The organism is Pseudomonas sp. OV546 (assembly GCF_900116845.1).
Taxonomy (GTDB): domain Bacteria; phylum Pseudomonadota; class Gammaproteobacteria; order Pseudomonadales; family Pseudomonadaceae; genus Aquipseudomonas; species Aquipseudomonas petroselini.
The window spans coordinates 1-115,343 of the sequence record NZ_FPCE01000013.1 but is presented as its reverse complement, the minus strand read 5'-3'; the positions used below and the strand labels follow the sequence as shown (position 1 = coordinate 115,343).

105 protein-coding genes, 4 tRNA genes, 1 pseudogene and 1 riboswitch are annotated in these 115,343 nt (G+C 60.3%); of the genes and pseudogenes, 24 read left to right on the top strand and 86 right to left on the bottom strand.

The window, feature by feature from the left end; translation table 11 throughout:
- Window positions 1-187: 187 nt before the first annotated feature.
- The 3 genes from BM403_RS25115 to BM403_RS25105 all read left to right on the top strand — a co-directional run bounded on the left by BM403_RS25115 (window position 188) and on the right by BM403_RS25105 (window position 2,927).
- Window positions 188-880: a crotonase/enoyl-CoA hydratase family protein gene (locus tag BM403_RS25115; protein WP_015885385.1), complete on the top strand. Its 693-nt coding sequence runs from the start codon at window positions 188-190 to the stop codon at window positions 878-880.
- Between the two features lie 212 nt (window positions 881-1,092).
- Window positions 1,093-1,815: a lysophospholipid acyltransferase family protein gene (locus BM403_RS25110; RefSeq protein ID WP_093545544.1), complete on the top strand. Its 723-nt coding sequence runs from the start codon at window positions 1,093-1,095 to the stop codon at window positions 1,813-1,815.
- 140 nt (window positions 1,816-1,955) lie between these two features.
- Window positions 1,956-2,927: a magnesium and cobalt transport protein CorA gene (locus BM403_RS25105; RefSeq protein ID WP_015885387.1), complete on the top strand. Its 972-nt coding sequence runs from the start codon at window positions 1,956-1,958 to the stop codon at window positions 2,925-2,927.
- Here BM403_RS25105 and BM403_RS25100 read toward each other — a convergent pair.
- The 3 genes from BM403_RS25100 to BM403_RS25090 form a co-directional block, all read right to left on the bottom strand.
- Window positions 2,924-3,649, bottom strand: coding sequence for an amidotransferase (locus tag BM403_RS25100; RefSeq protein WP_046035665.1), 726 nt, complete (start codon window positions 3,647-3,649; stop codon window positions 2,924-2,926). The two genes, BM403_RS25105 and BM403_RS25100, sit on opposite strands and share 4 nt — an antisense overlap.
- A gap of 84 nt (window positions 3,650-3,733) precedes the next feature.
- The gene (locus BM403_RS25095) at window positions 3,734-5,881 is read right to left on the bottom strand and encodes a 3-hydroxyacyl-CoA dehydrogenase NAD-binding domain-containing protein (RefSeq protein WP_093545541.1); all 2,148 of its coding nucleotides are present in this window, start codon (window positions 5,879-5,881) and stop codon (window positions 3,734-3,736) included.
- Window positions 5,882-5,897: 16 nt separating this feature from the next.
- Entirely contained in the window at window positions 5,898-7,103 is a 1,206-nt protein-coding gene (locus BM403_RS25090; protein ID WP_093545538.1) for an acetyl-CoA C-acetyltransferase, read from the bottom strand.
- Window positions 7,104-7,750: 647 nt separating this feature from the next.
- On the opposite strand from BM403_RS25090, the gene BM403_RS25085 reads away from it, so the two are divergent.
- Window positions 7,751-8,557, top strand: a complete 807-nt coding sequence (locus BM403_RS25085; protein ID WP_093545535.1) for a c-type cytochrome — start codon at window positions 7,751-7,753, stop codon at window positions 8,555-8,557.
- Between the two features lie 163 nt (window positions 8,558-8,720).
- On the opposite strand, the gene BM403_RS25080 is transcribed toward BM403_RS25085, so the two are convergent.
- The 14 genes from BM403_RS25080 to BM403_RS25015 form a co-directional block, all read right to left on the bottom strand.
- On the bottom strand, window positions 8,721-9,524 hold the full coding sequence (locus BM403_RS25080) for a transglutaminase family protein (RefSeq protein ID WP_093545532.1): 804 nt from the start codon (window positions 9,522-9,524) through the stop codon (window positions 8,721-8,723).
- Complete coding sequence (locus BM403_RS25075; protein ID WP_015885393.1) at window positions 9,521-10,471, bottom strand: alpha-E domain-containing protein; 951 nt, start codon at window positions 10,469-10,471, stop codon at window positions 9,521-9,523. The genes BM403_RS25080 and BM403_RS25075 overlap by 4 nt, the downstream gene beginning before the upstream one ends.
- A 4-nt stretch (window positions 10,472-10,475) precedes the next feature.
- Window positions 10,476-11,885: a circularly permuted type 2 ATP-grasp protein gene (locus BM403_RS25070; RefSeq protein ID WP_015885394.1), complete on the bottom strand. Its 1,410-nt coding sequence runs from the start codon at window positions 11,883-11,885 to the stop codon at window positions 10,476-10,478.
- A 416-nt stretch (window positions 11,886-12,301) separates the two neighbouring features.
- Window positions 12,302-12,643, bottom strand: a complete 342-nt coding sequence (locus BM403_RS25065; RefSeq protein ID WP_015885395.1) for a ribonuclease E inhibitor RraB — start codon at window positions 12,641-12,643, stop codon at window positions 12,302-12,304.
- 213 nt (window positions 12,644-12,856) lie between these two features.
- On the bottom strand, window positions 12,857-13,093 hold the full coding sequence (locus BM403_RS25060) for a hypothetical protein (protein ID WP_015885396.1): 237 nt from the start codon (window positions 13,091-13,093) through the stop codon (window positions 12,857-12,859).
- 103 nt (window positions 13,094-13,196) lie between these two features.
- Window positions 13,197-13,802, bottom strand: a complete 606-nt coding sequence (locus tag BM403_RS25055) for an START domain-containing protein (protein WP_093545529.1) — start codon at window positions 13,800-13,802, stop codon at window positions 13,197-13,199.
- A gap of 53 nt (window positions 13,803-13,855) precedes the next feature.
- Window positions 13,856-14,110, bottom strand: coding sequence for a YkgJ family cysteine cluster protein (locus BM403_RS25050; RefSeq protein ID WP_015885398.1), 255 nt, complete (start codon window positions 14,108-14,110; stop codon window positions 13,856-13,858).
- Between the two features lie 162 nt (window positions 14,111-14,272).
- Window positions 14,273-14,758, bottom strand: coding sequence for a translation initiation factor 2 (locus BM403_RS25045; RefSeq protein WP_093545526.1), 486 nt, complete (start codon window positions 14,756-14,758; stop codon window positions 14,273-14,275).
- A gap of 104 nt (window positions 14,759-14,862) precedes the next feature.
- Window positions 14,863-16,302, bottom strand: coding sequence for an aminotransferase-like domain-containing protein (locus BM403_RS25040; protein ID WP_015885400.1), 1,440 nt, complete (start codon window positions 16,300-16,302; stop codon window positions 14,863-14,865).
- Window positions 16,303-16,510: 208 nt separating this feature from the next.
- Entirely contained in the window at window positions 16,511-17,326 is an 816-nt protein-coding gene (locus BM403_RS25035) for an OmpA family protein (RefSeq protein ID WP_064052617.1), read from the bottom strand.
- Window positions 17,323-17,685: a DUF4398 domain-containing protein gene (locus BM403_RS25030; RefSeq protein WP_015885402.1), complete on the bottom strand. Its 363-nt coding sequence runs from the start codon at window positions 17,683-17,685 to the stop codon at window positions 17,323-17,325. The genes BM403_RS25035 and BM403_RS25030 overlap by 4 nt, the downstream gene beginning before the upstream one ends.
- 9 nt (window positions 17,686-17,694) lie before the next feature.
- The gene (locus tag BM403_RS25025) at window positions 17,695-18,510 is read right to left on the bottom strand and encodes a substrate-binding periplasmic protein (protein ID WP_093545523.1); all 816 of its coding nucleotides are present in this window, start codon (window positions 18,508-18,510) and stop codon (window positions 17,695-17,697) included.
- Between the two features lie 73 nt (window positions 18,511-18,583).
- The gene (locus BM403_RS25020; RefSeq protein ID WP_093545520.1) at window positions 18,584-19,513 is read right to left on the bottom strand and encodes an electron transfer flavoprotein subunit alpha/FixB family protein; all 930 of its coding nucleotides are present in this window, start codon (window positions 19,511-19,513) and stop codon (window positions 18,584-18,586) included.
- A 2-nt stretch (window positions 19,514-19,515) separates the two neighbouring features.
- The gene (locus tag BM403_RS25015) at window positions 19,516-20,265 is read right to left on the bottom strand and encodes an electron transfer flavoprotein subunit beta/FixA family protein (RefSeq protein WP_093545517.1); all 750 of its coding nucleotides are present in this window, start codon (window positions 20,263-20,265) and stop codon (window positions 19,516-19,518) included.
- A gap of 522 nt (window positions 20,266-20,787) precedes the next feature.
- Between BM403_RS25015 and BM403_RS25010 the strand changes: the two genes are divergently transcribed.
- Complete coding sequence (locus BM403_RS25010) at window positions 20,788-22,452, top strand: electron transfer flavoprotein-ubiquinone oxidoreductase (protein WP_015885406.1); 1,665 nt, start codon at window positions 20,788-20,790, stop codon at window positions 22,450-22,452.
- 179 nt (window positions 22,453-22,631) lie between these two features.
- Here BM403_RS25010 and BM403_RS25005 read toward each other — a convergent pair whose 3' ends face one another.
- The gene (locus BM403_RS25005) at window positions 22,632-23,525 is read right to left on the bottom strand and encodes an AraC family transcriptional regulator (protein WP_015885407.1); all 894 of its coding nucleotides are present in this window, start codon (window positions 23,523-23,525) and stop codon (window positions 22,632-22,634) included.
- Window positions 23,526-23,706: 181 nt separating this feature from the next.
- Here BM403_RS25005 and BM403_RS25000 point away from each other — a divergent pair, with 181 nt between their 5' ends.
- Complete coding sequence (locus BM403_RS25000) at window positions 23,707-24,759, top strand: NAD(P)-dependent alcohol dehydrogenase (protein WP_015885408.1); 1,053 nt, start codon at window positions 23,707-23,709, stop codon at window positions 24,757-24,759.
- On the opposite strand, the gene BM403_RS24995 is transcribed toward BM403_RS25000, so the two are convergent.
- The 6 genes from BM403_RS24995 to BM403_RS24970 all read right to left on the bottom strand — a co-directional run bounded on the left by BM403_RS24995 (window position 24,760) and on the right by BM403_RS24970 (window position 30,714).
- On the bottom strand, window positions 24,760-25,563 hold the full coding sequence (locus BM403_RS24995; protein WP_015885409.1) for an IclR family transcriptional regulator: 804 nt from the start codon (window positions 25,561-25,563) through the stop codon (window positions 24,760-24,762).
- 183 nt (window positions 25,564-25,746) lie between these two features.
- Window positions 25,747-26,712 (bottom strand): L-arabinose ABC transporter permease AraH, encoded by a 966-nt coding sequence (araH, locus tag BM403_RS24990; protein ID WP_046035678.1) that lies wholly within the window; start codon window positions 26,710-26,712, stop codon window positions 25,747-25,749.
- A gap of 17 nt (window positions 26,713-26,729) precedes the next feature.
- On the bottom strand, window positions 26,730-28,229 hold the full coding sequence (gene araG, locus BM403_RS24985; protein ID WP_043205759.1) for an L-arabinose ABC transporter ATP-binding protein AraG: 1,500 nt from the start codon (window positions 28,227-28,229) through the stop codon (window positions 26,730-26,732).
- Window positions 28,226-29,206: a substrate-binding domain-containing protein gene (locus BM403_RS24980; RefSeq protein WP_043205762.1), complete on the bottom strand. Its 981-nt coding sequence runs from the start codon at window positions 29,204-29,206 to the stop codon at window positions 28,226-28,228. Before BM403_RS24980 ends, araG begins: the two co-directional genes overlap by 4 nt.
- Window positions 29,207-29,238: 32 nt before the next feature.
- A complete protein-coding gene (locus tag BM403_RS24975) occupies window positions 29,239-30,060 on the bottom strand; it encodes an SDR family oxidoreductase (protein WP_093545514.1) in 822 nt (273 codons plus the stop codon).
- Between the two features lie 174 nt (window positions 30,061-30,234).
- On the bottom strand, window positions 30,235-30,714 hold the full coding sequence (locus BM403_RS24970) for a GNAT family N-acetyltransferase (protein ID WP_015885414.1): 480 nt from the start codon (window positions 30,712-30,714) through the stop codon (window positions 30,235-30,237).
- 190 nt (window positions 30,715-30,904) lie between these two features.
- Here BM403_RS24970 and BM403_RS24965 point away from each other — a divergent pair, with 190 nt between their 5' ends.
- The gene (locus BM403_RS24965) at window positions 30,905-31,237 is read left to right on the top strand and encodes a hypothetical protein (protein ID WP_093545510.1); all 333 of its coding nucleotides are present in this window, start codon (window positions 30,905-30,907) and stop codon (window positions 31,235-31,237) included.
- Between the two features lie 51 nt (window positions 31,238-31,288).
- Window positions 31,289-31,555 carry a hypothetical protein gene (locus tag BM403_RS24960; RefSeq protein WP_015885417.1) on the top strand — a complete coding sequence of 89 codons (267 nt, stop codon included), beginning with the start codon at window positions 31,289-31,291 and terminating at the stop codon, window positions 31,553-31,555.
- A gap of 60 nt (window positions 31,556-31,615) precedes the next feature.
- Here the strand turns inward: BM403_RS24960 and BM403_RS24955 are convergent, their stop codons facing one another.
- From BM403_RS24955 to BM403_RS24860, 20 genes are all read right to left on the bottom strand, one after another.
- Complete coding sequence (locus tag BM403_RS24955) at window positions 31,616-32,533, bottom strand: PfkB family carbohydrate kinase (RefSeq protein ID WP_015885418.1); 918 nt, start codon at window positions 32,531-32,533, stop codon at window positions 31,616-31,618.
- A complete protein-coding gene (locus tag BM403_RS24950) occupies window positions 32,526-33,992 on the bottom strand; it encodes a purine-cytosine permease family protein (protein WP_015885419.1) in 1,467 nt (488 codons plus the stop codon). Before BM403_RS24950 ends, BM403_RS24955 begins: the two co-directional genes overlap by 8 nt.
- A gap of 136 nt (window positions 33,993-34,128) precedes the next feature.
- Complete coding sequence (locus tag BM403_RS24945; protein WP_093545507.1) at window positions 34,129-35,130, bottom strand: ADP-ribosylglycohydrolase family protein; 1,002 nt, start codon at window positions 35,128-35,130, stop codon at window positions 34,129-34,131.
- Window positions 35,127-35,840 (bottom strand): GntR family transcriptional regulator, encoded by a 714-nt coding sequence (locus tag BM403_RS24940; RefSeq protein WP_093545504.1) that lies wholly within the window; start codon window positions 35,838-35,840, stop codon window positions 35,127-35,129. The genes BM403_RS24945 and BM403_RS24940 overlap by 4 nt, the downstream gene beginning before the upstream one ends.
- Before the next feature lie 70 nt (window positions 35,841-35,910).
- A complete protein-coding gene (locus BM403_RS24935; RefSeq protein WP_093545501.1) occupies window positions 35,911-36,471 on the bottom strand; it encodes a DUF1285 domain-containing protein in 561 nt (186 codons plus the stop codon).
- 16 nt (window positions 36,472-36,487) lie between these two features.
- On the bottom strand, window positions 36,488-37,093 hold the full coding sequence (locus BM403_RS24930; protein ID WP_015885423.1) for a DUF4823 domain-containing protein: 606 nt from the start codon (window positions 37,091-37,093) through the stop codon (window positions 36,488-36,490).
- A 138-nt stretch (window positions 37,094-37,231) separates the two neighbouring features.
- The gene (locus BM403_RS24925; RefSeq protein WP_015885424.1) at window positions 37,232-38,200 is read right to left on the bottom strand and encodes a GTP 3',8-cyclase MoaA; all 969 of its coding nucleotides are present in this window, start codon (window positions 38,198-38,200) and stop codon (window positions 37,232-37,234) included.
- A gap of 115 nt (window positions 38,201-38,315) precedes the next feature.
- The gene (locus tag BM403_RS24920; RefSeq protein ID WP_015885425.1) at window positions 38,316-38,969 is read right to left on the bottom strand and encodes a TetR/AcrR family transcriptional regulator; all 654 of its coding nucleotides are present in this window, start codon (window positions 38,967-38,969) and stop codon (window positions 38,316-38,318) included.
- Window positions 38,970-39,463: 494 nt separating this feature from the next.
- Window positions 39,464-40,249: a TatD family hydrolase gene (locus tag BM403_RS24915; RefSeq protein ID WP_093545498.1), complete on the bottom strand. Its 786-nt coding sequence runs from the start codon at window positions 40,247-40,249 to the stop codon at window positions 39,464-39,466.
- A 63-nt stretch (window positions 40,250-40,312) separates the two neighbouring features.
- Complete coding sequence (locus BM403_RS24910; protein ID WP_015885427.1) at window positions 40,313-41,302, bottom strand: DNA polymerase III subunit delta'; 990 nt, start codon at window positions 41,300-41,302, stop codon at window positions 40,313-40,315.
- The gene (tmk, locus tag BM403_RS24905; protein WP_093545495.1) at window positions 41,295-41,927 is read right to left on the bottom strand and encodes a dTMP kinase; all 633 of its coding nucleotides are present in this window, start codon (window positions 41,925-41,927) and stop codon (window positions 41,295-41,297) included. Before tmk ends, BM403_RS24910 begins: the two co-directional genes overlap by 8 nt.
- A gap of 19 nt (window positions 41,928-41,946) precedes the next feature.
- Entirely contained in the window at window positions 41,947-43,080 is a 1,134-nt protein-coding gene (gene mltG, locus BM403_RS24900) for an endolytic transglycosylase MltG (RefSeq protein ID WP_015885429.1), read from the bottom strand.
- Window position 43,081: 1 nt separating this feature from the next.
- Window positions 43,082-43,897, bottom strand: a complete 816-nt coding sequence (gene pabC / locus BM403_RS24895; RefSeq protein ID WP_093545492.1) for an aminodeoxychorismate lyase — start codon at window positions 43,895-43,897, stop codon at window positions 43,082-43,084.
- On the bottom strand, window positions 43,897-45,141 hold the full coding sequence (fabF, locus tag BM403_RS24890) for a beta-ketoacyl-ACP synthase II (RefSeq protein ID WP_015885431.1): 1,245 nt from the start codon (window positions 45,139-45,141) through the stop codon (window positions 43,897-43,899). The genes pabC and fabF overlap by 1 nt, the downstream gene beginning before the upstream one ends.
- Before the next feature lie 129 nt (window positions 45,142-45,270).
- Window positions 45,271-45,507, bottom strand: coding sequence for an acyl carrier protein (acpP, locus tag BM403_RS24885; protein ID WP_003175607.1), 237 nt, complete (start codon window positions 45,505-45,507; stop codon window positions 45,271-45,273).
- A gap of 191 nt (window positions 45,508-45,698) precedes the next feature.
- A complete protein-coding gene (gene fabG, locus BM403_RS24880; RefSeq protein ID WP_015885432.1) occupies window positions 45,699-46,442 on the bottom strand; it encodes a 3-oxoacyl-ACP reductase FabG in 744 nt (247 codons plus the stop codon).
- Between the two features lie 30 nt (window positions 46,443-46,472).
- Window positions 46,473-47,411: an ACP S-malonyltransferase gene (gene fabD / locus BM403_RS24875; protein WP_015885433.1), complete on the bottom strand. Its 939-nt coding sequence runs from the start codon at window positions 47,409-47,411 to the stop codon at window positions 46,473-46,475.
- A 126-nt stretch (window positions 47,412-47,537) separates the two neighbouring features.
- Entirely contained in the window at window positions 47,538-48,548 is a 1,011-nt protein-coding gene (gene plsX, locus BM403_RS24870) for a phosphate acyltransferase PlsX (protein ID WP_015885434.1), read from the bottom strand.
- Window positions 48,549-48,552: 4 nt separating this feature from the next.
- The gene (gene rpmF, locus BM403_RS24865; RefSeq protein ID WP_003179396.1) at window positions 48,553-48,735 is read right to left on the bottom strand and encodes a 50S ribosomal protein L32; all 183 of its coding nucleotides are present in this window, start codon (window positions 48,733-48,735) and stop codon (window positions 48,553-48,555) included.
- 13 nt (window positions 48,736-48,748) lie between these two features.
- Window positions 48,749-49,279, bottom strand: coding sequence for a YceD family protein (locus BM403_RS24860; protein WP_015885435.1), 531 nt, complete (start codon window positions 49,277-49,279; stop codon window positions 48,749-48,751).
- A 105-nt stretch (window positions 49,280-49,384) separates the two neighbouring features.
- On the opposite strand from BM403_RS24860, the gene BM403_RS24855 reads away from it, so the two are divergent.
- Window positions 49,385-49,963, top strand: coding sequence for a Maf family protein (locus tag BM403_RS24855; protein ID WP_093545489.1), 579 nt, complete (start codon window positions 49,385-49,387; stop codon window positions 49,961-49,963).
- Window positions 49,964-50,035: 72 nt separating this feature from the next.
- Here BM403_RS24855 and BM403_RS24850 read toward each other — a convergent pair whose 3' ends face one another.
- The 3 genes from BM403_RS24850 to rluC are packed head-to-tail and all read right to left on the bottom strand — an operon-like array spanning window position 50,036 to window position 52,649.
- The gene (locus BM403_RS24850; RefSeq protein ID WP_015885437.1) at window positions 50,036-51,019 is read right to left on the bottom strand and encodes a S49 family peptidase; all 984 of its coding nucleotides are present in this window, start codon (window positions 51,017-51,019) and stop codon (window positions 50,036-50,038) included.
- A gap of 21 nt (window positions 51,020-51,040) precedes the next feature.
- Complete coding sequence (locus BM403_RS24845; RefSeq protein ID WP_015885438.1) at window positions 51,041-51,703, bottom strand: HAD-IA family hydrolase; 663 nt, start codon at window positions 51,701-51,703, stop codon at window positions 51,041-51,043.
- Window positions 51,690-52,649 carry a 23S rRNA pseudouridine(955/2504/2580) synthase RluC gene (rluC, locus tag BM403_RS24840; RefSeq protein ID WP_015885439.1) on the bottom strand — a complete coding sequence of 320 codons (960 nt, stop codon included), beginning with the start codon at window positions 52,647-52,649 and terminating at the stop codon, window positions 51,690-51,692. The genes BM403_RS24845 and rluC overlap by 14 nt, the downstream gene beginning before the upstream one ends.
- A gap of 759 nt (window positions 52,650-53,408) precedes the next feature.
- On the opposite strand from rluC, the gene rne reads away from it, so the two are divergent.
- Window positions 53,409-56,588: a ribonuclease E gene (gene rne, locus BM403_RS24835; protein ID WP_218189868.1), complete on the top strand. Its 3,180-nt coding sequence runs from the start codon at window positions 53,409-53,411 to the stop codon at window positions 56,586-56,588.
- Window positions 56,589-56,690: 102 nt separating this feature from the next.
- Here the strand turns inward: rne and BM403_RS24830 are convergent, their stop codons facing one another.
- The 3 genes from BM403_RS24830 to BM403_RS24820 all read right to left on the bottom strand — a co-directional run bounded on the left by BM403_RS24830 (window position 56,691) and on the right by BM403_RS24820 (window position 59,735).
- Window positions 56,691-57,281 carry a nucleotidyltransferase family protein gene (locus tag BM403_RS24830; RefSeq protein ID WP_015885441.1) on the bottom strand — a complete coding sequence of 197 codons (591 nt, stop codon included), beginning with the start codon at window positions 57,279-57,281 and terminating at the stop codon, window positions 56,691-56,693.
- Window positions 57,278-58,264, bottom strand: coding sequence for an XdhC family protein (locus BM403_RS24825; protein WP_046035649.1), 987 nt, complete (start codon window positions 58,262-58,264; stop codon window positions 57,278-57,280). Before BM403_RS24825 ends, BM403_RS24830 begins: the two co-directional genes overlap by 4 nt.
- Before the next feature lie 139 nt (window positions 58,265-58,403).
- A complete protein-coding gene (locus BM403_RS24820; protein WP_015885443.1) occupies window positions 58,404-59,735 on the bottom strand; it encodes a dicarboxylate/amino acid:cation symporter in 1,332 nt (443 codons plus the stop codon).
- 339 nt (window positions 59,736-60,074) lie between these two features.
- Between BM403_RS24820 and BM403_RS24815 the strand changes: the two genes are divergently transcribed.
- Window positions 60,075-61,073, top strand: coding sequence for an AraC family transcriptional regulator (locus BM403_RS24815; RefSeq protein ID WP_093545483.1), 999 nt, complete (start codon window positions 60,075-60,077; stop codon window positions 61,071-61,073).
- Window positions 61,074-61,192: 119 nt separating this feature from the next.
- On the opposite strand, the gene BM403_RS24810 is transcribed toward BM403_RS24815, so the two are convergent.
- From BM403_RS24810 to BM403_RS24800, 3 genes are read right to left on the bottom strand one after another with little or no spacing between them, the layout of a single operon-like run.
- Complete coding sequence (locus tag BM403_RS24810; protein WP_046035648.1) at window positions 61,193-62,539, bottom strand: ATP-binding protein; 1,347 nt, start codon at window positions 62,537-62,539, stop codon at window positions 61,193-61,195.
- Entirely contained in the window at window positions 62,536-63,213 is a 678-nt protein-coding gene (locus BM403_RS24805) for a response regulator transcription factor (protein WP_015885446.1), read from the bottom strand. Before BM403_RS24805 ends, BM403_RS24810 begins: the two co-directional genes overlap by 4 nt.
- Before the next feature lie 18 nt (window positions 63,214-63,231).
- Window positions 63,232-63,540 (bottom strand): hypothetical protein, encoded by a 309-nt coding sequence (locus BM403_RS24800; RefSeq protein WP_043205769.1) that lies wholly within the window; start codon window positions 63,538-63,540, stop codon window positions 63,232-63,234.
- A gap of 137 nt (window positions 63,541-63,677) precedes the next feature.
- Here BM403_RS24800 and BM403_RS24795 point away from each other — a divergent pair, with 137 nt between their 5' ends.
- On the top strand, window positions 63,678-64,394 hold the full coding sequence (locus tag BM403_RS24795) for a 4'-phosphopantetheinyl transferase family protein (RefSeq protein ID WP_046035647.1): 717 nt from the start codon (window positions 63,678-63,680) through the stop codon (window positions 64,392-64,394).
- Between the two features lie 80 nt (window positions 64,395-64,474).
- Here BM403_RS24795 and BM403_RS24790 read toward each other — a convergent pair whose 3' ends face one another.
- Both BM403_RS24790 and BM403_RS24785 read right to left on the bottom strand, forming a co-directional pair.
- Window positions 64,475-66,085: an ATP-binding protein gene (locus BM403_RS24790; protein WP_015885449.1), complete on the bottom strand. Its 1,611-nt coding sequence runs from the start codon at window positions 66,083-66,085 to the stop codon at window positions 64,475-64,477.
- Window positions 66,082-66,807, bottom strand: coding sequence for a response regulator (locus BM403_RS24785; RefSeq protein ID WP_015885450.1), 726 nt, complete (start codon window positions 66,805-66,807; stop codon window positions 66,082-66,084). The genes BM403_RS24790 and BM403_RS24785 overlap by 4 nt, the downstream gene beginning before the upstream one ends.
- Before the next feature lie 780 nt (window positions 66,808-67,587).
- Between BM403_RS24785 and BM403_RS24780 the strand changes: the two genes are divergently transcribed.
- Entirely contained in the window at window positions 67,588-70,482 is a 2,895-nt protein-coding gene (locus BM403_RS24780) for a ribonucleoside-diphosphate reductase subunit alpha (RefSeq protein ID WP_015885452.1), read from the top strand.
- 92 nt (window positions 70,483-70,574) lie between these two features.
- Here BM403_RS24780 and BM403_RS24775 read toward each other — a convergent pair whose 3' ends face one another.
- From BM403_RS24775 to BM403_RS24745, 7 genes are all read right to left on the bottom strand, one after another.
- Window positions 70,575-71,525 (bottom strand): hypothetical protein, encoded by a 951-nt coding sequence (locus tag BM403_RS24775; protein ID WP_093545604.1) that lies wholly within the window; start codon window positions 71,523-71,525, stop codon window positions 70,575-70,577.
- A gap of 304 nt (window positions 71,526-71,829) precedes the next feature.
- On the bottom strand, window positions 71,830-73,134 hold the full coding sequence (gene flgE / locus BM403_RS24770; RefSeq protein ID WP_015885454.1) for a flagellar hook protein FlgE: 1,305 nt from the start codon (window positions 73,132-73,134) through the stop codon (window positions 71,830-71,832).
- Window positions 73,135-73,165: 31 nt separating this feature from the next.
- Window positions 73,166-73,891 carry a flagellar hook assembly protein FlgD gene (gene flgD, locus BM403_RS24765; RefSeq protein WP_093545481.1) on the bottom strand — a complete coding sequence of 242 codons (726 nt, stop codon included), beginning with the start codon at window positions 73,889-73,891 and terminating at the stop codon, window positions 73,166-73,168.
- Window positions 73,892-73,907: 16 nt separating this feature from the next.
- Window positions 73,908-74,351, bottom strand: coding sequence for a flagellar basal body rod protein FlgC (gene flgC / locus BM403_RS24760; RefSeq protein ID WP_015885456.1), 444 nt, complete (start codon window positions 74,349-74,351; stop codon window positions 73,908-73,910).
- 3 nt (window positions 74,352-74,354) lie between these two features.
- Complete coding sequence (flgB, locus tag BM403_RS24755) at window positions 74,355-74,762, bottom strand: flagellar basal body rod protein FlgB (RefSeq protein WP_093545478.1); 408 nt, start codon at window positions 74,760-74,762, stop codon at window positions 74,355-74,357.
- 308 nt (window positions 74,763-75,070) lie between these two features.
- Window positions 75,071-75,898, bottom strand: coding sequence for a protein-glutamate O-methyltransferase CheR (cheR, locus tag BM403_RS24750; protein ID WP_046035645.1), 828 nt, complete (start codon window positions 75,896-75,898; stop codon window positions 75,071-75,073).
- A gap of 43 nt (window positions 75,899-75,941) precedes the next feature.
- Entirely contained in the window at window positions 75,942-76,874 is a 933-nt protein-coding gene (locus BM403_RS24745) for a chemotaxis protein CheV (protein ID WP_015885458.1), read from the bottom strand.
- 82 nt (window positions 76,875-76,956) lie between these two features.
- On the opposite strand from BM403_RS24745, the gene flgA reads away from it, so the two are divergent.
- The 4 genes from flgA (at window position 76,957) to BM403_RS24725 (ending at window position 79,550) form a co-directional block, all read left to right on the top strand.
- On the top strand, window positions 76,957-77,721 hold the full coding sequence (gene flgA, locus BM403_RS24740; protein WP_046035644.1) for a flagellar basal body P-ring formation chaperone FlgA: 765 nt from the start codon (window positions 76,957-76,959) through the stop codon (window positions 77,719-77,721).
- 141 nt (window positions 77,722-77,862) lie between these two features.
- Complete coding sequence (gene flgM / locus BM403_RS24735) at window positions 77,863-78,186, top strand: flagellar biosynthesis anti-sigma factor FlgM (protein WP_015885460.1); 324 nt, start codon at window positions 77,863-77,865, stop codon at window positions 78,184-78,186.
- A 48-nt stretch (window positions 78,187-78,234) separates the two neighbouring features.
- The gene (locus BM403_RS24730; protein ID WP_015885461.1) at window positions 78,235-78,705 is read left to right on the top strand and encodes a flagella synthesis protein FlgN; all 471 of its coding nucleotides are present in this window, start codon (window positions 78,235-78,237) and stop codon (window positions 78,703-78,705) included.
- Between the two features lie 95 nt (window positions 78,706-78,800).
- A complete protein-coding gene (locus BM403_RS24725; RefSeq protein ID WP_015885462.1) occupies window positions 78,801-79,550 on the top strand; it encodes a flagellar brake protein in 750 nt (249 codons plus the stop codon).
- 60 nt (window positions 79,551-79,610) lie between these two features.
- On the opposite strand, the gene BM403_RS24720 is transcribed toward BM403_RS24725, so the two are convergent.
- A complete protein-coding gene (locus BM403_RS24720; protein ID WP_015885463.1) occupies window positions 79,611-80,996 on the bottom strand; it encodes an MFS transporter in 1,386 nt (461 codons plus the stop codon).
- Window positions 80,997-81,266: 270 nt separating this feature from the next.
- Window positions 81,267-81,343, bottom strand: a tRNA-Arg gene (locus tag BM403_RS24715).
- A 325-nt stretch (window positions 81,344-81,668) separates the two neighbouring features.
- On the opposite strand from BM403_RS24715, the gene BM403_RS24710 reads away from it, so the two are divergent.
- The 3 genes from BM403_RS24710 (at window position 81,669) to BM403_RS24700 (ending at window position 82,797) form a co-directional block, all read left to right on the top strand.
- Complete coding sequence (locus BM403_RS24710) at window positions 81,669-81,896, top strand: hypothetical protein (protein ID WP_015885464.1); 228 nt, start codon at window positions 81,669-81,671, stop codon at window positions 81,894-81,896.
- Window positions 81,897-81,907: 11 nt separating this feature from the next.
- Window positions 81,908-82,087, top strand: coding sequence for a PA3371 family protein (locus tag BM403_RS24705; RefSeq protein WP_015885465.1), 180 nt, complete (start codon window positions 81,908-81,910; stop codon window positions 82,085-82,087).
- A 383-nt stretch (window positions 82,088-82,470) separates the two neighbouring features.
- The gene (locus BM403_RS24700) at window positions 82,471-82,797 is read left to right on the top strand and encodes an Arc family DNA-binding protein (RefSeq protein ID WP_015885466.1); all 327 of its coding nucleotides are present in this window, start codon (window positions 82,471-82,473) and stop codon (window positions 82,795-82,797) included.
- 216 nt (window positions 82,798-83,013) lie between these two features.
- Here BM403_RS24700 and mgtE read toward each other — a convergent pair whose 3' ends face one another.
- From mgtE to ltaE, 8 genes are all read right to left on the bottom strand, one after another.
- Window positions 83,014-84,456 (bottom strand): magnesium transporter, encoded by a 1,443-nt coding sequence (gene mgtE / locus BM403_RS24695; RefSeq protein ID WP_015885467.1) that lies wholly within the window; start codon window positions 84,454-84,456, stop codon window positions 83,014-83,016.
- A gap of 340 nt (window positions 84,457-84,796) precedes the next feature.
- Window positions 84,797-84,873 (bottom strand) — tRNA-Arg (locus BM403_RS24690).
- A 72-nt stretch (window positions 84,874-84,945) separates the two neighbouring features.
- A tRNA-Arg gene (locus BM403_RS24685) sits at window positions 84,946-85,022 on the bottom strand.
- A gap of 108 nt (window positions 85,023-85,130) precedes the next feature.
- A tRNA-Ser gene (locus BM403_RS24680) sits at window positions 85,131-85,221 on the bottom strand.
- 62 nt (window positions 85,222-85,283) lie between these two features.
- Complete coding sequence (gene csrA, locus BM403_RS24675) at window positions 85,284-85,472, bottom strand: carbon storage regulator CsrA (RefSeq protein ID WP_003175645.1); 189 nt, start codon at window positions 85,470-85,472, stop codon at window positions 85,284-85,286.
- Window positions 85,473-85,645: 173 nt separating this feature from the next.
- The gene (locus tag BM403_RS24670) at window positions 85,646-86,887 is read right to left on the bottom strand and encodes an aspartate kinase (protein WP_010208327.1); all 1,242 of its coding nucleotides are present in this window, start codon (window positions 86,885-86,887) and stop codon (window positions 85,646-85,648) included.
- 94 nt (window positions 86,888-86,981) lie between these two features.
- Entirely contained in the window at window positions 86,982-89,600 is a 2,619-nt protein-coding gene (gene alaS / locus BM403_RS24665; protein WP_064055095.1) for an alanine--tRNA ligase, read from the bottom strand.
- Between the two features lie 146 nt (window positions 89,601-89,746).
- A complete protein-coding gene (gene ltaE / locus BM403_RS24660; RefSeq protein ID WP_093545475.1) occupies window positions 89,747-90,751 on the bottom strand; it encodes a low-specificity L-threonine aldolase in 1,005 nt (334 codons plus the stop codon).
- A gap of 191 nt (window positions 90,752-90,942) precedes the next feature.
- Window positions 90,943-91,112, top strand: a riboswitch (FMN riboswitch).
- A 96-nt stretch (window positions 91,113-91,208) separates the two neighbouring features.
- Between ltaE and BM403_RS24655 the strand changes: the two genes are divergently transcribed.
- Window positions 91,209-91,718 (top strand): 6,7-dimethyl-8-ribityllumazine synthase, encoded by a 510-nt coding sequence (locus tag BM403_RS24655; protein ID WP_015885470.1) that lies wholly within the window; start codon window positions 91,209-91,211, stop codon window positions 91,716-91,718.
- A 72-nt stretch (window positions 91,719-91,790) separates the two neighbouring features.
- Here BM403_RS24655 and astE read toward each other — a convergent pair whose 3' ends face one another.
- The 7 genes from astE to BM403_RS24620 form a co-directional block, all read right to left on the bottom strand.
- Entirely contained in the window at window positions 91,791-92,795 is a 1,005-nt protein-coding gene (gene astE / locus BM403_RS24650; protein WP_046035641.1) for a succinylglutamate desuccinylase, read from the bottom strand.
- 11 nt (window positions 92,796-92,806) lie between these two features.
- Window positions 92,807-93,097, bottom strand: coding sequence for a hypothetical protein (locus BM403_RS24645; RefSeq protein ID WP_003214319.1), 291 nt, complete (start codon window positions 93,095-93,097; stop codon window positions 92,807-92,809).
- 38 nt (window positions 93,098-93,135) lie between these two features.
- Complete coding sequence (gene astB, locus BM403_RS24640) at window positions 93,136-94,482, bottom strand: N-succinylarginine dihydrolase (RefSeq protein WP_046035640.1); 1,347 nt, start codon at window positions 94,480-94,482, stop codon at window positions 93,136-93,138.
- A gap of 163 nt (window positions 94,483-94,645) precedes the next feature.
- Window positions 94,646-96,112, bottom strand: coding sequence for a succinylglutamate-semialdehyde dehydrogenase (astD, locus tag BM403_RS24635; protein ID WP_046035639.1), 1,467 nt, complete (start codon window positions 96,110-96,112; stop codon window positions 94,646-94,648).
- Window positions 96,109-97,137 carry an arginine N-succinyltransferase gene (gene astA, locus BM403_RS24630; protein WP_015885474.1) on the bottom strand — a complete coding sequence of 343 codons (1,029 nt, stop codon included), beginning with the start codon at window positions 97,135-97,137 and terminating at the stop codon, window positions 96,109-96,111. Before astA ends, astD begins: the two co-directional genes overlap by 4 nt.
- Window positions 97,138-97,188: 51 nt before the next feature.
- Window positions 97,189-98,208, bottom strand: coding sequence for an arginine/ornithine succinyltransferase subunit alpha (aruF, locus tag BM403_RS24625; RefSeq protein WP_015885475.1), 1,020 nt, complete (start codon window positions 98,206-98,208; stop codon window positions 97,189-97,191).
- 262 nt (window positions 98,209-98,470) lie between these two features.
- Complete coding sequence (locus BM403_RS24620) at window positions 98,471-99,691, bottom strand: aspartate aminotransferase family protein (protein WP_093545472.1); 1,221 nt, start codon at window positions 99,689-99,691, stop codon at window positions 98,471-98,473.
- A 286-nt stretch (window positions 99,692-99,977) separates the two neighbouring features.
- On the opposite strand from BM403_RS24620, the gene BM403_RS24615 reads away from it, so the two are divergent.
- Window positions 99,978-105,908, top strand: coding sequence for a leucine-rich repeat domain-containing protein (locus BM403_RS24615; RefSeq protein ID WP_256577207.1), 5,931 nt, complete (start codon window positions 99,978-99,980; stop codon window positions 105,906-105,908).
- On the opposite strand, the gene BM403_RS24610 is transcribed toward BM403_RS24615, so the two are convergent.
- From BM403_RS24610 to acs, 7 genes are all read right to left on the bottom strand, one after another.
- Window positions 105,909-106,889: a GlxA family transcriptional regulator gene (locus tag BM403_RS24610; protein ID WP_015885478.1), complete on the bottom strand. Its 981-nt coding sequence runs from the start codon at window positions 106,887-106,889 to the stop codon at window positions 105,909-105,911.
- 143 nt (window positions 106,890-107,032) lie between these two features.
- Window positions 107,033-107,797: an ABC transporter ATP-binding protein gene (locus tag BM403_RS24605; protein ID WP_003214336.1), complete on the bottom strand. Its 765-nt coding sequence runs from the start codon at window positions 107,795-107,797 to the stop codon at window positions 107,033-107,035.
- A 27-nt stretch (window positions 107,798-107,824) separates the two neighbouring features.
- Window positions 107,825-108,937, bottom strand: a complete 1,113-nt coding sequence (locus BM403_RS24600; RefSeq protein WP_093545466.1) for a succinylglutamate desuccinylase/aspartoacylase family protein — start codon at window positions 108,935-108,937, stop codon at window positions 107,825-107,827.
- Between the two features lies 1 nt (window position 108,938).
- The gene (locus tag BM403_RS24595) at window positions 108,939-109,637 is read right to left on the bottom strand and encodes an ABC transporter permease (protein WP_015885480.1); all 699 of its coding nucleotides are present in this window, start codon (window positions 109,635-109,637) and stop codon (window positions 108,939-108,941) included.
- On the bottom strand, window positions 109,634-110,323 hold the full coding sequence (locus BM403_RS24590) for an ABC transporter permease (protein ID WP_015885481.1): 690 nt from the start codon (window positions 110,321-110,323) through the stop codon (window positions 109,634-109,636). The genes BM403_RS24595 and BM403_RS24590 overlap by 4 nt, the downstream gene beginning before the upstream one ends.
- A 91-nt stretch (window positions 110,324-110,414) precedes the next feature.
- Window positions 110,415-111,200, bottom strand: coding sequence for an ABC transporter substrate-binding protein (locus BM403_RS24585; RefSeq protein ID WP_015885482.1), 786 nt, complete (start codon window positions 111,198-111,200; stop codon window positions 110,415-110,417).
- Between the two features lie 651 nt (window positions 111,201-111,851).
- Entirely contained in the window at window positions 111,852-113,807 is a 1,956-nt protein-coding gene (gene acs / locus BM403_RS24580; protein ID WP_015885483.1) for an acetate--CoA ligase, read from the bottom strand.
- 413 nt (window positions 113,808-114,220) lie between these two features.
- On the opposite strand from acs, the gene BM403_RS24575 reads away from it, so the two are divergent.
- Window positions 114,221-114,490: a DUF2790 domain-containing protein gene (locus BM403_RS24575; RefSeq protein ID WP_093545463.1), complete on the top strand. Its 270-nt coding sequence runs from the start codon at window positions 114,221-114,223 to the stop codon at window positions 114,488-114,490.
- 575 nt (window positions 114,491-115,065) lie between these two features.
- A pseudogene (locus tag BM403_RS24570) lies at window positions 115,066-115,343 on the top strand (ribonucleotide-diphosphate reductase subunit beta); the annotation flags it as partial.

Genomic DNA, 115,343 nt, shown 5'->3' with positions numbered 1-115,343 from the left:
ATTGTGCCATTCTCAGGCATTGGCGGTGTGTGTCTGGGACGGCGATTGCGCCCTGCCCCCGGCATTTGGGCGCCCTGTGCAGGGGAAAACCCTGACTGGCCAGTCAGTCACAACGCTTTACCGGGGCGGGCGTGGTGGGTAACGTCTGCTGCATACTTCTATAACAAGTCCTACAAGGAACCGCGTCATGAGTGAGTTGATTGCCTACCACCTCGAAGACGGTATCGCGACCCTGACCTTGAGCAACGGCAAGGTGAATGCCATTTCTCCGGCGGTGGTCAGTGCGTTTAATGAAGCGCTGGACCAGGCCGAGAAGGACCGGGCGGTGGTGGTGATCACCGGCACGCCGGGGATTCTGTCGGGTGGTTATGATTTGAAGGTGATGACCGCCGGCCCTAAAGAGGCGATCGGCCTGGTGACGTCGGGTTCGACGTTGGCGCGTCGTCTGTTGTCGCACCCTTTCCCGGTGATTGTGGCGTGCCCTGGGCATGCGGTGGCCAAGGGCGCCTTTTTGCTGCTATCGGCGGATTATCGGATTGGGGTGGAAGGCCCGTTCAGCATTGGCCTGAACGAGGTGGCGATCGGCATGACCATGCACCACGCCGGTATCGAGTTGGCGCGGGATCGTCTGCGTAAATCCGCCTTCCACCGCTCGGTGATCAATGCCGAGATGTTTGACCCGCAGGGCGCGTTGCAAGCGGGCTTCCTCGACAAGGTGGTGGCACCGGAGGAGTTGCATGCCGCCGCGCTGGAAGCCGCGCGTCAGTTGAAGAAGCTCAATATGAACGCCCACAAACACACCAAGTTGAAGGTGCGTAAAGAACTGTTGGAAGCCTTGGATGACGCCATTATTCAGGACCAGGGGCATATTCTGAGTTAAGCCCTACGCCTGATACGTCAAAGCCCGACCTAGAGTCGGGCTTTTTCTTACACACACTTTCGCAACACCTTCAGCCCCTCTAGCGTGCCCGTGTCGGCAGATGTTGAAACATGCTCTTAAACATCGCCTATCTCCTACCTCTGCCGGGGTAATTGCCGAATACAGTGCACAACCGTACACTGCGCCACCTTTTGTCCCGATGGACCGTGTCGATGCTTTTTCTGTTGCGTATGTTGTTGATGGGCCTGCACTTTATGCTCGCTGGCGTGCTGGGTGTGCTGGTCGGTCTGTGCCGGCCGTTCAACCCGGACAACAGCCGCCTGTGTGCTCGCCTCTACGCGTTGCCGGCCATGTGGATCCTGCGGCTGAAGGTGAAAGCCGATGTGGACTCGCTGCGCAACAAGCCTGGCACCTGCGTGATCATCGCCAACCATCAGTCCAACTATGACCTGTTTGTGTTCGGCAACGTGGTGCCCCACCGCACGGTGTGTATCGCCAAGAAAAGCCTGAAATGGGTGCCGCTGTTCGGCCAGTTGTTCTGGCTGGCGGGCAATGTGCTGATCGACCGGGGCAATGCGCACAAGGCACGCCGTGCGATGCTCACCACCACCCGTACCTTGCAGCACGAAGACACGTCGATCTGGGTGTTTCCGGAAGGCACGCGCAACCTGGGCAAAGGTTTACTGCCGTTCAAGAAGGGCGCGTTCCATATGGCGATTGCGGCCGGGGTGCCCATCGTGCAGGTGTGCGTCAGCAATTACGTCACGCACATGCAGCTCAATCGCTGGAACAGTGGTGATGTGATCATACGTTCGTTGGCGCCAATTCCTACAATTGGCCTGACTTCGGATGACATCCCGGCGTTGATGCAGGCTTGCCATGCGCAGATGGCGGCGTGTATTGAGGCGATGGATCGCGAAGTGCGGGCTGGTTGAAGACCGCCAGGGGGCGCTTCGCCCCCCAGCGCGAGCAAGCTCGCTCACTACAAAAGCTTGCAGAAACGACGGCTACGACGGAACGCCATTCAGGCTAAGCTGCCCAACACGTGTCCTCCCAATAAGAAGTGATCAGCACCATGGGTAGAGTTGTTGCGGCCGCCGTCTATAGCGCCGGTAAGAAAGTCACTGATATCACCCTTGATGAAGGCGCGGCCTGGGCCGCCAAACCCGGCCACTTTGTGTGGATCGGCCTGGAAGAACCCGACGCGCAGGAACTGGCCAACCTGCAACGTCAGTTCAATCTGCATGAACTGGCCATCGAAGACGCCCTGGAAAAACACAGCCGCCCCAAGCTGGAAACCTTTGGCGACGCGCTGTTTATCGTCACCTATTCACCGGTACGCGAGAACGGCAAGCTGGAGTTTATCGAGACCCATATCTTTGCCGGCAACGGCTACATCATCACCGCTCGCAACGGTCATTCCGCGTCCTACGGCTTTGTGCGCCAGCGCTGTGAGGCACGGCCGCTGTTGCTGGAGCATGGGGAAGATTTCGTACTCTATGCGCTGTTGGATTTCGTCACCGAAAACTACCAACCGGTGAGCGAAGCGATCCATGCCGAGATCGATGAACTGGAGCGCAATGTGCTGTGCAGTTCGCTGAGTGAACGCGACATCCAGAAGATCCATGGCCTGCGCCGCGATGTGCTGCGGCTCAAGCGCTATGTGGCGCCGATGGTGGAGATCAGCCAGGAGCTGCAGAAACTCAACTTCCCGTTTATCGACAAGAACATGCGCCCGTATTTCCGCGATGTGCAGATCCACGTGACGCGGCAGATGGAAGACCTCACCACCCTGCGCGATATTGCCAGCCAGACCATCGAAATCGGCGTGTTACTCGAGGCTTCACGCCAGAGCGTGGTGCAGCGCAAGTTCGCCGCGTGGGCGGCGATCCTGGCGTTCCCCACCGCGGTGGCGGGGATTTATGGGATGAACTTCCAGAACATGCCCGAGCTGCAATGGCACTACGGCTATTTTGCGGTGCTCGGGTTGATTGCGACCGGTTGCACCGGCTTGTGGGCGAGTTTCAAGCGTTCGGGCTGGCTTTAAACCTGAGCCTCGGGTTTATGCGCCACAAAGCGCATCATCCATTCCGCCACGGTCGCCCCGTGGTGGTCGCGCTCCAGGCTGGCCACGCCGTTTGTGTAGATCTTTTCGCCCAGGGTTGTCTGAAGAATTTCCAGCAACTCGCGGGAATAGTCGTGGATAAATTCCGGGTGGCCCTGGAAGCACAGCACCTGATCGCCGATGTGATACGCCGCGAACGGGCAAAAAGCGCTCGACGCAATGACCGTGGCATTTTCCGGCAGTGTGGTGACCTGGTCCTGATGGCTGATCAATAGCGTCAGCTCTTCCACTTCCGGGCTCATCCACGGCGCCTTGGCATCGAGCTTGTAGTCGTGGATGCCAATGCCCCAACCCTGGCTGGCGCGTTCAGCCTTGCCGCCCAGCAGCAGCGCCAGCAATTGGTGACCAAAGCAGATACCGAGCAGCTTGTCGCCGCGCTCGTAACGTTCGAGCAGATAGGTCTTGAGGGTCTGGATCCACGGGTCAGTGCCGAAGGAATCGGCCTTGCTGCCGGTCACCAGGTACGCGTCGAACACTTCGTCGTCGGACGGGTATTCACCGTTCACCACGTTATAGACGACAAACTCGGCGGGGATCGGCTGCTTGGAGAACAGGCGCTTGAACATCTGCCCGTACCCTTGGTATTGATCGATCAAGCCTGGACGCAGGATATCGGTTTCCAGGATACAGACGCGTAGCGACATAAAAAATACCTGACACGGTGATGGGAATATTGCACACCCCAGAGCCTGCCTTGAAATACCCCTTCAAGGCAAGCCCCCGCTCGATCACCGGAACACTTCACCGCGTGCCGCTTTATCCAACAACAATGTCGGCGGTGCGAACCGTTCGCCATATTGCTCGGCCAGGTAACGAGCGCGGGCGACAAAGTCGTTCAACCCATATTGGTTGATGAACTGCAGAGCGCCGCCGCTCCAGGCCGCGAAACCGATGCCGAAAATAGACCCCACGTTCGCATCTGCCGTGGACATCAACACCCCCTCCTCGACACAGCGCACGGTCTCGATGGCCTGGATAAACAGCAGGCGGTCGCGCACATCTTGTGGCGAGATGCGTTGGTCGGGCCGTTCAAAGCGGCTTTTCAACTCTGGCCACAGGTACTTTTGCCCACCGCTGGGGTATTCATAGAAACCGCCCCCCGCCGCCTTGCCTACGCGCTTGTATTCGTTGACCAACAGATCGATCACTGCCGTCGCCGGGTGTGTCGGCACGGCCTTGCCTTCTGCCTGCAGATCCTTGGACGTCTGCTGTCGGATATGGCTCATCAGGCTGAGGGAGACTTCATCCGACACCGCCAACGGCCCCACCGGCATGCCGGCCTTGCGGGCTTCGGTCTCGATCATCGGCGCCGCCACGCCTTCGCCCAACATGGCAATGCCTTCGTTGGTGAAGGTGCCAAACACCCGCGAGGTGAAGAACCCACGACTGTCGTTGACCACGATCGGAGTTTTCTTGATTTGCAGTACGAAATCGAACCCTCGGGCCAGGGTTTCGTCGCTGGTGTGGGTACCCTTGATGATTTCCACCAAGGGCATCTTGTCCACCGGGCTGAAGAAGTGCAGGCCGATGAACTTGGCCTGATCCGGCACCGCCGTGGCCAAACCGCTGATCGGCAAGGTGGACGTGTTGGAGGCGATCACGGCCTCGGCGCCAACCACGCTTTGCGCAGCAGCCGAGACCTTGGCCTTGAGTTCGCGGTCTTCGAACACCGCCTCGATGATCAGGTCGCAACCCGCCAAGTCGGCATCGGAGGCCGTAGGATGAATACGCGCCAAGGTGGCTTCACGCTGTTGCGCCGTCAACTGACCACGGCTGACCTTCTTGTCCAGCAGCGCCACCGAATGCGCCTTGCCCTTCTCGGCGGCGGCCAGGTTGACGTCCTTGAGTACCACGTCGATGCCTGCGCTGGCGCTGACGTAAGCGATCCCCGCCCCCATCATCCCCGCACCCAGCACGCCGACTTTACGTGTGACATAGGGTACAAACCCTTGCGGCCGTGAACGGCCGGCGTTGATCTCGTTGAGCTGGAACCAGAAAGTGCCGATCATGTTTTTCGCCACCTGCCCGGTCACCAACTCGGTGAAATAACGGGTTTCGATCAGGTGTGCGGTGTCGAAGTCCACTTGGGCGCCTTCGACGGCAGCGCAGAGGATTTTCTCCGGGGCGGGGAAACAGCCCTGGGTTTTACTGCGCAAAATCGATGGCGCGATCGCCAGCATCTGGGCAACTTTCGGGCTCGACGGCATACCGCCGGGGATCTGGTAGGCTTTGTTGTCCCACGGCTGTTTGGCGTCCGGATTGGCCAGGATCCAGGCGCGTGACTTGGCCAGCAACGCTTCGCGGTCCGCCGCCAGCTCATTGACCAGACCGGCTTGCAGTGCCTGTTGCGGCCGCACTTTCTTGCCTTCGAGCAAATACGGCAAGGCCTTTTCCAGCCCCAGCAAACGCACCATGCGCACCACCCCACCGCCACCCGGCAGCAGGCCCAGGGTGACTTCCGGCAGGCCAAGCTGCACCGATTTGTCGTCCAGCGCGACACGGTAATGGCAGGCCAGGCAAATCTCCCAGCCGCCTCCCAGCGCCGCGCCATTGATGGCGGCCACCACGGGCTTGCCGAGGGTTTCCAGGCGCCGCAGCTGTGCCTTCAACACCAACACGCTGTCGTAAAAAGCCTTGGCGTGAGCCGTGTCGACCTTGATCAGTTCATTCAGGTCGCCACCCGCAAAAAATGTCTTTTTGGCCGAGGTGATGACCAGCCCGGCAAGGCCGTCTTTTTCCGCCTCCAGGCGTTCGACCGTGGCCGCCATGGCCTCGCGGTACACGCTGTTCATGGTGTTGGCGCTCTGGCCGGGCATGTCGAGGGTCAGCACGACAATGCCGTCCTGGCCTTTTTCGTAACGAATGGCTTGGGTCATGACAGATTCCTTGGGCTCAGAGGCGTTCGATAATGGTGGCGATGCCCATGCCACCGCCGACACACAACGTGGCCAGGCCGTAGCGCTGCTGTCGCACTTCCAGTTCGTCGAGCAGGGTGCCGAGGATCGCGCAGCCGGTGGCGCCCAGCGGATGGCCCATGGCGATAGAGCCGCCGTTCACGTTGACGCGTGCCGCGTCGATGCGCATGTCCTTGATGAACTTGAGCACCACCGAGGCAAACGCTTCGTTGACCTCGAACAGGTCGATGTCTTCAACGCGCAACCCAGCCTTGGCCAGGGCCTTGCGCGTGGCAGGCGCGGGGCCGGTAAGCATGATGGTCGGGTCAGTGCTGGTGACCGCCGTGGCTACAATACGCGCCCGGGGCTGCAGGCCAAGTTCGCGGCCCTTAGCCTCGGAGCCGATCAACATCAACGCGGCGCCATCGACGATGCCGGAGCTGTTGCCCGGCGTGTGTACATGGTTGATGCGCTCCACATGGCTGTAGACCCGCAGCGCAGTGGCATCGAAGCCCATCTGCCCGATCATTTCGAAGCTGGGCTTGAGCTTGCCAAGGCCTTCAAGGGTGGAGTCGCCGCGAATAAATTCATCATGGTCGAGCAGCACAATGCCGTTCTGGTCCTGCACCGCAATCAGCGACGTGTTGAAGGAACCGTCTGCCCGTGCCCTGGCCGCTTTCTGTTGTGAATGCAGGGCAAAGGCATCGACGTCCTGGCGGGTGAACCCCTCGAGGGTAGCGATCAAGTCCGCGCCGATGCCCTGTGGGGTGAAGTGGCTGTGCAGATTGGTCTGCGGGTCGAGCACCCAGGCGCCTCCGTCACTGCCCATGGGCACGCGGGACATGGACTCGACGCCACCGACCACCACGAGGTCTTCGAAGCCGGAGCGCACCTTCATCGCGCCCAGGTTGACCGCTTCCAGGCCAGACGCGCAAAAGCGGTTGATCTGGACGCCTGCGACGCTGATGTCCCAGTCGGCCACCAGGGCGGCGGTCTTGGCGATGTCCGCACCCTGGTCGCCCACCGGGGTCACGCAACCGAGCACGATGTCGTCCACTTGTTGGGTGTCGAGGTCGCTGCGTCGGGCCAGGGCGGTGAGCAAACAGGCTACCAGGTTAACCGGCTTGACGCTGTGCAAGGCGCCGTCCGACTTGCCTTTGCCACGGGGCGTACGTATCGCATCAAAGATCAAAGCTTGGGTCATGACGTCCTCGAACCGCTGTGCAGGTGTGCCTCTACCTTAGGCCCGATTGACACGGTTTCAATGACGGATGCGCTCATTGCTTTTGACCCACTCGCTCGGACGAACGGTAGCCTCCTAAGGTAATTACCTGATTAATCGTTTTAGCTGTCTAGCCAAGGCATTGGCGCCAAGATGGCGTTATGCCTCATGCCTTTTTAAGCTGAAATGCTGATTAGCTGATATGAAATGGGTCTAAGCCAAGAAGAACGAGGGCTCTAAGGTTGAATCAGTAAGAAGTTGCTGCCGGGTTTTGCTGGAGCAGCTGTAAGAAAAGTGACACGTCATCTCGCCATACTGAAATAAAACCGGCACGTATTTGACGCTCAGGAATAACAACAAAAGGCAGTCAGCCATGTTTAAACATTCGAAAGTACGTCAGGCGGGACTCATTCTGTTCGCCACCACACTGATTTTGATCTTGCCCAACTTAACCAAGGTTATTGGGTGACCCCTCCACGGCCCCATTCCGTGCAATCACAGCACAGGGTTTGCAGTTTTTGGCAGCGCCTGCCGGGACATTGCGCATAGCGGTCCTGCAGGGGCTGTCTTTTTACGCGCCGATTTCCGGTATCGTGAGCCCAATCGCCACGTTGATTCGAGCCTGCATCTTGAAAGCCATCCTTGCCCTCCTCGCCTTGCTGATCGGCCTTCCCGCTTCAGCCGCGCAATTGACCGTCGAACTCGACCACACCCGCAAGACCTGGCAGACCGCCGACCTGCTCAAGCACCCGCAAGCGCAAACGGTGCAGATCGTTGATGACGTGTCCTACAAGCGCACCATGACCTATCGTGCAGTGCCGCTGGCGGTGCTCATACCGGGTTTGAAACCTGAGAGCCACCTGCAAGCCGTTGCCCTCGATGGATTCGCCGCCGAACTCACGGCTGCGCCGCTGCTGGAAAACCACGGTGCACGCGCCTGGCTCGCGGTGGAGGACCCCGCCCAGCCATGGCCCGCACTGGCGGATGGCAAACCGAGTGCCGGGCCGTTCTACCTGGTGTGGACCGACCCACAGGCCGGGTCTATCAGCCCGGAGCAGTGGCCGTTCCAGATCTCCGGGATAAAGCAGTTGAAGACCGTGGCGGAGCGTTTTCCGGCGTTGTTGCCCGACCCGACGCTGGCGCCCAATGACCCGATCAACCAGGGCTTTGCGCTGTTCCAGAAAAACTGCCTGGCCTGTCACCGCCTCAATGGCGCCGGTGATGCACAGGTGGGGCCGGACCTGAATGTCCCTTATAACCCCACCGAGTATTTTGGCGGTGATTTCCTCAAGCGCTATATCCGTGACCCGCAGAGCCTGCGGCATTGGCCACAGGCGAAGATGCCGGCATTCGCCGCCAGCGTGTTGCCGGACAATGAGCTGGATTTATTGGTTGAGTATCTAAAGCACATGGCCGCGCGTAAACAGCCCTTGTAGTGAGCGGGCTTGCCCCGCGCTGGGCTGCGAAGCAGCTCTGATCCAGGCGCCTCGGCAATACCTGATGCACCGCATTCTGCTTGATCAGGGCCGCTTCGCAGCCCAGCGCGGGGCAAGCCCGCTCACTACAAGCCACAAAACCTCTGGCAGACCCGCGATCACGCTATTGCTGCTGGACGGAAATCACCGGCGTCGGCGCCACGAACACCTTCGCGTGCATCTGCTCATGACCGCCGCCGCGACGCATGCCGCGCACCGGACAGGCATCCAGGTAATCCAACCCTACCGCCAGTTTCAAATGCCGCTCCGGGCGGGCCAGCTGGTTGGTCACGTCAAAGCTGTACCAAGCGTCATCCAGCCAGGCTTCGGCCCAGGCATGGCTGGCCAGGTGCGTGCTGTCCTCGGAATACAAATACCCCGACACATACCGCGCAGGGATCCCCAGGCTGCGTGCGCAGGCCAAAAACGCGTGGGTGTGGTCCTGGCACACGCCCGCACGGCCGGCGAAGGCTTGGGCGGCGCAGGTGTCGACTTCGGTCGCGCCCGGCGTGTAGATCATCGCTTGGTTAAGTGCATGCATCAGGTCGATCAACGCCGTGCGATCGCGACGTTGATGGCAATGCTGGTCGGCAAAGCCGCGCAGCGCTTCATCGGGCTCGGTCAAGCGGGTGCAGCGCAGGAACGGGAATGCCGATTGGCTCTCGTGTTCGGCCTCGCGCAGTTCGTCGATGTCCACTTGGCCACGCGCACCGATGATGATGGCGTCGTGGGGTTCATCCAGGGTCAGCACATGCAGGATGTTGCCGAACGGGTCCACCTGGGCACGCACCGGACGCGGGAGGTCGAGTTGCCAACTGAGCACATGCTGGCGCTCGCTGTCATGGGGGGTCAGGCGCAGGTACTGGATGCTGGCGCGCACTTGGTCTTCGTAGTGGTAAGTGGTTTCGTGGCTGATGGAGAGTCTCATGCGGCCTCCAGGTAGGAACTGTAGATGGCGTCGCCCAATTGGCGGACCAAGGGGATAAAGTCGGTCAGCCAGGCGTGCAGGCCTTCCTCAAGGATTTCATCAATGGCGGTAAAGCGCAGGCGCGCATCCATCTCGGCGGCCAGGCGCTGGGCCGGGCGGCCGTTGATGCCGGGCAGGCTGGCCAGGATCTGGTCAATCTCTTCGCTGCAGGCACGCAGTGAGCGCGGCACATCGGCGCGCAGCAGCAGCAACTCAGCGACTTGCCGGGCGCCGGGCGCATCACGATAAATCTCAGTGTAGGCCTCGAACGACGACAAGGCCCGCAGCAAGGCACTCCATTGATAGTAGGCATGCGCAGTGCCATCGGTGACGGCTTCGGCCTGGTCACCGGCCATTTCATAGCGTGCGTCCAGCAAGCGCAGCGTGTTGTCGGCGCGTTCGATAAACGTGCCGAGGCGAATAAAGCGGAAAGCATCGTTGCGCATGATGGTGCCGTAGGTAGCGCCCCGGAACAGATGGGAACGCTCCTTGACCCACTCACAGAACCGACTCATGCCATAACGGCTCAGGCCCTGCTGGGCGATATCACGAATATCCAACCAGGTAGCGTTGATGTTTTCCCACATGTCGGCGGTAATTCGCCCACGCACCGCATGGGCGCTGGCCCGCGCGGCGCCGAGACAACTGTAGATACTGGCCGGGTTGGCCGCATCCAGAGCAAAGAAGTGCAGCAGGCGTTCAGCGTGCAATTCACCGTGACGTGCGTGGTAATCCTCCAGGGTGCCGGTGATCAACAGCGGCATGGCCAGTTCATGCAGGCCATCACCGCGCCCATCCTGGGGCATCAGCGACAGCGAATAGCTGACGTCGAGCATGCGCGCGAGGTTCTCCGCGCGTTCAAGGTAGCGCGACATCCAGTACAAATCCGAGGCAGTTCTACTCAACATGGCATCAGTCCTCGACCACCCACGTGTCTTTGGTGCCGCCACCCTGGGACGAGTTGACCACCAGCGAGCCTTCGCGCAATGCAACGCGGGTCAAGCCGCCGGGGACCACACGGGTTTCCTTGCCGGACAACACGAACGGGCGCAGGTCGATATGGCGGGGCGCAATGCCGTTTTCGACAAACGTCGGGCAGGTGGATAAACACAGGGTCGGCTGGGCGATATAGGCGTGGGGCTTGGCCTTGATACGGGCACGGAAGGCTTCGATTTCCGCTGCGGTGGACGCCGGGCCCACCAGCATGCCGTAGCCGCCGGAGCCTTGGGTTTCCTTCACGACCAGGTCGGGCAGGTTGGCCAATACGTGGGAAAGTTCGTCGGGCTTACGGCACTGGAAGGTCGGAACATTCTTCAGGATCGGTTCTTCATCCAGGTAAAAACGGATCATCTCGGTGACGAAGGGGTACACCGACTTGTCATCCGCCACCCCGGTGCCGATGGCATTGGCCAGCACCACATTGCCGGAGCGGTAGGCCGCGAGCAGGCCGGGCACGCCGAGCATGGAGTCCGGGTTGAAGGCCAAGGGGTCGAGAAAGGCGTCATCAAGGCGACGGTAGATCACGTCCACGGCCTTGGGGCCATCGGTGGTACGCATGAAGACGCGGTCATCGCGCACGAACAGGTCGGCGCCTTCCACCAGTTCCACGCCCATTTCACGGGCCAGAAAGGCATGTTCAAAGAACGCGCTGTTGAAGCGACCCGGGGTCAATACCACCACGCTGGGGTTGTCCAGGGGGCTGGAGCTTTTCAGGGTATCCAGCAACAGGTTGGGGTAGTGATCGATGGGCGCGATGCGTTGGGCGGCGAACAGTTCGGGGAACAGGCGCATCATCATCTTGCGGTCTTCGAGCATGTAGCTGACGCCGCTCGGTGTACGCAGGTTGTCTTCCAGCACGTAGTACGTGCCGTCGCCATCGCGGACGAGGTCGACCCCGGAGATGTGGGAATACAGGTCGCGGTGCAGGTCCAGGCCTTGCATGGCCAGTTGGTATTGCTCGTTGGCCAGGACCTGTTCGGCGGGGATGATCCCGGCCTTGATGATGCGTTGTTCGTGATACAGGTCGGCGAGAAACATATTAAGCGCCTTGACCCGCTGGATGCAGCCGCGCTCGACAATCCGCCATTCGCTGGCGGGGATGCTGCGTGGGATGGTGTCAAAGGGGATCAGGCGCTCGGTGCCCTGCTCGTCCCCGTAGAGCGTGAAGGTGATCCCGGCGCGGTGGAACAGCAAATCGGCTTCGCGCCGGCGTTGCGCCAGCAGTTCAGCAGGCGTGTCGGCCAACCAGCGGGCGAACTCGCGGTAATGAGGCCGGACCTGCCCTGCCCCATCGTACATCTCATCGTAATAAGTGCGGATCATGCCGAACTCCTTGTCACCCGGACGCGAGAACCATCGCAAGGCCCGTGCCAGCGGCATAAACACTTAAAAATCAGTGAGTTAAATAAACATAAAAATCTGACCGCACCGTCCTGGTGCGCAGAATGCCCGGTGCACAGCCCCACGCTTCATCGCAATGCGGGCTTTGACTATCAACAGCATAGCCAGAGTTGATTTCACTGCCCGGCCAAGCCTGCGGATAATCACAACCATCTGCTGAACAGGATGCGTCCTACAGGTTCAGCCCACCGCTCTTCCCTTTAGGCCACCCTCTTTGGGTGGCTTTTTTTTGGTGCAGAAAAGTGGGCTACAAGTTCCGAGTAGTTTTCCTACAGCACAAACAAAATCGGCCGACCCAAAGGTCAGCCGATACGCTGTGGTTCTCATACTGCTAACTGCTACATGGGTAACCCACGCACCTCCTGCTTCACGCCCCATCCCTCGATGATCCCACCCAGCGGCTCGACCACCGCCTCAAAGTCTTGCTCGAAGTCTCCTATGCCGTCGTAGGTAGCGAACATGATTTTGCTCAGTTCCAGGTACCAGGCGCCATCGTCGCGCGCACTGACCTGGGCATTCAGGGATTCCCCGCGAAACTCACCCGCAGCCCTGCGCGCCCGTTCCTCATCCGGGAAAATGGCGTAGAACTCGATGGGGTGAAAACGCGAAAAGTCGAAGCCGCCCTCTTTCATGCGGCGCAGAACGTTGGTGCTGATGTCTTCTTGATAGGCTGTGCTCATGAAAAGTGCTCCTCAAATTGATGGATAGACTTTCCGTGCTTCCCGAAGCCCACGCCGTACTGGCGTGGGGACTACGGCAATAACATCACCGCTGGAAAACAAGCATGTAGCTGACAAGACCAGACCTTAGCGATTCATTCGCTGATCTCATTTGCAGAGTAGCGCGAAGCTATCACCTCCACCAGAGGCGCTTTAAGGGTGGACAGGGAATATTCAGGCGGCAGGAGAGATGTCGAGGATCTGGATACTGTTCTGGTCTTTGAGGATCTTGACCGTAGGCTCGGGCTTGCGGCCCTCCAGGTCGTTGAGGTCCAGTTCGGCGGCGACGGGCACCAGTTTGTTGCGAATCATGTGTGCCGCATCTTCGAGGCTGGGCTTCTGGTCACAGGTGAACTGTTCAACGGACTGCACGCCGTGATCATCAACAAAGGTAATCTGCCACTTTTGCATCGGTGCCTCCTCGATAAAACCCGTGTGTGGGCTTACCTCTATCTGGACCTTGGGGGCTTGGCAAACGTTCCACCCAAGGTCGGAGACACCCGATCAACTGCGCTTATTTTTCGGCGTGTTCTTTCAAGGCTTTCAAGGTGTTGAACGGCGCGTCCACCACAAACTTGTTGGCCAACCACGAAGGCACGCTGCCACCAGGTTCGGTGTGCACCTGGTAAGTGACTTCGGTCTGGTTGTCGCCCTTTGGCACCAGTTTCCAGAAACCCTCGACCTGAGCCACGCGGACGTAGCCTTTTTCTTCAGGCTTGTAGGTCGGGACACCTTCGAGTTTACGCGTCAGCGTGCCGTCGGCGGCCTTGGTCGTGGTGATATGCAGGTAGGAATCGCGATCGGTCACAGGGAACGGGGCTTTGAATTGGGTGTAGGTCCAGCTCTCGTCACCTTTCTTATCGACCAGCTTCTGGGACTTGCACTCGTGAATCCATTTACAGGCACCGGCCACGTCTTCCTGCAAGGCGACGATTTTTGCCAAAGGCGCCTTGATCGTAGTCACACCGCGATACGCCTTGTACTTGGAGCCGGCCACTTCGCTCAGGGACACCTTGATACCGTCCTCATCCTTGGCGACTTGCCAATCCTCAGCCTGGGCAGTGGCAGCAAACAACACCGTAAAACCGCACAGCACAGCCATTCGTTTCAGCGAACCCATTGTTGTATTCCTTATTGTCGAAGTTCCGAAAAAAGTTCCGATAGTAAAGCCCATCAAGCCGCCGTCATCTGCTCCCACCAGCCGATCAAGCGAATCGCATCGGCCTGGTCGGTGCCGCAGACCTCGATATCCGCCTTGAAATCGCTGCACACCGCCGGTCGCTCCGGTTGCCCGAACAGCAGGCATAGCTGTTCGACCGACAGGTGCAGGCAGCGTTCGCCGGCCGGTTTGCCTTGTGGCATGCCCGGTAATGGCGAACTGATGGAGGGGGCGATGCAGCAAGCGCCACAGCCTTCACGGCAATTCATGACCAGCAGATCCTCGACGACTCAATGTGGATGGCCGGGCTAGAGTACGCCCTAAAACAGCCGTTTTAAAATGGTCTAACAGGGGTTTTTCGCAGAAAACAAAAGTGACTGACCAGTCTGCGACAGATGGTCGGAGGGACACGTCACGTCTGTGGGAAAAGTTTACTGCTTGAATTCGAAATCCAGCGCTGCACCTTCCACATCGCGCCGCTCTTCGTTGCGCAATTGCAGCCTCATCTCATTGCTGAGCAGGCGGCCGTTGATCTGGAATGCACTGTTGTCGGTGGGCTTCTCGCCGAACATCGGCGGCAGCAGGGGCACGCTCTTGGGCTTGGGCATGGTGCCGATGGGCTGCAAGTGTCTGACCATGTCCGAAGGCAGTGACAGGTCCAACTGCGCAGGGGGCAATTGCGTCTGGGACACTTCACGGGAGGCCTTGGATTTGCTCGCAGCACGTTTTTTGACAGTGGCCGCGTTCTTCTTCGCCGCGGGCGCTTTTTTGGCCGGCGCCGGTTTTTTCGCAGGGGTCTTCTGTTCAGAGCTGGCAGCAGGCTTGGTTTCGCTCACAGGGGCCGCCGCCAGCGCTGTGCTGACGTTGCACAGGCTTAACAGGCCAATTACCAGAACAGCGCGAAAAATCTGAGTCATATTGCCTACAGCATTAACGGCAGAGGGCCATATGCTCGCTTGTTGTGCACGGCATGACAAGCGTGGTGATCAGCCCACTGTCGGAGTTGTCCCTTTTTTGCGCCTCAGAGGCCGGCTGCAGTTTCCTGGCATAACTGGCTGGCCAGCATCCCCAGGGTCATCAGCGCCCGCTCTGCCTCGCGGTTCCACGGCGTACCGCAGTTAAGGCGAATGCAGTGGTTGAACTGTTCTGTGTTGCTGAAAATCAACCCTGGCGCAATGCTGATGCCCTGTTGCAGGGCACGCACGTGCAGTTCCTGGGTATTGACCCGTCCGGGCAAACTGACCCACAGGATAAAACCGCCGGTCGGGCGAGTCATCTGCGTGCCTTCGGGGAAATACTGCTGCACCGCCAGCTGGAACGCGCTGAGGTTCTTGCGGTATTCCTGCCGGATGTAGCGCAGGTGCCGGTCGTAGCCGCCATTCTCAAGGTAAGCGGCAACGCCCATCTGCGTGACACTGCACGCGGAGTGGGTGCTGAACATCTGCAGGCGCTGGATTTCCTGCTGGTACTTGCCAGCGATCATCCAGCCGATGCGCACGCCGGGGGACAATGTCTTGGAAAAACTCGAGCAATAGATCACCCGGTCCAGGCGGTCATAAGCTTTCAGGGCCTTGGTGCGGCCGAGCTCGAACATCAGTTCGCCGTAGATATCGTCCTCGACAATCTGGATATCGAAATCCGAGGCCAGGCGCAGTAACTGTTTTTGCCGTTCTTCGGGCATGGTGCCGCCGAGCGGGTTGCTCAGGCGCGTGGTCAATACCAGCGCCTTGATCGACCATTGGTTCGCCGCCAGTTGCAGGGCTTCCAGGCTCATGCCGGTGGAAGGGTCGCTGGGAATCTCGATGACTTTGAGGCCCAGCAGATCGGCCAGCTGCAGCAGGCCGTAATACGTCGGCGACTCAGCGGCAATCAGGTCGCCCGGCCGCGTCAACACCCGCAGTGACATCTGTAAGGCATCGACGCAACCGTGGGTGATCACCACTTCGGAAGGATCCACCACCACACCCGCATCGCGCATGCGGATCGCCACCTGACGGCGCAGCGGTTCGAAACCGGGGCTGAACATATAGCTGAAGGCCCGAGGGCTCTGAAAGCGCGTGACCTTGGCCAACTGCTGGTGCAATGCCCGTACCGGCAGGTAATCCACGCTCGGCACCGCGGCGCCCAGCGGGAACACCCCTTCGCGGCGGGATTCGCCCAACACTTGCTGAATGATGCTGCTGCGGGTGACCAACCCCGGCCGCTCGACCCGCGCGATGTCCGGCGTGGGGGCCGTGAGCGCGGGTGTCTGATGCACGTAATAACCGGACTGCGGACGTGCCCGGATCAGCCCCTGGTCTTCCAGGTTGGCGTAGGCCTGCAACACCGTGGCGTGGCTCACGTTGAGCTGGGAGCTCATCTTGCGCACCGAAGGCACGCGCTCCCCCGGTTGATAGACACCGCGCCGGATATCCTCAGCCAGTTGCTGGGCGATACGTTGGTAAAGCAACAGATTGGTCATGACGCAGCACTCGATTTCACGGGTATTTTATTTTTGTGTGAAACATACCGGCACAGTTTAGAAGTGTACGGGGACAGTTGCCACAATAGTCGAGCGCGGGCGGGAGTGACAGTAAAAACTGTAGGGCGGGTGACTGGGATTTCAGGTGCACATAAAAAATGTGGGAGGGGGTTTGCCCCCTCCCACATTTTTGATCTGCGCCAGGCTTCTAGCGGGCGGCGCCCAACTGGCCCTTGGCGTCGGAGAACACAATTTCCACCCGCCGGTTCTGCGCCCTGCCCCGCTCGGAGGCATTCGCTTCGACCGGGTACTGGTCGCCATAACCCTCGACCTGGATGCGTTTTTCGTCGATCCCCAGGTCTACCAGTACATCGGCCACCGACTGTGCGCGGTCGCGGGACAGTTTGAGGTTTTCCCGCTCACCGCCGGTGTTGTCGGCATACCCCTCGATGCGCACCACACGCTTGGGGTTCAGTTGCAGGAACTGTACGATTTTCAGCACAGTGCGGTTGGCCGAGTTTTTCAGCTCCGCCTCACCGGTGTCGAACAGCACGTCACCCAGGGTCATCACCAGGCCGCGATCGGTCTGGGTGGTGGCCAGGCTGGCGATCTGTTCTTCAAGCCACTTACCTTGCTGCTGCACGCTGATCAGCTTGCTTTCACGCAGCGCCAGTTGCAGGCGCTGGCGTTCCAGCTCGAGTTTGGCACCGCGCTCTTCGTTGAGCGCCTGTTCGGTGTGCTCGCGGGCAATGGCACTGTAGCGCTGGCTCAGGTAGGCGTAATGCACCACGTCGGCGCCGCTGCCCCAGTAGCTGGACAAGCGATCGGCGCGGGCCAGGGACTCGCCGGCACGGATCACATCCTTGGGCGCGATGCGTAACACATTGGCGTCTTCCTTGACCTTCTGGAAGTCACTGCCCGCCTGCTGCAAGGCCTGCTCGCCATTGGGGTGGCTGGCGCAACCGCCCAGCACTGCACTGCCCAACAGCACGGCACAGCCCAAACCACGGATCATCGGGCTCATTGGGCCTCCCCCAGTTGCAATTGCTTGCGCAGACGGGTGATGCGGGTGTTAAGCACGTTCAGTTGTTCCTGGCTCTTGCGGGTCAGCACTTGGGCTTCGGCCAGGCGCGCGTCCAGCTCGGCCTGTTCGGCCTGCATGCGTGCGTCCTTGTAGGATTGATCAGCCATGTCGGCCTTGGCCTGGGCGAATTTGTCTTCGGCCAGTTTCAGTTCGGGTGATTCATCGGCACTGGCACCCACGGCGCCGGCTTGTTCCAAGGCTTGCTGGGTGAGGCGTATTTGTTCATTCGGCGCAGGATCGGCTGCACATCCCGCCAGAGCGACAACGGCGAGGGCCGCGAAAAGAGGTCGAAGAGTCACTGAAAATCCCTACTTTGTTGGGGTGCCGACGGGTTGCTGCAATTGTGCTTTCCAGCGCTCCAGATTGCGCTGCAGCGCGGTTTCCGCCACACCGGACGCGGGCAATTCTGTCATCTTTTTAGCGAGCTGTCCGCGTAACCACGGATCATTGCAGGCCGAGTTGTGGGAAATCGCCAGGTACAGGCCCGGCTGATCGATGGGCACGTCGCGGGCGATCAGGTCATTGCTCATGCCCAGGCTCTGCGCCATGGCCATGCCGGAATAACGACTCGCCAGCACATAGTCCACTTCCCCCAGCAGCAGCTTCTGGAACGCCGGCGTCAGTGAAGGCAAGCGCTGCAGGCTCAGTTGCTGGCCGGCGAAGGTCTCGAAGTCGGCGCTCAAGCGTGCACGCTCCGACACTGCACCTTTGTGCCCGTGCAGGTCGGCCGCCGTGGTGTACGCCAGCGCCGAATCCTTGCGCGTCCAGACCAGGTAGTCGAGCTGCACCAGCGCCGGGTGAATGTAGTCGAGGGTTTCCAGTTCGCCCAGGTTCAGCGGCGCATCGGCCAGGATATCCATGCGCCCGCTGCGCACTTCATCCAGGGCCAGGGAGCGTTTGCCGCCGTAGAGCAGGTCGATTTTCAACCCGAGGTCCTTGGCCACTTGTTGCAACACATCAGCGGTGGCGCCGATCAGGTGCGTGGGGTCTTGCGGGTCGCGCCAGAGCAAAGGCGGTGCGTCCGGGCTGCCGGTGATCACCAGGCGGTCGCATTTGCCGGCGGCCAGCGTCAGGCTCGGCAGCAGTGTGAGGCCCAGCAGTACGGTCCAGGGGCGCAGTTCCATGGCGAGTGTCTCCAGCAAGTCAAAAAAAAGCCCGGTCACAAGGACCGGGCTCTTTATAAGTGAAGCGACTGGATTAGACCAGCTTCTCCAACTCGGGTACGGCTTCGAACAAGTCCGCCACCAGGCCGTAATCAGCCACCTGGAAGATCGGTGCTTCTTCGTCCTTGTTGATCGCAACGATCACTTTGGAGTCTTTCATACCGGCCAAGTGCTGGATCGCGCCGGAGATACCGACGGCGATGTACAGCTGTGGCGCGACGATCTTGCCGGTCTGGCCGACCTGCATGTCGTTCGGTACAAAACCTGCGTCGACGGCCGCGCGGGAAGCGCCGACCGCAGCGCCCAGCTTGTCGGCCAGGGCATACAGGTGCTTGAAGTTGTCACCGTTCTGCATGCCACGGCCGCCGGAAACGACGATCTTGGCAGCGGTCAGCTCAGGACGATCCGACTTGGCCAGCTCTTCGCCAACAAAGCTGGATGTACCCGCGTCGTGGGCAGCCGCAACAGCTTCAACGGCAGCCGAACCGCCTTCAGCAGCCACAGGGTCGAAACCGGTGGCGCGGACGGTGATGACTTTGACCGAAGCGTTCGATTGAACGGTAGCGATGGCGTTACCGGCGTAGATCGGGCGCTTGAAGGTGTCGGCGCTTTCGACCGAGATGATCTCGGAGATCTGGTCAACGTCCAGCTGCGCGGCAACGCGTGGCAGGATGTTTTTGCCGTTGGAGGTGGCGGCAGCCAGGATGTGGCTGTAGCCGGCGCCCAGCTCTGCAACCAGCGGGGCGACGTTTTCCGGCAGTTGATGAGCATAGGCCGCGTTGTCGGCGACCAGTACTTTGCTCACGCCAGCGACTTTTGCAGCGGCTTCAGCCACGGCGCCAACGTTTTGGCCGGCGACCAGGACGTGGATATCACCACCGATTTTGGCGGCGGCGGCGACAGTGTTCAGGGTGGCCGGGGCCACAACCTTGTTGTCGTGTTCTGCGATTACCAAGATAGTCATGGTTAGATTACCTTCGCTTCGTTTTTCAGTTTCTCGACCAGTTCAGCCACCGACTTGACCTTGATGCCCGCGCTGCGTGCAGCCGGTGCTTCAACCTTGACGGTCTTGTTGGTGGAGGCGGTGGAAACGCCCAAAGCATCCGGAGTCAGCACTTCAAGAGGCTTCTTCTTGGCTTTCATGATGTTTGGCAGGGACGCATAACGCGGCTCGTTCAAACGCAGGTCGGTGGTGACGATGGCCGGCAGTTTCAGCGAAACCGTCTGCGCGCCGCCGTCGATTTCACGGGTCACCGCTACGCTGTCGCCGTTCACTTCGACTTTCGAAGCAAAGGTGCCCTGGCCGTAACCGGTCAGTGCAGCCAGCATCTGGCCCGTCTGGTTGTTGTCGCTGTCGATGGCTTGTTTGCCGAGGATCACCAGTTGAGGCTGTTCCTTGTCGACAACCGCTTTGAGCAGCTTGGCCACGGCCAGGGAGGTCAGCTCTTCAGCGGACTCGACCAGGACAGCGCGGTCGGCGCCCAGCGCCAGGGCGGTACGCAGCTGCTCTTGAGCAGTGGTCGGGCCGATGGAAACCACGACGATTTCAGTCGCCACGCCTTTCTCTTTCAGGCGTACGGCTTCTTCCACGGCGATTTCGCAGAAAGGGTTCATCGACATCTTGACGTTAGCGAGGTCGACGCCGGAATTGTCCGCCTTGACGCGAACTTTCACGTTGTAATCGACAACGCGTTTGACAGCTACAAGAACCTTCATGGATTCCTCGTTACTCTCCGGTGAAAAGAAAGTCGCCTAGGCGAACCTGGCGGTTGATGCTCATCGGCACACAAGGGCACCTCCAAAAACGTCGGCGGATGACCTTGCTCACGGGAAATGATGACCGTTCGTCAGTGGTGACTGAGAGGTCATTCTTTATCGCAGCGTGTAAACTGCGCGCCATCGTTTGGGCGCGCGTCACCTGTCGTGCTTTTGGACGTGCTCTTGAAACCTGCTGTCTGCCTACGGTAAGCGCAAAACCGACCGTATATTGACCGGAACGCCTATTCTGGTCAATACGGCAAAATAGCCAGTCATAAGCCGCGCCTCTTTGATTTACCTAGCCTGCGGGCAATTCAAACAAACGTTTGTATTGGACGCTGGCAGTGGTGTAGATATAATGCGCCACCTAGAGAGAAAGGTGGGTCATCCCCTGCCATTTGGCGCAGTGATGACGGACACGACACCGAACCTCCACCCATTAGAAAAAAAGCCTGTTGAGCCTTGAGTAGGAGATAGCCTGTGGAACGCGAATACATGGAATTCGACGTGGTCATCGTCGGCGCTGGCCCGGCGGGCCTGTCTGCCGCCTGCCGACTGAAGCAGAAGGCCGCCGAAGCCGGTAAGGAAATCAGCGTCTGCGTGGTCGAGAAAGGCTCCGAAGTCGGCGCACACATCCTGTCCGGTGCCGTGTTCGAACCACGCGCCCTAAACGAACTGTTCCCGGACTGGAAAGCACTCGGCGCCCCACTCAACACCCCCGTGGTGCGCGATGACATCTATGTACTGCGCAGCCCCGAAGCCTCCACCAAGGTTCCCGACTTCTTTGTGCCCAAGACCATGCACAACGAAGGCAACTACATTATCTCCCTGGGCAACCTGTGCCGCTGGCTCGCCCAGCAGGCCGAGAACCTCGGCGTGGAAGTCTACCCAGGCTTCGCCGCCCAGGAAGCGCTGTTCGATGAAAACGGCGTGGTCCGTGGGATCATCACCGGTGACCTCGGCGTTGACCGTGAAGGCAACCCCAAAGAAGGCGTCTACACCCCAGGCATGGAACTGCGTGGCAAGTACACGCTGTTCGCCGAAGGTTGCCGTGGCCACATCGGCAAGCAACTGATCCAGCGCTTCAACCTGGACAGCGACGCCGACGCCCAGCATTACGGCATCGGCTTGAAGGAAATCTGGGAAATCGACCCGGCCAAGCACCAGCCAGGCCTGGTGGTGCACACCGCCGGTTGGCCGCTGGACATCATGAGCGCCGAGAACACCGGCGGCTCGTTCCTGTATCACCTAGAAAACAACCAGGTGGTCGTCGGCCTGATCGTCGACCTGTCCTACAGCAACACCTTCCTCTCGCCTTTCGATGAGTTCCAGCGCCTCAAGCACCACCCGGTGTTGGCCCAGTACCTGGAAGGCGGCAAGCGCATCAGCTACGGCGCCCGTGCCATCTGCAAAGGCGGCCTGAACTCGCTGCCGAAGATGGTCTTCAAGGGTGGCGCGCTGATCGGTTGCGATCTGGGCACGCTGAACTTCGCCAAGATCAAAGGCAGCCACACCGCGATGAAGTCCGGCATGCTCGCCGCCGACGCCGTGGCCGACCGCCTGTTTGCCGAGTCCGAAGGCGGTGATGAACTGACCGCTTACGTCGACAGCTTCAAGTCCAGCTGGCTCTACGAAGAACTGTTCGCCAGCCGCAACTTCGGCCCGGCGATGCACAAGTTCGGCCCGATCATCGGCGCCGGCTTCAACTGGTTCGACCAGAACATCCTGGGCGGCAAGATGCCGTTCACCCTGCACGACACCAAGCCGGACTACGCCTGCCTCAAGCTGGCCAAAGACAGCAAGAAGATCGACTACCCCAAACCCGACGGCAAGCTGAGCTTCGACAAGCTGAGCTCGGTGTTCATCTCCGGTACCAACCACGAAGAAGAGCAACCGTGCCACTTGAAGCTCAAAGACGCGAGCATCCCGATCGGCACCAACCTGCCGCTCTACGATGAACCGGCGCAGCGCTATTGCCCGGCCGGCGTGTATGAAGTGATCACGAAAGAAGATGGCGAGAAGCGCTTCCAGATCAACGCCCAGAACTGCGTGCACTGCAAGACCTGTGACATCAAGGACCCTTCGCAGAACATCACCTGGGTCACGCCGGAAGGTGCAGGTGGGCCGACTTACCCGAATATGTAAGCTGGCTTGCACATTAAGGCTCCCAAATCGGGAGCCTTTTTTATGAGTGCAAACACGGTCAAATGTGGGAGGGGGCTTGCTCCCGATAGCGGTGGGTCAGCTACAGATTTGCTGACGGATACACAGCCATCGGGAGCAAGCCCACTCCCACATTTGGATATGTGTTTTGCCTGGAATGACTATGCAGCGCGCTCTTCGCCAGGGTTGCGCTCGAAGTAGCGCTTGTACTCGCGACTGAATTGCGACGTACTCTGATACCCCACGTTATGCGCCGCCTGCGCCACCCCCATGCCTTCCACCAACAGCAACTGCTGGGCTTTGAGCAACCGCAGACGCTTCAGATATTGCACCGGCGACAACAGCGTGCAGCGCTTGAAGTGCTCATGAAAAGTCGATGCACTCATGTGTGCATACCCCGCCAGCGTCTCGATATTCAGCGGCTCGGCATAATGGGCATGCAGGTGATTCAACGCCGTCGCAATCCGCGAAAACTGCCCCTGCTGCTCCACCAACGCCCGCAATACATCCGCCTGTGGCCCACGCAATGCGGTGAAGAGTAATTCCCGTACCCGTGCCGGGCCCATGATCCGGCTTTCCAGCGGATCGTGCAGGCACTGCAACAACCGCTCGACACACCCGCGCATCGCATCATCGAGCACCACCGAGCTCATCGACTCCAGCGTCTGCGCCGTCGGCGGCGGCCCGGCCTGAATGCCCATGGCCATCACCAACTCGCCCAGCACCACGCGATCAATGCCCACCGTCACGCCCAGCAGCGGCGCATCCGGCGCCATGGCAAACGTCTCGCACTCGAAGGGCACCGGCATCGCCTGGATCAGGTAGTGCCCGGCGCCATACTCCAGCGTACGCGGCCCCAGGTAGGCAACTTTGCTGCCTTGGGCGACAAACATCAGGCTCGGCTCATAGATCTGCGGCCCGCGTGCCACGTCGCAACTGGCACGCAATACCTGCACACCGGGCAAGTGTGTCGGCGAGAAACCGTCACGGGGCGTCAGCCCCTCAATCAGGGCAACCAGCGGGGCGTTGGCATCAAGATGGCGGGTCAACAACATGGCAAAAAACTTCGCTGAAAAGGGATGAGAGCATCATCGCAGGTCCGGCGACACAAAAACCCAAACACAGGGCACTCCCGGACGAATAGGCATGAGACTCGGAGCAATCACCATGGCCGCATCCGGGACCGGCGCGGAAAATGGCCCGCCTCACTTTCCAACGCTTTTGCGAGGTTCCACCATGTACACCGCCATCGGTTATGCCGCTCAGTCGGCCACCACTCCCCTCGCCCCCATGTCCTTCCAGCGCCGCAGCCCGCGCGTGGATGACGTGGCCATCGAGATCCTGTACTGCGGCGTGTGCCACTCCGACATCCACCAGGCGCGCAACGAATGGGGCATCGCCGTGTACCCACTGATGCCGGGCCACGAGATCGTCGGCAAGGTCACCGCCGTCGGCGCCAATGTCACCGCGCATAAAGTCGGCGACCTGGTGGGCGTGGGCTGCATGGTTGATTCGTGCCGTCACTGCGACGCGTGCAAAGCGGACCTGGAGCAATATTGCCTCGAAGGCCCGACCATGACCTACGCCACCCCGGACCGCGTAGACGGCAGCAACACCATGGGCGGTTACTCCGACAGCATCGTGGTCAGCGAACACTTCGTGGTGAAGATCCCAGCCAAGCTCGACCTGGCCAGCGCCGCGCCGATCCTGTGCGCCGGTGTCACCATGTACTCGCCGATCAAGCACTACGGCATCAAGGCCGGCGACAAGGTCGGCGTATTGGGCATGGGCGGCCTGGGCCATATGGGCATCAAGCTGGCCAAGGCGATTGGCGCAGAAGTGACCTTGTTCACCCGCTCCGCGAGCAAGGCTGAAGAAGGCCGTCGCCAGGGTGCCGATCACGTGATCGTGTCCACCGACGCCGAGCAGATGAAAGCGGCCGCCGGGCACTTTGACTTCCTGCTGGACACCATCCCGGTGCAGCACGACCTGAACCCCTACCTCGACGTGCTGCGCTTTGACGGCGTGCACATCCTGGTCGGCCTGATCGAACCGGTCGACCCACCGGTCAACGCCGCCAAGCTGATCATGGGCCGCAAAGTCCTGGCCGGTTCCTTGATCGGTGGCATTGCCGAAACCCAGGAAGTCTTGGATTTCTGCGCCGAGCACGGCATCAGCTGCGACATCGAAATGCTCGACATCCGCAACATCAACGAAGCCTACAGCCGCATGATCGCCGGCGATGTGAAGTACCGCTTTGTCATCGACATGGCGACCTTGAAGGTCTGATCAGCCTTTAGCGCCCAACTCCGCTGACAGCCGCGCTGCCACCTGTTTGATCACAGGGATCAGCTCGGCCATCTTCTCCAGCGGCATGTAGGGCACGGTACTGGCGATGCTGATGCCGGCGACGATTCGCCGGCTGGCATCGCGCACCGGTGCCGCCACGCAGCGAATCGACGGTTCGTTGTCTTCCAGATCGAACGCATAACCGCCCACCACGTATTCACGCATGCGCTGCTCGAACTGTGCCCAGGATTGCTCCGGGTGTTGCGGCCATTGCAGGTTTTTCCCACCCGCCGGCAGGCTGGTCTCATACAAACGCTGCCACTCCTCGACAGCGTCATCCAGCAGCATCGCCTTGCCCACGCCCGTACGCGCCAACGGCATGCGATGGCCCACCCGTGAGCGCATTTCCGGGCCGTTGCGACCGGGGTTCTTGTGCAGGTACAGCACGTCGTCGTATTCGCGGATGGCCAGGTGGATGGTGTCGCCGGTCAGTGCCGACAGCTCATCCAGGTACGGGATGGCCAAGGTCACCAATGGCAGCTCCTCGCGCGCCTGAAAACCCAGCTCGATCAACTTTGGCCCCAGCAGGTAACCGACTTGCGGCACCACGCGCAGGTAACGTTCCTCCACCAGGCAACTGGCCAGTCGGTGCGTGGTGCTGCGGGTGGTGCCGATACGCCGGGCGATCTCTTTCAGATCCCGCGCACCGGCCGCCACCGCCTGCACCACGCCCAGGCCTCGCAGCAGGGTCTGGGTGCCGGTGGGGGCGGCTTCTTTGACGGGGGTGTGGGCGTTTTCCTGCATATCGGGCCTATTAGTGTGAAAGCGGGGGCATTATGGCAAATACCGCCCCTCAATACAGTGGCGATCCAAATGTGGGAGGGGGCTTGCCCCCGATGGCGGCACATCAGAAAAACATGTATCCACTGACCCACCGCTATCGGGGGCAAGCCCCCTCCCACATTTGAATCTTCATAGGGCTCGGGATCAGCGTTGCTTCATACGGTCGATGATCACCGCCAGCAACAAGATCGAACCCCTGATCACATACTGGTAAAAGGTATCGATGTTCTTCAGGTTCATCGCGTTCTCAATGATCGCCAGGATCAACACCCCGGCAATCACATGCCGGATCATGCCGATGCCGCCGCTCAGCGATACCCCGCCCAGCACGCAGGCGGAGATCACTGTCAGCTCAAAGCCCTGGCCGATCATCGGCTGGCCGGAGGTCATGCGCGACGCGAGGATGACCCCAGCCAAAGCGCCAACCAAACCGTGTACGGCGAAGATGATGATCTTGGTGCGATCGACGTTCACCCCGGCCAGCAGTGCGGCTTCCTGGTTGCCGCCAATCGCCATGGTGTTGCGCCCATAGGTGGTGTAATTCAGCAGCCAGCCGAAGAACACAAAGCACAGCACGGTGATGATGATCGGCACGGGCACACCCAGCAGCTGGCCGTTGCCGAACACGAAGAAACCTTCGTCCATCACGCCGACGGCCTTGCCGTTGGAGAAGATATAGGCCAGGCCGCGCACGATCTGCATGGTCGCCAACGTGGCGATCAACGCATTGATGCGCAGCTTGGCGATGACGATGCCATTGATCAGCCCCACCACCAGCCCCATGGCCAGTGCCGCCGACACACCGAGAGCCACGCTGTCGGTGTCGCGAATCACAATGCCCGCCACCACGCCGGCGCAGGCAATCACCGAGCCCACCGACAGATCGAAGTGCCCCGATGCCAGGCAGAACAGCATGGTGCAGGCGGCAATGCCCACCGTTGAAATCGCCAGGCCCAAGCCACGCATGTTAAGCGGTGAAAGGAAGTTGTCGATAAACAACGCACTGAGCAAAAAGATACCCAGCGCGGCGAGCAGCATCACCCAATCATCGAGAAACTTGCGCTGATTGAACCCCGGCCAGAAGCCCTTTGCAGTTTTTACCTCAGACATCATTCACCTCGAATTCTTCAAGCCCGCGAACGCGGGAGAGCCAGTTGCAACAGCCGAGCCTCATCCGCTTGATCGCGGGTCAATTCACCCGTGAGGGCACCTTCGCTCATCACCACGATACGGTCGGAGATGCCCATCACTTCCATCAGGTCGCTGGACACTACGATCACCGCAATACCACTGGCCGCCAGGTTATGGATGATCTGGTAGATCTCCGATTTGGCGCCGATATCGATGCCACGGGTCGGCTCGTCCAACAGCAGCACTTTCATCGGCATCGACAGCCAGCGGCCAAGAATGGCCTTCTGCTGGTTGCCGCCGGACAGGTACATGATTTTCTGTTCGGCATTCGGCGTTTTGACTTTCATCGCCTGGATTTGCTGGTCAGCGTTGCGCTTTTCCCAGCCGTCACGCAGCAGCCAGCCGAACGTGGAATGGGCACCGCGCGCACTGATATTGATGTTCTCGGCCACGCTGGACAGCGGAATGATGCCCTCCTTCTTGCGGTCTTCCGGGCACAGCAGCACGCCGGCGGCAATGGCATCGCGAGGTGAATGCAGCGGCAGTTTTTGCCCACAAAGCTCAAGGCTTCCTGCGGTGCTGCGGGTCAAACCACTCAGCAGCCGAAACAGCTCCGTGCGCCCCGCCCCGACCAAGCCGAACAGGCCAAGAATCTCGCCTTTGTGCACCTGCAGGCTGACCGGCTCACGCAGCCCTGGGCCAAGCAAACCGTCGACCTTGAGCGCCACTTCGCCCCGCTCACGCGGCCGGTAGTCGTAGATGTCCTGGATATCGCGACCGACCATGCACGTCACCAACTGGTCATGGGTCAGCGCGCTCATGTCGTCGAACGTGCGCACGTAGCGGCCGTCTTTGAACACCGTGACGGCGTTGCAGATGCGGAACACTTCTTCCATACGGTGCGACACGTAGAGCACCACTTTGCCCTCGTCGCGCAGGCGCGTGATGATTGCCATCAGGCGGTCGATCTCGCGCGCCGAGAGGCTGCTGGTGGGTTCGTCGAACGCGATCACATGGGCACCACGGGACAGCGCCTTGGCGATTTCCACCAGTTGACGCTGGCCCAGGGACAGGCGGCCGAGCTTTTCCTCCGGATCAATTTCATCCGCCAACCCCTTGAGGCAGGCCAGCGCCTGCTTACGCAACAGGCTGCGATTGACCACACCGAAACGCGACGGTAAATGCCCGAGGAACAGGTTCTCGGCCACGGTCATTTCCGGCACCAGGTGCAGTTCCTGGTGAATCACCGCCACGCCGCTGGCAATGCTGTCGGCGGCGTTTTTGAAGGCCATGGTCTGCTCGCCGATCTGCAGCGTGCCACTGCTGGGGATGTAGGCGCCGCCAAGGATTTTCAGCAGGGTCGACTTGCCTGCGCCGTTTTCGCCCATCAACGCGTGCACCTCACGCGGCCGCGCTTCAAAGCTGATCTGCGCCAGCGCTTTCACACCGGGAAATTCCTTGCCGATGCCATTGAAGCGCAAGGCCGCGCCGGTCATTTCCACAGCCCGATTTTGGTCAGTTCTTCCTGGAAGTTGGCGCGGGTAATCAGAGTCACTTCGTCCATCGCGGTGTACTTGGCGGGCTCTTTACCGGTGGTGACCCACTCGTACATCGCCAGCGCCGTGTTGTAGCCCTCGATATGCGGACTAGGCAGCATCGAGCCGAAGAAACCGCTGTCGGCTTTCTTCAATTCGCCGATGGCGTCGGTGCCATTGATGCCGATACCGATCACGTTGGCCGCTTTGAAGCCGGCGCTTTCAGTGGCACGCACGCCGCCAAGCACGGTGTTGTCATTCATGCCGCCGATGATCAGGTTTTTCGCGCCGCTGGGCAGCTTGACCAGGGCCGAGTTGGTGGCGTCCATGCTGCCGGGAACATCCAGGGTCTTGAGGGCGGCGGTCAAGATGTGGTCCTTGGGAATCCCCGCCTCTTCAAGGGATTTGATCGAACCGTCGGTGCGTTTTTTGCCGGTGTCGAGTTCGTTATAGGTGTTGATCACGGCGTAGGTGTCTTTCCAGTCCCAGCCACGTTTTTTCGCTTCGGCGGCCATGGCCGCGCCCTGCTTCTGGCCCACTTCGAACGCGGCCATGCCCAGGTAGGGCACGTCTTCCATGAAGTTGCCTTTGGCATCGACAAAGCGGTCATCCACCGCCATTACCTTGAGGCCATTGACCTTGGCTTTGGCAACGATGGCCGGGCCGAGGGACACGTCAGGCGGGCAGATCACAAAGCCTTTCGCGCCATTGGCGGCCAGGCTGTCGATGGCCGAGAGGGTCTTCTCACCATCCGGCACGGCGATCTTGATCACGGTAAAACCATGTTCCTTGCCGGCTTTTTCGGCGAAGGCCCACTCCGTCTGGAACCAAGGTTCTTCGGCCTGTTTGACCAGGAAACCGATCTTCACTTCTTCGGCGAACGCAACGCCGCTGAACGCCATCGCAAGCGCCAGGGCGCCTAGGGTCTTCTTGAACATGAACCACCTCATTCTTGTTATTGGAAAACGATTTAGTCGTGGTACATCACCGACCGCCCGCCATCGATCATCAGGCAGGTGGCATTGATAAAGGGCGCCTCGTCGGTCGCCAGGAACAGCGCAGTCATCGCCACTTCAATCGGCTGGCCGATGCGCTTGGGCGGGTGCAGGTCGAACGCGCGCTGGCGCTCGGCCTGGGGGTCGGGGAAAGCGTTCCAGTAATCGACGTTGAGCTGGGTTTCGATGTAGCCCGGCGCGATGGCATTCACGCGGATGCCCTTGGGCGCGTATTCAATGCCGAGGGCACGCGTGAGGCCGAGCAGGCCGTGCTTGGCGACGGGATAGGGAAAGCAGCCGGGAATGATGTGACTGGAATGGGTGGAGGCAATATTGATGATGTTGCCGATGCCCTGCTTGATCATGTGCGGCAGCACCGTGCGGCAACCGTACCAGGCGCCGTCGAGGTCGATGGCGAAGCAGCGGCGCCAGTCCTCGTCAGTCATTTCCAGCGGGTCGCGGAACACGTTGACGCCGGCGCAGTTGACCAGCACGTCCACGCGGCCGAAGCGCTCGATGGCGAGGTTCACCAGCGACTGCCATTGCTCTTTGGAGGTGATATCGACGGCTTGCGCGTAGATATCGGCACCGCGTTCGCGCCAGTGGGCGGCGACCTGTGCGACTTTGTCGCCTTGGATATCCGCGATGACCAACTGCGCCTGTTGGGCCTGAAAGCACGCAACGATGGCCTCGCCAATGCCTTGGGCGGCGCCGGTGATGATCACCACTTTGCCTTTGAGGCGCTCGCCGTAGGTTGGCTCGGGCACGGCGGGAAGTGACAACGGTTGTGCCTGCATCGCTTCACCTGTTTTATTTTTGGTAGTGAGTGCTGATGCAGCCGACTATAAACCCATCATTTGAAATATCTCAATATATAAATTTGCATCCCATATTATGAGCAAAAGCAAAAAAAATGTGGGAGGGGGCAAAGCCCTTCCCACGGTTGATCTTCAGTGTTTGAAGAAAGGGGGTTAGCCCAGTGCAAAGTCGCGCAGCGCATCACCCTCCATGCGATAGCGCACCCACTCCTCCTGCGGCTGGGCGCCGATGGATTTGTAGAAGGCAATCGCCGGCTCGTTCCAGTCCAGCACGCTCCACTCAAAGCGGCCGCAGCCGTTATCGAAGGCGATCTTCGCCAGGTGGCGCAACAGCTTCTTGCCCGCCCCGCCGCCGCGCTGTTCCGGGTTGATGTAGAGGTCTTCCAAGTACAGGCAATTACTGCCCAGCCACGTGGAATAGCTGAAAAAGAACACCGCAAAACCAATCGGCACGTCATCGCGCGAGCAGATCAGGCCATGGGCGGTGGCGCCCTCGCTGAACAGGCTGCGCTCAATGTCCACCACACTCGCGATCACTTCGTGCCGGGCCTTCTCGTACTCGGCCAGCTCAGTGATGAACGTCAGGATCTGCGCAGCATCGCTGGGCACGGCGGGGCGAATCTGGATGGTCATGGGCGAGCCTTGGCAATTTCAAAGCACACATACTAAGGCGCTTTCATGACGAGTTGCAGCGCAATTTCGTGGTCACCGACACACAAAATCTTACAGGAGACACAAGACCGTTCGTCGCCATCAAGGCACGAACACGAAACCAGGGCTGACCAATAGTAGGTAAGGACATTAATCATATGGAGACACCCTCATGAAAAATTCCAAGTTTGCTGCCCTCGCCCTCACCGGTCTGTTGTCTGCTGCGTCGCTGAGCGCCTTTGCCGCCAGCTCGACCACCGGAACGACCGATCCAACGCCTGATGCCACCACCGAATCGCAGAAATCCATGGGCACGGGCCTCGACACCAACGGTGGCGCGATTATCCAACCGGGCGCCGATCCTCGCACCCAGGGCAATGACACCCAGCGCCAGGCGCCTGCCGCCGTCGGCAACGGCAAGATGGGCCCTGCGATCAATCAGCCGAACATCAACAAGGGCGATGATTCCAACGTCCCAGGTGCGCCAAAACAACCTGCACCTTGATTCATCGCACGCAAGACGAACACCCGATCATTTCCCAGTGAAGAGGTACGCATGAACGTCGACAAAGACCTTGAAAAAGAAGTCCTCACCCGCCTGCTGCACGCTCATCCCCATGGGTTGGGCAAGGAGGTGCTGGATAACTACCGCGGAGAGAAAGTGGTCGCCAGTGCCTTGGCATTTCTGCAAGACCGCGGGTTGATCAAGGATGGGCATGTGACCACCGACGACGCCGGTGAATACGCGTTGAATTTGCCGATCAAGCTGACCGCGTCGGGTGTGGATGAGGCGCGCAAGCTGGAGTCTGAAACCAGCCAGTAGCCTTTCTAATGAGCTAAATGTGGGAGGGGGTTTGCCCCCTCCCACATTTCTCGACTGTATTTACTGCTCGAGTAGAGCGTCGACTTCGGCGGTGCCAGGGGACGTGGCCGGGCCCCAACGCGTCACGGCCAGTGCCGCCGCCGCATTCGCCCGCTGTGCCGCTTGAGCGGGTGCCAGGCCATTGGCCAACCCTGCGATAAACACACCGGCATGGGCATCCCCTGCGCCGTTGCTGTCTACCGCCCTCACCTTAAAGCCCGGTACATGTTCCGCCTGGCCCTCGCGGCTAACCCAGCAACCGTTCGGCCCATCACGCACCACCAGCAAAGCGTTTGCGGGCAGGTGACGATTGAGATCGACCAGCGCCTGCGCAACCGTACGCGCACCGGTAAACGCCAGCGCTTCCGGACCGTTGCTCGTCCAGATATCAATACGCGGCAACAACGCCACCATCAGCGCCGAATCCGGTGCCTTGACCAACGGCCCCGGGTCGAACACCACAGTGATGTCACGCGGTAGCGCCAAGAGCCAATCGAGCAATGCCTGTGCCTTGCCTTCCAGCAATAAGCTGTAGCCGCTGACGTACACATAATCGTCCGATTGCGGCAGCACGCCCGCCAAGTCCTCGGCGCTCAAATCACCTTCGGCGCCGATATGGGAAATGAACGTGCGCTCAGTGGTGGCCTCGGTCAGCGACACACACAAGCCGGTGTCTTTATCCGTGCTGGGCGCCTGGGCCATCTCCACGCCCTCGGCCTGCATCGCCGCTCGCGCCAGGTCGCCGAAGCGCCCGTTGCCATGTCGCCCCAGGTAGACCACCGGCAACCCATTACGCCGCGCGGCGGCCATTACGTTAAAGCCACCGCCGGCTTCGAAACTGGCCGATTGCGCGAGCACGTCGCCGCCGGTGGCGGGCAAGGTATCGAGGGCCATGACCAGGTCGACGATGACCTGGCCGGTGTGCAGCAATCTAGACATTAGCGCTCTCGACTAAAGCCGGGCGACGGTCAGACGCACCGCCCAGTACCGCATAAATCCCGCCGGCCACCAGGAAGGTGACGATCCAGCCCAGGCCGTTGTGGCCCAGCCAGGAGTCCGACAACGGCCCGGCGAACCAGATGTTTTCGGCGGTGGTGCCGATGGTGGTGAAGCTGAAACCCAACACGATCGCCACGGCCCAGGCGCCGAACGCACGCCACTCCACGCCGCCGCGATACCAATAGGCGCTGCTGGGGCTGACGTCCAGCAGGTCCTTGGGGCTGTAGTAGTGACGGTGGATCAGGTCGACCACGAAGATACCGACCCACGCGGTAATCGGCACCGCCAGCAGCGAGATGAAGGTGATGAAGGGGCCGTAGAAGCTGTCGGCGATCAGCATGAAGTAGATCGAGCCGGCGAAGATCGCCACGATGTCGACGATCACCGCATGCACGCGCTTGACCTTCAAGCCGAGGGTCAGCGTGGTGAGGCCGGCCGAGTACACCGACAGGTTGTTGGACAGCAGCAGCCCGCCGAACGCGGTGATCAGGTACGGCACCGCCATCCAGGTCGGCAGCATGTCGCGGATCGCGATGATCGGGTCGGTGGCCGAGGCCAAGTCATTGTTGCCCACCGACAGCAAGCCGCCGAGGGTGATCAGCAACACCAGCGGAATGCCCGCACCAAACGCGGCCGACGCCACCAGACGCACCGCCTTGACGCTGCGGTGCTGGTAACGCGACATGTCGGCACCGGCGTTGGCCCAGCCAATACCGGTACCGGCGGCCATGGTGCCGACGCCGATGATCATCGCACTGAGCGGTGCCGGGGTAGCGTTGAACACTGCGCTCCAATCGATGGTGGCGCAGAGGAAACCGCCGACCAGGATGTTCAAGGCGCCGAACACGTAGGTGGCCCACTTCTGGATCACCAGCAAGGTCGCGTGGCCCAGGCCGGAAACGGACAGGGTCAGCAACACAAAGATGGCGATGAAGATCAGCGTGAGGACCGGCGCGCTTTTCGCCTCTACCGGTGAACCGAACAGGATCGAACACAACGACAGCAGCACAAAGGCGGCGGTGGTGGTGTTGACCGTTTCCCAGCCCAGCCGTGACATCAGCGACACCAACGTCGGGCCGATATTGCCACGCACACCGAAGATGGCGCGGGACAGCGTCAGGCTCGGGGCACGGCCGCGACGGCCGGCGATGGAGATGATGCCCACCACCGCAAAAGAACCGGCGGCGCCAAGGATCGCGACGATGACGGCCTGCCAGATGGCCAGGCCACGAAACGCGACCAGGGTTGCGCCAAGCGGCAAGCCGAGGATGCTGATGTTGGCCGCGAACCACACCCAGAACAATTGCAACGGATGACCGTTGCACTCGGCCTCAGGGACCGGTTCGATGCCGCGCGTTTCCAATTGCCCGGCGCTTTGGCCGGAAGAGGTGCTGCTCATGATGGGGTGCTCCTGGTGCCTGTATTGTTGTGGTTGTGGCAGAGAATCAAAGCGAAATGTCTATTCGGTCTCCATGACTCGACGCTATCGAATGTGGGAGCGGGCTTGCTCGCTCCCACATGTTTGCCTGCGGCGCTTATCGCAATTTGAGCAACGCTTGAACCAACGGCTGCACATCCAGGCCATTGACTTGCTTGACCTGTTCGATCATCGCCTCAGGCCAGCACTGCATGCCCAGGCACGCACCGAGCATGGCGCCAAGAATCGCGGCGATGGTATCGGTGTCACCGCCAAGACTGGCCGCCAGGCACAGTGCTTCGAACGCATTCATCTCGCCCACCGCCACTTGCTGGGCCAGGGCAAACGACACCACCACCGACTCCTGGGAAGCCACGGAGGTGCCAATCAGTTCGTACAGCAGGTCGGCGAACAGGGCTTTATCGCCGCTGCCGACGCTCAAGGTCCGCGCCCAACTGATGCGGGTGGAAATCCGCCCACCGGCGATCCAATGACCGTGGCCTTCCGCCTGCTGCGCGACGTGCGTGCCGATGTTCAGCGCTTCGCCCAGGTCCACGCCGTTGATACCGGCCGAGACCACCGCCGCCACCGCCGCAGCGCTGGAGATGCCCAATGTGGTGTTGTGGGTGACTTGGCACGCCTGGATCACCGCCTGGATAAACTGCACCGGGTCGCTGACATCGGCGGCAATGCCTACCGGGGTGATACGCATCGCTGCGCCGTTGGTAGTGCCGTAGCGCCCGGATTCTTCCGGTGTGTGCCCGGCGAGGATCATGTCGATCGCACGTTTGGTGGAGGGGCCGAGCAAGTCCTGGGAGCCCTTGGCGCGCATCACCGCTTCCCAGTCGATCAGGCGCTGGGCGAGCACGGTGGGTTCGATTTTGCCTTGGCCTTCCACCAGCAATTCGCCGACCAGGATCGCCTGCTCGGTGTCATCGGTGATGGAGCCCGCCGGCATGTTGGGCGCGATAGGCTGGTCGGCATCGGCATCTTCCAGGCCGGTGATGGCACCAAAACGCGCTCGGACTTGTTCGCGGCTCAGGGACTGGGTCGGCATGCCCAGGGCATCGCCCAACGCCAAGCCGTAGAAAGCGCCGAGGGCGCGATTGTGCGGGATCATTTCGAGTGTCCAAACTGAAGGTGCAGGCGAAAGTGCAGCGGGTCGAGCAAGCTTTCGACGTATTCCATGAAACGCTCGCGACGGTCGTAAGTCGTACGCGAGGCCTTGAGGAACACCGTGCCTGCGGGGCGGCCAAGCAACTCGGCGTCTTCGTCGCTGAGCGGTTCGGCGCCGATCCACTGGTCACCTTCGGCGCCAACGTAGCCGTAGGCGGCCAGGGTGATGGTCAGGGAATCGTCGATCAGGCCAACCCGAGGCAGGCTTTCCAAGCCACCGGAAGCCGGCATCAGCGAGCGCTCCAGGGACACGGCCGTACCATCAGTGGTCCGTCGCCGGCGGTCGAGCGCAATGAATTGGTCGCTGCCGAAACGGCTGAACAGTTCCGGGCGGGTCACCGCTTCCAGGCGCAGGATGTCGGTGTTCACCCGCGCGCCGGTGTCGGCCAGGGCCTGGGCCCAGCCGCTGCGTTGGTCGAGCACCATGCCGTCAAAGGTGACGATGGAGCCGACGCCGCTTTGGGTCGCGATGTAATTGCGCCGCTTGAGCTCGGCGAGGGCTTCGCGCAGGGTACCGCGACTGACCGCGAACTCTTCGGCCAATTGGTGCTCGCCCGGCAGCAGGACACCGTCGGCCATCACCCCACCCTCGATACGGCGGATGAGCTCGTCGACGACGCGTTTTTTCTTATCAAATCGAACATGTCTAATCATGTACAAATTGATAACCGAAAGCGCCCGTTGGCAGCAAGCAAATTATTTCAGGAAAAAGAAAAAACCGACTTCAGGGCTCCAGGCCGATGGGGAAGAACGCCCCGCCGCTCCAGACGCCGAGCCAGTTCTGACCGTTGATCGGACGGCTCACCGCCAGCTCCACCAACTGGTAGAACGCATTGCGATGCACCAAGGCTTCAAGGTTGGTGCGCACCCGTAGGTAAGGGGCAGGCTCCTGGGTAACGGGGTCAATCACGACCCGCAGCGGGTGTTCCAGGCCAGCCTCGATCTGATCGTCCACGTTGGTGGTGAAACGCAGCAACTGACCTTCGCCCTGCCCTTCTACCTCCAGAGTAACGGCGACAAACGGCGCATCATCGACGGCGATGCCGACTTTTTCTACGGGAGTGACCAGAAAGTAATCATCGCCATCGCGGCGAATGATGTTGGAGAACAACTTGACCATCGGCTTACGCCCGATCGGCGTGCCCTGGTAGAACCAGGTGCCATCACGGGCGATACGCATGTCGATATTGCCGCAGAAGTCCGGGTTCCACAGGTGCACCGGCGCCGGTCCTTTGCCTTTGGGCAGTTGGGCCAACAAGTCGTTGGCCTTGGCGGAATCGGTCATGGTGCTCTCCTGGTGCTTATTGATTGCTCATCCCCAGCAGGCCTCGGGCGTACTGCGCCAGCGGACGGGCAATCAAATCTTCTGGCTTGTTATCGTGGAACGTCAGTAAACCGCCACGACTGCGAATACGTGCAGTATCAATCAAATACTGGGTGCTGGTCTCGATCAACATGATCTGGATGACACCGCTGTCCAGGCCAACGCGGTCGAGGGCTTCCTGATCGGCCCACTCATCCGCGTTACCGATGCGGTCATCGGCCTTGGCGAAGCGGCAGTACAGCAGGTAGTGAGCGCCCGCCGCACGGGCTTCGGCCATCGCCTGTTCCAAGCCTTCCGGCTGGCGGGCACGGCGCACCATGGGGAAATATTCGACAAAACCGTTGAAGGCTTCCTCGGCCACCACGTTCGGGCGCGGATAGGCGCTGCCCGGTGGTACGAAGGCGCCCTGGGCAATAAAGATAAAGGAGTCCGGCTGCACGCGAATCGAGGCGGTGCGACGGGTATCGCTGTGGTCCAGCAAGCCGGCGTCACTCATCTGATAACGGGTGCCTTCGGCCATATCGCTGACGGTCATGCAACCACTCAGCGTCAACGACACCAGCAACAAAACCAGACTACGCATCCTAATCCTCCAGAAGCCGGTGACGGAAAACCGGCGAATGGGCGTGAGATGCAGGTTTTGCGCCATTTGGTAGCAACATATGACAAATGTGGGAGGGGCCTCCTCCCACACTGGGTAGTGTGTTGTCTTGGGGGTGGGTCAGCCGCCGATAATTTTCATGATCGTGGCGCCGCCCGAGAACGCTACTTCCTGCTTGTCACCCAAAGCCTTCATCAACAGACCTTGCAGCGCCGGCAGTGCTTGATGGCGCGGCTTGTCCAGCAGGTCGCCGACATAGTGACGGTTGCTGGACGACAGGCACCCGTGCAGCCAACCGGTGGACGACAACCGCAACCGTGAACAGGTACGGCAGAACGGCACGCTTTCGTTAGCGATCACACCAAAGAAACCCTTGCCCGGCACTTCGTAGCGCACCGCGGTGGCGTCCACGGGAGCGTTGGCTTGCAGGTATTCATACTGCTCGCCGATCAGGCTCAACAGTTGCTGCAGGCTGACAAATTGCTGCAGGAACGCGTTGGAATCCTTGGCCAGGTGGCCCATGCGCATCAGCTCGATAAAACGCAGCTCGTAGCCACGCTCCAGGCAGTAGTCGAGCAGCGGCATGACTTGGTCGAGGTTCTGGCCGCGTAACGGCACCATGTTGACCTTGATCTTGATCCCGGCGGCACGGGCCTGGTCCATGCCATCAAGTACGGTGGCCAGGTCGCCGCCACGGGCGATGCTGCGGAAGGCGTCGGGGTCCAGGGTGTCGAGGGAGACGTTGATGCGCTTGATCCCGGCCTCCACCAGCAATGGCAGCTTGCGCGCCAGCAGTTGGCCGTTGGTGGTCAAGCTGATGTCACTGAGGCCCATCTGCCCGACTGCGCCCATGAAGGCTTCCAGCTTGGGGCTGACCAACGGCTCACCGCCGGTGATGCGCAGGCGGTCGATGCCGGCCGCTTCAATAAGGTATTCCACGCCACGGGCCATGGCCTCGGCCGAGAGTTCGTCCTGGGCAGCCACCAGCCGCTTGCCATTAGGCACGCAGTAGGTGCACGCGTAATTACAGGCTGAGGTCAGGCTGATCCGCAAATTGCGAAAACGCCTGCCTTGACGATCAACGATCATGGATCACTCCGGCAGAGGATGATTCGGGCGCACTAAAAGCTGACTGATAAATCAGCTTTTAGCAAGAGTCCATGCCTGAGTATATTCCTGGGGTACTACGCGTGGCAGCAAATCATTACGTGGACGGCGATTCCAGCGGTGGCTGCTCGGAACTGTGTTTGCGCTTGTTGCCCATGCGCACGCCGATGTCCATCAGGAACTGGAAGAAACCTTCCTGGTCTTCCAGCACATTGCTCCAGAACGGCGAGTGGTACAGCGCCACGGCGCCGTGCACCAACGCCCACGCGGCGCAGTAGTGGAAATACGGCGGCACGTCTTCCAGCTTGCCTTCGCTGATGCGGCCTTTGATCAGCAGCGTCAGGCGTTCGAAGTTCGAGGCGCGGATCTTGTGCAGTTCCTCGACCATTTCCGGCACTTGGTGGCCCTTGACCACCTTCTCTTCCAGGCGGTCGAACAGGCGGTAGCGCTGCGGGTCGCGCATGCGGAACTCGAAGTAGGCGCGGGACAGGGCTTCCTTGTCCTTGTCGACGTCGGCCGAATGCAGCAGTTCGTTCAAGTCGCGCTCGTAGTCGAGCATCAGCCGCAGGTAGATCTCGGCCTTGGACTTGAAGTGCTTGTAGATCGTGCCTTTGCCGATACCCACGGCATCCGCAATCATCTCGACGGTGACGCTGTCTTCACCTTGTTCGAGGAACAGCTTGAGTGCGGTGTCGAGAATTTCCTGCTCACGGCGGCGAAACTCACGGACCTTACGGGGTTCTTTGTGCATGAGTAAGAGGTCTGCAGAGGTCGATAGAGGGAGGGTTACGCAAGGCCACGGATACGTGACGATACGATTTACCCGATGCGAGGGATTATCCCGACTGAACGGTCGTTGGGCAATGTCTATGTGAACCCGGAATGCACTTTACTTTCAGCACGCCAACGTTTTCATTGATATCAGTCAGAAATAACACGCAAAAACCGCACCCGTGCACCGGCCTGATGAGAACTCAAGCGAAGCGCGCGTATTCCAAATCTGTTTAAAAAACGACCAGTCGCGACTGGACTGAATCGGATACTGATCAATACTTCAACTGTCGGCGTGACATCTCCCCCAAGTGAAGCGCCGACCTGGGTACCAACGGACCGCGTGCCCTTGTTTTACTCCTAATGGTCTTAGCCCGGATTCGCCCCCCCAGAACCCGGGTTTTTTTTGCCTGCGATTTAGTTATCCACACAATGCTGTAGTGAGCGGGCTTGTCGGCTTTTGAAGGTTGTGCGTCAGCCGGCGACGTGAGCCAGCGGGAACAGACGCTTGAAGTTCTCGGTGGTCTGTTCGGCAAAGCGCTCGTAGGACTCACCGCGCAGCATCGCCAGGTACTCCGCCACATCGCGCACATACTCCGGCAAGTTCGGCTTGCCGCGATGGGGGATCGGCGCCAGGTACGGCGAATCGGTCTCCACCAGCAGACGGTCGGCCGGCACTTGGCGTGCGACGTCGCGCAGGGCGTCGGCGTTGCGGAAGGTGACAATGCCCGACAGCGAAATGTAGAACCCCAGGTCCAGGGCTGCCTTGGCCATGTCCCAGTCTTCGGTAAAACAATGCAACACACCGGCCTGCGGCAGCGCGGCTTCGCGCAGCAAGGTCAGGGTGTCGGCACGGGCGCCACGGGTGTGGACGATCACCGGTTTGCCGGTCTGCTGGGCGGCTTGCAGGTGCAGGCGGAAGGACGCCTGCTGCAACTCGGCGGCTTCGGGTTCGTAGTGGTAATCCAGGCCGGTTTCGCCGATGGCCACCACGCGCGGGTGGTTCAGTTCGCCCAGCAACCAGTCGAGGGCCGGGGCTTCGCCGGGCTTGAGGTCCAGCGGATGGATACCCACCGAGCAATCCACATCGGCATAACGCTCGGCGAGGGCTTTAACGTCGGCGGCGTTTTCGGCGCTGACGCCGATGCACAGGAAGTGCCCTACCCCGCGCTGGCGTGCGGCTTCGAGCGCGGCATCAAGGGAACCGCCGTGCTGGGCCAGGTCGAGGCGGTCAAGGTGGCAATGGGAATCTACGAGCATAGGTATCTACAACTTCAGTCACGAAAAGTGTCTGGCCGACGATACACCCGCCGGCCACGGAAATTAACGGCGGCCGAGCAAACCGACCCACTGCACCAGCAGCGCTTCAAGCAGCAGCACGCGGTTCAGGTTGGCCTTGCCGAGCACTTTCTGGCGCTGCGCGAGGATCCAGTCCTGGATAGTCAGGACTTTGTCCTGGGCGCTTTTCTGCGCCAGGTACTGCACCACCTTGCGCATGTCCGGCAGACCCAGGCCGTTTTCATCCTGGGTCAGCTGGTAACGCAGGATCAGGCTCGACCAGTCGCAAAACCAGTCGAACAGCAACAGCAAGGGAATGTCCTTCCAGGCAGTTTCTGCCAATTGGGTGGCGGACATTTCCTGCTTGATCAGTTTCTTCACGCCATCCACCACCAGCGCGCGCTGCTCACGCACGCCCTGGGCTTGCAGCTTCACCGCCGCCAACGGCGAGCCGGCGGCCAGCGTCAGCAACTCGACGCGCTCGTCCTCGGTGCAGTCCGGCAACGCCTTCCCGAGCCACTCAAGGCTCATGGCCTCGCTCGGCAGCGGACACGCCTGCTGCACGCACCGGCTGCGGATAGTTGGCAACAGACGGCTGGACTGGTGACTCACCAGCAACAACACGGTATCGCCGGACGGCTCCTCCAGGCTTTTGAGCAACGCGTTGGCGGCGTTGATGTTCATCGCCTCCACCGGCTCGATCAGCACCACCTTGCGCCCGCCCATCTGCGCGGTTTGCACCACGAAGCTGACGAGGTCACGCACCTGGTCGACCTTGATCGCTTTGTCGGCTTCCTCGGGTTCCAGCACGTAGTTATCCGGGTGGCTGCCGGCCTTGAGCAACAGGCACGACTTGCACTCACCGCAGGCTTCCAGGTTGACCGGACGCTGGCACAGCAAGCTGGCCATGAGCCGCTCGGCCAGGTCACGCTTGCCGATTCCCACCGGCCCATGCAACAGGTAGGCGTGCGCGTGCTGGGCGCGGCCGGCCAGTTGTTGCCACAGGCTATCCTGCCACGGGTAGGCTTCAGCCACGGGCGCGCTCCAGCAGGGTCGGCAACAACGCATCGATGGCTTGCTGCACGTGGGCCAACGGCTGGGCAGCGTCCAGCAGGTAATAACGCTCAGGCTCGGCGGCGGCGCGTGTGAGGAACGCGGTACGGACTGCGTCGAAGAAAGCCTGGCCTTCCAGCTCGAAACGGTCCAGACGGCCACGGGCACTGGCACGGGCCAGGCCGACTTCCACCGGCAGGTCGAACACCAGCGTCAGGTCAGGGCGCAAATCGCCTTGGACGAAGGTTTCCAGGGTGGCGATGCGCGCCAGGGACAAGCCGCGGCCACCGCCTTGGTAGGCGTAAGTGGAATCGGTAAAGCGATCGCAAATCACCACGGCACCACGGTCCAGGGCCGGACGAATCACTTCGCCCAGGTGCTGGGCGCGCGCGGCAAACACCAGCAGCAGCTCGGTGTCCGGGTTCATCTGTTCTTCACCCGGCGCCAGCAGCACTTCGCGGATGCGCTCCGCCAGTGGCGTACCACCCGGTTCGCGGGTCAACACCACCTCGATGCCTTCGCTGCGCAAACGCTCGGCCAGGTAATCGCGGTTGGTGCTTTTGCCGGCGCCTTCGGGGCCTTCCAGGGTAATAAACAAGCCAGTCACAGGCAGTCCTTAGTCAGAGTCATTGCGGGCTTTGCGGTGCGGCGGTGTCCGGCACAGGAGCAGCCGGCGGTTCGGCGGGCGCATCGGCCGATGGTGCTGCATCTTCCGCAGGTTTCACCACCGGCGCCGGGCTGGAGCGGTAATCGGCGCGGCGCTTGAGCTGGAACTCACGCACGGCGGCATTATGCGCATCCAGGTCATCGGAGAAAATATGGCTGCCGTCACCCCTTGCGACAAAATACAAGCTGCTGCCCGGCACCGGGTTCAGCGCGGCATGGATCGCCTCGCGACCGACCATGGCGATGGGCGTCGGCGGCAGGCCGGCGACCATGTAGGTGTTGTAGGGGTTGGCTTCCTTGAGGTGAGCGCGGGTCAGCTTGCCGTTGTAGCGCTCGCCCAGGCCGTAGATGACCGTCGGATCGGTCTGCAGCAACATGCCGATCTTCAGGCGACGCACAAACACCCCGGCGATCTGCCCACGCTCTTCAGGCACGCCGGTCTCTTTCTCCACCAGCGAGGCCATGATCAGCGCTTGATAAGGGTCGGTGTAGGGCGCATCGGCGGCGCGCTTGCTCCACTCCTGGGCGAGGACATCGTCCAGGCGGTTATAGGCTTTTTTCAGGAATTCGACGTCGGTCATGCCCCGCACAAAACGATAGGTATCCGGGAAGAACCGCCCTTCGGGAAATACGCCGGGGTGACCGAGCTTGTCCATCACTTCGCTGTCAGTCAGGCCCGAGAGGGTTTGCACGATCTTTTCATGCTTGGCCAGGGCCGAGCGCACCTGGCGGAAGTTCCAGCCTTCCACCAGTGTCAGGCTGTATTGCACCACTTCACCGCGCTGCCACAGGCCGATCAAGCCCTGCGCCGTCATACCGGGTGTCATGCGGTATTCGCCGCTGTGCAATGGCTGGCCGTCGAGGTTGAAGCGCCAGTACAGGCGCAACCAGAAAGCGCCTTCAAGCACGCCGTCGGCTTCCAGGCGATTGAAGGTGCCGGTAGGGGTCGCCCCCGCCGGTACATCGAGCAATTGCTCCTGGGTCAGGTTCAAGGGCTGCTTCAAGGCAGAATCGAACTTCCAGGCCGAATAGCCCAACAGCAAAGCCGCCGAGAACAAGGCGATCAGCAGCAGTACAACCAGTTTTCGTATCAACTCAAATACCCAATAGTGCGCGAACAATGCCCTGCAGTTTACGGGTGAGCGGCCCAACCGGCCAGCTCATCGCAGCGCACCCACGCACCGGCCAAATGCCATAAACGCTGTTGCACACAAAGACTTCATCGGCCTGCTGTAACTGCTCAAGGCTGATGTCGACCACGGCCACCGGGACGCCCAGGGTTTGCGCCTGGGCCAGAATCTCGGCGCGCATCACGCCGGCAACCCCACAACGATTCAGATCGGCGGTTAGTAACAAGCCGTTGCGCACCAGGAACAGGTTGCTGAATACGCCCTCGATGACGCGTCCAGACACATCCAGCATCAAGCCTTCGGCATGCTCGGCATCCTGCCACTCGGCGCGGGCGATCACCTGTTCCAGGCGATTGAGGTGTTTGAGGCCGGCGAGCAACGGCTGCTCAGCCAAGCGGGTAGCACAGGCAAACAGGCGGATGCCGTCGGCTGCATGGGCATTGGGATAGGTAGCGGGCGGACTGCCCTGCAAGATACGGCGCGCCGGGGCGCCAGGGGTAATGCCATAACCGCGCAGGCTGTCGCCACGGGTGAGGATCAATTTGAGAACGCCATCGCCGAGGGCGGCAGCAAAGGCCAGCACTTCGCTGCGGATCAGCACCTGATCCGCAACCAAAGCGAGGCGCCTGCACCCCTCTTCGAGGCGTTGCAGGTGGCGGTCGAGCAGCACAGGCTGCCCGGCCTTGACGGCGAGGGTCTCGAACAGCCCATCGCCATACGCCAGGCCACGATCTTTCAGAGGCACGCTGTCCGCTGGCTGACCGTCGACCCAGCTGTGCATCACTCGGCGAACCGGCGGAACACCAGGGAACCGTTGGTACCGCCAAACCCGAACGAGTTGGAGATTGTCACGTCGATCGGCATGGGCTGCGCTTCGTGAGGCACGAAGTTCAGGTCGCAACCTTCGTCCGGCTCATCCAGGTTGATGGTCGGCGGAGCGACCTGATCCTTGATGGCCATGACGCTGAAGATCGCTTCAACCGCGCCCGCCGCGCCCAGCAAGTGGCCGGTCATGGACTTAGTGGAACTGACCGCCAGCTTGTACGCGTGCTCGCCGAACACCGACTTGATGGCTTCGGCTTCCGCCAGGTCGCCCGTCGGGGTCGAGGTGCCGTGGGCATTGATGTACTGCACCTGGTCCGGGTTGACCTTCGCATCGCGCAGGGCGTTGGTGATGCAACGCGCAGCACCGGCACCGTCGGACGGTGGCGAGGTCATGTGGTAGGCGTCACCGCTCATGCCAAAGCCGATCAGCTCGGCGTAAATGGTGGCGCCACGCGCCTTGGCGTGTTCCAACTCTTCCAGCACCAGCGCACCGGCACCGTCGGACAATACGAAGCCATCACGGCCCTTGTCCCACGGACGGCTGGCACGGGTCGGCTCATCGTTGCGGGTCGACAGCGCACGGGACGCGCCGAAGCCGCCCATGCCCAGGCCGCAGGCCGCCATTTCGGCGCCGCCGGCGATCATCACGTCGGCTTCGTCATAGGCGATGTTGCGCGCCGCCATGCCGATGCAATGCGTACCGGTGGTGCAGGCGGTGGCAATGGCGTAGTTAGGTCCCTGTGCGCCCAAGTGGATGGACAGGAAACCGGAAATCATATTGATGATCGAACCCGGCACGAAGAACGGTGAAATTCGACGGGGGCCGGAATCGTGCAAGGTGCGGCTGGTTTCTTCGATATTGGTCAAACCGCCAATACCCGAACCCATGGCCACGCCAATGCGGTCACGGTTGGCGTCGGTGACTTCCAGGCCGGCGTTACGCACTGCCTGAAAACCGGCTGCCAGGCCGTATTGAATGAACAGGTCGAGTTTGCGGGACTCTTTTATCGAGAGATATTCCTCGACATTAAAACCCTTTACCGAGCCGCCAAAACGGGTGGAATAGGCAGAAAGGTCCGTGTGTTCGATCAGACCAATACCACTGCGGCCAGCCAGAATGCCCTGCCAACTGCTCGGCACATCCGTGCCCAGTGGCGACAACATACCCATACCGGTGACTACGACGCGTCTACGCGACACAGCACTCTCCTTTTTCTTGATGACGACACTTTGCATCAGAACCGACTTTTCATCAGCGCTTAAAGAAAAAACCGCACGCCGTTACAGCAGTGCGGTTTTTCCCTGACAGCAAGCGACGACTACAAACTATTACGCCTGGTGGCTAGTAACGTAGTCGATAGCAGCTTGAACAGTAGTGATTTTTTCAGCTTCTTCGTCCGGGATTTCGGTCTCGAATTCCTCTTCCAGAGCCATCACCAGCTCAACGGTGTCAAGGGAATCGGCACCCAGGTCTTCTACGAAGGAAGCAGTGTTGACCACTTCTTCTTCTTTAACGCCCAGTTGCTCGGCGACGATTTTCTTGACGCGCTCTTCGATGGTGCTCATACCTTGTTTAACTCCTAATGGACAAATTCAGGCAGCTGGCCAGTGGGTAAGTGTATAGAAAGCCATTTCAGCTTTTCAACTGAAAGCTTCACCCTGTACCCGGTCGGCCACCTGCCTATAAATTAAGTTGCAGCTTTATAACGGATTTTAGACAGCTCGTATGACATTTTTTTGAAGCGATCCGTCACAATTTAACTCATGTACATCCCGCCGTTCACCGGGATTGTAGCCCCAGTCACGTATGCCGCACCGTCAGATGCCAGGAAAGTGACCACATTCGCGATCTCTTGAGCCTGGCCCAGACGGCCCAGCGGAATCTGCGTCAGCAAGGCTTCACGCTGTGCTTCCGGCAGTTCGCGGGTCATATCGGTGTCGATGAACCCTGGGGCCACCGAGTTGACCGTAATCGACCGCGAGCCGACTTCACGCGCCAATGCACGACTGAAACCTTCCAGACCGGCCTTGGCGGCTGCATAGTTTACTTGGCCTGCGTTGCCCATGGCACCCACTACGGAGCCAATATTGATAATTCGGCCCCAACGCGCCTTGGTCATGCCACGCAAAACGCCCTTGGACAGGCGAAACAGACTGTTCAAGTTGGTATCGACCACGTCGTACCACTCGTCGTCTTTCATGCGCATCATCAGGTTATCGCGGGTGATACCGGCGTTATTCACCAGAATAGCCGGTGCGCCGAACTGTGCAGTGATCTCGGCCAATACCGCAGCCACGGACTCATCGCTGGTCACGTTCAGCTCAAGACCGGTGCCTTGCACGCCGTTTTCCTTCAGGGTCGCGGCGATACGCTCGGCGCCCGAGGCGGAAGTGGCGGTGCCGATCACAACGGCGCCCTGACGGCCCAGCTCCAGGGCGATCGCCTGGCCAATGCCACGGCTAGCGCCGGTGACCAGTGCAACTTTACCTTGCAGACTCATGCAGGCTTCTCCTAAGTTCGGGATCAGGGTTCAGGCCAGTGCCGCGCGAGCGGCAGCGAAGGCATCCGGGGTATTCAGGTTAGCGGTCGACACACCGTCGGCGCAGCGTTTGTTCAGGCCGGCCAGGACTTTGCCCGGGCCGCACTCGACCAGCTCGGTGGCGCCATTGGCAGCCAGGGTCTGGACCGACTCAACCCAACGTACGGGCTTGTAGAGCTGTTCCAGCAGATCGCGCTTGAGGGTCTCGAGGTCGGCGGCCACTGCCGCGCTGACGTTCTGCACCAGCGGGATCTGCGGCGCCTGCCAGTTGATGGCGGCGATGGACTCGGCAAAACGCTCGGCCGCCGGGCGCATCAACTCGCAGTGCGATGGCACGCTCACCGGCAACGGCAATGCGCGCTTGGCGCCACGCGCCTTGCAGCCTTCGATGGCACGCTCAACGGCAGCCTTGGCACCGGCGATCACCACCTGGCCAGGGGAGTTGAAGTTCACTGCGCTGACGACCTCGCCTTGGGCCGCTTCGGCGCAGGCTTCGATCACCACGGCATCGTCCAGGCCCAGGATAGCGGCCATGCCGCCCTGCCCGGCCGGAACGGCTTCCTGCATCAGTTGACCACGACGCTCGACCAGCTTGACCGCTTCACCGAGGGTCAGGCTGCCCGCCGCCACCAGGGCGCTGTATTCGCCCAGGCTGTGACCGGCGACGAATGCCGGGCGCGCGCCGCCTTCCGCCAGCCACAAGCGCCACAAGGCGATCGAAGCGGTCAGGATGGCCGGTTGGGTTTTATCGGTTTGATTGAGTTGTTCTTCCGGCCCCTGCTGGGTCAGTGCCCACAGGTCGTAACCCAGAGCGTCGGAAGCTTCCTTGAAGGTGTCCAGGATCAATGGGTATTGCGCGCCCAGCTCGGCCAACATGCCGAGGGACTGCGAACCCTGCCCTGGAAAGACGAATGCGAGGGATGTAGACATGTAACAAGCCCCTAATGATCTGGTCGTCAAAAATGCGCACTCCTACGGTGGGAGCGCACGAAACTGACAGATTGGATGGTCAATTGAACTGGCCGGTCACATTTAAGCACTCCCGGGCCGATTCGCCTAAGGCAACAGATCCTCAAGACGCCCATGCAAGCGTTGCGGCAGGTTCTCCTGGATCTCGATCAAGGCCCGCGCAATCGCGCTTTGAAAGCCCTCGACGCCTGCCGAGCCATGACTTTTCACCACGATGCCCTGCAACCCCAGGAAACTCGCGCCATTATGCCGCGCCGGGGCCAAATCAGCCTGGAGACGGCGCATCAACGGCAGCGCCAGGGCGCCCACCATGCGTGACACCAGATTCTGCCTGAACAACGCTTCGATACGCGTGGCGATCATGGTCGCCAGGCCTTCGCTGGATTTGAGCAGGATGTTGCCGACAAAACCGTCGCACACCACTACGTCCGCTTCGCCACGGTACAAGCCATCGCCTTCGATAAAACCGACGTAGTTCAGACCCCGCGCGCCTTGCAGCAAGGTGGCCGCCAGCTTGACCTGCTGGTTGCCCTTGATGTCTTCGGTGCCGATATTCAGCAAGGCCACCCGCGGGCGGGCTACGCCCAGCGCTTCGGCGGCCACCGAGCCCATCACGGCAAACTGGAACAGGTGCTCGGCACTGCAATCGACGTTGGCGCCCAAGTCCAGCAGTTGGCAATAACCTTTCTGCGTCGGAATCGCCGCCACCATCGCTGGCCGGTCGATGCCGGGCAACGTCTTGAGCACATAACGCGACAATGCCATCAACGCCCCGGTGTTACCGGCGCTGACACAGGCCTGCACCTTGCCGTCGCGCAGCAACTCAAGGGCCACCCGCATTGACGAGTCGGGCTTGCCACGCAGGGCCGCCGCCGGCTTTTCATCCATACCGATGGTTTCGCTGGCCGCTGTAACCGTCAGGCGCGCGCGATCCACCGCCGGATGGCTGGCAATCAGTTCTTCAAGTAAGGAGGGTTGACCGACGAGGGTCAGGTGCAGCGAGGGTGTGGCGGACAGGCTGGCAATGCAGGCCTGAACAATGCTGCGGGGACCGAAGTCCCCGCCCATTGCGTCTATCGCGATGACTAGAGCAGACAAGTGATTACTCGTCAGCGCCCTTGTCGATCACTTTACGGCCACGGTATACGCCTTCTGGCGATACGTGGTGACGCAGGTGAACTTCACCGGTGGTCTTTTCTACGGACAGGGTGCTAGCCTCGAGAGCGTCGTGCGAACGACGCATGTCACGGGCGGAGCGGGATTTTTTGTTCTGCTGAACAGCCATAATTGATTAACTCCTAAACGTTTGGGTCACGCTTTAACTGCGCCAATACACTGAACGGGTTGGACCGCGTTACCTCGTCCTCGCTCGGTTCGGACTCGTCATCGAGCCCCTCCGGCTGCTGGCATTCTTCCGGATGATGAGCAGGCACAATGGGCAAGGCGAGCAGAAGCTCCTCCTCGATCAGTGCATGCAGATCCAATGGATCTTCGCCCAGTTCCAGCACGTCATAACCTTTCGGCAACGACTGGGTATTCGCACCCTCCTTCACCACGGCATAACTGCACTCGCTGTGGATCGGCAGGGTGACCAGCTCAAGACAACGCTGGCAAACCATTTTGACTTCGGTGTCGATAAAGCTGTGAATTACCACAGATTTACGTTCATCTCGTTCAAAAACGAATTTAGCCTGGACCGTACCGACGGTGTCGGAAAGCGGGTCGCAGAGTCTCTCCAAATCGGCCAACAGCAACTCACCTTGAAGGGAAGTGCCACGATCAGCCAATTTGCGCGGGTCAACGTGAGGTGGAATCGGGTCATTCAACATAGGCGCAGCATTATAGGGATGCACCCAGCCATGTCAAAGGAAATTCAGCCCTGTGCGTCAGCCGGTCACGCCGCTAGAATCCGCTGCCGCCCTGAGGAGACGCCCATGCCGCCTTTATTACTCGCATCCAGCTCGGTTTATCGCCGGGAATTGCTGAGCCGCCTGCACCTGCCGTTCATCTGCAGCTCGCCGGATATCGACGAAAGCCACCGTAAAAATGAATCCGCCGTCGAGCTGGTCAAGCGCCTGGCCGAACAAAAAGCCCGCGCCCTGGCCATCAGTCATCCGAGGCATTTGATTATCGGCTCGGACCAGGTCGCCGCGCTGGAAGGTCGGATCATCGGCAAACCGCACACGTTCGAAAATGCTCGCGAACAGTTACTGGCTGCCAGCGGCAAACGCGTGAGTTTCCTCACCGGGCTGGCACTGCTGAACAGCGAGACAGGGCACTGCCAAGTCGACTGCGTACCTTTTACAGTGCACATGCGCGAACTGGACGCTGAGCGTATCGAGCGCTACCTGCGCATCGAGCAGCCGTATGACTGCGCGGGCAGCTTCAAGGCAGAGGGGCTGGGTGTGAGCCTGTTCCAGGGCACCGAAGGGCCGGACGCCACCAGCCTTGTCGGCTTACCGCTGATTCGCCTGGTAGACATGCTGCTGGCAGAGGGCGTGCAAATCCCCTAAGAACAGCACACAACCAAATGTGGGAGGGGGCTTCCCCCCTCCCACATTTGGAACTACACCAGGCTTGAGACTTCAGCGTAGCGTCGGGCCTTGGAAGCCCATGTACAGCGCCAGCTTCTCAGCCACACTCGAACCGAGTTTCTTGGAGAACCGATCAAACGGCGATTCCTCAACCGTGAAATCCACCAACTCCTTCTCGCCAATCACATCCCGCGCCACCGAACTGGCACTGCCCAGGCCGTCGATCAAGCCCAGCGGCAACGCCTGCTCGCCGGACCACACGAGCCCGGAGAACAGCTCCGGATGGTCTTTATCTTTCAGGCGATCGCCACGCCCTTGCTTCACGCTGGCGATAAACTGGCGATGGGTGGTGTCGAGCACGCCTTGCCAGAACTGGGTTTCATCAGCTTTTTGCGGCTGGAACGGATCAAGGAACGATTTGTGCTCACCCGAGGTGTAGGTGCGGCGCTCCACCCCCAGCTTCTCCATGGTGCCGACAAACCCATAACCGGCCGCCGTTACACCGATGGAGCCCACCAGGCTGGCCTTGTCGGCATAGATCTGGTCAGCGGCGCTGGCAATGTAATAGGCACCCGAAGCACCCAGGTCGGAAATCACCGCGTACAGCTTGATATCCGGATGCAGGCCACGCAGACGGCGAATCTCGTCATACACATAACCCGACTGCACCGGGCTGCCGCCCGGACTGTTGATGCGCAGGATCACGCCCTTGACCTTGGGGTCCTCGAACGCGGCACGCAGGCTGCTGACGATGTTGTCGGCGCTGGCGGATTCCTTGTCGGCAATCACCCCGCGCACTTCGATCAGGGCGGTGTAGTGGGCGCCACGGGTCGCGCTTTTTTCCATGTCCATGAGCGGGCTGAACAACGCCAGCATGGCAATCAACCAGACAAATGTCAGCAGCTTGAAGAAAATCCCCCAACGCCGCGCACGACGCTGTTCCTGGACGCTGGCCAGGAGGGTTTTCTCCAGCAGCTTCCAGCTTTTGTCATCACCGTTTTCAGCCTTTTCGGGCGCTTTCCACTCGTCACTCATGCCATCAACCCCAGCAAAGACTTATTGGGCCCGGCTGAGCCAGGCCTGCAATTCGGAAAAATGATCAATCGTCAGCCTGGGCTCATAGTGCTGCAAGGCCTCGGCCGCCTGGGCGCCATAACTGACCGCCACACTGTCCATGCCAGCATTGCGTGCCATCATCAGGTCGAAGGAGGCATCCCCCACCATCAACGCCTGGCGTGGCGACACACCGCAGTGCGCCAGGATCTGCTCCAGCATCAGAGGATGAGGCTTACTGGCAGTTTCATCGGCGGCGCGGGTGATATCGAAATAATCTTCCCAACCGTGGGCCTTGAGCACCCGGTCCAGCCCGCGACGGGCCTTGCCGGTAGCGACCGCCAGGTGATAACCCTCGGCGCGGAACGCATCCAGCGACTGCACCACCCCCTCGAACAACGGCGAAGGCGTGGCCTCCAGGGCGATGTAGTGATCGGCGTAATGATCTCGGAATGCAACCAACTCAGCGTCGCTGATCTCGGGGTACAAGGTGCGAATGGCCTCAGGCAAGCCGAGCCCGATAATGCCCTTGACCGCGTGGTCAGTGCACAGCGCGAACCCCGAACGGGTCGACGCGGTGTGCATCGATTCGACGATCCGACCAATGGAATTACACAGGGTGCCGTCCCAATCGAAGATCAGCAGCTTGTAATCAGGGTGCGACACTCAAACGCTCCACGGTCTTGGCCCACATCTCATCGACCGGCGCCTGCAGCTTCAATTCGCCACCATCGGGCAGCGGCACGGTGAGCATGTAGGCGTGCAGGAACAGGCGCTTGCCGCCTAAATCACGGATTTCCTTGGAGAAACCCTCGTCGCCGTATTTGGTATCACCGGCAATGCAGTGACCCGCATGCAAGGTGTGTACGCGAATCTGGTGGGTACGGCCGGTTACCGGCTTGGCCTCGACCATGGTGGCGAAGTCACCGAAGCGACGCAGCACCTTGAACAGGGTCAGGGCTTCTTTACCCTCCTCGTCCACCTCGACCATGCGCTCGCCGGAGCGCAGGTTGCTCTTCTGCAAGGGCGCGCGAACGCTTTTGATCGAGCTGGCCCAGTTGCCGCGCACCAGCGCCATGTAGCGCTTGTCTACACCATCGCCACGCAGGGCGGTGTGCAAATGACGCAACATGCTGCGTTTCTTGGCGATCATCAGCAGGCCGGAGGTGTCACGGTCCAGGCGATGGACCAATTCCAGCTCCTTGGCGTCCGGACGCAACTGACGAAAGGCTTCGATCACGCCGAAATTCAGGCCACTGCCGCCGTGAACCGCAATGCCGCAGGGCTTGTTGATCACGATCAGCTTGTTGTCTTCGAAGACAATCGACGCCTCAAGGCGCTGCAACAGGCCTTGGGCCAGCGGGACAGGCTCATCACGCTCAGGCACGCGCACCGGCGGCACACGGACGATATCGCCCGCCTGCAACTTGTACTCGGGCTTGATCCGGCCCTTGTTCACCCGCACTTCACCTTTACGCAAGATGCGGTAGATCAAGGTCTTGGGCACGCCTTTGAGCCTGGCCAGGAGAAAATTATCGATGCGTTGGCCGGCATATTCCGGCGAGACCTCGAGCAGCTGGACGCTGGGGGTCTGGGGGGCGGTAGTCGTCATGGCGGCGATGATAACAATTTTTTATGGAATTGAAGCACTTAATCATTGCTGCTATAGTCGCGAACGCCGCCAAAAGCGGCCTGGACAGAGGACTTGCGGCAAATTGCCGGCCCTGACCATCGCAATTCATCAGGACGCGAGGCCGTCCTACGGGGCTTTCGCCACCTTGGAAGGCTCGGGATTGTAACAAGCGCAGGTGACATGAGGCCTGAAGCGAGTGCAGTACGCAGAGTGATTACTCGCGTTTTGCGCCGATATTTACGGCCAGTTCACAAAGTGCAGTCAGTCTTGAGCCACACCATGGCGAATGCTTCGGAAACAACGCCTGTTAAGAGCTGAGTGAGAGCGCGATCGCCCACACCTAGTCTTGTTTAGCCATGAGCGTGGACTCCCCATTGGAGTACACGGTAAATGCCAACCCGCTGCGGATTCTGCGCGCGGCAGCACCCGAATTATCAGGGATACGTGTAGGGTGGAGATGCACAACCGTCGGACCGTGTAGCACTAGGCTTATATTTAGACGCTTCATCTCGTCCACAGTCGCCGGTTGATTCCTCCTCCTGACCTTAGCTTTTGTTGAAGTGGTGCCTTTGTCACCACCGCTAACAAGCAGGACGCGTCCGTCGCGATACCGGCCCAATTGGCCTGTTATTGCTGGACACTGGAGTGGCCAACCACTCTTGACGCACCTGACACCGACCGTGAGAAGTCGTGTGTGCCGAACGCCGTTTCCGGCAGCCCGGAAACCGACGGTACAACATGAAAAGAATGCTGATTAACGCAACTCAACCCGAAGAGTTGCGTGTTGCACTGGTAGATGGCCAACGCCTCTACGACCTGGACATCGAATCCGGTGCACGCGAGCAGAAGAAGGCCAATATCTATAAAGGCCGTATTACTCGCATCGAACCAAGCCTTGAGGCTGCCTTTGTCGATTTCGGCTCCGAGCGCCACGGCTTCCTGCCCCTCAAAGAAATCTCCCGCGAATACTTCAAGAAAGCGCCTGAAGGCCGCGTGAACATCAAGGACGTCCTGAGCGAAGGCCAGGAAGTCATCGTTCAGGTCGAAAAAGAAGAACGTGGCAACAAGGGCGCAGCCCTGACCACCTTCATCAGCCTGGCAGGCCGTTACCTGGTCCTGATGCCGAACAACCCACGTGCCGGCGGTATTTCCCGTCGCATCGAAGGCGAAGAGCGCAACGAACTGCGTGAAGCGCTGAACGGCCTGATCGCACCGGCCGACATGGGCCTGATCGTTCGCACTGCCGGCCTGGGCCGCAGCAGCGAAGAAATGCAGTGGGACCTCGACTACCTGCTGCAACTATGGACAGCCATCAAAGAAGCGTCCCTGGATCGTTCCGCGCCATTCCTGATCTACCAGGAAAGCAACGTGATCATCCGCGCCATCCGCGATTACCTGCGCCAGGACATCGGCGAAGTGCTGATCGACAGCGTTGAAGCACAGGACGAAGCCCTGACCTTCATCCGCCAGGTGATGCCGCAGTACGCCAGCAAGATCAAGCTGTACGAAGACAGCGTCCCGCTGTTCAACCGTTTCCAGATCGAAAGCCAGATCGAGACCGCCTTCCAGCGCGTGGTCGAACTGCCTTCCGGTGGCTCCATTGTGATCGACCCGACCGAAGCCCTGGTGTCCATCGACATCAACTCGGCGCGCGCCACTAAAGGTAGCGACATCGAAGAAACCGCCCTGCAGACCAACCTGGAAGCGGCTGAAGAAATCGCCCGCCAGCTGCGCCTGCGCGACATCGGCGGCCTGATCGTGATCGACTTCATCGACATGACCCCCGCCAAGAACCAGCGCGCCGTGGAAGAGAAAGTCCGCGAATGCCTGGAAGCTGACCGTGCCCGCGTACAGGTTGGCCGCATCTCGCGCTTCGGCCTGCTGGAAATGTCCCGTCAACGCCTGCGTCCGTCCCTGGGCGAAAGCAGCGGCATCGTCTGCCCGCGTTGCAACGGCACCGGCATCATCCGTGACGTCGAGTCGCTGTCCCTGGCGATCCTGCGCCTGATCGAAGAAGAAGCCCTGAAAGACCGCACCGCCGAAGTCCGCGCACAAGTGCCGATCCCGGTCGCCGCGTTCCTGCTCAACGAAAAACGCAACTCGATCACCAAGATCGAACTGCGCACCCGTGCCCGTATCGTGATCCTGCCGAACGATCACCTCGAGACGCCGCACTTCGAAGTGCAGCGCCTGCGTGATGACAGCCCGGAAGCCCACAGCGGCCAGTCCAGCTATGAAATCGCCGCTGCCGCCGCCGAAGTGGAAGAAGTCCAGCCGGCCGCTGCGACCCGCACCCTGGTTCGCCAGGAAGCCGCCGTGAAGACCGCCCCTGCCCGCGCCAACGCACCGGTGCCGACTGAAGTGGCTGCACCGGTTGCCGCACCGGCCGCCCTGCCTGAGCCAAGCCTGTTCAAGGGCCTGGTGAAGTCGCTGGTCAGCCTGTTCGCGACCAAGGAAGAGCCGGTTGCTCCGGTGGTGGTTGAAAAACCTGCCACCGAACGCCCGGCGCGCAACGAAGAGCGTCGCAACGGTCGCCAGCAGAGCCGTAACCGTAACGGTCGCCGTGACGAAGAACGCAAGCCTCGCGAAGAACGCGCACCGCGTGAAGAACGCGCGCCACGTGAAGAACGCGCGCCACGTGAAGAGCGTGCGCCTCGCGAAGCCCGTGAAGAAACCCCGACCGTAGCCCGTGAAGAGCGTGCACCACGCACCCCACGTGCTCCGCGTGAAGATCGCAAGCCACGTGGCGAGCGTGAAGAACGTGTGCGTGAACTGCGCGAGCCGCTGGATGCCGCTCCGGCCGTCGCCGCCGAAGCCGTCAGCGAAGAACGCCCGGCTCGCCAGCCGCGTGAAGAACGCGCGCCACGTGAAGAACGCCAGCCTCGCGCTCCGCGTGAAGAGCGTCAACCACGTGCCGAGCAAGCGGCTGCCGCCAGCGAAGAAGAAGTACTGACCGGCGAAGAGCAACCGCAGGAAGACGGTCAGGAAGGCGCCGAAGGCGATCGTCCACGCCGCCGCTCCCGTGGCCAGCGTCGTCGCAGCAACCGTCGTGAGCGTCAGCGTGATGCCAACGGCAACGTGATCGAAGGCTCGGAAGAGACCGGCGAAAACGCAGAAGCCGCTACCAGCGAACCGACGGGCGCCGAACTGGCTGCCGGCCTGGCTGTTACCGCTGCCGTTGCCAGCTCGGTCATCAGCGCACCTGCTGAAGCCCAGGCCCACGAGCAGGCTGAGCGCGCTACTGCTGCTGTCGAAGAGACCGTCATCGCAGAAACACCTGTTGCCGAGACGCCAGTCGTTGAAGCACCTGCTGTTGAAGCATCGGTTGCTGAAGCGCCAGTTGTAGAAGCGCCGGCTGTCGAAGCCACCACCCCAATCGAAGCGCCGGTTGTGCCGGAAGTGGAAGTTGTTCCGGAAGTAGAAGTTGCTCCGGTTCAAGAAGCCCAGCCAGAAGTTGAAGTGGCAGCGGTTGAAGAAGCACCGGCGATTGAACCTCAGCCAGTGACTGAAACAGTCGTAGAAGCTCCGGTTGTCGAGGCGGCTCCAGAAGTTCGTGAAGTTCGTGAAGAACAGACCGCCTTCCAATGGACTGCCGAGCCTGCCGCGCCGGTTGAAGCGCCAGAACCTGCCCCAGTGGTAGAAGACGCGCCGGCACCGGTTGCCGAAGTCGTGGTTGCCGAGCCAGCCCCCGTGGTTGAGCCTGCTCCGGTCGTTGAACCTGCACCCGTGGTTGAAGCGCCGGTGGTTGCCGAAGTTGCCGCCCCAGTGGTTGAAGCAGCACCGGTCAGTGCCCTGACCGAAAACGGCCGTGCCCCGAACGACCCACGTGAAGTGCGTCGTCGTCGCAAGGAAGCGGAAGCCGCTGCTGCTGCTGCCGCAGCACAGGAAGCAGAGCACGAGAGCAAACCTCTCGTCTGATTCCGTCAGCAATTAAAAAGCCCCGCCTGAGTGATCAGGCGGGGCTTTTTATTGAGTGCCAGACACTGAGTTTCCGGCCTGGAATACAGCCAGCGCCTACAGCTAGAGTGGGGAGAAATTCAACGACTGCGGCAGGTCGACGTCCCAGAGCACGCCCGGATCATCAACAGGTACTTCAAGCAGCGTCGCCTGCGCAAACAACGGCTTGGCCCCGCGATCACCGGTCAGTTCCATCAGCCCTGGCCGAAATGCCTGGCTGAACGCGACAGGATGCCCATATTGCCCATCCTGTACCGGCACACTGATACACCCTTCCTCCAGCCCATCAATCACCTGTTCAATGCTCGATGCCCGAATAAACGGCATATCCCCCAGCACCACCAACCAGCCTTCCGACTCACCGCTGGCCGCAACCGCCGCCGCAAGGCTGTCACCCATGCCGGCCGAGCGCAGCAGCAACACCTTGCAACCGTAGGCCTCTGCCAGACGAATCACTTCAAGCCGATCTGGTGAAGTCACCACCCAGCGCTCGACCACATTGCCCGGCAAATTCACCAGCACCTGCTCGATCACCGGCCGCGCCACACCATCCAAACCCACACAATCGGCCAGCAACTTATCCTGGCCAGCCCCCGCCACAGCGCGGAAACGACTGCCCTGCCCCGCCGCGAGCACTATCGCAGTGACTGTCACTGCGCCACCACCGGCAACGGCTTTTTCTGCATCGGCGCCACGCCATTCTTGATCGCGACAATTTCCGCCATCAGCGACAACGCGATCTCCGACGGGGTGTGACTGCCGATATGCAAACCAATCGGCCCATGCAAACGTGCGATGGCCTCGGCAGACAACCCCAGCGCGGCGAGGTTTTCCCGACGTTTCTGGCTGTTGACCCGTGAACCCAGCGCGCCAATGTAGAACGCCGAGGAATTCAACGCCGTCAGCAACGCCATATCGTCCAAGCGCGGATCATGGGTGAGGCAGACGATGGCAGTGCGTTCATCCGTTTGGATATTCAGCACGGCCTCATCAGGCATGCCCGGTACGAACCGGCCGTGCTGCTCTTCCCAACCGTAGACGAACTCGTCGCGCGGGTCGCAGATGAGCACTTCGAAATCCAGCAAGCGCGCCATCTCTGCCACATAGCGGGACAGCTGCCCGGCGCCGATCAGCAGCAAGCGCCAGCGCGGACCATAAATGGCCCGCAGGCGCTCGCCGTCGAAGGTGACTGCATCGGTCTTGCTTGCGCTGCTCAAGGTCACGTCACCGCTGGCCAGGTCAAGCTCACGCGCGACGATCTGATGATCTTCACACCGCGCCAAAAGCTCCGACACCCACGCCCAGTCGCCCACACGCTCTTCGGTCAAGCGCAAGGTGCCGCCACACGGCAGGCCAAAACGCGCGGCCTCATCACGGGTAACGCCATAGGTCACTAACTGGACCGGCGGCCCATCGGCAGGCAAGCGACCGTCCTGCAGGCGTGCAATCAAGTCGTCCTCGATGCAGCCGCCCGACACCGAGCCGATCACCACACCATCGCCCCTCAGCGCCAGCATGGCGCCCGGTGGACGCGGGGCACTGCCCCACGTCTGAACGACGCTGTACAACACGACTTGCTGCCCGGCGCGGCGCCACTCGAGCACGCTGCGCAGGACATTCAAATCCACACTGTCCACAAAACCTCCTGCAAGCGTTAAAAGCGATTTCCTTACTGTAAAACAAAAGACCCAAAGTGACGCGCCAGAAACGCAAACGCCCCGAACCAGTCGGGGCGTTTGTGCGTTGCGGTCGGCGTTAGTTCACGCCATCAGCGATTTACTTGACCACGGGTGCAGGGCCTTCGGCCACGCCCAGGTCATCGATTTCGCGGGTTTCCGAGATACCGGTACCGCCAGACGCCAGCTCGCTTTGCAGCTTGTCGGTGTCCAGTTCCTTGACCCACTTGGCCACAACGATGGTGGCAACGGCGTTACCCACCAGGTTAGTCAGCGCACGGGCTTCGGACATGAAGCGGTCGATACCCAGGATCAGCGCCAGGCCGGCAACCGGCAGGTGGCCTACGGCCGACAGGGTCGCTGCCAGTACGATGAAGCCCGAACCGGTCACGCCTGCAGCGCCTTTGGAGGACAGCAGCAGCACCAGCAGCAGGGTGATCTGGTGGGTGATGTCCATGTGGGTGTCAGTCGCCTGGGCGATGAACACGGCAGCCATGGTCAGGTAGATCGACGTACCGTCGAGGTTGAACGAGTAGCCAGTCGGGATCACCAGGCCAACGACGGATTTCTTAGCGCCCAGACGCTCCATCTTGATCAGCATGCGTGGCAATGCGGATTCGGAAGACGAAGTACCCAGAACGATCAGCAGCTCTTCACGGATGTAGCGGATCAGCTTGATCACGCTGAAACCGTGGGCGCGGCAGATACCGCCCAGCACCACCAGTACGAACAGCAGGCAGGTGATGTAGAAGCAGATCATCAGCTGGCCCAGTTGCACCAGGGAACCTACACCGTAGGCGCCAATGGTGAACGCCATGGCGCCCAGGGCACCGATTGGCGCGAGCTTCATGATCATGTTGATGATGTTGAACATCACGTGGGCGAAGCGATCGATGAAGTCCAGGACCGGCTTGCCGTAGGCACCCAGGCGATGCAGGGCGAAACCGAAGATCACCGAGAACATCAGCACTTGCAGGATGTCGCCGTTGGCGAAGGCGCCGACGATGGTGTTAGGGATCACGTTGAGGATAAAGCCGACGATGCTCTGGTCTTTACCGGCAGTGACATAGGCCGCTACTTTGGAGGCGTCCAGGGTCGCTACGTCGATGTGCATGCCGGCGCCCGGTTGCACAACGTTGACCACGATCAAGCCGATCAACAGCGCGACGGTGGAAACGATTTCGAAGTAGAGCAGCGCGTAGCCGCCGGTTTTGCCGACCGATTTCATGCTTTGCATGCCAGCGATACCGCTGACAACGGTGCAGAAGATGATCGGGGCGATGACCATTTTGATCAGTTTGATGAACCCGTCACCCAGTGGCTTGAGGGCCACACCGGTCTCCGGGTAGAAGTGACCGAGCAAAATACCGATAACGATGGCAACGATCACCTGGAAATACAGGGATTTGTAGATTGGCTGACGAGTCGTCATTGCAAAGTTCCTCAATCGTCCCGTGTGGCAAATATCCGCCATTGCCCACGACACTTGAATTGCGAACCCTCCTGCACTGGAGGGATTTGTTGTTTGCGAGGTCTGTAGGTCCAGCCTGCGCTGTCATCCTTATCGCAAACGCCGTGCCACTTTGCTGAAAAACCTTACAGGCCTTTAGACATCAGGGCTTGAGGTTTGCAGACGCCCTCCTAAGCGCCGTAACACGTGGCGGATTTCCGCCGCACCGTCCAATCCCGTCCTACAATTTGGCGGATATCCGCCTTGCTCGCCCTCTGCAGTGATGGCTACCATCCGTCCTTCCATGGACGAGGCCTGCGCATGCGTGAACGTACCATCGCCAGTCATTACGCCCGGGCAGCCCTCGGCGGGGCGCGGCGGGCCGGTTACGACTATTCAGGGCTGCTGCAACAGGTAGGCATCACCCCGGAACTGTTGACCGAACCCCGCGCCCGCATCGCGCCGGAGCAATTTACCCGGCTGCTGCAAATGCTCTGGCTGGCGCTGGACGACGAATACCTGGGCTTCGCTGAAGGCCCGAGCAAACGCGGGACCTTCGCCATGATGTGCCACGCGCTGATCCACTGCCGCACCTTGGAGAAGGCTCTGGAACGCGGCTTACTATTTTATAGCCTATTCCCACAGGGACCGCGCTGGCAGCTGACACGCGAAGGCGATATGGCGCGCTTGAGCCTGGACGATTCGACGCTGTGGGACCCGGATCACTTTCTCAGCGAATGCCTGCTGGTGATCTGGCATCGCTTGGGCAGCTGGCTGATAGGCCAGCGTATCCGGCTGCATGAGGCCACCTTCAGCTACCCGATGCCGGCTCACGCCAGCGAATACGACCTGCTCTTTCCCTGTACCCAGGTGTTTAGTGCACCGACCAGCAGCCTGGTGTTTCATAGCCGCTACCTGAGCCTGCCGCTGTTGCAGGACGAACGCACACTCAAGCACTTCCTAGAGCGCTCACCCGCCGACTTGCTGTCCCGGTCGGATGAAGGCGACAGCTTGAGCAGCCAGCTACGCCGCTTGCTGAGTCGCGACCGCACCTCCTGGCCCGACTTGGAAGCCGTCGCCCAGCATTTGCATATCAGCCCCCAGACCCTACGCCGGCATTTACGCGAAGAAGGCAACAGTTTTCAGGCGCTCAAGGATGAGCTGCGGCGGGACATCGCCATCTATCATTTGGGCCGGGAGGATTTGTCATTGCAGGCGATTGCCGAGCAGTTGGGTTTTTCCGAACCGTCGGCGTTTCATCGGGCGTTCAAGAAGTGGACGGGGTTGACGCCGGGGGCGTATCGCGCGCAGGAGAGTTAGAGGGGCAGCGCCTGGACTGGCGGTATCGGGGGCAAGCCCCTCCCACCTTTGAACGTGTTCACACATTAATAATGTGGGAGGGGGCTTGCCCCCGATGAGGCCTGTAAAACCAGTAAAGATCACAAGGCGGGGAAGTGAATCTTGAACGCGGCGCCGCCCAACGGCGAATCGCCCAAGGTCAACCGCGCGCCATAACTTTCAATAATATCCTTGACCACCGCCAAGCCAATCCCCTGCCCCGGATGCTGGCGATCCAGCCGTTCACCCCTTTGCAGAATCCGCGCACGCTGATCCGGCGGTACCCCAGGGCCATCATCCTCAATGCACAATTCGGTGCCTTCCAGGCTTTCCACCAGACTGATGCGCACCTCACTCAGGCACAGGCGGTAGGCGTTTTCCAGCAGGTTGCCGAGCAACTCCAGCAAGGCGCCCTTCTCGATCGGCACATCGCATTCTTCCGGCAACTCAAAAGACACCGTGACGCGTTTATCGCGGTAGACCTTGTCCAGCGTATCGCACAGGCTTTGCAGCACCGGCGCCAGGCGTACCTGATGGCGCACCAGCCCGCTTTTGCGCAGGCTGGCCCGCTGCAACTGGTAGCTGATCTGCTGGCTCATGCGCTCGATCTGCGATTGCAGCACCCAGGCCTGATCGCGATCTTCAGGACGCTGGGCCATGTCTTCGCTCACCCCCTGCAAGACCGCCAGCGGGGTTTTCAGGCTGTGGGCCAAGTCGTCGAGGGAATCGCGGTAGCGCGTCCGTTGCTCACGCTCGCTGTGCAGCAGGCGGTTGAGAGAGCCGGTGAGACGCAGCAGTTCGCGGGGGTGTTGCTCGGAGAGGCTTTCGCGCGTGCCGCCTTCGATCTGGTCGAGTTCCTGGCTCAGCCGCCGCAGCGCTTGCAGGCCCCAGGTCAGGCCCAGCCATAACAAGGTCAGCAGCACCAGCAGCGCTGCGCCGAAGCCCAGGTAGAGGTTTTCGCGCAGGCCTTCGAGGGTCAGTTGGTATTCGCGCACCGGTTGCAGGGCGACGATGCTGAAGGCCGCGCTCTTGCCACCGAGCAGCCTGACCTCGACGTCATACACGAAGAATTCCTGGCCGTTGGCCTCGCGAATCCGCGCAAATTCATTGCCGCGCCCGTCGTAGCGCGGCTTGTAGTTGATATTTTCTTCCTTGGTCGCCCGCGAACGCCATACCAGATGACCTTCACGGTCGTAGATATAGCCCAGCAGACGGCTATCGGTCAGGTTGAAGCGCTCGTCCGGCAACTGCGCCGGCATCAGCAGGCGGTTGTTTTCGACCCGCGCGGCAGAGATCAGAGTGGTGACATCCGACGCCAGGCGTTGCTCGATGGAGTCTTGCAGCGCCAGGCTGAACGCGCCCTGCATGGCCGGCAACAACCCGAGCATAAACAACACGGCCAGGGTGGCGGCCGCCAGCATCAAGCGTACGCGTAGCGAGCGAATCAACGGCAGCGCTCATTGAACAGGTAGCCCAGGCCACGCACGGTGTCGATCGGTTTGAACCCGCCCGGGCCTTCCAGCTTGCGACGCAGGCGGCCGACCAGCACTTCAATGACATTCGGATCGCGCTCGTCGTCATCGGGGTAGAGCTGTTCCATCAAGCGGTCCTTGGCGACCACTTGCTGGTGATGACGCATCAGGTATTCGAGGATGCGGTATTCGTAGGCCGTCAACGCCAAGGGCTGTTCGTCAAGGGACGCCTGCTTGCGGTTGAGGTCCAGCAGCAAAGGCCCGGCAACGATGGTCGACTGGGTAAAGCCACTGGAACGACGCAGCAAGGCATTCATGCGCGCCTCCAGCTCTTCGAACTGGAACGGCTTGACCACGTAGTCGTCGGCGCCGGCCGCCAGGCCTTCGACCTTGTCCTGCCAGTTGCCGCGCGCGGTGAGGATCAGGATCGGGAAGGTCTTGGCCTGGGTACGCAACTGGCGGATCAGGTCCAGGCCGCCCATGCCGGGCAGGCCCAGGTCGATGATCGCCAAGTCATGGTTGAACTGGCCGGTCTGGTACAGGGCCTCTTCGGCATTGGCCACGGCCTCGACCACATGCCCGCTGTCGGTCAGGCGGGTCAACAGGTGATGACGCAGCAGCGCCTCATCTTCCACCACCAGCAATTTCATAAGGCTCTCCAAAGCAAATCAACTGTCCGACAGAGGGATATCATAGCGGCCCTGCAGGTCTTGCGGGCGCAGTTTAATACCATTGAACTGGCCGGTCAGGTGTTCATAGCCGGCGCGGTAGTCCGGCTGCGGGGTTGCAAGGCCCAGGGACTGGCCCCAAGGCGTGGGTTGGCTGCCGGCGTCTTCGAAGCTGACACGCTGGATCAGCGCGCTGGCTTTCTTGGTTTTCTCACGTCCGAATGCGGCAAAGGCGCCGTCCGAGGCCTGGACCCCGGCGGTGGCACTGAGCATGGTTAACGCCAACATCAGCTTTTTGATCGCAGTCATGGTGTTACCTCTACGCGTTTGGCTGTTGCAGCCCAGACTACGCAGGCGCCCCTGAACTCCCCCTGAACAGGCTCTGAACCTCACCTGAACCGCAGCGGGCTATCCGCAAGCGTTTGAACTCGGCAAAATACCGGCCCATGAATCCCCTACCCGCTTGCTGCACCCCACTCGACGCCCACTGGCCCCTGCCTGAGCCCTTGCCGGGCACGGTATTGCTCAGCACCCGCTTCGACCCTGCCTTATTAACGGCAGGCGACTTCCAGCGCAGCGCCGTACCGCCGCCGGCCAGTATCCAGCGCTCAGTGGCCAAGCGTCAGGCCGAGTTCCTGGCCGGCCGTCTGTGCGCCCGCGCGGCGCTGCAACAACTCGATCACCTCAACTACATCCCCGCGATCGGTGAAGACCGCGCACCGGTGTGGCCCGCACATATCTGCGGCTCTATCACCCACAGCACCGGGCATGCCGCCGCGATCGTCGCGCACAAGGCGCAATGGCGCGGGCTGGGGATGGACCTGGAGAATGTGCTGAGCCTGGAGCGGGCGGAGCGGTTGGCGGGGGAAATCCTCACGGCGGATGAGCTGCACCGCATGGGCTCGCTGCCGCGTGAACAGCATGCCCTGCTGGTGACGCTGACGTTTTCGGCCAAGGAGAGCCTGTTCAAGGCGCTCTACCCGATCGTGCAGAAGCGCTTCTACTTTGAGCATGCCGAGGTGGTGGAGTGGTCAGCTGCAGGCCATGTGCGCCTGCGCCTGCTGACGGACCTGTCTGCCGAGTGGTCCCATGGCAAAGAGCTGAGCGCACAATTTGCGCTGCATGAAGCTCAGCTGTTGAGCCTGGTGGCCATCAGCGCCTGAGCCCCCCCTCCCACACTCGACCGAGTTCCAGCGTTGGAATGCCATCGACTGAGGGAGGGGGCTTGCTCCCGATAGCGACATCAGGATTTATCCTGATCCCGTGGCCAACTCAGGCTGAAGCAGGCCCCACCCAAATTATTGCTCTTGCCGATCAACGCCCGCCCGCCGTGCCAATAAATGATTCGCCGCACAATCGACAACCCCAGGCCATGCCCACCCGAAGCACGGGTGCGGCTGTCATCCAGGCGCAGGAACGGCGTGAAAATGCGCTCCCAGGCACTTTCCGGCACGCCGGGGCCGTCGTCCTCCACATCGATGCGGCAGCGCACCTGGCCGACCTGATAGCTGATCAACACCTGCCCCTGGGCATGGCGCATGGCATTGCTCACCAGGTTCTGCAGCGCTCGATGCAGATAACGCGGCTCGGCATCCACCCAGGCGTCATCCCAATGCACCGAAGACAGGCAAATACCCCGGGTCACGTTGACCTGCGGGCGCAGTGGCGATAATTCGCCGATCACCTGATCGAGCAGCGCATTGAGGTCGACCCGCTGGAAATTCAGCTCCGGCGAGCCTTGCTCCAGACGTGCATACGTCAGCATTTCGTCCACCAGACCATCAAGGTCCTGGATATCGCTGTCCATGCCCTCCAGGTATTTGCGCCGCGCCTCGGGGGTGGTGGCATCGCCGACCATCTCCAGGCCGAAGCGCAAGCGCGCCACCGGCGTGCGCAGCTCATGGGACACCGCGCGCACCAGTTCGCGCTGGATCGCCAGCAACTGTTGCAAGTGCTCGGCCATGCCGTTGAACGCCGCGGCCAGGCGCCCCACCGAGTCAGCGCCGCGAGCCGGCACGCGGACTTCCAGGTTGCCCTTGGCGATGCGCGTGGCAGCGGCTTCCAGGCCGCGCAGCCGGCGTTCAAGCTGACGCACTAATAGATAGACGATCAGACCGATCAGCGTCAGGCCGATCAAGGCAATCAGCACCAGCCATTGCGCCGGGTAAGGACTCATCTGATACAACGGGCCGATTTCCAGCACCCACGGCGTGCCGACCATGCCGGCAAACACGCGGATCGAATCGCCGCCCTTGCCCAAGGCCATCACCGTGTCGCCTTCCGATACGCGGCGGCGCTGGTCTTCGTCCATATCGGTCTGGTCGAGGGTCATCAGGTGCATGTCAAAGCCAAAACCCTTGGCTTCTTTTATGTCTGCCAGGCGTTGCGGTTGTTCCGCCACCGGGAAGCGCACCAGTTCGTCGGCGAGCAGGTAGATGGTCGCGCGGGCCAGTTGCTCGCTGATCTGCTGCACCTCTCCCTCCAGCACCAGTTGATCCTGATCACTGACCCATCGCAGCACCCGTGCGGCATGCGGCCCGGTCTGCTCCACCAGCACCTGCCCACGTTGCAGGCGGTTGCGCTGGCTCGAGTCCAGTTGCGTATCCGCGAGGGGGCGCAATTGCAGCGGGATACCCAGCAAACGTTCCCACACCGCCAGGGCGCGTTGGCGCTCGATGGGGCTCATGGGCTGCAGGTTATCGCCCATCAACGCGAAGGTGCCGTGGGCCAGGCGCTCGCGGTATTGGCCGCTGCGCACCTCGTTGAGCAGGTGCAGGGCCAGCACGCCGAGCAGCGCCACCAGGATCAGCGCCGCGCACATACCGCCGTAGATGCGCAGGAAGATCGAGTTCACAGCGGCATGTCGGCGGCGGCTTCGGGGACGAACAGGTAGCCTTTGCTGCGGATGGTCTTGATCAGGCGCGGGTGGATCGGGTCGTCGCCAATTTTCGGGCGAATACGCGAGATGCGCACATCGATGGAACGGTCCTGGCCGTCGTAACCGATGCCGCGCAGGGCGATGAAGATTTCTTCGCGGGACAGGATGCGCCCGGCATTCGCCACCAACAGCCACAGCAAGTCGAATTCGGCGCTGGTCAGCTCGATGCCGGCATTATTCAGCCAGGCCTCGCGCAACGCGTTGTCCACCACCAACGGGCCAAATTGCAGGCGGCGCTGGCTTCCCACGGCAGTCGGTTCCGCCGGTTCGCTGCGCCGCAGCAGGGCCTGGATGCGCGCCAGCAACAGGCGCGGGCGTACGGGTTTGCACACGTAGTCGTCGGCGCCCATGTCCAGGCCCAGCACCTGGTCCATGTCGTCGGTGCGCGCGGTCAGCATCAGGATCACGCCGTCATAACGCTCGCGCACTGTGCGGCAGATGCTCAGGCCGTCTTCGCCGGGCAGCATCAGGTCGAGGATCACCAAGTCCGGCTGTTCAGCGATGATCCGCGCCGCCGCCAAGGCCCCATCGCCCTCCACGGACACCTGCAGGCCGTTGCTCTCCAGGTACTCGCGGGTCAATTCGGCGAGCCGCTCGTCATCCTCGACGATCAATACCTGCCAGGCTTCTTGCTCCACGGGTGATCCTCATTGTTATAAAGAAGGTCGTCCTGACCATGCGATCTATTGTCGGAGGGGCTTGCGCTCACATTCTGATCTGCGCCAGCCACACCTTATTTGTAATGTTGGGAAGGCATAACAAAGACCGATTGTAGCCATGCCGCAACCCTGGAACACAAGCTTGGAAATGCATTCGGTGATCGCATTTTTTTGTGATAGGGTTCGCGCCCTCGAAAATCCAATCAGCTGTTTTTACCTTGGAATATTCGGTGACAAACGGCCGAATCCAGCAGCAATGCGGCCTACACGGGTGTTCCACGTTTCATACACATTTTACCCACAGCGTTATCCACAGGTAGTGCGTTGCTAAGCCCCCCAAAACGCATTATCTTGTAGCTCGGCGCAAAAAAAACCCTACATGTAGGGTTTTGAGCGAAAAAACCAAACACAGATCAGACAAGAAACTCAAGCCCTTTCTTGCTCTCGTTTGGTTGAACCAAAGCATTTTTCGAAAGCCCAAACCGCTCACGCGGATGGCAGCCGTTTTCACGCTCCAACAGCGCAAAACGGTACGGGTGTTGCAGTGCTTGAACCTGGCAACTGTCACCCACCAGGAATACGGCCAAGGGCTTTTGAGCCCCGAACCGAAGACTTCGGCATGGAAGCGGCGCGAACAGCTCCCTTCCTCCTGTCCCGAAGTTGTTATGCCAGGCCCAGGCCTGCTGTAAATGCTTCAGGACGGAACGGTGGGCACCGTGATGGTGCCCAAATAAATATAGAACGTGGAGACAACCCCCCATGCAAACCGACACAACTCGCGAGAACCCGCAGGGCTCCGTGCCGCAGGCCGCTGATTCGAACCTGGATCTGTCCGCCACCGCACCTGGCCAACTGCGCGTGATCAAGCGTAACGGGACTGTCGTTCCTTACACCGATGACAAAATCACCGTCGCCATCACCAAAGCGTTTCTTGCAGTTGAAGGCGGCACCGCTGCCGCTTCGTCGCGCATCCATGACACCGTTGCCCGCCTGACCGAACAAGTCACCGCGACCTTCAAGCGTCGCATGCCCTCGGGCGGCACTATCCACATCGAAGAAATCCAGGACCAGGTCGAACTGGCCCTGATGCGTGCCGGCGAGCAGAAAGTTGCCCGCGACTACGTGATCTACCGTGACTCGCGCGCCAAGGAACGTGCCGTGCGCACGCCAGCCGAAGAAGCCGCGGTACAGGCTCACCCGTCGATCCGCATTACCCTGGCCGACGGCACGTTTGCGCCGCTGGACCTGGGCCGCCTGAACACCATCATCACCGAGGCCTGCGAAGGCCTGGAAGAAGTCGATGGTGACCTGATCCAGCGCGAAACCCTGAAAAACCTGTACGACGGCGTGGCCCTGACCGACGTCAACACCGCGCTGGTGATGACCGCCCGTACCCTGGTCGAGCGTGAGCCGAACTACTCGTTCGTGACCGCTCGCCTGCTGATGGACACCCTGCGTGCCGAAGGCCTGGGCTTCCTCGGCGTAGCCGACAGCGCCACCCACCACGAGATGGCTGACCTGTACGCCAAGGCCCTGCCGGCCTACATCGCCAAGGGTATCGAATTCGAATTGCTGAACCCGATCCTGGCCACCTTCGACCTGGAAAAACTCGGCAAGGCGATCAACCACGAGCGCGACCAGCAGTTCACTTACCTGGGCCTGCAAACCCTGTACGACCGTTACTTCATCCACAAGGACGGTATCCGCTTCGAACTGCCGCAAGTGTTCTTCATGCGCGTGGCCATGGGCCTGGCGATCGAAGAGAAGCACAAAGAAGACCGCGCCATCGAGTTCTACAACCTGCTGTCGTCCTTCGACTACATGTCGTCGACCCCGACCCTGTTCAACGCCGGCACCCTGCGTCCACAGCTGTCCAGCTGCTACCTGACCACCGTGCCGGATGACCTGTCGGGTATCTACCACGCGATCCACGACAACGCCATGCTCTCCAAATTTGCCGGTGGCCTGGGCAACGACTGGACGCCGGTGCGTGCGCTGGGTTCGTACATCAAGGGCACCAACGGCAAGTCCCAGGGCGTTGTACCGTTCCTGAAAGTCGTGAACGACACCGCCGTTGCGGTCAACCAGGGCGGCAAGCGCAAAGGCGCTGTCTGTGCCTACCTGGAAACCTGGCACATGGACATTGAAGAGTTCATCGAGCTGCGCAAGAACACCGGTGATGACCGTCGTCGTACCCACGACATGAACACCGCCAACTGGATCCCTGACCTGTTCATGAAGCGCGTCTTCGATGACGGCCCGTGGACCCTGTTCTCGCCTTCCGAAGTGCCGGACCTGCACGACCTGACCGGCAAGGCCTTCGAAGAACGCTACGAGTACTACGAAGCCCTGTCCCAGTACCCAGGCAAGATCAAGCTGTTCAAGACCATCCAGGCTAAAGACCTGTGGCGCAAAATGCTGTCCATGCTGTTTGAAACCGGCCACCCATGGCTGACCTTCAAAGACCCGTGCAACCTGCGCAGCCCGCAGCAGCACGTGGGCGTGGTCCACAGCTCGAACCTGTGCACCGAGATCACCTTGAACACCAACAAGGACGAGATCGCCGTTTGCAACCTGGGCTCGATCAACCTGCCGAACCACATCGTCAACGGCAAGCTGGACACCGCCAAGCTGGAACGCACCGTCAACACCGCCGTTCGCATGCTCGATAACGTGATCGACATCAACTACTACTCGGTGCCACAGGCGCAGAACTCCAACTTCAAGCACCGTCCGGTCGGCTTGGGCATCATGGGCTTCCAGGACGCGCTGTACCTGCAGCACATTCCTTACGGTTCGGACGCTGCGGTCGAGTTCGCCGACAAGTCCATGGAAGCGGTCAGCTACTACGCGATCCAGGCTTCCTGCGACCTGGCCGACGAGCGCGGTGCCTACGAGACGTTCCAGGGTTCACTGTGGTCCAAGGGCATCCTGCCGCTGGATTCGCAACAGATCCTGATCGAGCAACGTGGCCAGAAGTACATCGACGTTGACCTGAACGAATCCCTGGACTGGGCGCCGGTACGTGCCCGTGTACAAAAAGGTATTCGTAACTCCAACATCATGGCCATCGCGCCGACCGCGACCATCGCCAACATCACCGGCGTATCGCAGTCGATCGAACCGACCTATCAGAACCTGTATGTGAAATCGAACCTGTCGGGCGAATTCACCGTGATCAACCCGTACCTGGTTCGCGATCTGAAAGCCCGCGGCCTGTGGGACTCGGTCATGATCAACGACCTGAAGTACTACGACGGTTCCGTGCAGCAGATCGAGCGCATCCCGCAAGAGCTCAAAGAGCTCTACGCGACCGCTTTCGAAGTGGACACCAAGTGGATCGTTGACGCGGCCAGCCGTCGTCAGAAGTGGATCGACCAGGCCCAGTCGCTGAACCTGTACATCGCCGGCGCATCGGGCAAGAAGCTGGACGTGACCTACCGCATGGCTTGGTACCGTGGCCTGAAAACCACTTACTACCTCCGTGCCCTGGCCGCCACCAGCACCGAGAAGTCGACCATCAACACCGGTAAGTTGAACGCTGTTTCCAGCGGCAACCACGGTGACGATTCGGTACTCGCTGCTCCGGCCGGCCCGGCGCCAGTGCCAAAGGCCTGCGCGATTGACGAGCCGGATTGCGAAGCTTGCCAATAAGCTGAGTCGGTCTTGGGCGTGAACGCCCGGGATTGAAAAAACCCCTGATAAACCCTGGATGCATTGGGTTTACCGGGGGTTTTTCTTTTCCACTATATGAAAGCGTAAGCATTGCCCTGCTGAGGCCTGCCGCCTTTCTGGCCCCACAATTCAATGCGACCATCAATCACCGCCATTGAATGCCCGCCATAATCCACGACCCCTAGCTTACCGCTTGCGAGTTCAGAGCTGGATGACTGTCTGTAGAGCCCCTTCAAACCAAGCCGATCCAGCGCCTCCCAGCCCATTTCGCCATTGTTCAGGCTTTGCATCGCGTGGGCAAAACTACGCTTTGCATCATTGGGGTTGTCATCAACGCCATTACCCTCCATCTGTGCGCGCTTGGCACTCACCGCGTACATGAAGTTAGCGTCGGTCATCATGGCCGGATCATCACCTTGGAATTGCGCATAACTCGCTGCTTGCTTCAATTCAGCCTTTGACAAATGCAGATCAAACCCATCCCGCATCCTCACGTCATAACCATCGCCTGCCTGCTTTACGTCCTGAAAGACATCGGTAGGTTTCTGGCCAAACTTCATCATTGCCGACTTTATGGCTGAAACAGTGACACAGTTACCGTCCGGCCCCTGCTTGAAACCACTCCAGATATTGCCAGCTTCTCTGCCCATGCCGGGTTTTTTACCTGGGTTGCTAGGGTCAGGCTTGTAATCAAAGTGGCGCGCGCCCTCGGTAAAGGGCTTGTTGGTCATCGGCTCACTGCCGCCGAAATCGTTCGGATTAACCCTGACGCCGCCACCGCCACCACCACCGCCACCGGGTGATGGCGGAGACGGGGGCGGAGTAACGCCCTCATCCTCCTCAGGGAACAACTCTTTCAGCAATCGCTTGAGAAACTCAAGAAACTGCTGATCAGCGTCGTCGATCAGCTTCTTAAGGATCTCCTTGAATTTTTCATCACCCAGTTGCTCGCGCAGCTTGTTCAATTTATCCCGCGAGTCTTGAACCGTCTGCGTCTTGCCTGTTTGCTGCGCCTCAAACATTTCGTTGAGCAGCTTTTTGACCGCAGTTACCTCAGCAGTGGGCGTGACCGGCGTGGCATCCCCTCGCACGACACCAGGTAAAGGAACTGTCCGCCCAGCACCTGGCCCAAAAACGCCTGAACTCCACATACTCCGTTCCCCTTGATTGGTGAACCTCCTGGGCTCTGATCCGATCAGTGGCAAGACGGGTAATAGGCGTTCCTTACCGGGCAATTCAGCGCGTAACCCTAGGTGTCGCGGGCTATATTCCTACACGCAAAAAAAAGCCCCTCTTACGAGGGGCTTCTTGTAGAGCATTGATGCATCAGGTCATCTGAATGATGGTCTGCATGATGGTGCTCTGGGTGGAGATGGTCTTGGCGTTCGCCTGGTAGTTGCTCTGGGCCTTGATCAGGTCCACCAGCTCGTTGGTCAGGTTGACGTTGGAGTTCTCCAGGGAGTTGGCCACGATCGAACCCAGGGTACCGGCTTGCGGGGTGTCATAACCTGGCTGGCCCGAGGCGAAGGTCTCTCTCCAGGTGGTGCCGCCCGAAGGCTGCAAGCCTTGTTCGTTGTTGAAACTGGCCAGGGAGATCTGGCCGATGGCCTTGCTCTGCTGGTTGCTGAAGGTGGCGAACAATACGCCGCTGCCGTCGATTTTCAGGCCGGTGATCTGCCCGGTCGCGTAACCATCGGTGGTCGGCGGGTTGCGGTAGCTGGCCGAGTTGTACTGGGTGACGTTACCCAGGTTGACGGCAATATTCGGCGCTGTAGCGTTGTTTGGCGCCCAATTACCGTTGGTCACCGTACCCGGCACCCAACCCGTGAGCGTCAAGGTTGTGCCGACCACGCCTGTACCGGTGACACCCAGAAGCTTACCGGCACCGTCAAAGGTATAGGTCGCTGGCACGGGGGCGGTGGCGCCGGTGGTTGTAGGCTTAGTGCCATCCAGGTTACGGCCGTCGATCAACGTGTAGGCCTTCCACTCGTTGGGGTTCGACTTCACCATGTACTGCACCATTTCGTGGGAGTTACCCTGGGCGTCATACAAAGTGGTGCTGTTCTGGGTGGTGAAGGTGCTCGTGTCAGTAGGATCAAACAGCTTGGTAGCCTGGTCGATCACCGGCGACGACGAGTTCAGGTTACTGGTGGAATCCACCTTGGTGGACGCCTTGGGTGGCAGGTACGACAGGTTCAGTTGCAGGTCGGTCAAGCCGCCCTTGACGATGTTGCCGTCCGCGTCCGCGGCGTAGCCTTGCAAGCGCGAAGTGCCGGTATTGTTGGTGATATAGCCATCTTTGTCGGCACGGAAGGCACCGCTGCGGGTGTATTCCAGCGAACCGTCGCTGCCCTTCTGGACGAAGAAGCCACCGCCCTGGATCGCCATGTCCAGCACGCCGCCGCTGTTGTTGACGTCACCCTGGGTGAACTGCTGGGACACGGCCGCCAGGTTTACACCGTTGCCGATGCTGTTCTGGCCGGTGCCCAGTTTGGACGCGGCGTAGATGTCCGAGAATTCCGCGCGGGACGACTTGAAGCCAGTGGTCGCGACGTTGGCGATGTTGTTGCCGGTCACGTCCAGTTGTTTGTTGGCCGCATAGAGGCCGCTAAGGCCGATATTAAAAGACATGTTTCTCTCCCTCTGCCGTATTTAGCCGGCTCTATGTACCGATAGTCTGAATTTGCGACAGCTTGACGCTGCCCATGCCACCTGCAAGGTTCAGCAGCATCTCGCCGCCGGTCTTGCTCAAGGTCACGCTCGTTACCGTCGCAGGCAGCGAAGTGGCCAGGGCGACAGCCTCGCCCTTGTCGTTCTTGGTAGTGGCATTGAAGGTGTAGGTGCCCGCAGGGGCGACCTCGCCATTGTCGTTCTTGCCATCCCAGATGAAGCTTTGGGTACCGGCGCTCTGGGCCCCCATGTCGAGGGTGCGCACCACAGTGCCATCTTTGTCGGTGATCTTGACGGAGACGTTGCCCACCGCCGAGGTCACCGCCACGGAACCGTTCATGCTCTTGCTGGTGTCGACCATGGCCTTGTCGGTCTGGATGATGATCGACCGCCCTACCAGCGACGACGCCTGCAGCGCTTGCGAGGAGCTGAAGTTGCTGGAGATGTTATTCACCGAATCGTTCAGGGTGTTGATGCCTTCCAGGCTACTGAACTGTGCAAGCTGGGCCACGAACGCGCCGTTGTCCTGAGGCGACAGCGGGTTCTGGTTTTTCAGCTGGGTCACGAGCAGTTGCAGGAACGCGTCCTTGCCCAGCGACTGGTTGCCCGTCGCGGACTTGGCGGCATCGCCGACGCTGCTGTTGTCCGTTGCAGTCTTGACCTTGGAATTGAAAAGGTCCTGGACTGCCGTGGTGTTACTCGTATCAACGATGGCCATTATTTGGCGCCCCTTATCACTGACCCAGGGTCAGGACCTTTTGCATCATGGTTTTGGCGGTGTTCATCATTTCCGCATTGGTCTGGAACGAGCGGCTGGCAGAAATCATGTCCGCCATTTCCTCGACCACATTGACGTTCGGGTAGTACACGTAGCCTTTTTCGTTGGCCGCCGGGTGGTTAGGCTCGTAGCGGGCCTCCAGATTGCTCTGGTCTTCAACCACACCGAGTACCTGCACGCCGGAGCCTGCGGCACCTTGGTCCTGGAACAGCGAGTCGCTGCCGCCGCTCTGGCCACCCTGGAACATGGTGGCGAACACCGGGTGACGGGCGCGGTAGGTCTGGTCAATGCTCGAAGACACGGTCTCGGCGTTGGCGATGTTACTGGCGACGGTGTTCAAGCGCGTGGTCTGCGCGCTCATGCCACTGCCGGCAATATTGAAAACACTGGACAGGGACATGGCTTACTCTCCGCGCAGGGCTGACATCAGCCCTTTGAATTTGCTGTTAAGCAGGGTGAAGCTGGCTTGGAAGTTCACCGAGTTCTCGGCGTAGGCCGATTGCTCCAGCTGCGCGTCGACGGTGTTCTGGTCGATCGACGGCTGCATCGGCGTGCGATACAGCAACGACTCGTCACCACTGCTCAGGCCTTGCGCTTCAATATGACGGCTGTTGGTCATGTTCAAGGCGAAGGTGCCGTTCTTGGTCTTGTCCTGCTGGGCGGCGAGCACGGCAGAGAAGTCCAGGTCCCGAGCCTTGTAGTTCGGGGTATCGGCGTTGGCAATGTTGTTGGCCAGGACTTCAGCACGCTGGGCGCGGAAGCCCAGGGCTTTTTCGTGGATACCGAGCGCTTTATCGAAGCTGATGCTCATGGCGGAAACCTTTAGGCTGACCTGCTTTTCGTTAACAGGGTTATAGCAAGGTGCATGCCAATCTGATGGAGGCCCGTATATCAAGGGCTTGCGAGGCGGTTGCCGGCGACGATGCCAGAAAAGCGGCAAGCGATTTCCGCGTGGCGCCAGTAAAGCGGCAATGGGGAGTTGCCGCTCTCTTGAAATTTGCCGCAAAAAAATGTGGGAGGGGGCTTGCTCCCGATGACGGTGTGTCAGTGATAGCTATATCAACTGAACCATCGCCATCGGGAGCAAGCCCCCTCCCACATTGATCGAGTGAGATCGTCTTACTTGGCCTGGTAAATGATCCCAGGGCTGCACTGCACCATCTGGTAATGGTCCGGCAGGCCATTCAACGCTTCGGAAGCCCCGAGGAACAGATAGCCGCCGCGCTTGAGCGTGCCGTGAATGCGCAGCAGGATGTCTTTCTTCACCTCGGCCGAGAAGTAGATCAGCACGTTGCGGCAAAACACCATGTCGAACTTGCCCAGGCTCGCGTAGCTGTCGAGCAGGTTGAACGAGCGAAACTCCACGCGGCTCTTGATCGGCGCCTTGACCGCCCAACGCCCGGCCCCTTTGGGGTCGAAGTAACGTTGCAGGCGTTCCTGGGACAAACCACGGCCCAGGGCCAGGCTGTCGTACTCGCCGGTCTTGCAGTTGGTGAGCATGGTGCCGGACAGGTCGGTGGCAACAATCTGCGCACCTGCCTTTAACTGGCCCATGTTGGTTCGCTCGAACTCATCGATGGACATCGAAATCGAATACGGTTCCTGCCCCGAGGAGCAGGCAGCAGACCAGATGCGCAGACGCTGGCCCGGGCTGGCCTTGATAGCTTCCGGCAGCACTTTGCTCTTGAGCACTTCAAACGGATAGGTATCGCGAAACCACAGGGTCTCGTTGGTGGTCATGGCATCGACCACCATCTCCTTGAGCCCACTGCGCGGCTGCCCCTGGATGCGCTGTACCAGCTCACCCAAAGACTTGATGCCCTGCTGCTCCATCATTTTGTTGAGACGGCTGGATACCAAGTACTGCTTGTTTTCACCGAGCAATATGCCACAGGCTTTTTCCAGGAAGACCCGGAACTGTTCAAAATCCAAATTACCCGTAGACACTGATACCGCCTCTTAAATCGTAAGACCGCCAGGGAAAAGGCCCCTAGCTATGATCTGCTGCCTTGATCCGGTCGACTACCCGGGATGCCAGGTCATCAGGACGGAATTTGGCCAGGAAGTCATCGGCACCGACTTTCTTGACCATCGCCTGGTTGAATACACCCGACAACGAAGTATGCAGGATGATATGCAATTTTTGCATGCGCGGATCGTTGCGTATCTCGGCCGTGAGGGTGTAGCCGTCCATTTCCGGCATCTCGATGTCAGAGATCATCATCAAGAACTCTTCCTCCGGCTTCTTGCCTTCATCCACCAGCTTGCGCAGGTAATCCAGCGCCTGGCGACCATCGTTGAGCGCCACCACTTCGACGCCGACGGTTTGCAGGCAACGGGTCACCTGTTTACGCGCCACCGAGGAATCGTCCACCGTCAGTACGCGCAGCGAAATAGCCTTGTGCGCGGTTTCGGCGTCCACCACACCGACGGAAATCGATTCGGACGTGGGGGCGACTTCGGCGAGGATCTTCTCCACGTCGATGATTTCCACCAACTGGTTATCGACCCGCGTCACCGCCGTGAGGTAGTGATCGCGACCGGTGCCCTTGGGCGGCGGATGGATCTCCTCCCAGTTCATGTTGACGATGCGCTCCACCGAGCGCACCAGGAAACCCTGGGTCTTGGTGTTGTATTCGGTAATGATCACGAACGGGTTCTCGCGGTCCTGCAACCCAGCGGAACCGGTGGCCAGGGCCAAATCAAGAATCGGAATCGTCGCGCCACGGATGTTAGCGACGCCACAGACCACAGGACTGGACTTGGGCATGATGGTCAACTTGGGGCACTGCAGCACTTCCCGCACCTTGAACACATTGATGCCATACAGCTGCTTGCCATCCAGACGAAAAAGCAACAACTCCAGGCGATTCTGCCCTACCAGCTGTGTGCGCTGGTTTACTGAATCCATTACTCCTGCCATGCCTTGACTCCTACGCTAAAACCTTTGGGGGTGCGATGCGCACCCAACACTAAACGGCACGAGCTTTGCTATTTATTGGTTTATGGATATTAAAACGACAGTTTCCCGACGCCCTGGTGCCCGACGATTGCGCAGATTGCTCTGCGCCGCGATGGCATTGCTTGCTGTTAGCCTGGGCACCACGGCCCGTGCCGATAACGTCACATTGCCTGATCTACTTATCGGCGTCACTCAAGGCTTTCTTGAGTTCACTGTAGAAGATTATCTGGCAACCACTCAGACGCCGGGCCGTTATGAAATCCAAGTCAACCAGTTGGACCCGCGTTTACGCATGCCAATGTGCGACAAGGAATTGACAGCCACGCTGGAAAGCCCCGCCCAACCCATCGGCCGCGTGACGGTGAAGGTGCGTTGCGACGGCGCCTCGCCCTGGACAGTGTTCGTGCCGGCACAGGTCAAACTGTTCCGCGATGTGGTGGTGGTTGCCCGGCCAATGAAACGCACCGGCATCATTGGTTTCGAAGATGTGGTACTGCGCGAACGCGACATCAGCATGATCAGCCAGGGCTACCTGACCTCCCTCGACCAAGCGGTCGGACAGAAATTAACCCGACCAGTGGTAACAGACCAAGTCATCACCCTGGTGCATCTTGAACAGGCAGAGGTGATTCGCAAGGGCGATCAGGTGGTGATTTCCGCCAGCAGTGGCGGGCTGAACGTAAAAATGCCGGGGGAGGCACTGTCCAACGGTGGCATGAGTGAGCAGATACGGGTCAAGAACCTCAACTCCAACCGCGTCATCAAGGCGCGAGTGACGGCCCCCGGGCAAGTCGAGGTTGCTTTATAGAGTGCTGGCAGAGGACGCTGGGTTTTTCTACACTGTGCACGAGATATTCCGTGCGCAGATTTATTGTCATTCGCGCCTAAAGTTCGTCCGGGTATTGCCGAAAACATGGCAAGCGTCCAAATACCCAGAGGTTTTTTGATCATGGTCATCGATTTCAGCCGTTTAAATAACACCCCGACAACGTCAGGCACTACGCGTACCACCGGTACCAAGGAAAACGTAGAAGCCAAGGCCCAGCCACTGCCCGCCAAGGCAGAACAGGCCGCCGTCAGCCAAAGCGGGGAATCCGTACACCTGAGCAATGAGGCTCAACAGTTGCAGAAGGTCACTGACTCGCTGCGCGATCAACCGGTGGTCAATAAAGCCCGTGTGGCCGAATTGAAACAGGCAATCGCCGATGGCAGCTATAAAGTCGACAGCAACCGTGTAGCCAGCAAGCTGCTTAATTTCGAAGCCGAGCGCTAGGCAAAGGCCTGCGCCGGGCTTTTGGACGCTTAAAACCCAAGGCCAGCCATGCATCACGACGAAAATCTGCTTCAACTGATCATTGATGATCTAGCGCCGACGCAGCAGCTGCTCGAGCTACTCAGGGAAGAATCCCTGGCCCTCTACGGCCGCGACATGCCGCTGCTGGAAGAAATTCTGGCGCGCAAGCAATCGCTGATTGTCCTGCTGGAACAGCATGGCAAAAAACGCAGCCAGATCCTCGTCAGCCTTGGCCTGCCCGCAGACCATGACGGCCTGGCGCAGCTGGCCAGCCACTCTTCGGTCGGCGATCAATTACTGGCCCAGAGCAAAGAACTCAATCAATTGCTCGCCCAGTGCCAGGAAGCCAACCTGCTCAACGGTCAGTCGATCCAGCTTCAGCAAGCTACGACCGCCAACCAGTTGCGTATACTTCACGGCGGAGAGCCTCCAGCGCTTTACAACGCTCAAGGTTCCACCTCGCGCCTGGTCAAGCCAAGCACTCGCAGCCAAGCCTGACGCCGGTTTACAGCGCGGCTATCCAAGACGCGCCACATACTGGCAGAATGCCTGCTCTTGCGTGTAGTCGTATTTTGTCTGGAGATGGAAGAACCGTGTTCAACGCCCTTAATGCGGAAGATGCTCCGCAGCCACCCAAGGTCCTCACCACCCCTCTGGAAATCGCCAGCACCTTGCGGATGCTGCAAGAAAGCCATGACCCGCTGATCATCACCTTCCACGAACGCAGCCAGCGCTTCCAGAGCTACCTGGTCGACGTCAACCGCGACGGCGGCTCCCTGGCCCTGGATGAAATGATCCCCCGCGATGGCGAACGCCACCTCGAAAATGGCGAACCCTTCCGCATTGAAGGCTTCCACGACGGTGTGCGCATTGCGTGGGAAAGCAACGGCAGCCTGAGCATCAGCGAAAAGGACGGCCACCGCATCTACACCGGCAGCCTGCCCGCCGAAGTGGTTTACCATCAGCGCCGCAATGCGTTCCGCGCCGCCTTGAAGCTGGCGCAACTGGTCAACATCGAACTGGGTGGAGAGAAGCTCAAGGCCCCGGTCAACGGTAAGCTGCTGGATATTTCCGCGACGGGCTGCAAATTGCGCTTTGAAGGAGATATCTCCGAGCGCCTGCAGCTGGGCCAGGTGTATGACCGTTTCATCGCCGCCCTGCCCTTTGGCAGCATGACAACCTCAGTCGAACTGCGCTACCTGCACTTCGAAGAGAAGATCAACACCACCTTCGCCGGCGTGCGCTTCCACAATATGAGTGGCTTGGTGCAGCGCCAGGTCGAGCGCTTTGTTTACCAACTGCAACGCGAAGCACGGCGTTTCGACAAAGACGACGACTTTTAAACCTGAAAAGATCGCTGTAAAAAAACGGGCAGATCCTGATGGACCTGCCCGTTTTTACGTTCAGGGGCGCGCCCTGCTCAAGTCGTGAGGGTGTTCGTCAGGCCCTGCAGGCTCAGGCGGCCCTTCAAAGAGCGGCTCATCCGCCTGCGGATCGGGATCCGTCTCCGGCTCAGGTTCCGGGGCAGCGGTTTGCATTTGCTCCTGCACCACCTGCTCATCGACACGCGGATCCAGAGCAGCCACCAGCGGTGAACTGGACATACTGTCGGGCATCGCCACGTGATGCAGGGGCGCGTCTTCCACCTGATGCAAATTGGTGACGGCTTTCGGCCGGATACGCCACACCAGGATCAACGCACACAGGCTGAAAAACGCATACAGCATGTGGCTGCCGAACATCTTCATCACCACACCGGCCAGCAACGGCCCAATGCTGGCGCCTACGCCGTACGTGACCAGCAGCATCGCCGTGAGGGATACCCGACGATCACCTTCCACATGGTCGTTGGAGAACGCCACTGCCAGCGGGTACAGGCAGAACTGCACCAGCGAACACAAGAAACCCGCCACAAACAGAACTTCCAGCGGCACCTTGGTCATTATTGCCAACGGCAACGCCGCCACCGCCAGGCACAGGGCAAAACAACGAATCAGCAGCGCGCGATCATAGCGGTCCGACAACCACCCCAGCGGCCACTGCACCAGCAGGCCGGCAAAAATGCAGCTACCCATGAACAGGCCCACCTGCTCGGTGGTCAAGCCTTGTTGAGAGGCATAGAGCGGCGCCAGACCGTAGAACGAGCCCACGATCAACCCCGCCCCCAGCACGGTGCTCAACGACTGCGGCACGCGCTTGATAAAGAAGCGCGGCTCCATCGGCGCCGGGTGCAGGGCCGCCGGGTGAATCCGCCGAGTCATGGCCACCGGCACCAGGCACAGGGCAAAACACAGGGCAACCAGCATCAACAGCTCAAGGCCGAGCTGAGGGTGCATGACCAGGATCAACTGGCCGAGTACCAGGCCCAGGTAAGACGCAATCATATAGCCGCTGAACACCACGCCGCGTTGCTTGGCGTCCGCCTGCTCGTTGAGCCAGCTTTCGATGACCATGTACTGGCACATCATGCCCAGGCCCACGATCATCCGCAGCACGATCCAGGCCGGCAGCCAATCGATCAGGCCGTGGCCCAGCACGGCCGCACCGACAATACCGGCACAGGTGGCATAGGCCCGGATATGCCCGACCCGGGCAATCAGGCGGTGCCCGATCTTGCCGCCCAGCACCAGGCCAAAATAGTTGGCCGCCATCAGCGCACCCACCCACAGGCTGTCGACATGGTCGGCCGCCAGGCGCAGGGCCAGGTAAGTACTGAGCAGGCCGGAGCCGATCAGCATCATCAAGGAGGCGAAATAAAGGGCTCGAAAAGATTTCCAGATTTGGCGCATCGGCGTTCCGAGCGGCTCCTTGCAGTGAGAGACAGGGCTATCGGCATGATAGTCCGGGGTGGCCGGGTCCGGACAGGCGGCAGGCGCTGTTTCCGGGGATTAATTTGCTTACAGACTCAGACGCTGTCCGGCCGCTTGCGGGATACACGGATTGCGATAAATACACCGTGCACGTGCTGTGAACCCTGGACTGCAGCAAGGTTCGACTGAATCGTTGGAAAACGCGCACAAAAAAGCCCTGCCAGAATATTCTGTGCAGGGCTTTGAACCTGGTGTCCCAGGGCCGGTTCGAACGGCCAACCTTCCCCTTAGGAGGGGGATGCTCTATCCAATTGAGCTACTGGGACAAATGACCGACGTCGAGCCAAAGACGCGGCGACGGACGGCGTGCATGTTAACGGCCGAGGTGGGTTTTGTCATGTCGTCCGTAGGCTTTTCGAGTGTAGGCCAACCCACACCCGAGTGATTGCGGCCAGCCCCCGCAAACACGGGCACTTGCTACCATCGTGCAAAATGCACTCCCCCAAAATGCCATCATTGCAAATTGCAACCTTTCCGACATTTGAAGTAGACTCAAGCCATTGATTTTATTGGATTAATAGTTTGGCACGGCACCTGCAATACTTCTCCTACAAACCCAACAAGCCACGGCGTTAAGCGGAGAACATAACCATGAACAGTGCCCTTCTGTTAGCCCTCAACACCGTCGCCTTGGCCGCGTTGGTCACGTTCCATTTCCAATCGACTGGCAGCAATGACCCGGCGCAGATCAGCCAGGCCGTGCCGCATCATCTGCAACAGCGCCCACAGTTGGCGGTGATGACGCCGAACGCACAGTCGCCCGTCCGCCTGACCCAAGGCACCCAGGCGGCACCTGCATCTGAACACTGGGTTTTCTGAGGAGGCCACCGATGACCAAATTTGCCTGGCTGTTTCTGTGCCTGACCGCGTTCACCGGTATGCTTGGACTGGGCGCTGAGTCACAAGACGGCCAAACCACGGCGTTCATCGCCAGTGCCGTGTTTGCCAGCCTGCTGCTGCTCACCCTCATTGTGGGCCGCCGGATCAAATTCGACCCGGTCCTGCGCTGATCCCCCTCCTGCCTTACCTTATGTCGCCTCATCCTCGCTAATCGGCAAATTGCCACTAGTCTTAAACCTAAGGGCAAAAGGCCACTTTGCGATAGCATGTGCGACCTCAAACCCTGTGGTGGCCTGGACTTACGGGAAGTTCCCCTGCGCGATTGCGTATGCAAAAGTTTTCCAACCAGTCCGCAAAAATGCAAATGAGTGCTGGCATAAAGCCTCTAGGCAGTTCAATATTTGTCACAGAATTGACGCCAAGGAACTGGCAAATCTGAGGCATGATGCGGCCTCTTTGCAATTCAGGTTGAACTTTGGTCGTGAGCCTTGTCTTAACACTCATCTTGCGGCCAATTCCAAAAACCGCTCCCCTGAACTAACCGGTTAAATATATGCGCCCATTGAAACAGGCAATTTATTCCAGCCGTACGGCTGACAAGTTCGTCGTACGTCTGCCAGACGGAATGCGGGAACGCATTGCCGAGGTGGCTCGCAATCATCACCGCAGCATGAACTCCGAGATCATCGCTCGCCTGGAACAAAGCCTCATTCAGGAAGGTGCGCTGGGCGACGAGTTGAGCATGCGCATGGACAGCCCCGAGCTGTCGCTGCACGAACGCGAACTGCTGCAGCGTTTTCGTCAGCTCTCCCACCGTCAGCAAAATGCTCTCGTCTCGCTTATCGCGCACGACGTTGAGGCGGCCGCAGAAGCCAATTGATTTGCAACTGAAAGCCGAAGCCAGCCATGTGCTGGCTTTTTTTTGCCTGGGATTTGGTGGGAATCTATAGAAGCCGAGCTTCTTTAGCGAGCAAGCTTGCTTGCACTGGAGCGCGAAGCACCTGCCAGGGATACGACTGCTGCGCAGCCGAGCGGGAGCAAGCTCCCTCGCCACAAAAAGCCAGCGCCCAGAGAGGAGCCGGCATGCGATGAACGATCAGAGCAGGAAGATCGTTGCCAGGCCCAGGAAGATGAAGAAGCCACCACTGTCGGTCATGGCCGTGATCATCACGCTGGCCCCCATGGCAGGGTCACGCCCAAGGCGGGCCAGGGTCATGGGGATCAGCACCCCCATCAGCGCAGCGAGCAGCAGGTTGAGCGTCATGGCAGCGGTCATCACCACGCCAAGGGACCAACTGCCATATAGCAAGTAGGCGACCACACCGATCACTCCCCCCCACACCAGGCCGTTTATCAGGCCCACCGCCAACTCTTTGCGCAGCAGGCGCGACGAGTTGGCGGTACTCACCTGATCGAGCGCCATCGCACGCACAATCATGGTAATAGTCTGGTTGCCGGAGTTACCGCCGATCCCGGCAACGATCGGCATCAATGCCGCCAGCGCCACCAGCTTCTCGATTGAACCCTCGAACAGCCCGATCACGCGCGACGCGATAAAGGCGGTAATCAGGTTGACCGCCAGCCAGGCCCAGCGGTTATGCAACGAACGCCAGACCGAGGCAAAAATATCTTCCTCTTCACGCAAACCGGCCATGTTGAGGACTTCGGTTTCACTTTCCTCACGAATCAGGTCGACGATTTCATCGATGGTCAAACGACCGATCAACTTGCCGTTCTTGTCGACCACCGGCGCCGAGATCAAGTCATAACGTTCGAACGCCTGGGCGGCATCGTAGGCATCTTCATCCGGGTGGAAACTGACCGTGTCACTGGCCATCAGATCCGCCACTCTTTTGTCCGGATCATTGACCAGCAGGCGCTTGATCGGCAGCACACCCTTGAGAATGCCTTCGTAATCAACCACGAACAATTTGTCGGTGTGGCCAGGCAATTCCTTGAGGCGGCGCAGGTAACGCAGGACCACTTCCAGGCTGACGTCTTCGCGGATGGTGACCATCTCGAAGTCCATCAGGGCACCGACTTGATCCTCATCGTAAGACAGCGCCGAACGCACACGCTCGCGCTGCTGAGTGTCCAGCGCTTCCATGAGTTCATGGACAACATCACGAGGCAGTTCAGGGGCCAGGTCAGCCAACTCGTCGGCGTCCATCTCCTTGGCTGCCGCCAGAAGCTCGTGATCGTCCATGTCGGCGATCAGAGTTTCACGAACCGAGTCGGATACTTCGAGCAGGATATCGCCGTCGCGGTCAGCCTTGACCAACTGCCAGAGGGTCAGTCGATCATCCAGCGGCAAGGCTTCGAGAATATAGGCGACGTCGGCGGAGTGCAGGTCGTCGAGCTTGCGCTGCAACTCGACGAGGTTTTGCCGGTGAACCAGGTTTTCGACCAGGTTGTTATTCGGGCCATCCTGGCGGTGCGTCAGGTCTTCGACCACGCGCTGGCGCTGCAGCAGCTCGATGACTTGAGCCAGACGATCCTGCAGGCTTTCTTGTGTTTTCTTTACTTCTACTTCGGTCATAGGCGAGCTCCACTCCCAGCAGCGGGGCACGCCGGAAGGATCAATCAGTCAATTCATGATTGGTAAAACGGGGTACTGAGTCACTACTGGGTAAGTCCATGGAGGTATTCCACAAGCCCCGGCGGGGCTGACGGGCGCAATGATACACCGCCCGGCCACTTTAAACGTTAAAAAACTGGAAAGAACAAGCGCTTGCGAGCCAAAGTTGAGTATTGGCTGCATCTATGAACTGCGACGTTGCAGCAAGAAAGGAAAACACAGGGGAGCAGGAGAAAAAGATGAAATCCTACACAAACCCCAGACGGCAAAAAGCCCGCACTTGGCGGGCTTTTTGTTTGTATGGTGCACTCGACAGGATTCGAACCTGTGACCGCTCGGTTCGTAGCCGAGTACTCTATCCAGCTGAGCTACGAGTGCAGATTGTGTTTTTAGACCAGATCACAACTGGTTGTAACCGAATCACCTGCATGACTGCAACTGACTCTTAAATGGTGCACTCGACAGGATTCGAACCTGTGACCGCTCGGTTCGTAGCCGAGTACTCTATCCAGCTGAGCTACGAGTGCATTTGTTGCCGCGCATTATAGGCCGTTCAATCTCTATGTAAAGCTATTTTTTCGAGTAATTTCAAGCACTTACCGAAAAAACCAGATTGCAACGTACTAAGCAAATAATGGCGGAGAACGGGGGATTCGAACCCCCGACACCCTTTTGAGGTGTACTCCCTTAGCAGGGGAGCGCCTTCGGCCACTCGGCCAGCTCTCCGCAACACGGGGCGTATATTAACCACGTTCATCCCCGTTTGCAAACATAAAAAACGATAAAAATTAAAGGCTTGGTTCTTCGTCCTTCTCTTTCTTTATCCGCAGGTAGATTTCCTCGCGGTGCACCGCTACCTCTTTCGGAGCGTTAACCCCGATACGTACTTGATTGCCTTTGACGCCGAGCACGGTCACGGTGATTTCGCCATCACCGATAATCAGGCTTTCTGCGCAACGACGAGTCAGAATCAGCATACCTTTCTCCTCACGCATTTCAGTTCAGGAACAACAGTCTGCAAAAAAAAGGCCTTCGACCTACAACCAAAAGGCCATAGCCCTACCGCCTAAGTATTGTCGAGCGCGCGCAAAAGAACATGCGCCCTACAAAAAAAGAAAGGCGCGGTAAACCGCGCCTTCCTGGCACTGCATCACTCGCCCTGTCGGGCCGGAGCGTCCAGCTCAAAAGCGGTGTGCAAAGCACGCACAGCCAGCTCCAGGTATTTCTCTTCGATCACCACCGAGACTTTGATTTCCGAGGTGGAAATCATCTGGATGTTGATGCTTTCCTTGGCCAGCGCCTCGAACATGCGGCTGGCAACGCCGGCATGGGAACGCATGCCCACGCCCACGATCGACACTTTGGCAATCTTGGTATCGCCGACCACTTCACGGGCGCCGATTTCCTTCGCTGTGTTCTGCAGGATCCGCTCCGCCGCATCGTACTCGTTGCGGTGCACCGTGAAGGTGAAATCGGTGGTGTTATCGTGCGAAACGTTCTGCACGATCATGTCGACTTCGATGTTCGCGCCGCTGATAGGGCCCAGGATCTTGAAGGCCACGCCCGGGGTGTCTGGCACGCCACGGATAGTCAGCTTGGCTTCATCACGGTTGAAAGCGATACCGGAAATGATCGGCTGTTCCATGGATTCCTCTTCATCAATAGTAATGAGGGTGCCCGGACCCTCTTTGAAGCTGTGCAATACGCGCAGCGGAACGTTGTACTTGCCGGCGAACTCCACCGCACGGATCTGCAGCACCTTGGAACCGAGGCTGGCCATTTCCAGCATCTCTTCAAAGGTGATCTTGTCCAGGCGCTGGGCCACGGACACCACACGCGGGTCGGTGGTGTAGACGCCATCCACATCGGTGTAGATCTGGCATTCATCGGCCTTGAGCGCCGCGGCCAGTGCCACGCCGGTGGTGTCCGAACCGCCACGCCCGAGGGTGGTGATGTTGCCCTGCTCATCCACACCCTGGAAGCCTGCTACAACTACCACGCGCCCGGCTTTCAGGTCAGTACGGATTTTCTGATCATCGATCTGCAGGATACGCGCCTTGGTATGCGCGCTGTCGGTAAGGATACGCACCTGGCTGCCAGTGTAGGACACCGCCGGCACACCACGCTTATTCAGCGCCATGGCCAGCAAGGCGATGGTCACCTGCTCGCCGGTGGACACGATCACATCCAGCTCACGCGGGAGCGGCTGTTGGTCGCCACTGATTGCCTTGGCCAGATCGATCAGGCGATTGGTCTCGCCGCTCATGGCCGACAGCACCACCACCAGATCGTCGCCGGCATCGCGGAATTTCTTAACCTTGTCGGCCACCTGCTCGATTCTTTCGACGGAACCGACCGAGGTGCCTCCAAATTTCTGTACGATCAAAGCCATTTCTAAGCCGCCTCAGCCCGTAAAGGGGCGCCTAATATCCAATCAACCAGCACCGAGCAGCCCGTGACTAGACCACGGGCCGGTTAACAGTGCCTTAAATACCTGCTTCGACAAACGGCACGGTCAGGGCCAGGGCCGCGTCCAGGGCGCCAGCGTCTACACCACCGCCTTGCGCCATGTCCGGACGACCACCGCCCTTCCCGCCCACTGCCGCGGCGGCTTGCTTCATCAAATCACCGGCCTTGAGTTGGCCAGTCAGGTCCTTGGTTACACCGGCAACCAGAACGACCTTATCCTCATGGACACTGCCGAGCAGGATCACTGCGCGGCCGAGCTTGTTCTTCAACTGATCGACCAGGGCCAACAACGCCTTGCCGTCCTGACCATCCAGGCGCGCAGCCAGGACTTTGACGTCCTTGACGTCCACGGCCGAAGCCGACAGATCGTCACCTGCAGCGCTGGCCGCCTTGGCTTGCAACTGCTCCAGCTGTTTCTCCAGGGCGCGGTTGCGCTCCAGCACAGCGGACAGCTTGTCGATCAGGTTGTCGCGGCTGCCCTTGACCAGGCTGGCCGCTTCCTTGAGTTGCTCTTCAGCTGCATTGAGGTAGGCCAGGGCCGCAGCACCGGTCACCGCCTCAATACGACGCACACCGGACGCGACGCCGCCTTCGCTGATGATTTTCAGCAGGGCGATGTCGCCGGTACGGTTGGCGTGAATACCACCACACAGCTCCACCGAGAAGTCGCCACCCATGCTCAGTACGCGAACATTGTCGCCGTACTTCTCGCCGAACAACGCCATGGCACCCTTGGCCTTGGCGGTCTCGATGTCGGTCTCTTCGGTTTCTACCGCAGTGTTCCTGCGAATCTCAGCGTTGACGATGTCTTCCAGGGCCTTGATCTGCTCAGGCTTGATCGCTTCAAAATGGCTGAAGTCAAAGCGCAGGCGCTGGCTGTCCACCAACGAACCTTTCTGCTGGACGTGCTCGCCCAGGACCTGGCGCAGTGCCGCGTGCAATAAGTGCGTGGCCGAGTGGTTCAGCGCCGTTGCATGGCGTACATCGGCATCGACCTGGGTGTCCACCGGCGCACCGACCGTCAAGTTGCCCAACACCAACACACCGTGATGCAGGAAAGCACCGCCGGTCTTGGTGGTGTCGCGCACCTCAAAACGACCGGACGTCGAGCTCAGGAAACCGCAGTCGCCAATCTGGCCACCGGATTCGGCGTAGAACGGCGTCTGGTCCAGGACCACAACCGCCTCGTCGCCTTCACTCAACACGTCGACCGATTTACCGTCTTTATAGAGGGCAACGATCTTGGCCGCGCCAACGGTAGCCTTGTAACCGGTGAACTCGGTGGGCACGTCGACCTTGACCAGGGTGTTGTAGTCCAGGCCAAAGGAACTGGCGGAACGCGCACGCACACGCTGGGCTTCCATCTCACGCTCAAAACCGGCCTCATCGATGGTCAACTCGCGTTCACGGGCGATGTCGGCGGTGAGGTCCATCGGGAACCCGTAGGTGTCATAGAGCTTGAACACGACATCGCCCGGCACAACGGTGCCTTTGAGCTCAGCCAAGTCCTGTTCCAGAATCTTCAAGCCGTGCTCCAAGGTCTTGGAGAACTGCTCCTCCTCAGCCTTGAGCACGCGCTCGATATTGCCTTGCTGCTGCTTGAGTTCCGGGAAGGCTTCGCCCATCTCGGCAACCAGCGCGGCCACGATTTTGTAGAAGAAGCTGCCGGTGGCGCCCAGCTTGTTACCGTGGCGGCAGGCGCGACGGATGATACGACGCAGCACGTAGCCACGGCCTTCGTTGGACGGCAGTACACCGTCGGCAATCAGGAAGCCGCAGGAACGGATGTGGTCCGACACCACCTTGAGCGAAGACTGGCTTTCATTGGCACAGCCAATGGCCGCGGCCGAAGCGCTCAGCAGGTTGGTGAACAGGTCGATTTCGTAGTTGGAATGAACGTGCTGCATCACCGCACTGATCCGCTCCAGGCCCATGCCGGTATCCACCGACGGCGCCGGCAGCGGATGCAACACGCCATCGGCGGTGCGGTTGAACTGCATGAACACGTTGTTCCAGATCTCGATGTAACGGTCGCCGTCTTCTTCCGGCGAGCCCGGTGGGCCACCCCAGATGTCGGCGCCGTGATCATAGAAAATCTCGGTGCAGGGGCCGCATGGGCCGGTATCACCCATGGTCCAGAAGTTATCGGAGGCGTAAGGCGCGCCCTTGTTGTCGCCGATGCGAATCATGCGCTCGACCGGCACACCGATTTGCTGGGTCCAGATGTCGTAGGCTTCGTCATCGGTGGCATAGACGGTGACCCAGAGTTTTTCCTTGGGCAGCTTCAACACGCCGGTGAGGAAGGTCCAGGCGAACGTAATCGCATCTTTCTTGAAATAGTCACCGAAGCTGAAGTTACCCAGCATTTCGAAGAAGGTGTGGTGGCGGGCGGTGTAGCCGACGTTTTCCAGGTCACTGTTCTTGCCGCCGGCACGCACGCACTTCTGGCTGCTGGTGGCACGGGTGTAGGCGCGCTTTTCCTGGCCCAGGAAGCAGTCCTTGAACTGGTTCATCCCCGCGTTAGTGAACAGCAGGGTAGGGTCATTGCCTGGGATCAAGGAGCTGGAGGCGACACGGGTGTGACCTTGCTCTTCGAAGAAGCGAAGGAAGGCTTCACGGATTTCTGCGCTTTTCATTAGGTTCTTCCACGGAGTCTGCGGCCAAAGGCCAGTGCGCAACATCATCAGACGAAGCGACGGCAAAGGGCCGCATTATATCGGCCCTTTGCCGGTGGTACAGCGTGTTTATGCGATAGAGAGGTTCAATTAGACGGTCTGCACGCTCATTTTGGCGAAAACTCGACAAATGCCTGCAGCACGTGCTCCATCTGCGCGCGGCTGACATCCATATGCGTGACCATGCGCAGCCGCGGCGCAACGCTCAGCTTGATCCCGCGCTCGGCGGCAAAGGCCTTCAGGGCATCGGCCCGGTCACCGATCTGCACGTAGACCATATTAGTCTGCACCGGCTCCACGCTGTACCCCGCCTCGCGCAGCGCATCCCCCAGCCACAGGGCATTGGCGTGGTCATCGGCCAGGCGCTGTACCTGGTGATCCAGGGCATACAACCCCGCCGCCGCCAGGGAACCGGCCTGGCGCATACCGCCACCGACCATCTTGCGCAGGCGCCGGGCCTTGGCGATCAGCGCCGTGGAGCCGCACAGCACCGAGCCGATCGGCGCGCCAAGGCCTTTGGACAGGCACACCGACACCGAGTCAAAGTGCTGGGCAATCGCGCGCGCATCCACTCCCAGCTTGACCGCTGCGTTGTAGAGCCGCGCGCCGTCCAAGTGCAGGGCCAAGCCATGTTCACGGGTGAACGCGCGGGCGTTCGCCAGGTACTCCAGCGGCAACACCTTGCCTTGCATGGTGTTTTCCAACGCCAGCAGGCGGGTGCGGGCGAAGTGGAAATCGTCCGGCTTGATCGCAGCCAGCACCTGGTCCAGGTCCAGTGAGCCGTCCGCCTGCACGTCCAAGGGCTGGGGCTGGATCGAACCGAGCACCGCCGCCCCGCCCCCTTCGTATTTGTAGGTGTGCGCTTGTTGGCCGACGATGTATTCCTCGCCGCGCTCACAATGCGCCATCAACGCCAGCAGGTTGCTCATGGTGCCGGTGGGCACGAACAACGCCGCGGCAAACCCCAGGCGCTTGGCCAGCTCGGCTTCCAGGCGGTTGACGCTGGGGTCTTCGCCGTAGACGTCATCACCGCTGGCGGCAGTGGCCATCGCATCGAGCATGCCAGGGGTGGGTTGGGTCACGGTGTCGCTGCGCAGGTCAATCACGGACATGAATCAAGCCTCTGACGATTTGAATAAGTGCCTTATAAGCATGATTACTGCGGGCAAAGCCTCGGAATATCAAGCCCCCGCTGCATTGAATCGAATACCAACCAAACAAACCGATATAGCTTATCGATACGGCGGTCGTGCAGTTTTCGAAAAACCGTGTTAAAAACTCTCCGCCGCCAGGGTTCTGGCGGCAACGTTCTCAGGGCGGGGTGCAATTCCCCACCGGCGGTAATTGCACGCAATGTGCATAGCCCGCGAGCGCTTGGCGCCTCGAACTGCTCACGCGGTACGGCGACAAGGTCAGCAGACCCGGTGTGATCCCGGGGCCGACGGTCATAGTCCGGATGAAGAGAGAACGGGATTGGCACCTAAGGGCCGCGCACCCCGTGTGCTTGCGTACCCTTAAATCCCATTCGATTCATAACGCCCTGTTTTTTTCTTAAACAGGAGTCAGAACATGCAACCCACCGCTATCGACAGCAAAAGCAAAAACCATCACGGCGAGCGCGTCGCGTTTATCCAGGCCTGCTGGCACAAGGATATTGTCGACCAATCGCGTAAAGGCTTCCTCGCCGAAATGATCGCCCAGGGCTACCAGGAATCGGACATCGATTTCTTCGAAGTCGGCGGCGCCTTTGAAATGCCCCTGCACGCCAAGCTGCTGGCCAAGACCGGCCGTTACGCCGGCATCGTTGCCGCCGCGCTGGTGGTTGACGGCGGTATCTACCGCCACGAATTCGTCGCCCAATCGGTGGTCAGCGGCCTGATGCAGGTGCAGCTGGAAACCGAAGTGCCAGTGTTCTCGGTGTCGCTGACCCCGCACCACTTCCACGCCGGCAGCGAGCACACCACGTTCTTCTACGAGCACTTCGTGCACAAGGGCCAGGAAGCTGCGCGTACCTGCGCCGACACCCTGCACAAAGTGCGGGCGATCCGTCGCAGCGAGCCGCGCGCGCTAGCCGTCTAAGCAACACAGCAAAACAAAATGTGGGAGGGGGCTTGCTCCCTCCCACATTTGGATCCGGTTAAGACTTGAGATCTAGGCCAGGCCGGCATCCGTCGTCGGCACAATCAATATCCCCGCCCGCAAACCATTCTTCACCTTCGGGTTAGGGAAGATGATGCGTGCACCCTCCTCCTCGATTACCCAGCGCGTCTTGGCCACATCTTCGGCCAGCAGATAACCCTTTTCCAACTCCGAAAAGTTTTCCACGTCAGCCGGCAAATGCAGCAGGAACGCATCACTGTGCTTGATGACTTCGCGCGACACGGCGAACAGTTTCAACCCGTCCAGGCTGTCAGTCTCAGGTTCGGTGCCTTCGATGATCTGCTTGAGGCGCAACTCCAGGCGGGAAACATTCACGCCCTGGTTCTGCCCAAACGGCCGCGCCTTGCCCAATTCCAGGGTGAAAGCCTCGGCCTCCAACTGTTCATAGGTAAACGCGGTGAAGGTGATCGAGGTCTTGTTCTGCAGCAGCACCGCTTGCATGCCTGCAGCGTTCAGGCGCGCCAGTTGGTGACGTGAATGCTGGCGACCTTCTTTCCACGGGTACAAGGCGAACTGCTCGATCTTCGAGCCACGAATGGCCGTGTGCAGGTCGTAATGCAGGCGCGAACGGCCCGGCAGGCTGAAGAAACTGCGAGCCAGTTGCTCCAGCTCGGCGGCGCGCATGGCTTCGGGGCCGATGTTTTTTTCATGCCGACCGTTGAACAGCCGGTTGACGTCCAGCTCGAGGTAACGCTCGCCGCGGCGCATGGCCTCGGTGTTGCCGAACAGGAAGAGGACACGAGAGCGGGGTTTGATCTCCCCACGGGCGATGCCATGCAACAGGCGGTCGAGCAGTTCGATCGGCGCGGTTTCATTGCCATGGATGCCGGACGACAGCAGCAGGTCGCTGCCGTTGTCACGGGCCTCAGGTGGGCGCACTTCAAGCGCGCCCTCACTGAGCCAGCGCATCTGCACGCCGTCGACAGTCAGTTGAATTTTTTGCGCCGGTTCGCGACCGGCGAGGGTCAGTTCAAGCAGTTTGCCGAGGGCGAGCATAAGCAGCTTCCTTAGTGGTTGCAGCCAGGACCGTGGACGTGGTCGTCGTCATCGCCTTCAACGTCGGCCGGTTCCATTTCCAGTTGCAGGCTCATCAGGTTGGTGGCCAGCGGGCGCATCAACAGGTTGGCGTACTCGGCGTCGCCTTCTTCCACGTCAACACCGATCAGCAGTTGGCCACGGCCGTCGTGCTGGATCCAGATCTCCTTGCCCTGCCACACCACGGCGACGCGGGTGCAGGAGGTTTCCAGCTGGGTGCCGTCGGTGTCTTCAAGGATCAGTTTCAGGGTGTCGGTGGTCATAGAGTAGCTCTCAGCATAGGGCGTAAAAGAAGGTGGCGTTAATTGATCTGGAACGGATAAACCGAGCCCAGTTTAAGGATTTGCGTCAGTTCATCCAGTGCCGTCCGGCACTCAAGCAGCAATTGCGGGTCAGCCAGGTCGGTTTCACGCAGGCTGTCGCGGTAGTGCTTGTCGACCCATTGGGTCAGCGTGTCGTACAGCGGCGCCGTCATGATAACGCCTGGATTCACCGCCGCCAGTTCCGTTTCGTTCAAGGCGACACGCAAGCGCAGGCATGCAGGGCCTCCGCCGTTCTGCATGCTTTGCTTGAGGTCGAACACCTTCACTTCGCGGATCAACCCACCGGACGCGGTCAGGCCTTGCAGGTACTGCCAGACGCGTTCATTGGCGCGGCACTCTTCCGGCACGATCAGCAGCATCGAGCCATCGGCGCGGCTCAGCAGTTGGCTGTTGAACAGGTAGGAACGCACCGCGTCCTCGACACTGACCTGGGCGCGGGGCACGCACACCGACTGAAAGTTGCCGCCCAGCTTGCCCAGCTTGCCGTGCAGTTCGCCGAGCATCTGCTCGGTATTGAGGAACGCATCCTCGTGATAGAACAGCACTTCACCGTTGCCCACCGCGATCACATCATTGTGGAACACGCCGGCATCGATCACCGCCGGGTTCTGCTGGGCGTAGACCACGCCGTCGTCCTGCAAGCCGTGCAAGCGCGCGACCGCCTGGGACGCTTCGAGCGTCTGGCGCGCCGGGTACTTCTGGGGTGCCGGGTAACGGGTGTCAAAGGCGCTGCGCCCGTACACAAAAAACTCCACGCCCGCCTCGCCATAATCGCGGCAGAAGCGTGTGTGGTTGGCCGCGCCCTCGTCACCGAACTGCGCCACCGCCGGCAACGCGGCGTGGTGGGCGAAGTGCTTCTGGTCGGCAAACATCGCCCCCAGCACGCGGCTGGTGGTCGGGTGTTCAATGCTGCGGTGGTACTTGCAGTTGAGGTTGGCGGCGGTGAAATGCACGCGGCCGTCAGCAGTGTCGGCACTCGGGCTGACGGTGGCGGCATTGGCCACCCACATGCTCGACGCCGAGCAGCTCGCGACCAGCAGCGGCATGGCGTGCTTGGCCGCCTGCTGGATGACTTGGGCGTCGGTGCCGCTGAAACCGAGGTTGCGCAAGGCGGCCACATCCGGACGCTCCTGGGGGGCCAACACACCTTGCACAAAGCCCATGTCCATCAGGGCTTTCATTTTCTGCAGGCCCTGCAACGCCGCTTCCTTCGGGTTGGAAGACTGCTGGCTGTTGCTCTGGGACGCGACGTTGCCGTAGGACAAACCGCCGTAGTTATGGGTCGGCCCCACTAGACCGTCAAAATTGACTTCATAGGATTTCATCGGCGAGGCTCCACGAACATCTGTATTTTTATAGGCATCAATAACAAAGCTTCTGTGGCGAGGGAGCTTGCTCCCGCTGGGCTGCGCAGCGGCCCCAAAATCTTAGGGCCGCTTCGTGCCCCAGCGGGAGCAAGCTCCCTCGCCACAGGGTTTCATTGCACCCCTAAGACAAGCGCACGCCGGGGGTCAGCGTTGCCGGGACCACCAGGCTCGGGGTCTCCAACGAGGCCACCGGGTATGCGCAATAGTCCGCCGCGTAATAGGCACTGGCGCGATGGTTGCCCGACGCCCCTACCCCACCGAACGGCGCGGTACTGGCGGCGCCGGTCAGTTGTTTGTTCCAGTTGACGATACCGGCGCGGCTTTCCAGCCAGAACTGCTGGTAGCGCGCTTCGGAATCCGACAACAAGCCCGCGGCCAGGCCGTACTGGGTGTTGTTGGCCTCGGCAATCGCCGCTGCAAAATCCGCGTAGCGGATCACCTGCAACAGCGGGCCGAACAATTCTTCGTCTTCGCGCGCAGTCACGCCGGTCACATCGATGATGCCTGGCGTCAGCAGCGCAGCCTGATCCTGTGGCTGGGTCATTTCCAGCAGCGCCACGGCGCCGTTGGCCAACATCAGTTCCTGGGCATCCATCAACGCCTTGGCAGCCGCCAGGGAAATCACCGACCCCATGAACGGCGCCGGTTGCTGGTCGAACGCACCGACTGCAATCGTCGCGCTGACTGCCACCAGGCGCGCCAGCAACGCATCGCCCCAGGCGCCTTCCGGCACCAGCAGGCGACGGGCACAGGTGCAACGTTGGCCGGCGGAGATAAACGCCGACTGAATAATGGTGTAGACCGCCGCATCCACGTCGGCCACTTCGTCGACCACCAGCGGGTTGTTGCCGCCCATTTCCAGGGCCAGGATCTTGTCCGGGCGCCCGGAGAATTGCTGGTGCAGGTGGTTACCGGTACGGCTCGAACCGGTAAAGAACAGCCCGTCGATGCCGGGGTTGGCCGCCAGGGCGATGCCGGTTTCCCGCGCGCCTTGCAGCAGGTTCAGCACACCCGCCGGCAGGCCGGCTTCGATCCAGCATTGCACGGTCAGCTCGGCGACTTTAGGGGTCAGCTCGCTCGGCTTGAACAGCACGGTATTACCCGCCAGCAAGGCCGGGACGATATGCCCGTTCGGCAAGTGACCCGGGAAGTTGTAAGGCCCGAACACCGCCACCACACCGTGTGGCTTGTGGCGCAGTACAGCGGTGGCATCGCCCAGGGGGCCGCTCTTCTCGCCGGTACGCTCGCGGTAGCTCTGCACCGAGATCGCGATCTTGTTGGCCATGCTGGTGACTTCGGTGGCCGACTCCCAGAGCGGCTTGCCGGTTTCTTCGCCGATGCAACGGGCGATCTCATCGGCGCGGTTTTTCAGCGTGGCCGCGAAGGTCTCGAGCACACTGATACGCTCTTCCAGCGGGCGCCGGGCCCAGGCCGGGAATGCTTGGCGCGCGGCCTGCACGGCGGATTCAACCTGCTCGGCAGTCGCACCATTGCCGGCCCACAGCACGTGCTGGGTCACCGGGTTGCGCGACTCAAACAGTTCACCCTGGCCAGCCAGCCAGCTACCTGCGATATACAGCGAATTCATTGTTTCGACTCCCGAGCAGCGGACAACGGTACGGCGCGCACTTGATCACCCACCACCAGTTGCAGGCGCTTGGCGGTCAGCGGATCGACCACCAGCGTGCCTGCCGCCAGGCGGGCCGGTGCGGCGGTAATGCGGCAATCCTCGCGCTTGCGGTTATGGATCAGGAACGGCGTGGCGTCGTCCCCCGGCGTGCCGATGGCCAGTACCAGCGACTGGCTGTCGCGCACGGCGCGGATCTTGGTGGTTTCACACTCCACCGCGGGGCCGGCGTCGAAGATGTCGACGTAGCCCTGGTAGCTGAACCCTTCGCTCTTGAGCATGCTCAGCGCCGGTTCGGTGTCCGGGTGGACCTTGCCGATCACGTTGCGCGCATCCTCGGACAGGAAGCAGCTGTACAACGGAAACTTCGGCATCAGCTCGGCGATAAACGCTTTGTTGCCCACGCCGGTGAGGTAGTCGGCCTGGCTGAATTCCATCTTGAAAAAGTGCCGACCCAGGCTTTCCCAGAACGGCGAGCGCCCGGCGTCGTTGGACACGCCACGCATCTCGGCAATGATCTTGCTGCCGAACAACTGCGGGAACTCAGCGATAAATAGCAGGCGCGCCTTGGCCAGCATGCGGCCGTTGAGGCCGGTGCGGTAATCGGCGTGCAGGAACAACGAGCACAGCTCGGAATTGCCGGTGAGGTCGTTGGCCAGGAACAGCGTCGGAATCTCGCGATAAATGTTCAGCTCCTGGGAGGCGCTGACGGTCAGGCCGACCCGGAAGTTGTACCAGGGCTCACGCAAGCCAACGGCGCCGGCGATGGCAGAAATGCCCACCACGCGGCCTTCGTCATTTTCCAGCACGAACAGGTAGTCGGCATCGCCGCGCCCGGCGTCGCCGCGAAAGGTTTTCTCGGCCCAGCCCACGCGATGGGTCAGGCGCTCTTCGTTGGCCGGCAAGGTGGTGAGGCCGGTGCCGGTGCTGCGCGCCAGATCAATCAGGGCCGGTAAATCGCTGCTGCGTACGGGACGAACGATCATGCTATCTCCTCGAACGGGCCGCTGTTGTCAGCCACCCGCGAAACTCTCTTTTTAAACCGCTACCAGGCGCACGCTCGCGCCTTCGCCAACACCCAGGGCTTCGGCCGCTGCGAGGTCCAACGTCACCGGTTTACCCGGCGCGTAATCCAGCTCCAGCATCACCGCGCGGTAATCCTGCAACTGCGCGTTGCTCACCAGGTACTGGCGGCCGACACCCTTGACCATCTCACCGATCTTCACCGGCACCACGCGGCTCTGGGCGATGGAGCGAATGCCCGACACCCGCGCATGCAGCGTTGGGCCACCGTCAAAGATGTCGATGTAATGGTCGGTCTCGAAGCCTTCGCGCATCAGGATGTCGAAGGTGATCTGCGCACGCGGGTGCACCTGGCCCATGGCTTCCTGGGCTTCGTCCGGCAGCAGTGGCACGTAGATCGGGTAGTGCGGCATCAGCTCGGCGAGGAACGTACGGCTTTTCAGTCCGCACAGGCGCTCGGCGGCGGCGTAGTTGAGGTCGAAGAAGTTGCGACCGATGGCGTCCCAGAACGGCGAATCACCGTTCTCGTCGCTGTAGCCGACGATCTCGGTCACCACCGAGTCGGCAAAGCGCTCGGGGTGGCTGGCGACGAACAGCAGGCGGCCACGGGAGTTGAGTTCCGACCACGGCGAACCGACCAGCGCAGGCTTCACGTAGAAACTGGTGAGCAGGCTGTTGCCGGTCAGGTCGTGGCACTGGGAAAGCACGTGGATCTTGTTGTGGATCTTCAGCTCGCGGGAGGCGTGCACGAAGGTTTCGTTACGGAAGCTGTAGAACGGCTCCGAGTAACCGGCCGAGGCGACGATGGCCGAGCAGCCGGCGAGCTTGCCGGTCTCGGTGTCTTCGAGCACAAAGAAGTAGCTCTCTTCACCGTTGAAACTCACCTCGGCCGCGAAGGAGGCTTCGCTGGCGGCGATTTTATCGCTCAGGCGCTCCACATCGTCCGGCAAGGAGGTGACACCAATCGGGCTGTCCGCAGCCAGACGCTGTACCTCGCCCAGATCAGCCATTTGCGCGGGGCGCATCACCAGCATGGTGTCACTCCTTAACTCGAAAAACTCACAGGGAAAAATGCCGGACAGGTCCTGATTCAACACAGGTCCAAATGTGGGAGCCGGCTTTTGTGGCGAGGGAGCTTGCTCCCGCTGGGCTGCGTAACGGCCCCAAAGATATTGGGAGCGCTTCGCACTCCAGCGGGAGCAAGCTCCCTCGCCACAAAAAGCAGCTCCCACATTTGACTCGGTCCGGCCTACAGAATTTTGCTCGACGCCTGATCGCCAGGCGCCGAACGGTCCATCAGGCTTGTGTCAACGACTTCACGGCACGCTCAAAACGGTCCAGGCCTTCGTTGATGTCCGCCTCTTCCACCACCAGGCTTGGGGCAAAACGCACCACGTCCGGGCCGGCTTGCAGGATCATCAGGTTTTCTTTCTCTGCCGCGTTGAACACGTCCTTGGCCTTGCCTTTGAAGGCATCGCTCAGCACGCAACCGATCAGCAGGCCCATGCCACGGACTTCGGTGAAAATGCCGTATTGCTTGCCGATCTGCTCCAGGCGCGCCTTGAACAGGTCGTGCTTGGCGTTGACGCCGGCCAGCACCTCGGGGGTGTTGATCACGTCGATCACCGCCTCGGCGACCGCGCACGCCAGCGGGTTGCCGCCGTAGGTGGTGCCGTGGGTGCCGACCACCAGGTGCTTGGCCAGCGCCTCAGTGGTGAGCATCGCCGCAATCGGGAAACCGCCGCCCAGGCTCTTGGCGCTGCTGAGGATGTCCGGCACCACGCCGTAATGCTGGTAGGCGAACAGGTGGCCGCTGCGGCCCATGCCCGTTTGCACTTCGTCGAACACCAACAGTGCGTTGTTCGCGTCGCACAGCTCACGCGCGCCTTGCAGGTAGGCCAATTCGGCCGGCAGTACGCCGCCTTCGCCCTGGATCGGCTCCAGCACCACGGCGCAGGTCTTGTCCGACACGGCGGCTTTCAGCGCGTCGAGGTCGTTATAAGGGACGTGGGTGATACCCGTGATTTTAGGCCCGAAACCGTCGGAGTACTTCGACTGGCCACCGACGTTGACGGTGAACAGGGTACGGCCGTGGAAGCTGTTCAGCGCGGCAATGATCTCGTACTTCTCAGTGCCGAAACGGTCGAACGCCACGCGACGGGCCAGCTTGAAGGCGGCCTCGTTGGCTTCGGCGCCGGAGTTGCAGAAGAACACGCGCTCGGCAAAGGTGGCGTCGATCAGCTTATGCGCCAGGCGCAAGGCCGGCTCATTGGTGAACACGTTCGACACGTGCCACAGCTTGTTGGCCTGTTCGGTCAGCGCACCGACCAGCGCCGGGTGGGCGTGACCCAATACGTTGACCGCGATGCCGCCGGCAAAGTCGATCAGCTCTCGACCCGCCTGGTCCCATACGCGCGAACCTGCGCCACGCACGGGGATGAAGGCGGCAGGTGCGTAGTTGGGAACCATCACCTGGTCGAAATCGGCACGTTGCACCGGGGCTTGCTCAACGGACATCGGAGTCTCCTGAAGAGGAACGCCTGCCTGGAACTGGCGGGCGATGCAGGGATTGTAAGGACAGTTTTCAGAGCGGCCTTGCCGCCAAGCGACAACTTCTTATAGCGCCAACCCCCGTTTTACGCGGGTTTACGCCAATGCGACAAATAGCGTCGCAATGGCGCAGTTTAAACGTTCCACGCCGTCTTAGGCAGCGGGAATGCCGGCAGGTTATTTATCTACCGCCGAGTGCCGGCGCCGGATTGCTTTGCTGACAGCCTTCTTGATCATGCAAAGGACCGCGCTCGTGACCCCATCCTCCATCACCCTCCACACCCCGCCCTTGAACGCCTACACCGACGTGCATGAGGAAACCCTCAAACAGTCGATACCCGCCTGGGTCATCAACGCCTCGCCAGCCAAGCGTGCGGCCCTCAGCCGTGGGCAAGCCGCCATTGCCGACTGGTACAAAACCGCAACCCCCAGGGAACATGACACCCTCAAAGCCCTCGTCGGCGCGGCCTGGGTCGCGCAAAACCAGGTGGACCAGGCGATGAACAACCTGCTGTCACCCGCCGACTTCGGCGCCCCCCTGCTGCAACAGTTACTCAAGCAGCGCTTCGGCATGGACCTCGATGTACGGGCTACCTACCTGCGGTTTTACGTGCCCCAGACTGTCCCGTGGTTTCCTATCCGCACCGGCGCAGCCCGGACCTGGACCGTCTCCCTGCTGGACGCCGCCTTGCATAACTTCGAAGCGGGTGAAGCCTTTGAAGCCCAGTCGGGCTTCATCACGCAGCCGCGCCACGATGGCCAGTTCGAGCCTTTGCCCACGCTTGACGCGCGCATCAGCGTGGCCCAGTTCACCGCCCTGTGCCGCGAACTCGATATAGGCGGTCGGTACCAGCACTACCTGAATCAATTCTTCGATGCCCGGAACGCGGTGGCCGTGACCCGACTGCGACTCAAGCTCGACACCACCCACAAAGCGGACCTGGCCGTTGCCCTGCAAATAGCCTGGATGAAAAAAGACCTGCTCGACGACCAGTCCTTTGTGCTGTTGCAACGCCTGCTCAGCCCACAAAGTGGCGGTAAACCCGGCGCGCCCCTGCAGTGTTACGACCTGAGCATCATGTCGAGCACACTGACCGGCATCGTGCTGTTTTCGCAGAGCCTGGGCAGCCGTCACGACGTTCCGATGATCGCCTACATCCCGGACGACCTCTACGCGCCGCTCAAACAATACCCCTCCCCCGCCGCCTTCATGAAGGCTTTGGGAAACAACTTGCGCACCGTCGAGTATCAACAGTTTTTCAGCCGTTTCATCCACCACGACGAGCGCGGGGAGTTTTTCGCCGACCTCAATCACCGACTGTCCCGCGTCACCTGGCACCCACACACACGGGGCGACCCGCTGCCGACGTGGCGCGACACGCCTATCGACAACCCTCATCTGACATTCGGTGGCCATGTCATCCAAGGCGACCTATTCCAACACCTGTACCTGCAAAAGCTCAACAAGGTGTACCGGGACGCGAAAGCCCTCGCCGTGTCCACCGCCAGCGTCGATCAGAAGGTGCGCTGGGAGCGCTGGAGCGTCTTTCAGAAAATTGCTTCGACGCTGCTGCAAATCGCCGCCTTTATTGCTGCGCCCTTTATTCCGCCGATTGGCCTGGTGATGCTCGGCTATACCGCCTACCAGATGCTCGATGAAGCCTTCGAGTGGATTATCGACTGGGCCGAAGGCGAGGTCAGCGAAGCCTTCAGGCATTTGCTGTCGTTCGTCGAACAAGGGATACAACTGGGGCTGTTCATTGCAGGTGCGCCTTTGGCCACTGGCGCCTTGCGCAAGCTGCTACCGCCCGAGGCCTGGGCGTTTTTCGAGCGTCTAAAGCCCGTGATATTGCCAGATGGCCAGGCGCGCCTGTGGAAACCCGACCTCTCACCCTATGCCCACGACCTCACGCTGGCCAAGCACTCCTACCCCAACGTGCAGGGCCTGCACCCCTATAACGGCATAAAGGTACTGCCCCATGCCAAGGGCATGCTGGTGGTACAAAGCGACCCGATCACCGAGCAGCCTTACCTGCAACATCCGTCCCGGCCCAACGCGTACCGCCCGCCCTTGACCACCAACGGCAAGGGTGCCTGGCTGACCGAGTTGGACCGCCCCCTGAGTTGGGACAGCCAGACCCTTATGCAACGCCTGGGCCCGCACACCCAGGGTTTGACCCACGAACAATTGGCCAATGTACGCCGCATCAGCGCCACCGAAGAAGGCGCGCTACGCAAGATGTACGCCACCGGCCATCCCCCGCCCGCGCTACTGCTCGACACCCTGGAACGTTTCAAGATCGACCAGGGCTTGCAGGACTTCATACGGCAAATGAGCAGCGATGACCCGCAGGTCTATGGGCGTGCCGACATCCAGACACAACTGCAACTACTCACTAACCTGAACCAGTGGCCCAAGACCGCGACCCTGCGTGTTGTCGATGCCCAAGGTCAACGCCTGTGGGAGTTTGCCGGGGATAAACAGGCCCGCGTCATCCTGATCCAAGAAGCCCAACTGCAAAACGGGGACCTGTTGCACACCCTGCTCGACGCCCTTGATGAGCCGCAGCAAAAGGCACTGCTGGGCGAATACTTCGGTGACCCGACCCTGTCCACGCGAGCGCGCGCCGCCAACCTGCGTAAAAAGCTGGCCGGCCTGGCCCGATCGCACCGCACGGAACTCTTCGAGTCACGCTACCTGCTCCTTGACCGCCCTGCGGACGCGCGACAAAAAGTGCTGGTCGACGCCACCCCCGGACTGCCTGCCAGCGCCGCCGAGGCCATACTGCACAGCGCAAACAGCGAGGAACTGCAACAACTCGACCAAGGCACGCTGGCGCCACGCCTGGCGGAACTGGCCAAAACGCTGCAGGAACAAGCCCATCTCAATCACACCTACGAAGGCCTGTTCCTCGACGCCGTCGACGACCTCGACACCCACCGGCTGGCCCTGCATTCCCTCGAAAGACTGCCGGGGTGGACAGGCACCGTGCGCCTGGAGATCCGCCGACCGGCACCGGCCTCTACGCTCATCGACGCGATTGGCAAGCCGGCAGCGCCCACCCTTAGAACCCTGATTCGCGACCCTGATGGGCGTTACACCCCACACGACAGCGAAGGCCCGCTGTTTGGGCAGACGGATCTGTACACCGCCATGCTCCAGGCCCTTCCCGACAGTGAACGCGATGCCCTGAGCCTGCGAATCGGTCAAGCCCCCCAACTCAAGCAGGCACTGGCTGCCCACGCACTGGAGCGTGCACCGCTAAAAAAACTGATCATCGCCCACCCCGCGCCACCACCCCGCGACACCCGCACTCATCTGCGCCTGCTGGGCATGGACGGCTATCGTGCGGCGCCCGGGGAGCCGAGTGCCGGCCCGAGCCACCGGCCTTCCCTGGAAGAACAGGCACAACAGCTCTTCCCTGCGCGCACCGCCGAACAAATCAGCCAACTGATTCACAACTTGCAAACCCACCCCGGTGGGGCTCAACCGCGACTCACTGCTCTGAAGCAGGAATATCAACAGCTGGGCCGAGACCTGGACACCTGGGTGGTCAACACCCCCCGGCTATACCCAGGCACACAGGTGCGCATCAGCCGTTCGGAGTACGGGAACAACAAACAAAATCGACACCTTTGGGCACAGGAGCTCAGACGCTGCTGGCGCCAGGAAACCGAAGTCGACCCGTATTTCGACGTGCCCGAGCGAAACGGCCAGGTACTCACGCTGCTCCACCCCGTCTCCGGCGAACTACCGTCGCTACGGGTGCGCTTCGATCACGTTTCCAAACTGGAGATCACCGGCCGTGGCGAGGCATTGGATGTCGATACGTTTCTACAGCTGTTCCCCAGGCTTCGTCATCTGAGCCTGAGGAAGATCCGACTCCACAACCTCCCCGGGACAATCGGTACATTGGGCCATCTAAATGCGCTGATCCTCAGCGAATGCAACATCACCCTGACGCCCCTCAGCCACATCACCTTGGCCACCTTCCGCCGGCTCCGGGCCCTGGACCTGTACAACAACCCCTTGGGCCTTATTCCCAACATCGAAAACCTGCCTGAGCTACGCGACCTGGACCTGTCCTCCACAGGCATCACGGCGCTACCCCCTGGCCTTCTGAACCGCCCTCAACTGGAACTGGCCGTGCTATCCGACAACCAGATCAGTGAACTGCCGGCGGCTTTTTTCGAGCTGCCCGGCGATACCCGCAAGGAGTTCGACCTCTCCAACAATCCACTTTCCCGGCAGACCCTGGAGCACGTCAAAGCCTACTTCCTGAGGACCGGCCGCCACTGGGACATCGATGCGCCCAGCGAGGAGGTCGAGCAGGTCAATACACTGTTCCCGACCTTCAGCACAGACGAGGTCAACCGGCTGATTTTCGGCTTACCCGGAAACCTGGAAACCGGCCGAGTCGAACTGGCCCGCCTGCATCAGCAATACCAAGGCTTGAATAGCGACCTGAACCGCTGGGTCAGCAGTGCGGCATCCCCCGAGGAACAAACCCGGCGCCTGGCCTTCCAGCACTCGCTCCAGGCGTGCTGGCGACGGGAAACCCCGCTGGACAACGACAGCCCTCAAGCCATTCCTACCTACACGCTTGAGCATCTACAGCCGATTGAAGGTAAGTTCCCGCCGCTGGACAGCGTATTCAGCCACGTATCCGCGCTGCGGCTGCAAGGCGAAGACGGTCCGTTCCCTTTGCACTCAGCCCCGTTTTTAAGGGGTTTCCCGACACTCAATCACTTGTCGATTGGGCATTACACAATGGGCGATATTCCTGGCCCGCTGCTCGAACTGCCGCAGCTCACGTCTTTAAGCCTGCGCTACTGCGCACTCACCTTGTCTGCCGACAGCGCAGCCTCACTCGTCACCCTGGACGCCCTGGATTTACTCGACCTCAGCCACAACGCACTGGAATGGGTGCCGGAATTCGGCCGCTTACCACGGCTGTCCCGCCTCAACCTTGAACATACCGGCCTCACTCAAATTCCCGACAGCTTGCTGACACCGGTAGCGCGCACGCAGATCAACTTGAGCGGTAACCGGATCACCCAGATTCCCGACGCGGTATTCAAGCTACGCCCCGAGGTGACCGGCGCCTTCGACCTGTCCCGTAACCCGCTGACAAACCAGGCACTGGCGCAGGTCAAACGCTATTGCCAACGAACCGGCGAACACCTGAAAGCCGACCCTCCTACCGCACTGAGCGAGCGGATCAAGGCCCTGTATCCCACGTTTACCGACAACGAAGCCAATCGCTTTTTCTTTGAATTACCCGGCGACCTGGAAGCCGCGGCGCCGGCGATTGAAGGCCTTGAGCGCGAATTCCACCAACTGATGACCGACCTGCAGCAATGGGCCCTGGATATCCCCACACGACACCCCATCCTCGACGTTCCGCTGGACGCTGGGATGCGGGCTCAGGAGCAATTCAACCGCCTGGCCTTCAAGGCACTGCTGGAAGAGGCGTGGCGCAGCGAGACCGAACTGGACGAAACCAACGGCGCCATCACCCACAGAATAGTGTTCGAGAGTCCATTGCTGGGGGCGTTGCCGGAACTGTCCGCACGCTTCGACCATGTTTCGCTGCTGGAACTGGGAGGCGAAGGCGGCACCACAAACGTCGACGGGCTCCTACAGCGCTTCCTGCAACTCGACACCCTGATCCTGTCCAAACTCCGCTTGGGCGCTGTTCCCCAGCGGGTATTCGATATGCACAAGCTGACCAGCCTGACCCTGGCGGAGTCCAACCTTCGACTGACGGCTGCCAGCGCCGATGCACTGTCAGGCATGAGCACCCTCAGGTACCTTGATTTGAGCGAAAACCCGCTGGGTATCACGCCGGACGTCAGTCAGCTCAACCAACTGGAATCGCTGTACCTGCAGGACACCCAGATCAGCGAGATCCCCCGCGGCCTGTTTGAATTGCGCGAACTGGGCGTGCTGGACTTGAGCGACAACCTGATCACCGAGATACCGGCAGACATCATCGACCTGGCGCCACGGCTCAACGGCGCATCCGACCTGAGCGGTAACCCGCTGTCGGTGCAAAGCCTGGAGCATCTGCGCCAGTGCTATTTACTCACCGGTAACGACTTCGGCATCAGAGAGGCCACCCAGGATGCCGCCGGCAACCCGTTGGTGCGACCGGACGCCACTGAACCGATGGAGGAATAATCAGCCGCGCTCGGAGGGTACCGACGACAACTCGAATGGGCTGCTGCTGCGTCGCTGATTGCGGTCTTCGCGAGGGGTGGCGCCGAAGAAGTTGCGGTAGGCGCTGGAGAAGTGCGGGCCCGAGGAGAAACCGCACGACAGGCCGATCTGGATGATCGACTTGCTGGTTTGCATGAGCATCTGGCGCGCTTTGTTCAGGCGCAATTCCAGGTAGTACTGGCTGGGGACACGGTTGAGGTACTGCTTGAAGATGCGCTCGAGTTGTCGTCGCGACACGCACACGTGCTGGGCGATTTCGTCGGTGGTCAGCGGCTCCTCGATATTGGCTTCCATCAGCAACACCGCCTGGGTCAGCTTCGGATGGCTGGAGCCCAAGCGGTTTTGCAGAGGGATACGCTGGCGCTCGCCGCCTTCGCGGATGCGCTCCACCACCAACTCTTCGGACACCGCACCGGCCAATTCGGCGCCGTGGTCACGGGCGAGTACCGCCAACAGCAGGTCGAGTACCGACATGCCACCGCAGGCGGTCAGGCGGTCGCGGTCCCAGTCGAACAGATGGCTGGTGGCGATGACCTTGGGGAAGCGTTCGGCGAAATCGTCCTGCCAGCGCCAGTGCACGGCGGCGCGGTAGCCGTCGAGCAAACCGAGTTGGGCCAGCGGGTAGACACCGGCCGACAGGCCGCCGATCACGCACCCGGCGCGCACCAGTTGCTTGAGCGCAGTGCTCAGTTGTGACGCGATCACTGTCGGCGGTTCGTCCGCCAGCAGGAACAGTTTCTGGAAGCCCTCAAGCTTGCCGGCCCACGGCACGCCCGGCAGTTGCCAGTCGCCTTCGGCGGGCGGTTCGGCCTGCAGGAACGAGAGTTCATACACCACATCCGGATGCACCCGCTGAGCAACGCGCAAGGCCTCCTCAGCCAGCGCAAGCGTCAGTGCTTTTGTGCTGGGCCAAATCAGGAAACCAATTTTGTGGGCGGTCATGGAGTGCTATCCGAAGCCTGTAACAGTAATGAAGACAAGGGCCAATGCTAGCCCGTAAACCAACACAAATCTCAAAAACAATGAAGATCAATGTGGGAGGGGGCTTGCCCCCTCCCACACAGAGCCAACCCCACAAGCAGGAATTATTTCAAGCTGCCGGACAGGAACTGCTGCAACCGCTCGGACTGCGGGTTCACCAGTACTTCACGCGGGTTGCCACGCTCTTCGACGATGCCTTTGTGCAAAAACACCAACTGGTTCGACACTTCACGGGCAAAGCCCATTTCGTGGGTCACCACCACCATGGTGCGGCCTTCCTGGGCCAGGTCCTGCATCACCTTGAGCACTTCGCCGACCAGCTCCGGGTCGAGGGCCGAGGTGGGTTCGTCGAACAGCATCACCTCCGGCTCCATCGCCAGGGCACGGGCAATCGCCACGCGCTGCTGCTCGCCGCCGGACATGTGGCCGGGGAACGCATCCTTACGATGGCCCACGCCGACTTTGGCCAGGTAGTGCTCGGCCTTTTCACGCGCGTCTTTCTTCGACATGCCCAGCACGTGCACCGGTGCTTCCATCACGTTTTCAAGCGCGGTCATGTGCGACCACAGGTTGAAATGCTGGAACACCATGGACAGGCGCGAACGCATGCGTTGCAGTTGCTTGGGGTCGGCGGCCTTCATGGCGCCGTCCTTGTTGGCCACCAGTTTCAGCTCTTCATTGTTGAGCAGGATCTTGCCGGCGTGGGGTTGCTCCAGCAGGTTGATGCAGCGCAAAAAGGTACTTTTGCCCGAACCACTGGAACCGATGATGCTGATCACATCACCGGCCGCGGCGGCCAGGGACACACCTTTGAGCACTTCATGACTGCCATAGCGTTTATGCAGGTCTTGGACTTCAAGTTTGTACATGCGGTCGGTTCTCACAAAAACAGGTGGTCAGTCGTTGAGCAAGCGCCCGTGACGCAGCGCTTCGCGCCCCGCCACCTTGGCCAGCCAGAAACCCGCTTGGGCATAACGTAGCCGTTCAACGGCAAACAACACCCCCGAGGTGCCCGCGCAAATCGTGCTGACGCGGTCTTCCAGGGGGTCAATCACTTCAAAAATCGGCTCGCCTTTTTCGACCACATCACCGGCTTTACGCAGGTAACTGATCACCCCGGCGTGGGGCGCGAACAGCAGTTCGGTGCCTTCAAACGGCAGGCCTTCACAGGGCTCGAACTGTGGCGCGGGCCATTCCCCCTTGATCAAGCCCTGCTCGGCGAGAAACGCGAGGATGCCTTCGGCGTGGAAGATCGCTTCATCGCGTCCGGTGTCGGCTTGGCCGCCCAGTTCCAGCGTCGTCGCCAGGCAGGCCAGCGGGATCTGCGCCCCAGGGAACGCCTGGGATAAACGCAGCCATGGCAGCGAACAGGCCTCATCGAACGAACTGCCGCCGGAGTCTTCCGCCAACAGGCCGACTCTCACATTCAAGTACGCCGACAGCGAGCGCCACTGCGGCCAGTGCTGCGGCAGCGCGTACATGTGCAGCGCGGCTTCGGCGTCGCAATGCAGGTCGAGCACCACATCGGCGGTGCACGCGTGGCGGAGCAGGATGCGCTGCATGCCCTGCAACTGGCTGCTCGGCTCTGGCAATGCGCTGAGCACATCGTTCATGGCCTGGCGGATCATGCGCACGTTGGCATGAGGATCATCGCCCAACTTGCCCTTGAGCAGCTCAGTGACCGGCTCGCTCAACTCAACAAAATCGCGGTTGAAGTTCTTGCCGCTGCCCACTTCGAAACGACCCTGGTGGCTGCCTTGCAGCAACTGGCCAAGGCCCATCGGATTGGCCACCGGCACCAGCTCGATCACGCCGTTGAGGGCGCCTTGCTGTTCCAGTTCGGTGAGACGCTTTTTCAGCTCCCAGGCGGCGCGCATGCCGGGCAATTCATCGGCGTGCAAGCTGGCCTGGATATAGGCCTTGCGCTCGCCCTTGCCGAAACGGAACACGCTCAGTTGGCGCTCGCAGCCCAGGTGGCCCCAGGGCAACAGGTGATCGATACGTTCCATATCAGTGCTTCCGTGGAGCCAGGTAGCTCAGCCAGCGGCGCTCGGCCAACTTGAACAGGCGCACCAGGATGAAGGTCAGGCACAGGTAGAACACACCGGCGGTGATATAGGCTTCGAACGGCAGGTAGAACTGCGCGTTCACCGTGCGTGCGGCACCGGTGATGTCGATCAGGGTGACGATGGACGCCAGGCTGGTGGTCTGCAGCATCATGATCACTTCGTTGCTGTACTGCGGCAGCGCACGGCGCAGGGCCGACGGCAGCAAAATGCGGCGGTACAGCTTGTAGCGCGACATGCCCATGGCCTTGGCCGCTTCGATCTCGCCGTTCGGCGTGGCCTTGAGGCTGCCGGCAATGATCTCGGCGGTGTAGGCGCTGGTGTTGATCGCAAAGGCCAGGCACGCGCAGAAGGTCGCGCTGGACAGCAGCGGCCACAGGACGCTTTCGCGCACCGCTTCGAATTGGGCCAGGCCGTAGTAGATCAAAAACAGCTGCACCAGCATCGGCGTGCCGCGAATCACATAGGTGTAGAGCCAGGCCGCACCGTTGACGATCGGCTGCTTGGACACGCGCATCAAGCCCAGGGGCAAGGCAGCGAGCAGGCCGAAGAACAGCGAGATGGCGAGCAGTTTCAGGGTGGTCAGCAGGCCGCCAAGGTACAGCGGCATGGCCTCCCAGATGACGTTGTAGTCGAAGATCATAGATCAGCCGCCCTTACGCCTACCGAGTAGCGCTTCTCAAGAGAACGCAGGGCCAACAACGACACGCTGGTGATCACCAGGTACATCGCCGCCACTGCGAGGAAGAAGGTAAAAGGCTCGCGGGTGGCATCTGCCGCCTGCTTGGCCTTGAACATCATGTCTTGCAGGCCCACCACCGAAATCAGCGCAGTAGCCTTGGTGAGAACCAGCCAGTTGTTGGTAAACCCAGGGATCGCCAGCCGGATCATCTGCGGCACCATCACCCGGAAAAACACCTGGAAGCTGCTCATGCCATACGCAAGGCCGGCTTCGGCCTGGCCCTTGGGAATAGCCATGAAGGCGCCGCGGAAGGTTTCCGACAGGTAGGCGCCGAAGATGAAACCCAGGGTGCCGATACCGGCGGCCAAGGGGTTCAAGTCGATATAGTCGTCGTAGCCGAGCATCGGCGCGACGCGGTTGAGCAGGTCCTGACCGCCGTAGAAAATCAGCAGGATCAGCACCAGGTCCGGGATCCCGCGGATCACCGTGGAGTACAAGTCACCCAGCCAGGCCAACCAGCGCACCGGCGACAGGCGTAACGCGACCCCGATCAGACCCAGAACAATGGCCAAGGCCATGGACGACAAGGCGAGCTGAAGCGTCAACCATGCGCCATCGAGGATGACGGCCCCGTAGCCTTTCAACATGATTCAGGTCCTCGAAAAGGGGGATGAAAAAATGGCGCAAACCGCAGGAATTCTGTTGCTTGCGCCATTTTGGACAGACCGTTGCGACGATTTACTTAGGGTCAGCGCCGTAAATATCGAAGTCGAAGTACTTGTCCTGGATTTTCTTGTACTCACCATTGGCACGGATCGCGGCAATGGCTGCGTTGATGCGGTCCAGGTTTTCCTTGTCGCCTTTACGTACAGCGATGCCGATGCCGTCGCCGAAGTACTTGGGGTCGGTGAACTGTGGGCCCACGAACGCGTAACCTTTACCGGCTGGGGTTTTCAGGAAGCCGTCTTGCAGCAGGGTAGCGTCAGCCACGGTGCCGTCGAGGCGACCGGCTTCCACGTCCAGGTAGATTTCGTTCTGCGAGCTGTAAGGCACAACCGTGGCGCCTTTAGGGGCCAGGACTTCCTTGGCGAAACGATCGTGGATCGAACCGCGTTGCACGCCGATTTTCTTGCCCTTCAATTCATCCAGGCTGTCGCTGACGGTGGTGCCTTCCTTCATCACCAGTTGCGCCGGGCTCAGGTAATAGCGGTTGGTGAAGTCCACGGACTTCTTACGGTCTTCGGTGATGGACATGGACGACAGGATCGCATCGATCTTGCGCACTTTCAGCGCTGGGATCAGGCCGTCGAACTCTTGTTCGACCCAGGTGCACTTCACGTCCATCTGCTTGCACAGGGCGTTGCCGATGTCGTAGTCAAAACCGACGATGCTGCCATCGGGCGCTTTGGAAGCAAACGGAGGGTAAGCCGCTTCGATACCTATTTTCAGAGGCTTGCCTTCAGCGAAAGCCTGCATGGACAGCACGGACAGCGCCAGGGCGCCCAACAGCACGAGTTTCTTCATCTTGGGACTCCATCGGTATAGGGCAAAACAGCAGTATGAGCCATGGCCCACGATGCGACGTAAGGGAAACCGAATTGCGCTGCTGCGTCCTACACCAGTTACACACCGGAGACGACGAGCGAGTGATCGGCATTCTAACGACAGGCCGGAAGCCGATATTTCCTCAATGCGACAACAATTTACAGAAGCACCGAGAAAGCGGTTCCAACTCATTGACAGCCTCTGGATTTTATGCAGAGACAAAAGACATTAAACCTGTAGACGCTGCAAATTGCGGGCCTATTATTCGCAAACCCTTCTAGCACGGCAAGTGTGGCGTTTAATCTTATTTCTGGGGGTGTCTGGAACGCGGTTTTTCGGGGCATGGGCGTAGCACATTGCCTCATGTCTGGGCGCGAGGTTACACATTCAGGGCTGGCGGTAACATTCAGAAACGCCCTACACGAAAAACCGATATTTATTTGACTGGCGCAGATCCCATGTGGGAGGGGGCTTGCCCCCGATAGCGGTGGACCAGCGCCAAATATGGCCACTGACACACTGCCATCGGAGGCAAGCCCCCTCCCACATTTGATCTCCATTGGTTTCAAGATCCCACAAAAAAGCCCCACCCGACTCACGCCGGATGGGGCTTGGTCCCACTAACCCGCGTTACGCGACGTTCATGGTCTTGTGCGTCTCAATCAAATGCGCCACCACGCCCGGATCCGCCAGGGTGGAGATATCCCCCAACCCGTCATACTCGGCCGTGGCAATCTTGCGCAGAATCCGCCGCATGATTTTCCCCGAGCGCGTCTTCGGCAAGCCCGGCGCCCATTGGATCACGTCCGGCGAAGCAATCGGCCCGATCTCCTTGCGCACCCAGTTTTTCAACTCCAGGCGCAGCGCTTCGTTCGGCTCTTCGCCATTTTTGAGCGTGACATACACATAGATGCCCTGCCCTTTGATGTCGTGCGGCACACCGACGACGGCCGCTTCGGCAACTTTCGGGTGCGCAACCATCGCGCTTTCAATCTCGGCGGTGCCCATGCGGTGGCCGGACACGTTCAACACGTCGTCCACACGCCCGGTGATCCAGTAGTAACCGTCCTCGTCACGCCGCGCACCGTCACCGGTGAAGTACATGCCACGGAACGTCTTGAAGTAGGTGTCGACGAAGCGGTCATGGTCGCCAAACAGCGTACGCGCCTGGCCTGGCCACGAATCGAGGATCACCAGGTTACCTTCGGCGGCGCCTTCGATCAGGTTGCCGAGGTTGTCCACCAGCGCCGGCACCACGCCGAAGAACGGGCGTGCCGCCGAACCCGGTTTGAGCGCATGCGCGCCCGGCAATGGGCTCATCATGTTGCCGCCGGTTTCGGTCTGCCACCAGGTGTCGACGATCGGGCAACGGGATTGGCCGACGTTCTTGTAGTACCAGTCCCACGCCTCTGGGTTAATCGGCTCCCCCACCGAACCGAGCAAACGCAGGCTGCTGCCATCGGCGCCTTCAACAGCGGCGGTGCCGGAAGCCATCATCGCGCGGATCGCGGTCGGGGCGGTGTAGAGAATATTGACCTTGTGCTTGTCGACGATCTTCGCCACCCGCGTGATATCCGGGTAGTTCGGCACGCCTTCGAACAGCAAGGTGGTCGCGCCATTGGCCAGCGGGCCGTAGACAATATAAGTATGGCCAGTGACCCAGCCGACGTCGGCGGTGCACCAGTAGATTTCGCCTGGGCGGTAGTCGAACACACGTTCATGGGTCAGGGCCGCATACAACAGGTAGCCGCCGGTGGTGTGCTGCACGCCCTTAGGCTTGCCGGTGGAGCCGGAGGTATAGAGGATGAACAGCGCTTCTTCGGCGCCCATCTCTTTGGGCGCACACACGGTGCCCGCCACTTTCATCAGGTCTTCGTACCAGATGTCGCGATGCTGGTTCCACTTGATCTGGCCATTGGTGCGCTTGCACACGATGACCTTCTGGATACTGCTGGTTTCCGGGTTGGTCAGGGCGTCGTCGACGTTGGCCTTCAGTGGGATTTTCTTACCGGCGCGGATGCCTTCGTCTGCAGTGATCACCACCTTCGACTTACAGTCGATGATGCGACCGGCCAAGGCCTCCGGCGAGAAACCGCCAAACACCACCGAGTGAATCGCACCGATGCGGGTACAGGCCAGCATGGCGACCACGGCTTCGGGGATCATCGGCATATAGATCGTCACCACGTCGCCGCGGTGCACATCCTGGCCACGCAGGGCGTTGGCGAACTTGCAGACTTCTTCATGCAGCTCGCGGTAGGTGATGGTGCGGCTCTCGGCAGGGTCATCGCCCTCCCAGATGATCGCCGCCTGGTCGCCACGCTCGGCGAGGTGGCGGTCCAGGCAGTTGTAGGAAACGTTCAAGGTGCCATCGGCAAACCACTTGATGTCGACATGGTGATCGTCGAAAGAAGTCTGCTTCACCGTGGTGAAAGGCTTGATCCAGTCGAGGCGCTTGGCTTGCTCGCGCCAGAAGCCATCGGGGTTGACCACCGACTGCTGGTACATGGCCTTGTAGGTTGCCTCGTCGGTCAGCGTATTGGCTGCTACTTCGGGGCGAACGGGGTACAGGGAAGCCGCACTCATCTTTCTTACCTCGGTGACATAGTTGTTGTTGTATGGCCCTGTTGTAGCCGGGGCTGGCCTATAGAACCATTCGACGATGGTAGTAACAAGCCCCTACAAATTGCCCTGATATCCCCTCCTGCACCTCTAGCCCGCGGGCCGTGGCGCTTCGCGGCTTTGTGAAAAAAGCTTTACCACAGGATTGTTACAAAAACCGCCAACAGTGTTTATCAAAAGCACGGGTATATGAATATAACCTGAGGGCCTAAAATCACTTCCGCCAACACGGCACTTTAGTTAAATACAGCAGTGATTAACAACGCAACAGCCCCCACGAAGGCAACGTTAATCCGAACTTCCCAACTCTTAAGTTACACACGTGACCTCACAAGGGTCCCGTGCCCCCTTTCGCCCTGAAGAAGGTAAATAGAGAAATGAAAGCTTTAGTAGTTATGGCCCTCAGCAGCCTGTGCGCCACCGCCGCCCTGGCCGACGAAGCCCCGACTGACGTAGCTGGCCGCAACACCCCGGTCGTTGAGGACTACACTTACAGCACCCATCTGGACGTAGCAAAAGTACTGTCCATGAGCAACATTCCAGAAGTGTGCGAAGTTGTACCGGTAAAGATGGAATACGAAGACTCACAAGGTCAGCGTCATATTCTTAATTACCATGTGATGGGCAATGGTTGCTCTAACGGGTAATAACTTGGTTATTTAGATTCAACTCGGATCTTGGTCGCCGCAAGAAATCGATCTTGCGGCCAAGAACCGCCCCCAAGCCCGACACCGCCCAAATGTGGGAGGGGGCTTGCCCCAATAGCAATAGCCGCCACACCCACCCTATAAAGCCTGACTCACCACTCCTCTCCCCGCCCTACAAAAAACATCCCACCGCCCGTCAAAAAAATCCAACCGCAGCAAAGCCTTATAAACCCGCACTCTGGCCGAAAAACACGCCATTCGGGCCCGTCTCCGTGACCATCCGCCTCAACACAAACCGGTTTTTTTCCCCTACAATGCGCGGGTAAATCGGGCCTGCAATATCCCTTTACACAGGGATGAAGAGCCAGACCTGAGGCCTCCGCTGGAGCAAGCACCTACCGCTCCGCCCCTCAAGCCTCACGCAGAGCACCCGTTACCCTATTGCGTTTAATGCCTGCGCTAGCTGCTGCAACAAACGATTCCTTAAGATCCACCGCGGCCCTGGGGCCGTGTGAACACCCAACCATCCGGTTTCACACGGGCACCTTGAGCCCTCACGCAGGAGACGACACGTCATGCTGAGCTGGGACGAATTCGACAAAGAAGAAGACGGCGAAGTAGCCACCAAAGGCGCCAACGCCGGCCACGCCACCGAAGCCAACATGGACCGCCTCGACGGTGCCGGCGCTGCCGCCGCCATCGAAGCCCGCGCCGTCACCGCCAGTGACTCCGCCGCCATCGTGCGCGCCAAGGCCGCCCTCGACAAACTCGACGTCGCCGAAGGCCTCGCCGAACTCGAAGGCTCCGCCGCCCGCGTCGCCGTCGACGAAAAGCGCATGATCAACTGCCGCGC

Excerpts from the sequence above, each read along its gene's own strand:
- araG (WP_043205759.1), bottom strand. The coding sequence starts at position 28,229 with ATGACCGGCGCGGCCTTGCGCTTCAATGGCATCGGCAAGGAATTTCCC.
- BM403_RS25100 (WP_046035665.1), bottom strand. The coding sequence starts at position 3,649 with ATGTCGCTACGCGTCTGTATCCTGGAAACCGATATCCTGCGTCCAGGC.
- BM403_RS24820 (WP_015885443.1), bottom strand. The coding sequence starts at position 59,735 with ATGACGACTCGTCAGCCAATCTACAAATCCCTGTATTTCCAGGTGATC.
- BM403_RS24855 (WP_093545489.1), top strand. The coding sequence starts at position 49,385 with ATGCCGCCTTTATTACTCGCATCCAGCTCGGTTTATCGCCGGGAATTG.
- BM403_RS24995 (WP_015885409.1), bottom strand. The coding sequence starts at position 25,563 with ATGCAGGAAAACGCCCACACCCCCGTCAAAGAAGCCGCCCCCACCGGC.
- BM403_RS24700 (WP_015885466.1), top strand. The coding sequence starts at position 82,471 with ATGCGCCCATTGAAACAGGCAATTTATTCCAGCCGTACGGCTGACAAG.
- BM403_RS24950 (WP_015885419.1), bottom strand. The coding sequence starts at position 33,992 with ATGAGCAGCACCTCTTCCGGCCAAAGCGCCGGGCAATTGGAAACGCGC.
- BM403_RS25080 (WP_093545532.1), bottom strand. The coding sequence starts at position 9,524 with ATGAGACTCTCCATCAGCCACGAAACCACTTACCACTACGAAGACCAA.
- rpmF (WP_003179396.1), bottom strand. The coding sequence starts at position 48,735 with ATGGCTGTTCAGCAGAACAAAAAATCCCGCTCCGCCCGTGACATGCGT.
- BM403_RS24600 (WP_093545466.1), bottom strand. The coding sequence starts at position 108,937 with ATGGAACGTATCGATCACCTGTTGCCCTGGGGCCACCTGGGCTGCGAG.
- fabG (WP_015885432.1), bottom strand. The coding sequence starts at position 46,442 with ATGAGTCTGCAAGGTAAAGTTGCACTGGTCACCGGCGCTAGCCGTGGC.
- BM403_RS24710 (WP_015885464.1), top strand. The coding sequence starts at position 81,669 with ATGAACAGTGCCCTTCTGTTAGCCCTCAACACCGTCGCCTTGGCCGCG.
- flgB (WP_093545478.1), bottom strand. The coding sequence starts at position 74,762 with ATGAGCATCAGCTTCGATAAAGCGCTCGGTATCCACGAAAAAGCCCTG.
- BM403_RS25075 (WP_015885393.1), bottom strand. The coding sequence starts at position 10,471 with ATGTTGAGTAGAACTGCCTCGGATTTGTACTGGATGTCGCGCTACCTT.
- astD (WP_046035639.1), bottom strand. The coding sequence starts at position 96,112 with ATGAATTCGCTGTATATCGCAGGTAGCTGGCTGGCTGGCCAGGGTGAA.
- BM403_RS24720 (WP_015885463.1), bottom strand. The coding sequence starts at position 80,996 with ATGCGCCAAATCTGGAAATCTTTTCGAGCCCTTTATTTCGCCTCCTTG.
- BM403_RS24930 (WP_015885423.1), bottom strand. The coding sequence starts at position 37,093 with ATGCGTAGTCTGGTTTTGTTGCTGGTGTCGTTGACGCTGAGTGGTTGC.
- BM403_RS24935 (WP_093545501.1), bottom strand. The coding sequence starts at position 36,471 with ATGACCGATTCCGCCAAGGCCAACGACTTGTTGGCCCAACTGCCCAAA.
- flgA (WP_046035644.1), top strand. The coding sequence starts at position 76,957 with ATGGATATTAAAACGACAGTTTCCCGACGCCCTGGTGCCCGACGATTG.
- acpP (WP_003175607.1), bottom strand. The coding sequence starts at position 45,507 with ATGAGCACCATCGAAGAGCGCGTCAAGAAAATCGTCGCCGAGCAACTG.
- BM403_RS25050 (WP_015885398.1), bottom strand. The coding sequence starts at position 14,110 with ATGAATTGCCGTGAAGGCTGTGGCGCTTGCTGCATCGCCCCCTCCATC.
- BM403_RS25035 (WP_064052617.1), bottom strand. The coding sequence starts at position 17,326 with ATGAGCCCGATGATCCGTGGTTTGGGCTGTGCCGTGCTGTTGGGCAGT.
- BM403_RS24705 (WP_015885465.1), top strand. The coding sequence starts at position 81,908 with ATGACCAAATTTGCCTGGCTGTTTCTGTGCCTGACCGCGTTCACCGGT.
- acs (WP_015885483.1), bottom strand. The coding sequence starts at position 113,807 with ATGAGTGCGGCTTCCCTGTACCCCGTTCGCCCCGAAGTAGCAGCCAAT.
- flgE (WP_015885454.1), bottom strand. The coding sequence starts at position 73,134 with ATGTCTTTTAATATCGGCCTTAGCGGCCTCTATGCGGCCAACAAACAA.
- csrA (WP_003175645.1), bottom strand. The coding sequence starts at position 85,472 with ATGCTGATTCTGACTCGTCGTTGCGCAGAAAGCCTGATTATCGGTGAT.
- ltaE (WP_093545475.1), bottom strand. The coding sequence starts at position 90,751 with ATGTCCGTGATTGACCTGCGCAGCGACACCGTGACCCAACCCACCCCT.
- astB (WP_046035640.1), bottom strand. The coding sequence starts at position 94,482 with ATGAAATCCTATGAAGTCAATTTTGACGGTCTAGTGGGGCCGACCCAT.
- BM403_RS25115 (WP_015885385.1), top strand. The coding sequence starts at position 188 with ATGAGTGAGTTGATTGCCTACCACCTCGAAGACGGTATCGCGACCCTG.
- BM403_RS24925 (WP_015885424.1), bottom strand. The coding sequence starts at position 38,200 with ATGATCGTTGATCGTCAAGGCAGGCGTTTTCGCAATTTGCGGATCAGC.
- BM403_RS24780 (WP_015885452.1), top strand. The coding sequence starts at position 67,588 with ATGCAAACCGACACAACTCGCGAGAACCCGCAGGGCTCCGTGCCGCAG.
- BM403_RS25110 (WP_093545544.1), top strand. The coding sequence starts at position 1,093 with ATGCTTTTTCTGTTGCGTATGTTGTTGATGGGCCTGCACTTTATGCTC.
- BM403_RS24655 (WP_015885470.1), top strand. The coding sequence starts at position 91,209 with ATGCAACCCACCGCTATCGACAGCAAAAGCAAAAACCATCACGGCGAG.
- BM403_RS25065 (WP_015885395.1), bottom strand. The coding sequence starts at position 12,643 with ATGAGCACAGCCTATCAAGAAGACATCAGCACCAACGTTCTGCGCCGC.
- BM403_RS25015 (WP_093545517.1), bottom strand. The coding sequence starts at position 20,265 with ATGAAGGTTCTTGTAGCTGTCAAACGCGTTGTCGATTACAACGTGAAA.
- BM403_RS24970 (WP_015885414.1), bottom strand. The coding sequence starts at position 30,714 with ATGACCATCCAGATTCGCCCCGCCGTGCCCAGCGATGCTGCGCAGATC.
- BM403_RS24955 (WP_015885418.1), bottom strand. The coding sequence starts at position 32,533 with ATGTCTAGATTGCTGCACACCGGCCAGGTCATCGTCGACCTGGTCATG.
- BM403_RS25095 (WP_093545541.1), bottom strand. The coding sequence starts at position 5,881 with ATGACCCAAGCCATTCGTTACGAAAAAGGCCAGGACGGCATTGTCGTG.
- rluC (WP_015885439.1), bottom strand. The coding sequence starts at position 52,649 with ATGACGACTACCGCCCCCCAGACCCCCAGCGTCCAGCTGCTCGAGGTC.
- BM403_RS24775 (WP_093545604.1), bottom strand. The coding sequence starts at position 71,525 with ATGTTTGAGGCGCAGCAAACAGGCAAGACGCAGACGGTTCAAGACTCG.
- araH (WP_046035678.1), bottom strand. The coding sequence starts at position 26,712 with ATGTCTGAGGTAAAAACTGCAAAGGGCTTCTGGCCGGGGTTCAATCAG.
- mgtE (WP_015885467.1), bottom strand. The coding sequence starts at position 84,456 with ATGACCGAAGTAGAAGTAAAGAAAACACAAGAAAGCCTGCAGGATCGT.
- BM403_RS24980 (WP_043205762.1), bottom strand. The coding sequence starts at position 29,206 with ATGTTCAAGAAGACCCTAGGCGCCCTGGCGCTTGCGATGGCGTTCAGC.
- BM403_RS24610 (WP_015885478.1), bottom strand. The coding sequence starts at position 106,889 with ATGACCGCCCACAAAATTGGTTTCCTGATTTGGCCCAGCACAAAAGCA.
- BM403_RS24585 (WP_015885482.1), bottom strand. The coding sequence starts at position 111,200 with ATGAAGAAACTCGTGCTGTTGGGCGCCCTGGCGCTGTCCGTGCTGTCC.
- flgM (WP_015885460.1), top strand. The coding sequence starts at position 77,863 with ATGGTCATCGATTTCAGCCGTTTAAATAACACCCCGACAACGTCAGGC.
- BM403_RS25020 (WP_093545520.1), bottom strand. The coding sequence starts at position 19,513 with ATGACTATCTTGGTAATCGCAGAACACGACAACAAGGTTGTGGCCCCG.
- BM403_RS24960 (WP_015885417.1), top strand. The coding sequence starts at position 31,289 with ATGAACGTCGACAAAGACCTTGAAAAAGAAGTCCTCACCCGCCTGCTG.
- BM403_RS24975 (WP_093545514.1), bottom strand. The coding sequence starts at position 30,060 with ATGCAGGCACAACCGTTGTCACTTCCCGCCGTGCCCGAGCCAACCTAC.
- BM403_RS25105 (WP_015885387.1), top strand. The coding sequence starts at position 1,956 with ATGGGTAGAGTTGTTGCGGCCGCCGTCTATAGCGCCGGTAAGAAAGTC.
- astE (WP_046035641.1), bottom strand. The coding sequence starts at position 92,795 with ATGCTCGCCCTCGGCAAACTGCTTGAACTGACCCTCGCCGGTCGCGAA.
- BM403_RS24850 (WP_015885437.1), bottom strand. The coding sequence starts at position 51,019 with ATGAGTGACGAGTGGAAAGCGCCCGAAAAGGCTGAAAACGGTGATGAC.
- rne (WP_218189868.1), top strand. The coding sequence starts at position 53,409 with ATGAAAAGAATGCTGATTAACGCAACTCAACCCGAAGAGTTGCGTGTT.
- BM403_RS24590 (WP_015885481.1), bottom strand. The coding sequence starts at position 110,323 with ATGTTGAAAGGCTACGGGGCCGTCATCCTCGATGGCGCATGGTTGACG.
- BM403_RS24645 (WP_003214319.1), bottom strand. The coding sequence starts at position 93,097 with ATGACCACCGACACCCTGAAACTGATCCTTGAAGACACCGACGGCACC.
- BM403_RS24920 (WP_015885425.1), bottom strand. The coding sequence starts at position 38,969 with ATGCACAAAGAACCCCGTAAGGTCCGTGAGTTTCGCCGCCGTGAGCAG.
- BM403_RS24575 (WP_093545463.1), top strand. The coding sequence starts at position 114,221 with ATGAAAGCTTTAGTAGTTATGGCCCTCAGCAGCCTGTGCGCCACCGCC.
- BM403_RS24860 (WP_015885435.1), bottom strand. The coding sequence starts at position 49,279 with ATGTTGAATGACCCGATTCCACCTCACGTTGACCCGCGCAAATTGGCT.
- BM403_RS24605 (WP_003214336.1), bottom strand. The coding sequence starts at position 107,797 with ATGTACAAACTTGAAGTCCAAGACCTGCATAAACGCTATGGCAGTCAT.
- BM403_RS25025 (WP_093545523.1), bottom strand. The coding sequence starts at position 18,510 with ATGGAACTGCGCCCCTGGACCGTACTGCTGGGCCTCACACTGCTGCCG.
- BM403_RS25045 (WP_093545526.1), bottom strand. The coding sequence starts at position 14,758 with ATGACTCAGATTTTTCGCGCTGTTCTGGTAATTGGCCTGTTAAGCCTG.
- alaS (WP_064055095.1), bottom strand. The coding sequence starts at position 89,600 with ATGAAAAGCGCAGAAATCCGTGAAGCCTTCCTTCGCTTCTTCGAAGAG.
- BM403_RS24670 (WP_010208327.1), bottom strand. The coding sequence starts at position 86,887 with ATGGCTTTGATCGTACAGAAATTTGGAGGCACCTCGGTCGGTTCCGTC.
- BM403_RS25060 (WP_015885396.1), bottom strand. The coding sequence starts at position 13,093 with ATGCAAAAGTGGCAGATTACCTTTGTTGATGATCACGGCGTGCAGTCC.
- BM403_RS24940 (WP_093545504.1), bottom strand. The coding sequence starts at position 35,840 with ATGATTAGACATGTTCGATTTGATAAGAAAAAACGCGTCGTCGACGAG.
- BM403_RS25000 (WP_015885408.1), top strand. The coding sequence starts at position 23,707 with ATGTACACCGCCATCGGTTATGCCGCTCAGTCGGCCACCACTCCCCTC.
- pabC (WP_093545492.1), bottom strand. The coding sequence starts at position 43,897 with ATGCACAGCTGGGTCGACGGTCAGCCAGCGGACAGCGTGCCTCTGAAA.
- flgD (WP_093545481.1), bottom strand. The coding sequence starts at position 73,891 with ATGGCCATCGTTGATACGAGTAACACCACGGCAGTCCAGGACCTTTTC.
- aruF (WP_015885475.1), bottom strand. The coding sequence starts at position 98,208 with ATGCTGGTGATGCGCCCCGCGCAAATGGCTGATCTGGGCGAGGTACAG.
- flgC (WP_015885456.1), bottom strand. The coding sequence starts at position 74,351 with ATGTCCCTGTCCAGTGTTTTCAATATTGCCGGCAGTGGCATGAGCGCG.
- BM403_RS25090 (WP_093545538.1), bottom strand. The coding sequence starts at position 7,103 with ATGACCCAAGCTTTGATCTTTGATGCGATACGTACGCCCCGTGGCAAA.
- BM403_RS25070 (WP_015885394.1), bottom strand. The coding sequence starts at position 11,885 with ATGATCCGCACTTATTACGATGAGATGTACGATGGGGCAGGGCAGGTC.
- BM403_RS25040 (WP_015885400.1), bottom strand. The coding sequence starts at position 16,302 with ATGACCAATCTGTTGCTTTACCAACGTATCGCCCAGCAACTGGCTGAG.
- BM403_RS24795 (WP_046035647.1), top strand. The coding sequence starts at position 63,678 with ATGAATCCCCTACCCGCTTGCTGCACCCCACTCGACGCCCACTGGCCC.
- BM403_RS24815 (WP_093545483.1), top strand. The coding sequence starts at position 60,075 with ATGCGTGAACGTACCATCGCCAGTCATTACGCCCGGGCAGCCCTCGGC.
- BM403_RS24595 (WP_015885480.1), bottom strand. The coding sequence starts at position 109,637 with ATGATCTTCGACTACAACGTCATCTGGGAGGCCATGCCGCTGTACCTT.
- astA (WP_015885474.1), bottom strand. The coding sequence starts at position 97,137 with ATGATCGTTCGTCCCGTACGCAGCAGCGATTTACCGGCCCTGATTGAT.
- BM403_RS24800 (WP_043205769.1), bottom strand. The coding sequence starts at position 63,540 with ATGACTGCGATCAAAAAGCTGATGTTGGCGTTAACCATGCTCAGTGCC.
- fabD (WP_015885433.1), bottom strand. The coding sequence starts at position 47,411 with ATGTCTACATCCCTCGCATTCGTCTTTCCAGGGCAGGGTTCGCAGTCC.
- BM403_RS24730 (WP_015885461.1), top strand. The coding sequence starts at position 78,235 with ATGCATCACGACGAAAATCTGCTTCAACTGATCATTGATGATCTAGCG.
- BM403_RS24745 (WP_015885458.1), bottom strand. The coding sequence starts at position 76,874 with ATGGCAGGAGTAATGGATTCAGTAAACCAGCGCACACAGCTGGTAGGG.
- BM403_RS24620 (WP_093545472.1), bottom strand. The coding sequence starts at position 99,691 with ATGTCCGTTGAGCAAGCCCCGGTGCAACGTGCCGATTTCGACCAGGTG.
- BM403_RS25005 (WP_015885407.1), bottom strand. The coding sequence starts at position 23,525 with ATGTTGTTGACCCGCCATCTTGATGCCAACGCCCCGCTGGTTGCCCTG.
- BM403_RS24805 (WP_015885446.1), bottom strand. The coding sequence starts at position 63,213 with ATGAAATTGCTGGTGGTGGAAGATGAGGCGCTGCTGCGTCATCACCTG.
- BM403_RS25055 (WP_093545529.1), bottom strand. The coding sequence starts at position 13,802 with ATGGGTTCGCTGAAACGAATGGCTGTGCTGTGCGGTTTTACGGTGTTG.
- BM403_RS24915 (WP_093545498.1), bottom strand. The coding sequence starts at position 40,249 with ATGCTCGTAGATTCCCATTGCCACCTTGACCGCCTCGACCTGGCCCAG.
- BM403_RS24945 (WP_093545507.1), bottom strand. The coding sequence starts at position 35,130 with ATGATCCCGCACAATCGCGCCCTCGGCGCTTTCTACGGCTTGGCGTTG.
- BM403_RS24965 (WP_093545510.1), top strand. The coding sequence starts at position 30,905 with ATGAAAAATTCCAAGTTTGCTGCCCTCGCCCTCACCGGTCTGTTGTCT.